The organism is Paraburkholderia phenazinium, from assembly GCF_900100735.1.
GTDB lineage: Bacteria > Pseudomonadota > Gammaproteobacteria > Burkholderiales > Burkholderiaceae > Paraburkholderia > Paraburkholderia phenazinia.
Window position 1 is genome coordinate 56,748 of record NZ_FNCJ01000020.1, and the last position, 99,641, is coordinate 156,388.

Annotated in this window: 78 protein-coding genes and 2 pseudogenes (1 of these 80 only partly in view); 35 read left to right on the forward strand and 45 right to left on the reverse strand. The window is 62.1% G+C overall.

Going from position 1 to position 99,641, the window contains the following annotated elements; genetic code table 11:
* A protein-coding gene (locus BLQ92_RS31845; RefSeq protein WP_090691871.1) for a methyl-accepting chemotaxis protein crosses the window boundary here: on the reverse strand, window positions 1–980 show its 5' portion. 610 nt of this gene lie to the left of the window's left edge; only the first 980 of its 1,590 coding nucleotides appear in the window; its start codon is at window positions 978–980; its stop codon lies beyond the left edge, outside the window.
* Between the two features lie 337 nt (window positions 981–1,317).
* On the opposite strand from BLQ92_RS31845, the gene BLQ92_RS31850 reads away from it, so the two are divergent.
* Window positions 1,318–2,178, forward strand: coding sequence for an MBL fold metallo-hydrolase (locus BLQ92_RS31850; RefSeq protein ID WP_090691875.1), 861 nt, complete (start codon window positions 1,318–1,320; stop codon window positions 2,176–2,178).
* 27 nt (window positions 2,179–2,205) lie between these two features.
* Here BLQ92_RS31850 and BLQ92_RS31855 read toward each other — a convergent pair whose 3' ends face one another.
* A complete protein-coding gene (locus BLQ92_RS31855) occupies window positions 2,206–3,954 on the reverse strand; it encodes a cobaltochelatase CobT-related protein (RefSeq protein ID WP_090691877.1) in 1,749 nt (582 codons plus the stop codon).
* Between the two features lie 5 nt (window positions 3,955–3,959).
* Window positions 3,960–5,237 (reverse strand): AAA family ATPase, encoded by a 1,278-nt coding sequence (locus BLQ92_RS31860; protein WP_090691885.1) that lies wholly within the window; start codon window positions 5,235–5,237, stop codon window positions 3,960–3,962.
* Between the two features lie 387 nt (window positions 5,238–5,624).
* On the opposite strand from BLQ92_RS31860, the gene BLQ92_RS31865 reads away from it, so the two are divergent.
* The 3 genes from BLQ92_RS31865 (at window position 5,625) to BLQ92_RS31875 (ending at window position 9,242) form a co-directional block, all read left to right on the forward strand.
* A complete protein-coding gene (locus BLQ92_RS31865) occupies window positions 5,625–6,731 on the forward strand; it encodes a porin (protein WP_244106546.1) in 1,107 nt (368 codons plus the stop codon).
* Window positions 6,732–6,902: 171 nt separating this feature from the next.
* Window positions 6,903–7,994 carry an NAD(P)/FAD-dependent oxidoreductase gene (locus BLQ92_RS31870; protein WP_090691890.1) on the forward strand — a complete coding sequence of 364 codons (1,092 nt, stop codon included), beginning with the start codon at window positions 6,903–6,905 and terminating at the stop codon, window positions 7,992–7,994.
* Window positions 7,995–8,276: 282 nt separating this feature from the next.
* Window positions 8,277–9,242, forward strand: coding sequence for a carboxypeptidase regulatory-like domain-containing protein (locus BLQ92_RS31875; RefSeq protein WP_090691905.1), 966 nt, complete (start codon window positions 8,277–8,279; stop codon window positions 9,240–9,242).
* Window positions 9,243–9,345: 103 nt separating this feature from the next.
* On the opposite strand, the gene BLQ92_RS31880 is transcribed toward BLQ92_RS31875, so the two are convergent.
* The 3 genes from BLQ92_RS31880 to BLQ92_RS31890 form a co-directional block, all read right to left on the reverse strand.
* A complete protein-coding gene (locus BLQ92_RS31880) occupies window positions 9,346–9,633 on the reverse strand; it encodes a hypothetical protein (protein ID WP_090691909.1) in 288 nt (95 codons plus the stop codon).
* A 219-nt stretch (window positions 9,634–9,852) separates the two neighbouring features.
* The gene (locus BLQ92_RS31885; RefSeq protein WP_090691913.1) at window positions 9,853–10,785 is read right to left on the reverse strand and encodes a glycosyltransferase family 2 protein; all 933 of its coding nucleotides are present in this window, start codon (window positions 10,783–10,785) and stop codon (window positions 9,853–9,855) included.
* 213 nt (window positions 10,786–10,998) lie between these two features.
* Window positions 10,999–12,942: a putative bifunctional diguanylate cyclase/phosphodiesterase gene (locus BLQ92_RS31890; protein ID WP_090691918.1), complete on the reverse strand. Its 1,944-nt coding sequence runs from the start codon at window positions 12,940–12,942 to the stop codon at window positions 10,999–11,001.
* Window positions 12,943–13,226: 284 nt separating this feature from the next.
* On the opposite strand from BLQ92_RS31890, the gene BLQ92_RS31895 reads away from it, so the two are divergent.
* Window positions 13,227–14,180: a J domain-containing protein gene (locus tag BLQ92_RS31895; RefSeq protein WP_090691922.1), complete on the forward strand. Its 954-nt coding sequence runs from the start codon at window positions 13,227–13,229 to the stop codon at window positions 14,178–14,180.
* A gap of 64 nt (window positions 14,181–14,244) precedes the next feature.
* Here the strand turns inward: BLQ92_RS31895 and BLQ92_RS31900 are convergent, their stop codons facing one another.
* Window positions 14,245–15,705 carry a surface-adhesin E family protein gene (locus BLQ92_RS31900; protein ID WP_090691926.1) on the reverse strand — a complete coding sequence of 487 codons (1,461 nt, stop codon included), beginning with the start codon at window positions 15,703–15,705 and terminating at the stop codon, window positions 14,245–14,247.
* Window positions 15,706–16,239: 534 nt separating this feature from the next.
* On the opposite strand from BLQ92_RS31900, the gene BLQ92_RS39670 reads away from it, so the two are divergent.
* On the forward strand, window positions 16,240–17,295 hold the full coding sequence (locus BLQ92_RS39670) for a surface-adhesin E family protein (protein ID WP_143016713.1): 1,056 nt from the start codon (window positions 16,240–16,242) through the stop codon (window positions 17,293–17,295).
* 195 nt (window positions 17,296–17,490) lie between these two features.
* Here BLQ92_RS39670 and BLQ92_RS31910 read toward each other — a convergent pair whose 3' ends face one another.
* The 3 genes and pseudogenes from BLQ92_RS31910 to BLQ92_RS31920 form a co-directional block, all read right to left on the reverse strand.
* Window positions 17,491–18,618: a C13 family peptidase gene (locus BLQ92_RS31910; RefSeq protein ID WP_090691933.1), complete on the reverse strand. Its 1,128-nt coding sequence runs from the start codon at window positions 18,616–18,618 to the stop codon at window positions 17,491–17,493.
* A 492-nt stretch (window positions 18,619–19,110) separates the two neighbouring features.
* A pseudogene (locus BLQ92_RS31915) lies at window positions 19,111–19,699 on the reverse strand (short chain dehydrogenase).
* Window positions 19,700–19,889: 190 nt separating this feature from the next.
* Complete coding sequence (locus BLQ92_RS31920; RefSeq protein WP_090691936.1) at window positions 19,890–21,431, reverse strand: TonB family protein; 1,542 nt, start codon at window positions 21,429–21,431, stop codon at window positions 19,890–19,892.
* Between the two features lie 220 nt (window positions 21,432–21,651).
* Here BLQ92_RS31920 and BLQ92_RS41190 point away from each other — a divergent pair, with 220 nt between their 5' ends.
* Window positions 21,652–22,155, forward strand: a complete 504-nt coding sequence (locus BLQ92_RS41190; protein ID WP_090691940.1) for a GNAT family N-acetyltransferase — start codon at window positions 21,652–21,654, stop codon at window positions 22,153–22,155.
* Window positions 22,156–22,289: 134 nt separating this feature from the next.
* Here the strand turns inward: BLQ92_RS41190 and BLQ92_RS31930 are convergent, their stop codons facing one another.
* From BLQ92_RS31930 to BLQ92_RS31940, 3 genes are all read right to left on the reverse strand, one after another.
* The gene (locus tag BLQ92_RS31930) at window positions 22,290–23,396 is read right to left on the reverse strand and encodes a lipocalin-like domain-containing protein (protein WP_425194983.1); all 1,107 of its coding nucleotides are present in this window, start codon (window positions 23,394–23,396) and stop codon (window positions 22,290–22,292) included.
* A 137-nt stretch (window positions 23,397–23,533) separates the two neighbouring features.
* Window positions 23,534–26,107, reverse strand: a complete 2,574-nt coding sequence (locus tag BLQ92_RS31935) for an FtsX-like permease family protein (RefSeq protein ID WP_090691944.1) — start codon at window positions 26,105–26,107, stop codon at window positions 23,534–23,536.
* The gene (locus BLQ92_RS31940) at window positions 26,100–26,816 is read right to left on the reverse strand and encodes an ABC transporter ATP-binding protein (RefSeq protein ID WP_090691947.1); all 717 of its coding nucleotides are present in this window, start codon (window positions 26,814–26,816) and stop codon (window positions 26,100–26,102) included. Before BLQ92_RS31940 ends, BLQ92_RS31935 begins: the two co-directional genes overlap by 8 nt.
* Window positions 26,817–27,052: 236 nt before the next feature.
* Here BLQ92_RS31940 and BLQ92_RS31945 point away from each other — a divergent pair, with 236 nt between their 5' ends.
* On the forward strand, window positions 27,053–27,253 hold the full coding sequence (locus BLQ92_RS31945) for a hypothetical protein (protein ID WP_090691951.1): 201 nt from the start codon (window positions 27,053–27,055) through the stop codon (window positions 27,251–27,253).
* A gap of 28 nt (window positions 27,254–27,281) precedes the next feature.
* Here the strand turns inward: BLQ92_RS31945 and BLQ92_RS31950 are convergent, their stop codons facing one another.
* The 3 genes from BLQ92_RS31950 to BLQ92_RS31960 all read right to left on the reverse strand — a co-directional run bounded on the left by BLQ92_RS31950 (window position 27,282) and on the right by BLQ92_RS31960 (window position 30,055).
* Window positions 27,282–28,046: a flagellar brake protein gene (locus BLQ92_RS31950; protein WP_090691956.1), complete on the reverse strand. Its 765-nt coding sequence runs from the start codon at window positions 28,044–28,046 to the stop codon at window positions 27,282–27,284.
* A 351-nt stretch (window positions 28,047–28,397) separates the two neighbouring features.
* The gene (locus tag BLQ92_RS31955; protein ID WP_090691960.1) at window positions 28,398–29,072 is read right to left on the reverse strand and encodes a DsbA family protein; all 675 of its coding nucleotides are present in this window, start codon (window positions 29,070–29,072) and stop codon (window positions 28,398–28,400) included.
* Entirely contained in the window at window positions 29,069–30,055 is a 987-nt protein-coding gene (locus BLQ92_RS31960; protein ID WP_175773421.1) for an MBL fold metallo-hydrolase, read from the reverse strand. Before BLQ92_RS31960 ends, BLQ92_RS31955 begins: the two co-directional genes overlap by 4 nt.
* A 110-nt stretch (window positions 30,056–30,165) precedes the next feature.
* Between BLQ92_RS31960 and BLQ92_RS31965 the strand changes: the two genes are divergently transcribed.
* Together BLQ92_RS31965 and BLQ92_RS31970 are read left to right on the forward strand one after the other, a co-directional pair.
* The gene (locus tag BLQ92_RS31965; protein WP_090691965.1) at window positions 30,166–31,074 is read left to right on the forward strand and encodes a LysR family transcriptional regulator; all 909 of its coding nucleotides are present in this window, start codon (window positions 30,166–30,168) and stop codon (window positions 31,072–31,074) included.
* A 179-nt stretch (window positions 31,075–31,253) separates the two neighbouring features.
* Window positions 31,254–32,303 carry a PDDEXK nuclease domain-containing protein gene (locus BLQ92_RS31970; RefSeq protein ID WP_090691968.1) on the forward strand — a complete coding sequence of 350 codons (1,050 nt, stop codon included), beginning with the start codon at window positions 31,254–31,256 and terminating at the stop codon, window positions 32,301–32,303.
* Window positions 32,304–32,356: 53 nt separating this feature from the next.
* Here the strand turns inward: BLQ92_RS31970 and BLQ92_RS31975 are convergent, their stop codons facing one another.
* Both BLQ92_RS31975 and BLQ92_RS31980 read right to left on the reverse strand, forming a co-directional pair.
* Window positions 32,357–33,001: an HAD family hydrolase gene (locus BLQ92_RS31975; RefSeq protein ID WP_244106262.1), complete on the reverse strand. Its 645-nt coding sequence runs from the start codon at window positions 32,999–33,001 to the stop codon at window positions 32,357–32,359.
* Window positions 33,002–33,034: 33 nt separating this feature from the next.
* Window positions 33,035–33,592 (reverse strand): carboxymuconolactone decarboxylase family protein, encoded by a 558-nt coding sequence (locus BLQ92_RS31980; protein WP_090691977.1) that lies wholly within the window; start codon window positions 33,590–33,592, stop codon window positions 33,035–33,037.
* Between the two features lie 63 nt (window positions 33,593–33,655).
* Between BLQ92_RS31980 and BLQ92_RS31985 the strand changes: the two genes are divergently transcribed.
* Window positions 33,656–33,970 (forward strand): winged helix-turn-helix transcriptional regulator, encoded by a 315-nt coding sequence (locus BLQ92_RS31985; protein WP_090691981.1) that lies wholly within the window; start codon window positions 33,656–33,658, stop codon window positions 33,968–33,970.
* A gap of 101 nt (window positions 33,971–34,071) precedes the next feature.
* On the opposite strand, the gene BLQ92_RS31990 is transcribed toward BLQ92_RS31985, so the two are convergent.
* From BLQ92_RS31990 to BLQ92_RS32000, 3 genes are all read right to left on the reverse strand, one after another.
* Window positions 34,072–35,592, reverse strand: a complete 1,521-nt coding sequence (locus tag BLQ92_RS31990) for a 4-hydroxyphenylacetate 3-hydroxylase N-terminal domain-containing protein (protein ID WP_090691985.1) — start codon at window positions 35,590–35,592, stop codon at window positions 34,072–34,074.
* 198 nt (window positions 35,593–35,790) lie between these two features.
* The gene (locus BLQ92_RS31995; RefSeq protein WP_208449364.1) at window positions 35,791–37,566 is read right to left on the reverse strand and encodes an ABC transporter ATP-binding protein; all 1,776 of its coding nucleotides are present in this window, start codon (window positions 37,564–37,566) and stop codon (window positions 35,791–35,793) included.
* A complete protein-coding gene (locus BLQ92_RS32000) occupies window positions 37,563–39,275 on the reverse strand; it encodes an ABC transporter ATP-binding protein/permease (RefSeq protein WP_090691989.1) in 1,713 nt (570 codons plus the stop codon). The genes BLQ92_RS31995 and BLQ92_RS32000 overlap by 4 nt, the downstream gene beginning before the upstream one ends.
* Window positions 39,276–39,852: 577 nt before the next feature.
* Here BLQ92_RS32000 and BLQ92_RS32005 point away from each other — a divergent pair.
* The 7 genes from BLQ92_RS32005 to BLQ92_RS32035 all read left to right on the forward strand — a co-directional run bounded on the left by BLQ92_RS32005 (window position 39,853) and on the right by BLQ92_RS32035 (window position 46,982).
* The gene (locus BLQ92_RS32005) at window positions 39,853–40,719 is read left to right on the forward strand and encodes an acyl-CoA dehydrogenase family protein (protein ID WP_175772516.1); all 867 of its coding nucleotides are present in this window, start codon (window positions 39,853–39,855) and stop codon (window positions 40,717–40,719) included.
* A gap of 47 nt (window positions 40,720–40,766) precedes the next feature.
* A complete protein-coding gene (locus BLQ92_RS32010; RefSeq protein WP_090691997.1) occupies window positions 40,767–41,369 on the forward strand; it encodes a pyridoxal 5'-phosphate synthase in 603 nt (200 codons plus the stop codon).
* A 158-nt stretch (window positions 41,370–41,527) separates the two neighbouring features.
* A complete protein-coding gene (locus tag BLQ92_RS32015; protein WP_090692001.1) occupies window positions 41,528–42,934 on the forward strand; it encodes a 3-deoxy-7-phosphoheptulonate synthase class II in 1,407 nt (468 codons plus the stop codon).
* A gap of 94 nt (window positions 42,935–43,028) precedes the next feature.
* Window positions 43,029–43,655 carry an isochorismatase family protein gene (locus tag BLQ92_RS32020; RefSeq protein WP_090692005.1) on the forward strand — a complete coding sequence of 209 codons (627 nt, stop codon included), beginning with the start codon at window positions 43,029–43,031 and terminating at the stop codon, window positions 43,653–43,655.
* Window positions 43,652–45,538 carry an anthranilate synthase family protein gene (locus BLQ92_RS32025; protein WP_090692177.1) on the forward strand — a complete coding sequence of 629 codons (1,887 nt, stop codon included), beginning with the start codon at window positions 43,652–43,654 and terminating at the stop codon, window positions 45,536–45,538. Before BLQ92_RS32020 ends, BLQ92_RS32025 begins: the two co-directional genes overlap by 4 nt.
* A gap of 43 nt (window positions 45,539–45,581) precedes the next feature.
* Complete coding sequence (locus BLQ92_RS32030) at window positions 45,582–46,430, forward strand: PhzF family phenazine biosynthesis protein (RefSeq protein WP_090692009.1); 849 nt, start codon at window positions 45,582–45,584, stop codon at window positions 46,428–46,430.
* Between the two features lie 57 nt (window positions 46,431–46,487).
* Window positions 46,488–46,982 (forward strand): PhzA/PhzB family protein, encoded by a 495-nt coding sequence (locus tag BLQ92_RS32035; RefSeq protein ID WP_090692012.1) that lies wholly within the window; start codon window positions 46,488–46,490, stop codon window positions 46,980–46,982.
* A 33-nt stretch (window positions 46,983–47,015) separates the two neighbouring features.
* Here BLQ92_RS32035 and BLQ92_RS32040 read toward each other — a convergent pair whose 3' ends face one another.
* Both BLQ92_RS32040 and BLQ92_RS32045 read right to left on the reverse strand, forming a co-directional pair.
* A complete protein-coding gene (locus tag BLQ92_RS32040; RefSeq protein ID WP_090692015.1) occupies window positions 47,016–47,867 on the reverse strand; it encodes an MBL fold metallo-hydrolase in 852 nt (283 codons plus the stop codon).
* A 54-nt stretch (window positions 47,868–47,921) separates the two neighbouring features.
* Complete coding sequence (locus BLQ92_RS32045) at window positions 47,922–48,467, reverse strand: sugar ABC transporter (RefSeq protein ID WP_090692019.1); 546 nt, start codon at window positions 48,465–48,467, stop codon at window positions 47,922–47,924.
* Window positions 48,468–48,633: 166 nt separating this feature from the next.
* Between BLQ92_RS32045 and BLQ92_RS32050 the strand changes: the two are divergent.
* Window positions 48,634–49,119: pseudogene (locus tag BLQ92_RS32050) on the forward strand (LysR family transcriptional regulator); the annotation flags it as partial.
* A 215-nt stretch (window positions 49,120–49,334) separates the two neighbouring features.
* Here the strand turns inward: BLQ92_RS32050 and BLQ92_RS32060 are convergent.
* The 5 genes from BLQ92_RS32060 to BLQ92_RS32080 form a co-directional block, all read right to left on the reverse strand.
* A complete protein-coding gene (locus BLQ92_RS32060) occupies window positions 49,335–50,075 on the reverse strand; it encodes an OmpW/AlkL family protein (protein ID WP_090692024.1) in 741 nt (246 codons plus the stop codon).
* A 218-nt stretch (window positions 50,076–50,293) separates the two neighbouring features.
* Window positions 50,294–52,315 carry an acyl-CoA synthetase gene (locus tag BLQ92_RS32065; protein ID WP_090692028.1) on the reverse strand — a complete coding sequence of 674 codons (2,022 nt, stop codon included), beginning with the start codon at window positions 52,313–52,315 and terminating at the stop codon, window positions 50,294–50,296.
* Window positions 52,312–53,268 carry a fumarylacetoacetate hydrolase family protein gene (locus BLQ92_RS32070; RefSeq protein ID WP_090692031.1) on the reverse strand — a complete coding sequence of 319 codons (957 nt, stop codon included), beginning with the start codon at window positions 53,266–53,268 and terminating at the stop codon, window positions 52,312–52,314. The genes BLQ92_RS32065 and BLQ92_RS32070 overlap by 4 nt, the downstream gene beginning before the upstream one ends.
* Window positions 53,269–53,302: 34 nt before the next feature.
* Window positions 53,303–54,373 carry a VOC family protein gene (locus tag BLQ92_RS32075; protein ID WP_090692034.1) on the reverse strand — a complete coding sequence of 357 codons (1,071 nt, stop codon included), beginning with the start codon at window positions 54,371–54,373 and terminating at the stop codon, window positions 53,303–53,305.
* Between the two features lie 13 nt (window positions 54,374–54,386).
* Window positions 54,387–56,015: a bifunctional 3-(3-hydroxy-phenyl)propionate/3-hydroxycinnamic acid hydroxylase gene (locus BLQ92_RS32080; RefSeq protein WP_425194934.1), complete on the reverse strand. Its 1,629-nt coding sequence runs from the start codon at window positions 56,013–56,015 to the stop codon at window positions 54,387–54,389.
* A gap of 191 nt (window positions 56,016–56,206) precedes the next feature.
* On the opposite strand from BLQ92_RS32080, the gene BLQ92_RS32085 reads away from it, so the two are divergent.
* Complete coding sequence (locus BLQ92_RS32085; protein ID WP_090692045.1) at window positions 56,207–56,962, forward strand: TetR/AcrR family transcriptional regulator; 756 nt, start codon at window positions 56,207–56,209, stop codon at window positions 56,960–56,962.
* A 291-nt stretch (window positions 56,963–57,253) separates the two neighbouring features.
* On the opposite strand, the gene BLQ92_RS32090 is transcribed toward BLQ92_RS32085, so the two are convergent.
* From BLQ92_RS32090 to BLQ92_RS32115, 6 genes are all read right to left on the reverse strand, one after another.
* Window positions 57,254–58,717 (reverse strand): efflux transporter outer membrane subunit, encoded by a 1,464-nt coding sequence (locus BLQ92_RS32090; protein ID WP_090692053.1) that lies wholly within the window; start codon window positions 58,715–58,717, stop codon window positions 57,254–57,256.
* Window positions 58,718–58,719: 2 nt separating this feature from the next.
* Window positions 58,720–61,893 carry an efflux RND transporter permease subunit gene (locus tag BLQ92_RS32095; protein WP_090692057.1) on the reverse strand — a complete coding sequence of 1,058 codons (3,174 nt, stop codon included), beginning with the start codon at window positions 61,891–61,893 and terminating at the stop codon, window positions 58,720–58,722.
* Entirely contained in the window at window positions 61,890–63,068 is a 1,179-nt protein-coding gene (locus tag BLQ92_RS32100; RefSeq protein WP_425194935.1) for an efflux RND transporter periplasmic adaptor subunit, read from the reverse strand. Before BLQ92_RS32100 ends, BLQ92_RS32095 begins: the two co-directional genes overlap by 4 nt.
* 1,174 nt (window positions 63,069–64,242) lie before the next feature.
* Window positions 64,243–64,848 carry a TetR/AcrR family transcriptional regulator gene (locus BLQ92_RS32105; RefSeq protein ID WP_175772519.1) on the reverse strand — a complete coding sequence of 202 codons (606 nt, stop codon included), beginning with the start codon at window positions 64,846–64,848 and terminating at the stop codon, window positions 64,243–64,245.
* A gap of 132 nt (window positions 64,849–64,980) precedes the next feature.
* Window positions 64,981–66,549, reverse strand: coding sequence for a DHA2 family efflux MFS transporter permease subunit (locus BLQ92_RS32110; protein WP_090692065.1), 1,569 nt, complete (start codon window positions 66,547–66,549; stop codon window positions 64,981–64,983).
* A gap of 105 nt (window positions 66,550–66,654) precedes the next feature.
* A complete protein-coding gene (locus BLQ92_RS32115; protein WP_244106264.1) occupies window positions 66,655–67,320 on the reverse strand; it encodes a DinB family protein in 666 nt (221 codons plus the stop codon).
* A gap of 107 nt (window positions 67,321–67,427) precedes the next feature.
* Between BLQ92_RS32115 and BLQ92_RS32120 the strand changes: the two genes are divergently transcribed.
* Window positions 67,428–67,964 (forward strand): TetR/AcrR family transcriptional regulator, encoded by a 537-nt coding sequence (locus BLQ92_RS32120; RefSeq protein ID WP_244896698.1) that lies wholly within the window; start codon window positions 67,428–67,430, stop codon window positions 67,962–67,964.
* Here the strand turns inward: BLQ92_RS32120 and BLQ92_RS32125 are convergent.
* Window positions 67,961–69,460 (reverse strand): MFS transporter, encoded by a 1,500-nt coding sequence (locus BLQ92_RS32125; protein ID WP_090692075.1) that lies wholly within the window; start codon window positions 69,458–69,460, stop codon window positions 67,961–67,963. The genes BLQ92_RS32120 and BLQ92_RS32125 overlap by 4 nt on opposite strands.
* 280 nt (window positions 69,461–69,740) lie before the next feature.
* Between BLQ92_RS32125 and BLQ92_RS32130 the strand changes: the two genes are divergently transcribed.
* Both BLQ92_RS32130 and groL read left to right on the forward strand, forming a co-directional pair.
* The gene (locus BLQ92_RS32130) at window positions 69,741–70,031 is read left to right on the forward strand and encodes a co-chaperone GroES (protein WP_090692080.1); all 291 of its coding nucleotides are present in this window, start codon (window positions 69,741–69,743) and stop codon (window positions 70,029–70,031) included.
* 17 nt (window positions 70,032–70,048) lie between these two features.
* On the forward strand, window positions 70,049–71,689 hold the full coding sequence (gene groL / locus BLQ92_RS32135; protein ID WP_090692084.1) for a chaperonin GroEL: 1,641 nt from the start codon (window positions 70,049–70,051) through the stop codon (window positions 71,687–71,689).
* Window positions 71,690–71,833: 144 nt separating this feature from the next.
* Here groL and BLQ92_RS32140 read toward each other — a convergent pair whose 3' ends face one another.
* The 4 genes from BLQ92_RS32140 to BLQ92_RS32155 all read right to left on the reverse strand — a co-directional run bounded on the left by BLQ92_RS32140 (window position 71,834) and on the right by BLQ92_RS32155 (window position 76,905).
* Entirely contained in the window at window positions 71,834–73,204 is a 1,371-nt protein-coding gene (locus BLQ92_RS32140; RefSeq protein ID WP_090692088.1) for an LLM class flavin-dependent oxidoreductase, read from the reverse strand.
* Complete coding sequence (locus BLQ92_RS32145) at window positions 73,204–74,466, reverse strand: SfnB family sulfur acquisition oxidoreductase (RefSeq protein WP_090692093.1); 1,263 nt, start codon at window positions 74,464–74,466, stop codon at window positions 73,204–73,206. The genes BLQ92_RS32140 and BLQ92_RS32145 overlap by 1 nt, the downstream gene beginning before the upstream one ends.
* Window positions 74,467–74,469: 3 nt before the next feature.
* Window positions 74,470–75,723 carry an SfnB family sulfur acquisition oxidoreductase gene (locus BLQ92_RS32150; RefSeq protein WP_090692097.1) on the reverse strand — a complete coding sequence of 418 codons (1,254 nt, stop codon included), beginning with the start codon at window positions 75,721–75,723 and terminating at the stop codon, window positions 74,470–74,472.
* Window positions 75,724–75,948: 225 nt separating this feature from the next.
* Window positions 75,949–76,905 (reverse strand): sulfonate ABC transporter substrate-binding protein, encoded by a 957-nt coding sequence (locus BLQ92_RS32155; RefSeq protein ID WP_090692186.1) that lies wholly within the window; start codon window positions 76,903–76,905, stop codon window positions 75,949–75,951.
* 236 nt (window positions 76,906–77,141) lie between these two features.
* Between BLQ92_RS32155 and BLQ92_RS32160 the strand changes: the two genes are divergently transcribed.
* A complete protein-coding gene (locus BLQ92_RS32160) occupies window positions 77,142–77,966 on the forward strand; it encodes a MetQ/NlpA family ABC transporter substrate-binding protein (protein WP_090692100.1) in 825 nt (274 codons plus the stop codon).
* A gap of 138 nt (window positions 77,967–78,104) precedes the next feature.
* Here BLQ92_RS32160 and BLQ92_RS32165 read toward each other — a convergent pair whose 3' ends face one another.
* From BLQ92_RS32165 to BLQ92_RS32175, 3 genes are all read right to left on the reverse strand, one after another.
* On the reverse strand, window positions 78,105–78,491 hold the full coding sequence (locus BLQ92_RS32165) for a hypothetical protein (protein ID WP_090692104.1): 387 nt from the start codon (window positions 78,489–78,491) through the stop codon (window positions 78,105–78,107).
* A gap of 72 nt (window positions 78,492–78,563) precedes the next feature.
* On the reverse strand, window positions 78,564–80,333 hold the full coding sequence (locus tag BLQ92_RS32170) for a S10 family serine carboxypeptidase-like protein (RefSeq protein WP_090692108.1): 1,770 nt from the start codon (window positions 80,331–80,333) through the stop codon (window positions 78,564–78,566).
* Between the two features lie 166 nt (window positions 80,334–80,499).
* Window positions 80,500–82,509, reverse strand: coding sequence for a S53 family peptidase (locus tag BLQ92_RS32175; protein WP_090692111.1), 2,010 nt, complete (start codon window positions 82,507–82,509; stop codon window positions 80,500–80,502).
* Window positions 82,510–83,090: 581 nt separating this feature from the next.
* Between BLQ92_RS32175 and BLQ92_RS32180 the strand changes: the two genes are divergently transcribed.
* The 7 genes from BLQ92_RS32180 (at window position 83,091) to BLQ92_RS32210 (ending at window position 92,254) form a co-directional block, all read left to right on the forward strand.
* A complete protein-coding gene (locus BLQ92_RS32180) occupies window positions 83,091–84,767 on the forward strand; it encodes a methyl-accepting chemotaxis protein (protein WP_090692115.1) in 1,677 nt (558 codons plus the stop codon).
* A 56-nt stretch (window positions 84,768–84,823) separates the two neighbouring features.
* Window positions 84,824–85,339: a chemotaxis protein CheW gene (locus BLQ92_RS32185; protein ID WP_090692118.1), complete on the forward strand. Its 516-nt coding sequence runs from the start codon at window positions 84,824–84,826 to the stop codon at window positions 85,337–85,339.
* Between the two features lie 80 nt (window positions 85,340–85,419).
* Window positions 85,420–86,916 (forward strand): CheR family methyltransferase, encoded by a 1,497-nt coding sequence (locus BLQ92_RS32190; RefSeq protein WP_090692191.1) that lies wholly within the window; start codon window positions 85,420–85,422, stop codon window positions 86,914–86,916.
* Window positions 86,897–87,643 carry a chemotaxis protein CheW gene (locus tag BLQ92_RS32195; protein WP_090692122.1) on the forward strand — a complete coding sequence of 249 codons (747 nt, stop codon included), beginning with the start codon at window positions 86,897–86,899 and terminating at the stop codon, window positions 87,641–87,643. Before BLQ92_RS32190 ends, BLQ92_RS32195 begins: the two co-directional genes overlap by 20 nt.
* The gene (locus BLQ92_RS32200) at window positions 87,640–90,096 is read left to right on the forward strand and encodes a hybrid sensor histidine kinase/response regulator (RefSeq protein ID WP_090692127.1); all 2,457 of its coding nucleotides are present in this window, start codon (window positions 87,640–87,642) and stop codon (window positions 90,094–90,096) included. Before BLQ92_RS32195 ends, BLQ92_RS32200 begins: the two co-directional genes overlap by 4 nt.
* Window positions 90,093–91,100, forward strand: a complete 1,008-nt coding sequence (gene cheB / locus BLQ92_RS32205; protein ID WP_090692130.1) for a chemotaxis response regulator protein-glutamate methylesterase — start codon at window positions 90,093–90,095, stop codon at window positions 91,098–91,100. Before BLQ92_RS32200 ends, cheB begins: the two co-directional genes overlap by 4 nt.
* 65 nt (window positions 91,101–91,165) lie before the next feature.
* On the forward strand, window positions 91,166–92,254 hold the full coding sequence (locus BLQ92_RS32210; RefSeq protein ID WP_090692134.1) for a GGDEF domain-containing response regulator: 1,089 nt from the start codon (window positions 91,166–91,168) through the stop codon (window positions 92,252–92,254).
* A gap of 185 nt (window positions 92,255–92,439) precedes the next feature.
* Here BLQ92_RS32210 and BLQ92_RS32215 read toward each other — a convergent pair whose 3' ends face one another.
* Window positions 92,440–92,718: an HU family DNA-binding protein gene (locus tag BLQ92_RS32215; protein ID WP_090692138.1), complete on the reverse strand. Its 279-nt coding sequence runs from the start codon at window positions 92,716–92,718 to the stop codon at window positions 92,440–92,442.
* Between the two features lie 422 nt (window positions 92,719–93,140).
* Here BLQ92_RS32215 and BLQ92_RS32220 point away from each other — a divergent pair, with 422 nt between their 5' ends.
* Entirely contained in the window at window positions 93,141–95,507 is a 2,367-nt protein-coding gene (locus tag BLQ92_RS32220; RefSeq protein WP_090692140.1) for a DNA polymerase II, read from the forward strand.
* A gap of 35 nt (window positions 95,508–95,542) precedes the next feature.
* Here BLQ92_RS32220 and BLQ92_RS32225 read toward each other — a convergent pair whose 3' ends face one another.
* Window positions 95,543–96,784, reverse strand: a complete 1,242-nt coding sequence (locus BLQ92_RS32225) for an ammonium transporter (protein WP_208449366.1) — start codon at window positions 96,782–96,784, stop codon at window positions 95,543–95,545.
* Between the two features lie 392 nt (window positions 96,785–97,176).
* On the opposite strand from BLQ92_RS32225, the gene BLQ92_RS32230 reads away from it, so the two are divergent.
* Both BLQ92_RS32230 and BLQ92_RS32235 read left to right on the forward strand, forming a co-directional pair.
* The gene (locus BLQ92_RS32230; protein WP_090692196.1) at window positions 97,177–97,491 is read left to right on the forward strand and encodes a DUF4148 domain-containing protein; all 315 of its coding nucleotides are present in this window, start codon (window positions 97,177–97,179) and stop codon (window positions 97,489–97,491) included.
* A 129-nt stretch (window positions 97,492–97,620) separates the two neighbouring features.
* Window positions 97,621–98,187: a DUF4865 family protein gene (locus BLQ92_RS32235; protein WP_090692148.1), complete on the forward strand. Its 567-nt coding sequence runs from the start codon at window positions 97,621–97,623 to the stop codon at window positions 98,185–98,187.
* Window positions 98,188–98,271: 84 nt separating this feature from the next.
* Here BLQ92_RS32235 and BLQ92_RS32240 read toward each other — a convergent pair whose 3' ends face one another.
* Window positions 98,272–98,877, reverse strand: coding sequence for a TetR/AcrR family transcriptional regulator (locus BLQ92_RS32240; protein ID WP_090692152.1), 606 nt, complete (start codon window positions 98,875–98,877; stop codon window positions 98,272–98,274).
* A 115-nt stretch (window positions 98,878–98,992) separates the two neighbouring features.
* Here BLQ92_RS32240 and BLQ92_RS32245 point away from each other — a divergent pair, with 115 nt between their 5' ends.
* Entirely contained in the window at window positions 98,993–99,514 is a 522-nt protein-coding gene (locus tag BLQ92_RS32245; protein WP_090692155.1) for a tautomerase family protein, read from the forward strand.
* Window positions 99,515–99,641: the final 127 nt, after the last annotated feature.

The window sequence follows — 99,641 nt, forward strand, 5'->3', positions numbered from 1 at the left end:
TGGCTCGCGCTGCGGGCGTTTTCCGCCGTTTGATGCACCATCGAGGTCATCTGTTCGAGGCTCGATGCGGTTTGCTGCAGCGCCGCCGCCTGGCTTTCGGTGCGAGCCGAGAGGTCGGCATTGCCGCTGGCAATTTCGCGGGCGGTCACCGCCACGTTATCGGCCACGCCGCGAATCTCGCCGATGGTGCGCTTCAGTGCGTCGCGCATGCGCCGGATGGTCTGCATCAGGCTGTCGGTGTCGTTGCTGCGGGTACGAATGGGGACGGTCAGGTTACCCGCTGCAATCGCTTCGGTAACACCCGCGGCGTAATGCGGATCGCCGCCGATCGTGCGTTCGATACTGCGATTGGTCAACGCCACCAGCAGGGCGAGCAGCAGCGCCAGCACGAGGAATACGCCGCCCGCTGCGTAGAGCGAGTTGCGAAACGCGGTGGCGATATCGTCGGTATAGGCGCCGGTTGCGATGATCCAGTCCCACGGCGCATAGCGCAGCACGTAACCGAGCTTGTCGACCGCTTTGGCCGGCGTGACGTGCGGCCGCGGAAACACGTAGTCGACAAAGCCGCCTTGCGGCGCCTGCGCGGCCGCGGCGAAGCTGACGTAGTGATGGCGGCCATCGGCATCGGCGACATCGCTAAGGTCCTTGCCTTCCGTCGCCGGCTTCATTGGGTGCATCACCATCTGCGGCCGCGAATTGATGACAAGAAAGTAGCCATCCTCGCCATAGCGGATGCCGCGCAAGCGGGCGAGCGCCTCTTGACGCGCCTGATCTTCGGTCAGTTTACCGGCCTGCGCCAACGCAGCGTATTCCTCGACAATCGACAGACCAATATGCGCGACGTTGACCAGGTCGTTCTTGCGCTCGTCGATGCGGGTCTGGTACGACAAATAAGCCGCCGACACCGATACCAGCAGCAGGGCGGTCAGGCTGACGAGAAGCGGCAGCCAGAGTTTTTGCTTGAATCCGAGCTTGCGCATTCACACTCCGTGAAGTGCCTGTTGAGTACGTCGGAGCCTTTTGCGACCGGCACCGGGCGGCGCATGGCGCACCACTGGGGCGAGTCCAGATCTCCCTCACCTGGTTATCGGCATTCGCCGCCTGAAAATTTCTAGAGTGAAACCCTCGATGCGTGAGTGGTTCTACCTGGTGCGCATAGGGGAAGGTGGGGCAGCATCAATTCCTTTCGCCTTGAGCCGTAGCGCATGCGTGAAAGCTCGCGCGTAGGGCAGAGTGTCGCGGTGCCGTCAGCGAGGATGGATTGATCGTCGTCACTCGTCGATAATAGGTCCTTCAATCGATTATCCGGAGCCAACGATGTCGCCCTTCGTAGAAGCCTTCTTCGATCAAGCCACTTCGACTGTGACCTATGTGGTGCATGCGGGCGAGGGTTCGGCCTGTGCGGTGATCGATCCGGTGCTCGACTACGATCCGAAGTCGGGCCGTACTTCTACGGCATCTGCACAGCGCGTGGTTGCCTTCGTCCGTCAGCATGGGCTGCGAGTGGAGTGGATACTCGAGACACATGCGCATGCCGACCACCTGTCTGCCGCGCCTTATCTGAAGCAGACGTTGGGCGGCCGCACGGCGATTGGCGAAAACATTCGCACCGTGCAGGGCGTATTCAAAGGCGTCTTCAACCTGGGCGCGGACGTCCAGACCGATGGCCGCCAGTTCGATCATCTGTTTGCCGCGGACGAAACGTTCACGATCGGTTCGTTGACAGCGCGTGCGCTGCACGTCCCAGGCCATACGGCGGCGGATATCGCTTATCAGATCGAGGACGCGGTGTTTGTGGGCGATACGCTATTCATGCCGGATGTCGGTTCGGCACGCTGCGATTTCCCTGGCGGCGATGCGCGGATGCTGTATCGCTCCGTGCATAAGCTGCTCGCGTTGCCGGCGCATACGCGACTCTTCATGTGCCACGACTATCCGCCCGCCACACGCGAGCCGCAATGGCAGACCACCGTAGCCGAGCAGCGGCGCAGCAACATCCATCTGCACGACGGTGTGAGCGAAGAAGAGTTTGTGGCGATGCGCACGGCCCGCGACCGCACGCTCAGCATGCCGATGCTGATCCTCCCGGCAATCCAGGTCAACATCCGCGCCGGGGCGTTGCCAGCAGCGGAGGATAACGGCGTGCGCTATCTGAAGATTCCGCTGAATGCGCTGTAAATGCCTGTGGATGCGCTGGAAAGGCAGCTAGCGCTTCAGCAGCATCGCGCTTAGCACGGAGAACACCGTAGAGGGCAGTTCCGCGAGCCGGCTGACAACCACGTTGTGCGGATAAAACGCCTCTACCGCATCCGTGAGCACACCAATCCCCACCAGTTCGATACCGCGCTTCTGGATGGCCGCCACCCGCTCGCGCAGATCGCTGCGCAACACGAGCGGGTCGCCGTCGCCGGTAGCAGGGTAGCCATCGGAAAACACCATCAGGATGCGCCGCTGCGCAGCGTGATCCGCAAGCCGCGTCGCGGCCCAGGCGAGCGCCTCGCCGTCCGGATTTTCGTGGCCGCAGTCGATGCCGGTAAGTCCGCTCAGATCCGCCGCGCCGAAGCGTTTATAAATCTGCAGATCGAGCCGTTCGACTAGCCGGTTGTAGCGGTGCAGATCGACGCCAGCGGCGCGCTGGCGTTCGTATAGTTGCTTCATTTGCGGCGATTCGATCGAACTGTAGCCGAGCACTTCGCAATCGAAGCCCAACTGGGTCAACGCATCGCCGAGCGCCGCCGCACACAACTGCGCCAGCTCGATCTTGCGCCCAGCCATCGAGCCGCTGCGGTCGATCAGCAAGGTCACGGCGACGTCGCGCCCTTTGGTGGCGCGCTTGACCTTGAACGGCGTGCGATAGCCGGGCGAGGTGGCAAGCTTCGCCAGCGACGGCCGGTCGATCTCGCCGCGCTCCTGCTCGCGCCGCCAGCGCGTGCGCTCGTCGGCGCTGAGCGCTCGTTCGAGCTTTTCCTTGAGTTGTGCCGTTTCGGCACGGGCGCGTGCGCGCAACTCGCGCCACGCGGTCATGTCGCCGCGCCCGGTCTGATCGTTGACGACGTCGAATTCGGTGGCGAGCGGAATCGACATCACCATGCGTGCAGAGCCGCGCAGCGTTTGCGTGGTGCTGTCCGCTCGCGCGGCTGCGGGTTGCGCGTCGGCGAGGGCGTGGCCCATGCCGGCGCCGTTTAGCGCCTCGGCACTGCCGCTTGGTTCCAGGGGCGGGGGCGCCGCGCTTTCTTCGCTCGCGCGGGTGCCGTCGCTTTCGAACGGCGCCAACGGTTCGAAGGATGAACGCAGCGGATCGGTATCGATGTCCTCGGCGGTACCGGTAGTGAACATCATGTTGTTGACGTCACCGGCCGAGAGCGTGCGAATCCGCGCCAAAATCGCCTGTGCCGCGGCGATGCTGTCCGCGGTCGAGCGGCTGCGGCTCGCGTGCTCGAGCAGATCCTGAGCAGCCACCAGCGCCGCGGACAGCGACTGGCTATCCTCCGCACCGCTGGCAGGCTCGTCCCAAAGCGCACGCTCCACACGCCAGATAAAGCGCTCGCGCCAACGCATGCGATTCCACTGCTGCTGGGTGCGCGCCGCAGCATGCGCACGCAGCTTGCCGATAAACCAGCGGGCGCCGGGATATTCGTCGAGCAACTGCGCACACACGCGGCGGTCTTCGATCACCTGCGCCAGATTCGCCGCGACGCCTCGCGGCAGCGCTTCGAGTTGCGGCAGCGCGGAATGTTTGGCGCGCGCCACCAGCAGGTCCAGATAGCCGACCAGCACGTCGGTCGAGAGGCTGTCGCCCACCTCGTAGTCGGGAATCACGATGCGCCCCCGCTCCACGCGCGGTCCATCCGGGCTGAACACGACGCTCACGCCGTATTGTCCCGTGAGGACGCGCGCGATCTTGCTGAGCGCGGATTCGAACTCGAAGCCTTTGGCCTCGCGCGCCGTGTGCATCGCGCTCACTCCGCGGGAGCGATGTGGTGACGAATGATGCCGCGGATCAGCTTGGCGTCTTCCGGGCTGATCTTGGCGTAGATAGCGGGTCCGGCCGCGCGCTCGGGGTCGCCGGTGCGCAGCATCAGTTCGGCCCAGTCGAGCAGGCGCCGTGTCGAGAAAGCGCTCGCCAGGTCTTCGCGGGCGAACGCCGCCCGGCAATCGGCCGCGATGGCCGCAAGCGTGGCGGCGACAGTGCGGGTCATAAGCGGCGCGAGCGTGCGCATCAGCACGTCGGCTTCTTCCGTCGGCGACAGATAGTCGAGCAGGTACACGCGCCAGCGGTCGAGAAAGGCCTCGTTCATCAGGTTCGCACCTTGATACAGATGGCGGAACTGGCTCATCGCACCGACCGCATTGGCGGTGGCGAACAGACGAAACGCCGGATGCGGCGCGACCACCTCGTTGCCTTTTTCCTTCAAGGTGAGGCGGCCGTGCGGTTCCAGCACGGCGGTTAGCGCCGCGAGAATCGACGGTTCGGCGAAGTCGATCTCGTCGACAATCAGCCAGAGCCCTTCGCGCATCGCGGTGGGCAAGACGCCGTCGACCCAGAGGGTCTCGCCACCCTTGACGGTCCAGAAGCCGACGAAGTCGCCGACCGTCGTCTGGCCGTTCATGTTCGAGCGCACCACGCCGTGCTGGGCCCGTGCCGCCACCTGCTCAATGAGGCTGGTCTTGCCCGCGCCGGTGTGGCCGATCAGCATGACCCGTTTGTTCTCGACGATATCTTCGACGATGTCGTTAAAGCGCTCCGAGAACAGATACGCCGGGTTGACGCGCGGCACCAATGGGCCGCCGCCGCCGCACGGCACGGCGACCTGGCCGACGCGCACGGTGGCGGCCGCACCGCTTGCCAGGGCTTGTTCCGCGTAAGCGGGTTCGGCCATTGCGTTAGCATCACCCGGGTCGCCGGCTCCGCCTGCACGCCGCTTTGCCGCCGCCGCGCGCTGCAGTTCAGGCATGAAGGCCGCACGTTGCTGTGCATCCGCTTGCGGCACCGACCCGCGCGCCTCGAAAGCAAACCCTTCGCGATGCCACTTCTTCAGCTTGGCGCGCAGGTTCTCCGCGTCGACCACCAGATCGATATCGACGGCCGCGTTGCCTTCGGTGGGCTGGATGGCATGTTCGAGGCGATAGGTTTGTGGTCGATCCGCCACGCTGACCCGCCACCATTCGGCGCCGGTGTCGGTGTTGCGCAGGTACAGGCCAAGGTGTTCGTCGTCGGTCAAGTCAGGTGCGTTCATCGGAGGGCGTCAATCGGGTTTAGCCATGCCGGCTGGGGGCAAACGAGTATCTTATCCCGGACCTGCGACGGGGCGCAGCCAGGAATGAATCGCTAGCCGCAGAGACTTGCGGCGCGCGTCGAGTGCAACATCGGCAAATAGTAATTGCGATAAACGAAATATACGGTCAAAGTCGCATCACCTATAGTGCGAACGCGGTCGCATATGTTTTAAAACAAACCGTAATTCGGTCATCGCTTCAAGCTGTTCCAACTATTATCAAGCCTTAATCGGGTGCGCCCGGTGTTGCGTGGCGCAGTCCACGGTTTCATTTGCAGTCAGCGTATCCAGCGTCGCAAAAGACGGCCCACATGCGGGCGAAACCACGATATGGCATTCGGCACAACAATGAGACTACGTACAAAACTAATGGCCACCTTGCTGGTGGCAAGCCCTCTCGCACATGCACAATCCAGCGTCGTTCTTTACGGCCGTCTGGACGCCGGCGTCCAGTATTTGAACCACGTCAGTACCGCCAATGGCGGCACCGCGACCAGTTGGAGCGGCGAAGGCGGCGACTGGGGCACCAGCATGCTGGGCTTCAAGGGCAATGAGGATCTGGGTGGCGGCCTCAATGCAATCTTCACCCTGGAGACCGGTTTGCAGGCCATGAACGGCACGACGAGTGGCGGCCGGATGTTTTCGCGCCGGGCGTTTGTCGGGCTGAAAGACAATCAGTGGGGCACGCTGCAGGCCGGCCGCAATCTGTTTATCGACAGTGACGGCGTGTGGGAATTCGACCCGATGGTGCAGCAGGCGTTTTCGTCGGCCTCGCTCGTGCGCGGGCGCAACTGGCAGCAGACCAGCAACAACATCGAATATCACAGCCCGGTATTCGGCGGCTTCGACGTGCAAGGCCAGTACGCCTTCGGCAATCAACCGAACGGCTTTAACAACGGCGCGCCCGGCGAATTCGGCCGCTCGGACGGCGTGATGCTCTCGTATCACTCGCAGTTGTTCGACGTGCGCGGCATTTACGACGAACTGCGCGATAACAACGGGCAGTTCACGAATATCTTCAGCAGCTCGCGCGAGTTCTTTATCGGCGCAAACGTGCACTTCGATTCGATCAAGATCCAGGGCGCCTATACGCACTACTCGGCGCCGGATACACCGGCCGGACTCGCGGATAGCGCCAACTACTACTGGCTCGGTGCGACCTATTCGGTGAATCCGGCCTGGGCCGTGACAGCCGCAGGCTTCTACGTGGACATCGGCGACGGCGGTGGCGATGCAACGCACGATCCGTCCGGTCACGCCACCATGTACACGCTTGGCACCACCTACAACCTGACCAAGCGGACCTTCCTGTACGGCACGCTCGCCTACGTGGACAACAGCAAGCAGGCCAATTTGTCGCTGCTTGCCAATCCGCGCGAGGGCACCTCGAGCACGAGTCCGCTGCAGGGCGAGTCGCAGACGGGCGCGTACGTCGGCATCATGCATCAATTCTAAAGACTGGCAGCGGTGCGGGTGGGGCTGCCCACACCGCTCGTGGTGTCATCGTTGCGGCGGTGCGGCGGAGTCTGTATGGTGGCTAAACCATGCGCGCTCGGTGGGGCCAGGTTCTGTGCCTGGTTTTGTGCATCTTTCCCCCGCGAGCGCGTCCAACCTCAAGGACGCCGAATGACTTCCGAAGCCGCACCGCCGCCAGATACCTCACAGGTACCATCAACGCCGCAGCAAGCCGAGGGTGTCTTGCGCACCGACGTGCTGATTGTCGGCGCCGGGCCGGTCGGCCTGTTTGCTGCGTTCGAGGCGGGCGTGATCGGCCTGTCGTGCCATATCGTCGACGCGCTCGACGAGGTGGGCGGCCAATGCATCGAGCTGTATCCGGACAAGCCGATCTACGATATTCCCGCGATTCCCTCCTGCACCGCTCGCGATCTGGTCGAGCGTTTGCTGGAGCAATGCCGGCCTTTCGACGTGCCGATCCACCTCGGTGAGCGCGTCGATAGCGTCGAGCAGCGCGACGACGGCCGCTGGACAGTGAAGACGAGCCAGGGTCTCGAGTTCGATGCGGCCGCGATCCTGCTGGCGGCCGGTAACGGTGCGTTTGCGCCGCAACGCCTCATGCTGGAAGAAGCCGCGCCGCTGGAAGGACGGCACGTGCATTACAGCGTGCGCAACCTGGCCGACTTCGCCGGCAAGAATGTGGTCGTTGCCGGAGGCGGGGACTCCGCACTCGATTGGGCGCTGGCCCTGCGCTCGGTGGCGGGCAAACTGACGCTCGTGCATCGGCGCAATGGTTTCAGCGCCGTGGACTCGAGCGTGGAGAAGATGCGGCGCGCGGTTGAGGCCGGCGAGATGAGCTTCATGGTCGGCGCGATCGCCGGTTTGCATGCGCCGGGCGGCAAGCTCGAATCGCTCGAGATTCGCCAGATAGGCGGCGCCACGCAGATCGAGGCCGAGCACGTCGTGGCGCTGTACGGACTCGTTGCGGACCTCGGGCCGATCGCGGAATGGGGCTTGAGCCTGCACGCGGGGCGTGTCGACGTCGATACGTCGAACTACGAAAGTTCGCGCCCCGGCATCTTTGCGGTAGGAGATATCGCCAACTATCCGAACAAGCAGAAGCTGATTCTGTCCGGCTTCCACGAGGCATCGCTAGCGCTGCGTAAAGCCTATACCTATGCGTATCCGGAGCAAAAGCGCGTACACGTGCATTCGAGCTACGACGCCAAACTCGCGGCGCGAGTGGCTGGCAGCGCCGGGTAGGGTGCGACTTCGCGCGACGCATCGTGCGAAGCCGCAGCCTCGATCCACGCAAACGGCTCGAACATACTGGAACATGGCGGAGATCGACTAACCGGCATGTCCCACGGGCCGTATTGGACCTAAACGGGTTTGCTACACTGCGATTGGGTTTTATTCCGCCCACAACTTATCCCCGCAAGACCACACCTGCCGCCGTTGCTCGTAAGAAGTTAAGCGAAGCGCTCTGAGACGCTCCCCAATTCGACCTGACGCCGCGCTCCCGAGATAGCTACGGAGGTACCGATGTCCCCTACGTTTTCCGCTTTGCCGAAGACCATGCGGTGGGCGTTCGTGTGCGGCGTCGCGGCGATGGCCTTGAACGTGCAGGCGCAGCGGAGGCCAAGCCAGTCTGAGGCAGTGCCGTCGCAACTGCTCAGCGACGACGAGCGGATCGATTTCTGTACACAAATGCATCGGGCGTCGACGCCTCAGGAGCGCAACGCAGTCGCCGCGCGGATGCGCGATACGTTGATGCCGCGAGCGAAGGGGCAAGGGGTGCCTTTGCCCGGATGGGTGCTCGAAGGGCGTCCTGCGAATGGGGGCGGCAGCATCCCTGGATTAAGTTGCGAATCCGGCGCGGGCCGGCCGCGGGCTACCAGGTCGGCGCAGACTGCGGCGCAAGCGGCCGCGCCGGCTGCCGTGTCCCCGCCAGTTCCGGCACCGGTTCCAGCCAGACAGACGCCCGAACGCAAGCCGCCGCATCAACTGACGCAGCATGAACCGCCGCCTCATGAGCCTGCGAGCCACACACCGCCAACGCATGTGGCGTCTCCGCCCATCCTGGCTGCGCAAACCATGCCGGCGCCCAGCGAGCCGGCCGAGGACTCGCCCGCGCGCAACGCGGCAGCCGGCGACATTCCGGTCGCCCATGACCACGGCATTGCTTATGTGACAGGCGGCGTGGGGCAGGACGAAGTGGCCGCGTTTCGCGGCCTCGCGTCCGGTTACAACATGCGGGCAACGTTTACGACCGGGTCGGGCGAGTATCTGTCGGGGGTCGTAGTGCAGGTGGCGAGATCGGACGGCACGGTTGTGTTCAGTGCGACGTCCGATGGACCCTATCTGTTTGCGCGGTTGCCGCAGGGGCACTATAGGCTGACGGCCAGCCTCGACGGCGCACAGCGCAGCCGCGATCTCTATGTTCCCGCACGCGGCGGAGTCAAATTCACGCTGGTATGGCCCAGCTTGCGCGCGAACTCGTCAAACTGAGCGGCACGTTGTGTGCAGAGGAACGGCGCGCGACGTGCTGCGAGGCAACGGCGCGCACCGGTCGCATCGCCCGGTGCGCATTCGGCACGAATCAGACAGCCACTCAATTGCCGTTGTAGACGGTCCGATCGAGGGTCTTGATCTGGCCGTCGGTCTCCGCCTGATACAACTGCTGCTCCACGTCCTGGCGGGTTTCTTCGGCCGGCGAGCCGGCGGCCGTTTGCCCGCTGGTGTCCATGCCAACGCCGCTGTTGGCGGCGTTATTGGCATTAGCGTTGTCGTTCATGACAGGCGCGGCTTGTTGAGGCGTGGTCGGGACATCCTGCGCGAAGACGGGGGCTGCGCAAGCCATCACCGAGACGGCTGCTGCAATATAGGCGATTCGGTTCATCATTGACTCCTGGAGGAAGGACGTTAGGACTTCGGCTCGTTGCATGAAGCAGGCCGAATTTCGGTCTCCACAACGCCATGCCAGTCTACGAGTGTGGTGGTGTCGCAATGCTGACGCCCGGATGACAAAATGGTCAGGTAAGAGGCGGCACGACAGTGCCCGAAAAACGGCCAACACGGCCGCTGAAATGCGTTCAGCGATATGCAGCGGCATCAAGCGCTAAAGCCGCGCGGCCCGCTCCGGATTGACAGACCCCGAGCAGATTTCGGCGACGCCGATGAAATTGCCGATCAGCCTGCCGCGTCGGTCCAGGTGCGGCTCGGGTTTCATCGATTTGACAAAGTTGACGCTGATGGCGCGGAAAATATTGCTCGCGGCCTCCTTGCGCGACAACACGCCCTTGCGATACAGGTAGATCGCATTGGCGACTTGCGAGTAGCCGAACTTCCTGCCCGACACGCGGCCGCCCGACAGTCCGAGATGGACGCCGAGCATCTGATGGCAACGCACCAGTTCTCCCCGGTCGGCCACCACGAGTCTTCGCGAGAAGTCCTGATCTTCAAGCCACCCATATAGCACCAGCCGTTCGTCGAATCTGACGCCGCGAATCGCGTCGACGCGATAGGCCATATTGCAGCCATAGAGCGAATTGCAGGCGTCGAGCGAAACCGGCTCGACAGCTTCGTCTTCCGCGCGGCCGACGATATCGAACGCTTCGCTCCACGAGACCGGCCGCCCGGCGGCGCCGTCCCTGAGCGTGCGGCCCGACAGGCCGATCACCGCGCGCTGTGAATGGAACACCTGCCGGCACTGTTCGATCCAGTGGCGCCCGGGTGCGAAGTCGTCGTCGAAGAACACGACATAGTCGATCTCAGGCGGCAATGCGTCGATGCCACGATTGCGCTGGGTGGGCAATCCCGGCGGCCCGTACAGGCGGCGCACCGTGAGCGTCTCGCCTTCGCAGGCACCCACATCCGCCTCCTGCGAGGCCGAAAAAATCACCAGATCGGGGCGCACCGTCTGCCGCGCTAGCAACGCCAGGACCCACGGCGTAGCCGCAGGGCGGCCTTTGGTGGCAACGATGACGGCGATGCGTGGGGGACGGTAGCGCGAAGCGTTGAAAAGTGCAGGCGGGTCAGCGTGAATGGTCATGAGTCCCTCCAGATCGTGCCCGGGAACTCGCGCACCATGCCGGAAAGCGCGGTGAACGGCAGACCTTTAGGGTACGTCGGGAGTGGCGCGCTGTGGCTGTCCTTGTCCGAAACGGCAGGAGCATCGTCGGACGAAGTCAGGGCGTGGGTCGGGGCAGACGCTGAAGAGGCATAGCGAGCCGGCACGGTCAGCCCCAACTCAAACCCGCCTCCCTCAAACTGCGTTGAGCTGGAACGACGGCATCGCGTGGGCCGGCATCGGTTTGCCGAACAGATAGCCTTGCATCACGCATCCGCCCAGCGAGGTGAGGATCTCGCATTGCGATTCGGTTTCCACGCCTTCCACCACGCACTCGAGTTCGAGGTTGCGGCACAGGTCCATCACCGACTTGATGATCTTGCCGGACGCCACGTCCGTATCGACTTCGGCGACAAAGCTGCGATCGATCTTGATCGTATCGAAGGGCAGCCGGTGCACGTAGCTTAGACTCGAATAGCCGGTGCCGAAATCGTCGAGCGAGACATGGCAGCCGATCTGCTTAATGAGCGACAGCGATGCGCGCGCTTGCCTGAAGTCGCGCGTCACCGCCGTCTCGGTGATTTCGAAGTGCACCCGCTCGGCTTCGGTGGGGCTTTCCTGCACGATCTCCAGCAGTCGCCGTGCGCGTGGCACCGATGAGATGTCGAGCGCGGAAAGGTTGAACGACAGATAGATGTGCGGCGGCCAGTTGGCGGCCTCGGCAAGCGCCTTGCGCAACAGCACCTCGGTGACGACGCGTATCAGGTCGGTGCGCTCGGCAATGCGGATGAACTCTTCCGGTCCCACCTGGCCGAGCTTCGGATTGCGCCAGCGGCCCAGCGCCTCGAAGCCGACCACGCAGCGGTTGACCACGTCATAGATGGGCTGAAACTCCAGATACAGCTCGGCGTCGAGATGCGCGGCCTTCAGCTCCTGGGCGACGAGACTGGCGCGCCGCACGCGGTGTTCGTGCTCGGCGGAAAACACCACAGCGGTGCCGCGCCGGCTCTCCTTGCCAACGTAGAGCGCCGCATCCGCACGTTCGAACATCTCGGCCACGCTTACGCTGGCCGGCGGCAGACCCGCCCAGCCGACCGTGCCGGAGAGCTCGGCCGTATTGTTGCCGACCATATAGGGACGGCTGAGCCGGTCACAGAGCGTCTGGCCAAGACGGTCGAGTTCGTCTTCGCTGAGGCGCCGCTGAATGATGATGCCGAATTCGTCGCCGCCTAGCCGCGCGAAGAAAATCGCCGGATCGGCCAGCGTCAGGAGTCGCGCGCCGACCTCCTTGAGGACGAGGTCGCCGCTCGAATGGCCGTAGATGTCGTTGACCTGCTTGAAACCGTCGAGGTCGATCAGGCCCATGTGGAAGTTGGCGGTGTCGCCCGTGCCTTGCTCGGCGAGCGCGTTCAGCGACGAGAAGAAACTGCGCCGGTTCGGCAGGCCTGTCAGGCTGTCGATGTTGGCGAGCCGGAAGTTATCGTCGCTGAGTTTCTGGGTGGTGGAGTGGCTCAGCAGCAGCTCGCGCTTCGACGAGACGAGGCTCGCGAAGTTACGGTAGTAGAGGTGGACGATGAAGGCGAGGGCGACGCCGACGAACAGCATATCCACGGCCATCGCGATGAAGACCGGACGCCCGACCGCAATCAGGAAGATCGTGAAGGAGCCGATCACGATCGTCAGCAGCACCAGCGCCGCGGCACGCAGATGCATCAGGCAGAACACGCAGCCCACCACGGTGGTGGCCATATAAAACGCGACCTGCGCCTGCTCGTAGGCCGGGCCGTAGGGGAACAGCAGAAGCGACCAGGCGGTGAAGCCGACGCCGAAGGCACAGGCGAGCCAAAAGGTTTTGCGCAGTTCCGGGACCGCTTGCTCATGGGTGAGTGTCACGTGCCGAAACCGCCACCAGCGGGCGCAACGGATCACGCAGGCCGAGCACAACGCAAGCGGGCAATAGATGACGAGCCATGCCGGCGCGCAAGAGATGTGCGTGACAGCCACGGCCAGCGTATTGACCACCAGCATGAAGTAGAGCAAGGGGATCTGGCGGCCGAACGCCAGCATCTGCGAGCGGACTAGCTCCGGGTCGGTCCCGTCCACCGTGAAGGCCCCCTTTATTCGAGCTACCGAGTCCATCAGTGCTCCTTGCCTGGAATGGGATATAACCCTCTTATAACGGCATCTCGCGGAACATCTTCAGTGTAATTTCAATGATTTACCTGCTGCGGAGGTGAAATTTATGGTGTGTTCGCTGGGGCGGGGATTGCGCAAACGTTGTCGTGCTGCGTGCGGGTTTTTGGGGGAGGTTGGTGGCGGAGAGGATTGCGGAGGCGCCGGCTCTAGCGTATCCCTAAGGCTAAAGAATTCTGTTTTTGAGCCGATATTCTGTCGATAAGGGGGCAAGTCCATATGGAAAGCACATGCACACCCATTACGACAATCTCAAGGTCACACGCGGCGCACCGGCTGAGGTGATTCGGGCCGCCTATAAGGCCTTGAGCCAGCGTTACCACCCCGACAAGAACGACAGTCCGGATGCGCAGCGGATCATGCGCATCATCAACGAGGCTTACACGGTGTTAGGCGACGCGGACCGGCGGGCCGCCTACGACCGGGAACTCGCGGCGCGCGAGCAGGACGACCCGAAAGTGCAGGGGCCGGCGCCGAACGCCTTTGCAACGGACAACGGCAGCGCAAGTGCAGCATCCTGGCCCTTCGATATGGGCCGTCAGGAACCGGGATTCAATGGGAACGGACGGACGGCATACGATGCGGCGGCCGCCTATCACGCGGCTTCGAACCCAGGGGGCCTGTCGCGCAAGACGATGTTCGCCGCAGCCCTCGTCGCTCTCCTGTGCGCGTTCTGGATATGGCACGCCTCGCATCGTCAAGCCGCGCCACAATTGGCGAGCGACGTCGCGCAGTCGACCGGCGCCTCATTCGCATGGACCAACCCGGTCAGCCACGCCAGCGTCAACATAGACAGCATCTGGACGCTGGCGGTGACGCAAAGCGACAAGGGACAACCGATCTATACCTTTACCGAGGGATCCGGGCGCGCTGCGATTGTCTTTGCACGGGAGGATCTGCCTGACGTAGGGTTCGACAAGTACATTCCGGCGTATCTGCACAACAACGCCGCGACGATGCCGCTCGGCGCACCCGGCAATCGGGAGACGATCGACGGCCACGAAAGCTGGTCGGCCGACGGGCATCTGATCGCGTTCCCGGCCACGAGAACCCACGTGGAGTTGCGTCATATCGGCTCCTCGTTCTGGCGCCTGGTGACTGTGCAGGCACAGCCCTACGAGGACTCGGACGATGCCGCCCGCACTTTGAAGGCACGGTTGTGGAGCACGCTGGCGGGTCTTTGATGCGGCACGCTGCTGCGATGTCGATCGGCCGGTCTGACGTATAGAGGTGTGCTCAACCCGCATCTCATTGCTCGATCGATACGGCATCGATATGGCTGATCCGCTTACCGTAGCTATTCGATTCGCTTTCCGTGACGAGGAAGAAACGAAGCGTCTCCACGTAGTAGCCCGACCGCGTCGAGTGGTCGCCCGCCATACAATCGATCGGCCATGCACGGCCCGGAAGGGCAGCATTCAGCGTTGAAGCATCCAGCGGTTTTCCGATCCGACACGTCGTCTCATCGTGGTTGACCAACCCGCCTGGCTGCGAGCCTCTCGTGCTGCTTCGATAGTTGAAAGTAGCGCCTTCAGCAAACGTCGATATCGCCGTGCTAAGTTGTTCGGTTAGGCTTCCGCCGATCTCCGGCGTGTTATTGATCATTCTTGAGCCAAGTTGAGCAAACCCACCGACGGAAGCGCGGTCGACGTAAAAGTAGTGATACGACTCTCGCAACAGCGTTGTACCGTCCTGCTGCGGTTGCAATTCGATCACGTCCTGGGTTTGAGGAAACTGGGATGAAGAACTGGTTAGCGTCACGGTTGCTTTTGAAAAGCGTGCGACACCGGGCAGCGCCTGACTGAATGCGTCCGCTGCAGTGCGCACGTCGTCGGGTATCGGGCCGACTTCGATGGCGGGCATCTCAGGGGTTTGCGACTTCACGCGGATAACGCTGCCACCGATCGGGCCGGAGAAGTGCTCGGGATCGATTGGCGCGCCACACACGGCATGCGCGACCTGTACAAACAACGGGTCGGACTCAATGGGAGAGGAGGGCGGCGGTTGATCGAGTACTTTCGTCGCGTCAGTAATGCCGCCCTCAGGTGAAAAGTAGTAGCGAATCAGCACTTGCGCGTTCCCGGCTGCGCAATCGAGAGCGATCGATTCGCGAATTGAATCATACGGGGCGCCATAAGGCGGATTGAGCGTGATCTTCGGATAGTCGATGCGCGCCCAAACCGTTCTTACCTTTCCTGAATCGCGCACGCTGCGCGTATCGATCTGAAACAGCGCATCTCCACCTCCTCTGCCGATGTTCACGAGACGCTCTCGATACAGAGGTAAGGCGCATATTGCCCTCAGACGCACAAGTCCAGGCGAGCCCTCGCTTTCCGACCGATACACCGCTTGCCTGTAGGATCTGGACGCGCTTTCGAAAAGCCGGAGGAATCTGTTGCCTTGATAGGTATCGATCAGCAACGTTCGTTCACGTTGTGCTGCGCAATCGATCTGTTCGACCGACGTTGATTGCATCGTATCGTCGCGGACTGCCCCGCCGTGCTCCATACGATAGACCGGACCCTGTTCGACGAGGTAGATATCGTCACCGATACGAATGGCCGATTCCGGCAGGTACGTGGACATGGCATCCGTCGGCACCGGAACCCAGTTCATCGCGATTGCGTTCCCGGATAAGCCAGCAATGGCGAACGATAACGGCACGAAAGCGATGCGCCAGCGGCGGAGGAAGTCGGTCTTTGAAATCATATACTGGATCAAGGGTGGCTCAACCGGTCGAGTTCAGACGGCGCTCATACCTATATGCACCCCTCAAGCCGTGTTCGTGGAGGAATTATGTCTCAATGGGTTTTCGACAAATTCCGCAGAAACTTGACCTTCGCCACTCCCAAAAAGCCCGCGCGTGGACGCATCAGGTGACCGTTTCAGATCGTGCCATGCCTTTTGCATGAGACGCGTGCCCGAGATGATCGTCGACCTCGACCGAGGGACGAAGTGCGGCCATGACCGGTCATCCAGCGTCGTCGGCTAAATTCCGAACAATTTCCGCAATCATGGGGCGCGTGTGGACCTCAATCGGATCAATTCCCGCTCGACCATGCTTCTGAACATCACTGCTTGATCGTCGAGTTCGCGTTGTGACTTCGATCTCATTCGGCTCAAGAGCTCAGAAATTATGCCGTTAATTGCAGAGATAGGGCCGAAACGGAAGGTATGATTCGACCAATCACAATTCATAATTCATAATTCTTGCCGACACCAACATCGATCATGAAGGCGACAATGCAGCTGCCAATTTTCCGCATCACGTTCTCTATCGCCCTCCTATGTCTCAGTGGCATTAGTCAAGCAGCACAGTCCGCTGATCCGCTATCGACACTCCCTGCCGATCCTCAACAAACCACGCAACCGCAGTGGGTCAAAGCGGTACCACCATACCCCTTAACACTGTTTTCCAAAGCTGAAGTGGATCTGAACTCCGTTAAGCAAGGTGACAACGGTCAAATCACTGCTTGGGAAAGAGACACCTACGAGAAACCGCAGCAGCCTTCAACTGACTATGTGTTCCAGATTGGTGAAGCTCATTATTTAATCGATTGCAATGATGGAAAATACACTTCTCTAGCAGTGAATACTAGAAGAGCGAATGGAGACTTGGTTAGGTCCGTTCCAATGCCCGAGTCCGTACAAAAATACATGGCCGACGTCCCACCTGATTCATTGATTAGTGCCGAAGTGACTCTCGCCTGTGCGCAGGCAAAAAAGAATTGGCCTATTGATCAACATTATGATTTGCACATTAAGCCCAAACACGTCGCTACGATCACACCTCTTACATCACAAGAAAAAGAGAAAATAGATCAAGCGATAGCCCAACGGAAGGAAACCGACAAACGTAATGCCCCCGTCGTTGAACCACTACTGACCGCACAAAATGGAAAAAACGTATGCCACACGATGAACGGAGTTGATGGAAACCCGTCTTCCTATGAATTGTGTGATGCACAGGGCATGTTCTCGCATGACGTCTATAGCGTTCGGATCGGAGGAATTATCTTTCTTCGAGGAATCGATGACGATACGACCAAAGGCATTGACGGTGTGTTCTATGGTAGTCCAATTCGACTCCAATGCGAGCCTGTCAATCAGTTGGCAGATGGTGTAACGAATAAAACTATAGAAGGTGCCATTCAGGCCGATAGGATGTCGTCGAAAAAAATCTCGTTCGATGATGAATTGAGGTTCGCAATACTGACCAATGTAGTCGAGATCGGGAGACATTGCACACTGAGCAATACGGACGGCGTCATGGCAAAGCTTGACGTTGTTTCTCCATAACGAAGCAAGTTGTGGCAACAGGCGTCTTGCGCGGATGTCCGTAGTTGAGAAAGCTGGATGTCTCTTGTGGGTCGCGCGCTGCCGATCGCAGCCTGGCGCGGTTGAAGCTGCGTATGCCGATTGCATGAGACGTCACGCGGCCAGAAAGGGACACTCGACCACTGCACAAAGATCTTTGACAATCGCGATGTCAGGTCAATGCCCGGTCCAAACCACGCGGTCATCGACGGCGTAAAGCCTGCAGTCTGCAAGCCCGCGTCGGTTGCATAGCGCGAGCGCCCGCGCGGCAGGATCAGAAGGTAGCGAAGTGTCTTGTGATGTTGTGCCAACAGCATATTGCCCAGTTCCGCCGCTTGAAATGACGAACGCACGCGGAAAGGGTTTGGACTGGTATTCGTGATAGGCGTTTTTGCCGTCATCTCCGAGCAAAGTAAGGGGGTCGGCAGGGGGCATGTCCGTGGTTTCCTTGCCCGGTTGAAACCAGTCTTTCAAAGGCCGTTCCGCCAACCACCGCAGCTTCAGCCCCACCGACATCTGTGGCTCAGAGTTCGGGAGATTCAACGTGCGCTCACGTTGGGCCACCCTCACATTGGTTTCTGCCATCATCTGTGATAGCGACTTCGAAACATCGAAGCCCTTCGCAAACAGTTCCTCAGTGAAAAAGGTATTGCGACTGTCAGCCTTGCATCCGAAGGACGCCCGTTCGCCCGACGCTGACGTGATCACGATGCGCCGTTCCCCCTGGAGTTCCGGTAGGAACGACCCAGAATAGCAGGCGGCGAGTATCACGACCGTCGGCCGATTGCCCAAAGGCGCGAGCGCGGCCGACAGTTGTGTGGCCGTCATGGGCTTGAACTCCTGGTGCGCGGCATTCACGCTGAGAATCTTCCGGTTGCCGTGCGTGGAAATGAAAACCACCACGATGTCATCGGGTCCGGCATGGCTGGAAATCTCCCGTATTGCTCTGGCGAGCGTCGCCGGAGTCGCGAACGGGAAACGCAACTTGTCCGTCTGCCTCCCGTTGCTGTCTTCGTACTTCAACACCGGTCCGCCCAGTTCAGAGAGTCGGCTCGAAACCAGCTCCATGTCATTCTGAAAAGCGGTGGAGGTTGAGTTCATGGCGAAACCGGCAAACCACACGCGGCGATCTGTCGCCTGGGTTGCGGCCTGCACGGCCTGCGCATCTTGCTGCTGCTCAAGCGCTAGGCTTTGCTTCAGCGCATATGGGTCGCGCGGCGACAACTCGGTACATCCGATCAAGGTAATCGAAGCCAACAGCGCTGAAAGGGCGCGTATGCAATTTGTCGGCTTGGATTGCTTCATTTGTTATTCGTCCAGTTTGTCTTACGCGCCATTCGCACAGGCACCGAGATCGACACGCTTTCTCGAACGCTTACAACCCGCCATCGATTGCACGCTAAGGCAGGCGCAAAATCTGATCTGCGACTAGTCAAGACTCAACATAGCCGGATGCTCATAGGAGAGCATCGCTGTTCTGCCCAACCTTCACGTCGAGAGGCGTCCTGGCACAGGGATACCAAACCGTTCACGACGTGTCTATTCAAGCGAATTGCGCGGTGCACAAGGGAGATGTTCTGCTGGATGTGCAGAAGTGTCTGTCCGAGTTGATTCTAATGCTATCGAAGTGTAGGACGCCATAATGGTTAAATTCGGGATGTCATCGAATGACCGTTCTGAAGAACATCCATAGACCGTTGTGGGTCGGCTACGGTCGATCGCGAAAGTCCGAGTGCGGCCTGGAGCAGCAGCGCACCCTGCAACCCGAACCGCTTAGTCATGAAGCTTCGAAGCAGGTTACTGCCACACGCGGTAGATACGCCCTGCCTGTGGGCCGGCCACACTGCGCACATATGCTTGCGCTACGCGTGCAGCAGGTACGGCGTCGAATCCAGGGAAGAATCGCCCGTAGTTCGACAACGACTCGACCAGCATCGTCGGGCTCACTGCGTTGATACGGAGTCCGCGCGGTAGCTCAACGGCCGCACCTCGCACGAAACCTTCCAGTGCGGCGTTTACCGCCATCGCATTTGCACCTTGATGAATCGGTTCATCAATGCCGGTGGTCAAGGTGATCGAACCGCCGTCGTTTAGCACATGCTGACCAAGCAAAGCGAGGCGGACCTGGCCCAGCCGTTTGTCCTGAAGACCAACATTAAAATCCGCAGGGAGCATCTCTGGAAGCGGACCCAGGAAGAGTCCGCCTGCAGCCGAGACGATCGCATCACCGCGTCCGACTTTGCCATACAGGGCATCGACGCTTGCGTCGCTGGTGATAGTCGCCGCTCGTGCGGCCCACCCTCACCACGTCATGCTGACGGTCAACCAGAGCTTGCGCCACAGCGCTGCCTACGGTGCCAGTTGCACCAACAATAAGAACTCGCATGAACCACTCCTTTGTTGAAGTAAAGTGGCGCCATTATTTTGCGAATCCTTATCGTTGATAAAGTGCCTCCTGGTTGGGACGTTCGGAACTCGCTATTCGCAATGCTCAAGCACAGTCAAGCCTATTCAATTCATTAGCCGATGCCGAACCCGCGCTCCTCGGCTGCCAGCCGGCTCTCTGCACTTCACAATTAATCGCCGGGCCTGAGCGTGATCATGAAGGACGGGGGTGCCTGACCGTTTTCGTCCAGCGGCATTGGATCAGAGCGCCTGACCGCCTCAAGAGCGGCCTGGTCCCAGGCCTGATCGCCGCTGGAGCGGGCAATCTTCACCGACTCCAGGTTGCCGGAAGTTGCGCAATGGACTTCGACCACCGTTTCCAGACTATTTACCTTTCCATTCCAGACGATGTTGGGGCGTATGCGTCGCCCGACCATTTCTGCATAGTTGAGCACCTTCGGCGCAGCGACCGGTTGCCGAGGAGCATGCGGCATCGATGCCAGGTTCTTCAGCGCGTTCATGAGCATGGAAGCAGCACGTCTCTGGTTTTCGAGCTCGGCAAGCATGACCCAATCGCGCGCCGGTTGCGGCGTTTCGTCAAAGGCACGCCGGTAGATGCGCGTGGCTTTGCACCACGCCGCAGGAGAAAGATCCGCCTGCCTGCCTATCATCAAGACGCCGAGATCTTCTGTCTCGCCAGGGTCGCGTTTCAGCGCGTCCGAGATGGACGCCGAGAGTGCAAGTTGGCCTTGTAGCCGCTGCCCGGCGGTGATCTGTGGTGGCGGGGTGCTCTGGGTTGACTGCTTGACCAGATCGAACATTGCCTGCAGTTGAGCGCGAAACTCTTCATCGCTCTGCGTTCCCAGTGACAGATAGCGCTTCGAAATCAGTTGCAGATTCTTTATGCCACCGCAATCTAACGGCGCGTTGTCCAGAGCCCGCGTCGTCATGTCCATCAGCCGTTCACGGTCTTCCCGCGAGATTCTCGCCATCCCATCCAGCATGCCCAATGCGCGCGACACGGCAAATGAGCCCGCAGTAGCCGGGTTGTTATCGGAGGAAAAATAATTCTTGATGTCCGGATCGGATGCGACGTTTTTCGCCCAGTCCTCAAGAAGCTTCGCCTTGGTTGAGCCCGGAAGGATGCCGACCCTGGCTAGCGCGGTTGTGTCGACCGGCTTCCCGAATTCAAATGGGAGCGCCGCTGCCAGAAGCGGCGGACTGGCAGCGCCGACAGGAAAAGACGGCGGGTGAACACTACCCGCTGCAGCAGGATTGCTCGCGGCCGCCGCCTCGCCCTGGTCGGCACGAGTTTGATTGACGATCAGGCGCGGCAAATTGAAAACGAAGTTTGTTTCAACGGCAACGGGCTTGCCATCTGTGCCGGAAAACGGCCTGCAGTCGGCGCGTCGCGATGCCTGAAGGGCGAGATTGTCGAACACGGGATTGCCAGACGACTGTTCCACGACGGCATCGCTGATCTGTCCACTTGCATCAATCGATACCCGAACCGCGACGTCGGCTCGCGGCACTCGCTCCAACGCGGGCCCTGCCGATTTCAGATCATCGGTAGACAGACCGTAGCTGCATGGAATACTCTGCGCGGGCACATAGGACGGCGCCGATGTGATATTTGCCCTCGCAGTCGCCGTGCCCAGGATGCAGGCAAGAATCAGGAGTGCTTTTGCTGCATGGATACGTGGCTGCAAATTCCAACCAGGGAACGGGTGCATTTTTTCATTTTCCTGTTAGGTGGGGCACTGTGCTGGCAGGCGTGGGGCGATGGCACGATATTCTATCGAATGACCGCTTTGGACAAACCCGAAAGGCTGCTTTACGCACTGAGTCAGTTCGTCAGGTTTTTAGCGGCGGTCGTTGATAGGGCGTTGTAATAAATGCTCCGCTTTGGCTGCAAAACGAACGCCGCGGGACCGATCAATGGAGATATAAGCGATGACCTCGAAAAGCATTCGCAGAGCAACCGCGGAGGACGTACCGGTTCTTACACAGATCCGGAACGATGCACACGCAAACAAGCTTGCGCACTGCGATTATGTATGGGGCAAGGAAGGAGACGGATTTTCAGAAGGATGGGTACTAGCCAGTCTCTCGCGAAGAGAGGTGTACGTTGTCGAACAGGACGGCATGCTAGTGGGGACGTTCTCTCTGGATTGGGACGACGAGACGTACTGGGGGCCTCAAGACCCAGTCGCTGGGTATGTACACGGGATTTCTGTGAGACGCGGTTTTAACGGCCGTGGACTTGGCAGCCAGATCATCGATTGGTGCGCGAGCAAGGTTGCAGCCTTGAATCGGCGCTTTGTTCGGCTTGAGTGCGACTCGGGAAACACGAAGCTATGCGCGTACTATGAGTCGCTTGGTTTCATACGTGCAGGACTCAAGCCAATACCCCAAGGTGACGTTATCTGGTCACTGTACGAGAAATTGGCTCACTAGCTTTGTGACCCGTACTGCGATAGGCTTCTCGCACATGCTTGCCCTAACTGCCGAACGCACAGCGAGAGCAATTGCTGATGTACGAACCAGTGAGACGGCGAGGCGGATGTTTCACGAATCCCCACCGTCCCTCACTACCGGGCCGCTTTCGCCGGGTTCTGAAGCCCGAATGGCTTTTGATACCCGGTCAGTTCCAGATACCCGCGCCCGACGTTCTGATCGCCGCGCTTCACCGTCACTGCGCCTTCCCAGTAAGCCGAACCGGTCGAATCGCGGGTGTCCATTTCCTGATCGTCGAGCAGGGGTTCGAGCTGCCAGGTCACCGAACCGGTCTTCACCGTCTCAGCCACCGGATAAAGCGTGTTGGTGCGCGGCGAGCGCCACGTCCGCAGTGGGATGAAATCGACCTGAGCGGGATCGAACGCCGTGATTCGCCCACTGGCATCGCGCAGCGCCGCATGAGCCCAAACGGCGCCGCCATTGCGGCCGCGGACCTTGAAGGCCATCAGCGCAGAGCCGTCCGCCAGATTGGCGCCCAGCCAGTCCCATCCCGCGGCATCCGGACTCAGGAGCGTGCTGGACCATTCGTGGTCGAGCCATGCTATGCCGTTCACCTGCGTGGTGCCGCCAGGCACTTCTGCGCCGTGTGAATCACTACGCGAAGCGCCGCCGGAATCGCCCGCTGCGCGCGCTGGACGCGTCACGCTGCCGCTTACGCGCAGTTGCGGTTCGCTGTAGTAGTAACTCGCCTCGTTAGACAGCGGTCCTTTTTGCGAGTAGCCGTGCTCGCCTTGGAGCAACGGCGGCTGCGTTGGCGTGAGCGACAGATTCAGCGCGAATTCGCCTGCTTGTGCGTTCACCGTGTAGCGGCCGTCGGCGGCACGCACCATCCTCCAGGCATCCAGCTTGACGTCGGTATTGCCCGGTTTGGCGAAGGCGAGATCGAAGCCTTGTCGTGCGACCTTCTGCTCATGTACGAGTCTGCCGAACGCCGGATCGCTCAGCGCAGCATGCGCAATGATCAGTTGCGAAGGGGCGAAGGCGCTCGGGTCCGCTGTGTCGTGTCCGGTAGCCGAGCGGAAAAACGTGATCTGGAAGCCGAGCGGCTGACCGTCCGGCGTAGTGAGCCAGCCGGTGGCGTACCACCATTCGGTCTGAAACCCAGGGTGCGCGCCGGTGTCGGCGGGGAACGCTAGCGGGTGACCAGGTGTGACCTGCGCAAATTCCGGCGGCGTTGCCATAGCCGGCACGCACATCGTCAACGCGCTGAGGCAGACTAGAGGCGACGCCTTTGACACGATTCGGACTGCGATGTGTGTCGACAAGCGAGCAACCATGCATGACCAGGGGAGGAGCAAGCTATTTTTCGCCCACCGCATCACCAGTCCTCCTTCACCGCGCGCACCGCATCGACGGAGACAGCCCGGCGTCCCGCCACCACAGCCGTTGCGCACGAAGCGACCAGCATCACGGCTGCCACCAGGCTCAACACGGTCCAGGGCATATGCAGCGACATACTCCAGTGAAACGACTGGGGATTGACCACGAACACGAGGATCAGGCTGATCGCGAAGCCCAAAACAAAACCCATCGCAATCCCGAGTGCGGTGAGCAAGCCGCCTTCCTTGGCGAGGATGGCGAGTATCTGCACCCGCGTCACGCCGACATGCCGCAACATGCCGAACTCCCGCGAGCGGGCGAGCGTCTGCGCCGAGAATGTCGCCGCGACGCCGAACAGGCCGATCACAATAGCAACCGCTTCGAGCAGGTAAGTAACGGCAAAGCTGCGGTCGAAAATCGTCAGCGAGCGTGCGCGAATCTCGCCGGGCTGCGCAAACTGCAACGCATCGCCGAAGGGCAGGCCGCGCAACGCGGACATGACCTGCTCGACGCTTGCGCCGGGCGCGACCGTGATGGCCGCATCGGTGGCGCCGGTGTCGTGCGTGATACTTCGATAGTCGGCAAGCCGCAACTCGATTGCGCCGGTTTGACGGACATAGTCGCGCCATACGCCTGCTACGACGAACGCCTGATTGTGTCCGCCCACCGGCAGTTCGACGCGCTGCCCGAGTCGATATCCGTACAGATCGACCATCGCCTCCGAGACCCACACCGGCGTCGCGCCGCGCAACGCCGCGACGCCCAGCACCGGTCCGGACATCTGCAAACTGGCGCCAGGATCGGCAGCGTCGATCTCGCGGGCCAGCAACGTGATGGCGGGGCGTGCCGGATCGAGCGTCACTTGCGACGTGCGGGTGAACGCGGCGTTTTTGACGCCGGCCGTCGCGGCGATTTTCGCTTGCTCGTCAAGGTTCAGCACGCCGGTGTCGCCGTTCGGCGCGACGCGAACGTAAAGATTGGCCGAGAGCAGATGCCCGAGCCACTCATCGACGGAAACGCGAAAGCTCGCCACCATGATCGCCATGGCGACGATCAGCGCGAAGCTGGACAGCACGCCGCTCATCGCCACCGAAGCCTGCCCGGGCGCATTGGCGAGCCGCGCGAGCGACAGTGCACTGGTGGTCCCAGCGCCGCGCCCCGTACGCGAGCGGCCGATGGCCGTGAACAGGATGGCGGTGCAACGCGGCATCAAGGCAATGCCGCCGACCAGCAGCAGTGCGACGGCGAGATAGCCGAGAATCGGTGCATCGAAAACCGGCGGCAGTTGAGTCAGCACGCCAGCCACTGCGAGGCAGCCAAGCGCAGGCCACGGCGTGGCGAGCCTCGCCAGCGCGCCTTCTTCACTCCCAGCCTTCAACGCGGCGGCAGGACGAGCACGGGCCGCCTCCAGCGCGGGCGCGAGACTGCCAAGCACGGATACCGTGGTGCCCAGCACAAGAAAAATTGCGCTAGCCAGCGGTTCAAAACCGACCTGCGGTCGCACGCCGGGGAAATAACCGCCGCCCAGATCGCTGCCGAAGAACCTCAACGCAGCGCTCGCCAGTCCGTAACCCAGCGCGAGACCCGCGAGCGATCCAAGCACGCCGAGCAGCGCACCCTCCATGAGAATCTGCCGCAGCAACTGCCCACGCGTGAAGCCGAGCACGCGCAGCATGGCCAGTTGCGAGCGGCGCCGGACAACGCTCAACGCCTGGGTCGAAAACACCAGAAACGCACCGGTAAACAGCGCCACCAGCGCGAGCACATTCATGTTGATGCGGTAGGCGCGAGACAGGCGGTCAGTGCGGCTTTCTACGTCGCGTGTTTCGGAGACCACAAGTTGGTTACCGAGCTGCGCCTGCAGATCGCGTTTGAAGCGTTCCCGGTCGACGCCGCGCTCGAGTTCTAGATCGACCCGCGAGAGCTTGCCGAGCCGTCGAAAGCGCCACTGCGCCGCGGCGATATCCATCACGGCGATACGCTGCCCCGGTCGCGCCCGGACAAGGCCGCCCGCCACCCGCAACAGCACGCTCGTGGTGCCGCTCAGCAAGGCGATGCGCTGGCCGATCCCCGTATTCAACCATTGCTGGGCCGCCGGGGAGAGAAACACGGTGTTGTCGGCGAGCGTATCCATGGGGCTTTGCGAGGCAGGCACACCGACGAGATCCGGTGCGATCTGGCTGGCCTTGAACACGTCGATGCCGAGCACCTTGAGTGGCGCATTTTTGTCCGGCACGGTGGCGTCCACCTCCAGAACGGGACTGGCCAACGCGACGCCCGCCTGGCTGGCGAGGCGCGGGTACCACGATTCGTCGAAGGTGGGCTGGGCGCCGCGCACCTGCAGATCCGCCTGGCCGGAGAGGCTGCGCGCCGCCGCCGAAAATTCGTTGAACGCCGCGCTGTTGATCAACTGCACCGCGTAACCGAGCGCCACGCCGAGCGCGATGGTCGCCACCGCGACGATGGCGCGGCCGCGCTGGCTGCGCCATTCCGCTTCGAGCAGCCAGCGGGCCAGCCGCCGCCCGCCCGACGCCCGCACAGACTGTGCAGGCGAGTCAGAGGCATCACTCATGGGACGAATGGACACGCCGTACGCTCCCGTTCCCGGCGGCATGCAAGCCGCCGTCGCTCAGAATCAGCACACGGTCCGCGACCGCCGCCGCAGCCTCGGAGTGCGTCACCATCATCGTCGCCGCGCCGTTCGCGTGTGCCTGGGCGCGGAACAGCGTCAGCACCTGGTGGGCCGTATCGGGGTCGAGGTTGCCGGTCGGCTCATCCGCCAGAATCAGCCGTGGGCGATGCACCAGCGCGCGGGCAATCGCCACTCTCTGCAACTCGCCGCCGGACAGTTGGCGGGGGAAGTCGTCGCCGCGGCCGGCGAGGCCCACCGCTGCGAGCATGTCGAGCGCATGAGCCGGCGGCAGATTGTTCAGCAGCAGCGGCAACGCCACATTCTGCGCGAGCGTCAGATGCGGCAGTACATGGAACGCCTGAAAGACGAAGCCGAGTTTTTGCCGGCGCAGACGGGTGGCCGCATCGTCGTCCAGACCGGAAACGAGCGTGCCATCGATCAGGACGTCGCCGCTATCGGGCGCGTCGAGTCCTGCAATCAGATTAAGCAGCGTCGATTTACCGACGCCCGAATCGCCCATGATGGCGACAAACTCGCCGGGGTTGAGCATGAAATCGAGCTGGGCAAGGACCACCCTGGCCGCTCCATAGGCTTTGCTCAATCTTCGACATTCGAGCGCAGGGGGTGGGCATTCATGGCGAACGAGCATCGGTGTGGGCAAGGGGTTGGCAGCGCTGTTGGCATTGGGGTTTGCATCTCAGTTCGCATATTAACCGCCGCGGCGGATTCGCGTCGGCGTCCCCGCACGGCGGGGCGGGGAGAGACCCGGCGCGACGCGGGCATGCCGCGTGCTACCGGGTAATGGCCTGCTGGCGGAGCGGTTTAGACCCGCGGTTTAGATCCGCTGCTTTGCCACAAGCCTTTGATCACATCAAGGATCTGACGATGAAAGCGAAGACACTTCTCTGCGCCGGCGCCCTCGTATTGACCTCTGCGTTGCCGGTTGCGCAGGCGCAAATCGCCGGCATTCAGCCGTTAGGCGGCACATCTGCAGGCGCCACCAAGGACGCCCTGAAGGACCTGCCCGAGTTCCAGTACAACAAGCTGGAAAAGGCCACCAAGCCGCACAAGATCAGCGCGCAATAAACCTTTATCGCAGCCTTGATTTAACCCTTTAGTCGCGCGGCACCAGTGCCTGGCGCCGGGTTTCGAGTTGCGTGATGACGCGCTGGAGCATGCGCTCGGCGGTGCCGGGCAGCGCGACAAACTTGCAACCCATGACGAAGCGTCGCTCGCCGCTCGCGCTGAACAAATGACGCGGCGCGACGATTTCAAGGTCGAGTCGCAACGTGCCATGCTCGCCGAGTTGCACGTCGACATCACGTAAGACACAGCCCGCTTCAAGCTCGCCAAAACGCACATCCGTGGTTCTCAGCGCCACGCCGCCCAATGACAGATCCTGCAGTTCCACCTTGAACGCATCGCCATCCGCGTAACGTCCAATGGCGCGGTACGGTTCGAGTAGCGGTGTCTGCACACGGAAGAATTCGCGTCGCTGCACGTAGTACAGGAGTGCAGGGAAGGGCGCTTCGAAAGCGAGCCGTCCTTCGAAGACCGCCGGCTCCGCCGCAGCCGTGACGAACTCCGTACGAATGCCGCCTGGCAGGCTGCGGAAGACAAGCCGCTGCGAGGCAGGCAGGGCATGGTTATCGCCGGCGACACTGCCCGCATCGAAGACAAAGCGGGCAGTGCGCGAATTGACATCGAGCACCTGGGAGATGATTTGCCGGCCGCCGAACTCCACCGTCACGAAGTCCCGACCGGAGAGGAGCTTGCGCAGGCAGACGGCGATTTGCAGTGGGTGCTGCTGTGCGAAGTCGAGGTGAAGGTCGCTCGCGGGTGCGGCGATATCGGCGTCGTTCAAGAGGTCGGCAATCATCGTTGTGTCCGTAGGCGTTTGTGGCCTTGGCCCGGCCAGTTAGTCCATGAGCGCAGGTGATGTGGCACGCCAGCGCTCGTTCTCTACGGCTGGTATTGCAGAGAACGTGCCATGTAGATGGAGCGCCGGACGGCGGAACGTGGTGTTTGGCTGGGAGCCATGTGGGACGGGAGTTTGCGGGCGGCAGGGCGTGGCGTGGCCACGGGCCTGTTTTGAGGGTTGCTACGTAACGGCGAGGTGTGGTGTTACGGATCACGCGGGCCATGCTAGACACGTGGCCATGCCGCCAACGCAGGTTCGCGGCATGGCGGCGGGGCAGTTCAATCTGAATGCCCCGTTTGCACTGGGGAGTTAGTTGGGGTGACCTGGCCGTGGAAAACCGTTGCTGCCCGTGACCAGGCGCCTGAGTTCCTGCGCCCACTCTACCGGCCGACCCAGCCACGCGCCGGCGTCCACTAACGCCAGGCCGCCGTGGGCATCTTCGAGCGCAAAGGTCGGAAATCCCCGGCCACCCACGCGATCCAGCATGCGCCGGCTGGCTTCGATGTGTTCGCGCGTTGCCGCACCTGAGAGGCGTGTGAGGTCAGCGTCGAACGCTTCGCCCGGCAGCCCCAATTCCCTGGCGATGTCTTGCAGTACAGCGGTGTCGGCAATCCGTCGTCCCTGCTCATAGTGCGCCTGCTGCAGCGCGTGGATCATGTCCAGTCCCCGTCCGGCCACGGCTTGCGCAGCCAGGACCGCGGCGATGGGCGGCTCCGAATCCATCACTGCTGTCTGATCGCGCAGCAGTCCGTCGAAATAGGCGCCCCCGAACGGTTGGCCGGTCAGCTCCGCGATACGGCGGTCGTGGGGCATGACATAGCTGCGCCATTCCGAAGTGATCTTGCGGCGGTTAGGCCCGCTCAGCATCCCGCCGCCGTGGAAAACCACAGCGAGCTCGGGCACGGTGCGCGCGGCCGCCACCAGCGGGGCCGCGCCATAGCACCAGCCGCACAGCGGATCGAAGATGTAGTGAAGCGTGGTCATGATGCTGCTCCGGTGAGGTGCGGGGTGCCGCTGATGGGTTGTGCCGCGCCCGGCTGCCCATCAGTTGCCGGACTGCGGGCTGTCGAAGGAGCCGGCGCAGGCCATTGCATTTCACCCTTGATGACCTTGGCACTCAGCTCGAGTGACGACACGTCAGCAAGCGTGGGGTAGGCCGCCTTCATCGCGCTGATCAGTTCACCCGAATTGTTCGCCTTCGCGGCTGCCAGCTCGAAGGTCTTCAGATAATCGGCCGTAAAGCGCACCGCATCCAGTCCCTTCGGCATCGGGCCGATAAAGTGACCCGGCACCACCGTCGTGGGCTCGAGCGCTTCGATGTTATCTAACGTGGTCAGCCAGTTGATACGCGACTCGCGGGTCTGGGTATCCGCGACCCAAACGTGCGTGCCGCTGTTCACCACCACGCCGCCCGCCACCGTTTTGAGCGACGGAATCCACAGATACGTGCGAGCCGGATCCGGACCCTCGAGGCCCTTGATCTCGATCGCATGCCCTTCGAGCGTCAGACGTGCGCCTTGCAGCAGCTCGGGCAGCACCAGACGACGCGGCGCGTTGCCCTTCAGGATCGGCCCCCAGTACGCGAGCTTGCCGTCCATCGACGCCTTGATCGCCGCAACCGTCTCGGGCGAGGCGACGATCTTCGCTTTCGGGAAGGCAGCCTGAATGACGTCCAGTCCGAAGTAGTAGTCCGGGTCACTCTGGCTGATGTAGACCATGGTCAACGTCTTACCGCTTGCCTCGATTTTCCGCACCAGCGTTTCGGCATCGACGCGCTGGAATTGCGCGTCGACGAGCACCGCGTCGTGCTCACCGGTGATGATCTCGGACGACACCGGGAAGACGCCCTTGTCGCCTGGGTTGTAGACCTCCAGGTGCAGTGGGGCGGCGCTGGCGACCTGGCTGATCAGGCCGGCAGCGGCGATGGCGGCGCCGAGCAGAGTGCGGATGGCACGAATACGCGACATGGAGTCTCTCCGTTAAATGGGGTTGAAGTGCAATGTCGACATCCTACGTTGCTTACTTCGATGCAAATAGCCGCTATCATGAGCATATTTGTTGCATCATCCGGTCAAATATGGATCGTCTTATTGCTGCGGAAGTTTTTGTCACTATCGTCGAGCGGGGCAGCCTCACGGCGGCGGCTGACGCGCTCGGCATGTCGCGCGCGATGGTGACGCGCTATCTGGCGCAGATGGAAGAATGGTCGGCAGCGCGGCTGCTGCATCGAAGCACGCGTCGGCTGAGTCTCACGCCGGCCGGCGAAGCGACGTTGGCGCGCTGCAAGCAGCTGCTCGAAATAGCCGGGCAAATGGTGGTGCTCGACGGCTCCGACGCCGATGCGCCGCGCGGGCTGTTACGCGTAGCCTGTGCGCAGTCCATTGCGCAGCAGGTGTTCGGCGCGGCAATCACGGAATTCCTGCGGCGCTATCCGCAAACGGCCGTGGACCTTGTTGTGGATGGGCGTGCGGTGAACCTGGTGGAAGAGCGAATCGACCTCGCCGTGCGCATCACCAACGAGCTGGATCCTAATCTGATTTCGCGTCCGTTAGGTATCTGCGAGTCGGTCGTATGCGCTTCACCCGGCTATCTGGCGGCACACGGGACACCGCTACGCGTGGAAGATCTGGCCGTTCACAACTGCCTGACTTACTCGTACTTCGGCAACAGCCTGTGGAAGTTCACCGACCCGAAAACCGGTGAGCCGGTCAGCGTGCCGGTGAGCGGCAACCTGAGCGCGAACGAATCGATGACGTTGCTTGCGGCAGCGCGCGAAGGCGCAGGGGTGGCTTTGCAGCCGCTCTTCGCTGCCGCACCGTTGATCGAAAGTGGCCAGCTCGTGCACTTGCTACCGCGATATGAGCCACAGACGCTCGGTATCCATGGCGTCTATAGCTCGCGGCGTCAGATGCCGCCGGCGCTGCGGGCCATGCTGGATTTTCTGGTCGACTGGTTCAAACCCCGCGCACGTTCCATGCGGGGCTAATGGAGTTACGATGCAGAACCTGTCAGCGATCAATTTGACATAAGATAAATTATCAACAATTTTGATGGGGTGCGATGCTATAATCGAAGCGACTTCACCGGTTCCAGCTTGTCGATTGCCGGTTTCACCAAGATAATTTCTGTTCCGAGCGCGATCATCAGCGCCCACCGACCAAACGCATGGCCAAAGATCCGGATACTCCCGTGTGGGCTGAGGACTATCGTCACTGGTTCGCCGAACTCAAGCAGCGCGTCGAGCGCGCGCGGCAACGCGCGGTGGCCAGCGTCAATCGCGAACTGGTCACACTGTACTGGCAGATCGGCCGCGACATTCTTGACAGGCAGCAGAAACAAGGCTGGGGTGCGGGCGTTGTCGACCGGCTCGCGCGCGATCTCAAGGCTGCATTTCCCGACATGCGCGGTTTCTCGCCGCGCAACCTCAAGTACATGCGAGCGCTCGCGCAAGCCTTTCCGCAGCCGGAATTTGTGCAACAACCCGTTGCACAATTACCGTGGTCGCACGTAGTGACGCTGCTTGACAAGCTGGACGACCCCGCTCAGCGGCTTTGGTATGCGGAAAAATCGCTTGAGCACGGCTGGTCACGCAGTGTGCTGACCATGCAGATCGAGACGGCCGCCCATACTCGTACCGGCAAGGCCGTGACGAATTTCGCCGACCGGCTGCCGCCAGCGCAATCGGATCTCGCACGCGACGTACTCAAGGACCCTTATATCTTCGACTTCCTTGGCCTGACTGAGAGCGCACAGGAGCGTGACATCGAGCGTGCGCTCACCCAGCACATCACGCGCTTCCTGCTCGAACTGGGCGCAGGGTTCGCTTTCGTAGGGCGCCAGTACCGGCTGGAGGTAGGTGGTGACGAGTTTTTCCTCGATTTGCTTTTCTACCATCTCAAGCTGCGTTGCTATGTCGTTGTCGAACTGAAAACGACGCCGTTCAAGCCCGAGTACGCGGGCCAGTTGAACTTCTACCTTTCTGCTATCGATGCGCAGGTCAAGACGCAGGAAGACCAGCCAACCATCGGTCTGCTGCTATGCAAGGAAAAGAACCGGCTCGTGGCGGAATATGCGTTGCGCGGCATAGCCAAGCCGATGGGTGTGTCCGAGTATCAGCTCATGCGCGAGGTACCGGAGTCACTGGAGACGGACTTGCCCACCATTGACCAGATTGAGGCGGAATTACGTCCCGATCTTCCGGACCCAACTATGTAGTATTTATTGATCAGCGCCCCACTCTCTGAACACCCTGGCGGACGTTGCGGTGCCTACGCCCCAACAACACTCAAAAGTTCGGACAGATCGTGCCTGACCGACGCCTGGCCCTGGGCCTGCCACGCCTCGAAATCGGTCAGCCCTGTTACTGCGCCGACGAAACGGGTGCCGGCTGCTTGAGCCGCTTGTGCGTCCATCTGATGGTCGCCTACATAGACCGCGTCGGAGGCCGGAATCGCCAATATCTCCAACGCTTTCTGCAAGCCTTCCGGATCAGGTTTGTGCCGCGTGACGTCTTCTCCCCCTATCACCACGTCGACGCAGGCCTCAAGTCCGGCATGCCGGAGAATGGCCTCGATGCGATAGCGAAACTTGGTCGACACAATACCCACGCGCACTTGCTGCACCCGCAGTGTCTTCAGTAGCGTTTCCACAGGCGGATAGAAGTGCGTCATGGCCACCATCACCTCGTCGGCGCAGGCAACGAAGTTTCGGGCATACGTTTCTGCGAGCGTCTGGTCCCGGTCTCCGGTTAGGAATACAAAACTCTTGTCGAGAGGCAATCCTATCGATTCGCGAATACGCTGCGGATCGGGCACCGGAAATCTCATCTGACTGAGCGCCGTCCGGGCGCACTCGATGATTCCCTCGGACGAATCCGCGAGTGTCAGGTCGAAATCGAAAAGACATGCTTTCAAGCTAGAACTCATGTTGGTGCCTCAAAATGACTATTAGGTCGCTGCGCGCACGGGGAAGCGCATGGCGCCAGCTTCGAGCGGCAATTGCAGCGCATTGGTGAGATAGCTTACGGTTCGATAGGAGCCGGCCAGCATCAACATTTCAAGGATCGCCTCCTCAGCGAAGTGGGCGCGCAACGCCTGCCATAAGTCTTCGTCGATGCTGCAGTCGCGATGCAATGCGTCACACATTTGCAGGACAACCGAGTCTTCCGCCAACCAGCACGTGTCCTGAGGGGTGCCGTATACCAGCGCCTCGATCTGCTCAGCCGAGAAGCCGGCGCGTGCACCAAAGAAAGTCATGTGCACACCCCACTCGTACTCGGATCGGCACAGCGCGGTAGTTCGATCGATGATCAACTCGCGCTGTCGCAGTGTCAGGTGGCCGCGGTCCAGCAGGCTACCGGCGAAGAATTTACCAAACAATCGCTCGTCGCGAGCCATCGTCGTGAACAGGCCAAGCACCGGCACGCCGGGCGGCGTGATCTTCTCCAGGATCTCCTGCATGGCGGGCGGGAACGGCGGCTGAGCGGGCGCGATACGAGCAGACATGTCATCTCCTTGTGCTATATTTTCAATAGCAGATCCTAGTTATATCGCTACGGAAAGTAAAGCGTGAAGATACCGAAAGTTGGTCAGCCGGTGCGCGGGTCCACAACCGGGCGCCCCATCATGGTCGCGCTCGACCTGCTGGGGAGACGGGCGGCGCTGCGCATCCTGTGGGAATTGCGAGGTGAGCCGCTGACGTTTCGCGCCCTGCTAGAGGCGGCCGATACCAATCCCAGCTTGCTCAATACCCGGCTCAAGGAAATGCGAGAGGCGGGACTCATCGATCATGAGGGACAGGGATACTGTCTGACCGAGGCAGGGTTAGCGTTGCTCAAGGCGTTGCGGCCGCTGCAAGATTGGGCGGAGAAGTGGTGCAAGTGAGATATTGCACCTTCCGCGCCTAAGCGATACCTGAGCGGCACTTAATCCACACCTAAGCGGCCCAAGGCCCGCTTAGGCGCGGAGCACCATCCAAAGAGGCGTTACCCCTTAAGTGGCGCGGGAGGAAGCCCGATGTAGTTGCGCACCAGGTTTGCGTGCTCGCTATAGTCGTAGTCGCGCACGATGGTATCGCGCAGCAGCGGCTCGCTGAGCGCGTGCTGCTCTTCGAAAACCAGCGACCGTGTTGCGTGCTCGCTTGCGGCAACGTCCCAGACGAGGTTCATCAAGACGTTCTTGTGGGCCGCCGAAACGCGCTGCGTGTCCAGGAACCATTCAAACTTCTGCCCGAACGCAGCGTGTTGAGCCAGATCCTTTTCGTGAAAGCGCAAGATCAAGCCTTGTCCACACAGATCCCTGAGAATGTGCAAGATCCGCGGTAGCTTCTCCATGGCAAAAACCCGCCCCGCCGCAAGCGCCGTCGAGCCAGGCACCAGCAGCCCTCCTTCCGACATGGTGGCTGTCTCCAGCGAAGCGAGACACATACCGCGGATGATCTCGGCAAACTGGACGATCTCGCTGACACGCTGCCGCACGACCGGGATGTGTTCCAGTTCGAGCACCTCCAGGATCACCTTGGCAAGACCGGCATAGAGTTCCGCCTTGGCTTCGATCCGTACCAGCGTGTACCAATGGCTGTAGACGGTCCACAGATTGAAGAAGCCGGCATTCGCGATGGCGGGCGTTCTGGCCGCCATGACGCGTTCACGCGGAATGAAGACGTTATCGAACGCCACCATCGCCTCGGCTTCTTCACCCTTCGAGGTCAGCGGGTGATCGTGAGCCGACGTGCCCGGACGATGCACCACCTCGCGACAGAACATCCGGATGCCCGGCGCATTCGCCGGAACAAAGGCCCAAAGGGCTTCGTCAGGGGTAGGCGGGTGCAGACTGCCCACGAAGATCTCGTTGCATTGGGGCGCCACCGTGCCGACACCCTTTACACCGCTGATCCAGATCCCTTTCGAATTCTCCTTGGTAATGCGCATGACCGCACGCTCGGGTGGCACCAGGTCCACCGCGGTGCCACCGGCCCGCCCGCGAAATCCTTGGGGATCGACGATCGTTTCAGACAGGTACAGGTTGTTCTGTTCCGCATATTCGAGGTACGACACGATGTTCTCGGCGTACTCCGGGCAGTGCTTTTTGAAGCTCGGCAAATAACCCAGCATGCCGACCGGGAAACTCGCGATCATGTCGAGCCCACGGCAATGCGTGCCCCAGGTTTTTTGCGCGACGTACTTGATGCCGTTACGGCGCCGCGCGAGATCCTCTTTGGTTCTCGGCGCCATGTACGACATGGCGGCCAGATTGCCGTCGGGACGTTGGTAGGTCAGCAAACCCTCGCTGCCCTCGTCCTGTTGCTCGTCATAAATTTCCGCAATCTGCGCAATGCCCCCTGCCGTGGCGAAATGCGTCGTGACGTCGTCGATCTCTTCGCCTTGATAGAGAACCACACGGCCATCGCGCAGCGACTGCTTGAACTCCTCGCCGCTCTTCAGAAAGCCCTTCGTGGTGGGCTTCTCTCCAACCGCTACTTCAGCATATTCCTCTTGGCCACTCATCTGTCTCACCCGGTTGCTGCGAAAAGCCACCTTCGAGGTGGCGTGGTCGCAGCCTGTGTTGATACGAAATCGGGTCTGAGTTTTATGCCCAGCCCGCCCCCTCAATCGTCAACCGAGCTCGCCGAAACAATGATGACCTGGCCTTGAGCACAGTCAACTGAGCACGTTACAGTCGCGCAATCTGTATCCGCCGCGCAACTACTCGACCTCCCCGGCCATGGCGACAAGCCGCGCATAATCGCCGTTCCTGGCCACCAGATCGCTGTGCTGTCCTTCTTCGACAATCTGGCCGTTATCGATCACGAGAATGCGATCCGCAGCCCGGATGGTAGAAAGACGATGCGCGATGACGAGGACGGTACGGTCGCGGCAGATCTCGTCCATTGCAATCTGAAGCGCACGCTCGCTTTCGGCATCGAGGTTCGAAGCCGCTTCGTCCAGAATCAGAATGGGTGCGTCGCGCAAGAAGGCCCGCGCCACGGCAATACGCTGGCGCTGTCCGCCCGAAAGACGCGCGCCGCGCTCGCCACAAACGGTCGCATAGCCTTGCGGCAACGCCTGGATAAATTCGTCTGCTTGCGCAAGCCGGGCCGCGTGCTCGATTTCCGCCTGGGTGGCTTCCGGCTTTCCGAGGCGGATGTTGTCAGCCACGGATTCGTTGAACAGGTAGACGTCCTGTGGCACCACGGACACCATCTTGCGCAGCGTCGCAAGCGGCAAATCGCGCAGGTCCTGGCCGCCGATGCTGATACGGCCTGCCTGGACGTCCCAGAAACGCAGCAGCAGGTTGGCGCAGGTGCTTTTCCCTGCGCCTGAGCGCCCAACCAGCGCAACCGTTTCGCCCCGGCGGATCGTAAAGGTCGCGTCGCGCAGCACTGCGCTGCGTTCGCCGCCATAGCCGAAGCTCACCGCTTTGAAATCGATCGTAGCGTCCGCCGGCTCGGCGGCATGGCCGAGATCTTCGACCTTCGACGGCTGCCGCAGGATCGTCACGATACGTTCCGCTCCCGCCTTCAGCGCGCTTAGCTTGCGCGCGGTCAGCGTCACCTCCATCACCGGCATCAGCGCGCCGCCTGCAAGTGCGATCGCGAGCGGGAGTAAGCCGAGTGCCAGGCGCCCTTCTCCCAACAGCCAGATACCCACCGACGCGACGGTCAGCACGGCGAGTGCAAACAGACCATCCATTGCCGCCTGCTGCAGCCCCGCACGTGATCCATAGCGGCGCTGCGCGAGCGCGACGGCAGCGAATCTTTCTGTCAAGCGTCGCAGGTGGGCGGCGCCGCGGCCGAAAATGGACAGCTCACGCAGCCCCTGAATGCTCTCGGTGACATCCGCATTGAGAAGCCCCACCGCCGCAGCCAGCTTCTCGCCCTCGACATCGGCGCGTCCCGCCAGCCAAAGCGGCACAGACGCAAGCAACGGGACAAATGGCAGAAGCGCCAGCGCCACCAGCCAGTGCACGAAAAAGAGCGCGATCAGGGCGCAGGCCGGCACGATAATCGCGCCGATGTAGTCGCCGAGCATATGTGCATAGAAATGCTCCATCAGCTCAGCGTCGGCGGTTGCGACCGACGCGAGATCGCCGGTCCGCCGCCCCAGAACATAGGCAGGGGCGGCGCGCTCCAATCCATCGTAGATACTGACTTGCAAGGTCTCGATTAGCGCAAAAGCGAAATCGTGCGATACGTCCGCTTGCCACCAGCGAGCAACGGCCGCCGCCACCACCGATAGCGCAAGCACCCAGAACCCCGGCACGAGTGCGGCGGGCGCCGCATGGGTGAGCGCGCGGCCCACGAGCCACGCGCCGGCAGCGATGCTCGTTACCGTTCCCGCCTGGGCGACCAGCCCCGACAGGATCGTCAGGAACAACAAGGTCTTGCGCGATGCTCCCAGCGTCAGCAGTGCACCGAGGCCCGAGCCGCGCTCTGCGGTTTGACTGGCCATAGCTGCCGAATCGGCTTGTACTCCGTTCATACCAGTTCTCCATTGGCGTGGACCAGCCTGGAATAGAGTCCGCCGCGCTGCGCCAGATCCGCGTGGCGCCCGGCTTCTCGCACCGTGCCGTCTTCGAGGACGAGGATCGAGTCGGCATCGCGGATCGTCGACATGCGGTGAGCGATGACCACGGTGGTCCGCTGGCGCGCCTGCTCGGCCAGCGCCTGCTGAATCGCTTTCTCGCTGGCCGGATCGACGTTCGAGGTGGCTTCGTCGAGCAGCAGTATCGGCGTATCCTTCAGCAGTGCTCGCGCAATGGCGATACGCTGGCGCTGCCCGCCCGACATCTGCGCGCCGCGTTCGCCGACTTCCGTCGCATAGCCTTGCGGCAGACTTTCGATGAACGCGTCGATATGCGCGGCCTTCGCCACTGCGCGAATCTCTTCGCTGGTCGCATCGGGCTTGGCAATGCGCAGGTTGTCTTCGATCGTGCCATGAAAGAGATACGTTTCCTGCGGCACGACGCTGATCAGGTCCCGCAGATCCCCACTCGACAGCTTCCTGATGTCGATACCGCCAACCCGAATGCTCCCCGCTTGCGGGTCGAAAAAGCGCAGCAGAAGCGCCGCGACCGTCGATTTCCCCGCACCCGATGGCCCGACGAGGGCGACGAAACCTCGCTCGGGTACCGAGAACGAAGTTGAATTCAATGCCGGCGCGTCCGAGCCGGGATACGTGAAGCTCACGCTATCGAAGACGATATCGGCACGCGCGGGCGCGGGCATCGGCGCGGCCGGTTCCTGTACCGAAGGCACCTCCGCAAGCAGCGCCATGATCGGCGCCGCCGCGCCGCCCGCAGCCCATGCCGCATGGAGTGATTTTTCCAGGCGCTCGAGCGGGCGAAACGCCTCGCGCGCCAGGAACAGCGTCGCGAGCACGACCAAAGACCCCACCTCGCCGGCCGACGCGCGCCAGGCCACGGCGCCCACCACAATCGCGAATCCACCCAGCGAGACAAGCGCCGTCAACCCCGTGCGCGCCAGGGTGACCGAGAGCGTTGCCATCGATTCACGACGCAACTCAGCCGCACGTTTTGCCAGGCTGTCGCGCCGGATAGCCGAAGCGCCGAAGGCCTTGAGGGTCGCAATTCCCTGCAGGCTGTCGAGCAGGTAAGCCCCGAACTCGCCCAATGCCGCAAACACGCCGGACGATTTCGGCATGCGCCAGCGCAGCCAGAGCCTGTCGACGACCGGCAATGCAACCACGAACACGGCGAGCAGCAGCGCCGCGCGCCAATCGAAGTACGCAAGACAGAGCACCACGCCCGTGCAACTGATCAATGCGATAAAGACAGCAGGAACATAACCGCTGTAATACACCTCGAGCGCTTCTACCCCGCCGACGATCGTGCTTTGCAGATCTCCCGCCTTGCTCCGCGCGGCGAAGCCCGGGCCCAGATCGAACAGTTTTTGCAAAAGACGCTCACGCAACTGGCGCCTGACATTGCGTGCGGTTCGTTGCGCCGCAACCTCCGCTGCCCAAACGAGCGCGCAACGCACTGCAACCGCAGCGGCCGCGGCGGCAATCCAGCGGATCGTATCTATCGTGCCGCCGCCCTGATAAATCTCCGTCAACGCAAAGGCAAGGAGGACGCCTTGAAGCACATAGCCGGCACTCACGGCCACCCCCAGCGCCACGTTCGTTCTGACGCCAAGTCGACCTATCAGTTTCACTAGCTTGATTTCCATTCCCTCTCCGACCGATTATGACTGGCGATGACTGACCGTAAGTCAGAACCAAATTAACATGTGCTCATTTGCTTTGCAACAGTGAATAAGAGGTGGATCAGAAGCGCATGCGAAGGGCATTATTAGCTGGCTTTCAAGCCATGTAATTGGCGTTTAGAGAGATCCGATTTCGCTAATAGTCGATGGTGCACGATGGGTATGTCACATCGCCTAAAACGTCGCACACCTGATTATCAGCTAAAGAATCCAGGCAGAATAACCAAACATTTACCGAAGTCATCTTCAAGGAGATGAGCAGATGTCAGAACATGTGGACCAGACTGTTTGCGAGCCCATTTCTCCGGAGCAGGTGCGCACAGTTGCAGAGAAGCACGCTGCGAGTGCCGAACAGAATCGCCGGATCGCTCCGGAAGTTGTCGAGGCGTTGCTTGCGCAAGGGTTCGCCCGCTATTTCGTGCCGCAGGCCTTTGGTGGCCTGAGCGGACCGTTCACCGGTTTGGCCTCGTGGCTTCGCACGGTGGGCACCGGATGCACGTCGGCCGCGTGGTGCGGGGCCATCTGCGCCGTAACGGGCCGCATGGCAGCCTACCTGCCGACGCAAAGCCAGCAGGTGATTTGGGGAAACGGGCCGGACGTCGCGATCTCCGCGTCGTTCCGATCGACCGGTAAGGTCATTCCGAGCAAGGATGGATGGGTGCTTTCGGGCGAGTGGCATTTCCTGTCCGGCATCGATTTTTCATCATGGGCCCTGCTGTGCATCGAGCCGGTTGGCGACGAACAGGCGGTTCGCTATGCTGCCGTTCCGGCGTCCTCCTATCGGATTGTCGATAATTGGCATACCTTAGGGATGCGCGGGACGGGTAGTAAATCGATTGTCCTCGATCAAGTCTTCGTGCCGGCGCATATGTCGTTCCTGAAGAGAGATCTCTGGAGCGGTCAGTCAGCCTCTGCGCAAGGGCCGCGCTATGAAGTCTCGCCGATTGGCGCGGATCCCCACCTGTTCATGTCGTGCGCGCTCGGCGCCGCGACAGCGGGCCTGAAAACCTGGAGCGGTAACTTTCAAGCCGAGCCGCCTGCCGGCGAGCTTGCCGGCATTTTTGCGCGCTCGTCTGGCGAGCTCGACGCCGCTCAACTGCTGATCGAGCGCGGTTGCCAGACCATCGACTTAGGTGCGTTGCCCGCGGCGCTGGTGGCACGCAATGCCCGCGATGCATCGTTAGCGGCGGAGCTCGTGCTGACTGCCATCAACCGCCTGTTTCGGCTGGGCGGCAGCAATACCCATTTTTCGCACAACGCGCTGCAGCAGCGCTGGCGTGACGTACAAACGCTCACCTCACACGTGGGGCTGCGACCCGAGTTCAACTTCGCCCAGTACACCCGAACCGTCTGGTCGACACGCTTCGCAGAGAGCGCCGAGCCGGCAAGAAAGTTGGAAAGGGCTTAGGCATTTTCGAAACCTGGCATCAATTGAAACATAACGGCGTTACTCATATGCATATCACCGACGAATCAATCTTCGAAGCCCCGCCACAAGATCCGGTTCCCGTTCTCCGTTCGTGGCTTAACCACGCAATCGAGAACAATGCGTCTGAACCCGGGGCGATGGCGTTCGCTACGGCAGGCACCAGCGGCCGGCCGTCCAACCGTATTATCCAGATCCTCGAGATCAGGCCGGAAGGCCTCGTCTTTGCCACGCACGCGCAGAGCCCGAAGGGTAAGGACATTGCAGAAACGGGCTGGGCCTCGGGCGTGTTCTATTGGCGCGAGACCAAGCGTCAGGCGATTGTTTCCGGCATCGTCGCTCCCCTGCCCGACCGGGATTCCGACATTCTGTGGTCGTCGCGCCCGGTCGAATCGCACGCCATGTCCACGGTGAGCACCCAAAGCGCGACGCTGGAAGATGAGGAGGCGCTGCGGGCTCACGCGCTCGAAGCCCGCAAGGCAGGCGCCTTGCCCAGACCTAAGGGTTGGCTGGGCTACATATTGCGCCCGTCTGCCGTCGAGTTCTGGCAGTTCGCTCCCGATCGCCTGTACAAGCGCCTGCGCTATGAAGGCACCGAATCCGCCTGGGCCAGCCGGCGGCTTCAACCGTAAGGCTGGCTGTCATTCCCGTCGCGAGCCGCTTTTTGAAACCGGCTCGCGACCCTTTAAACCCATAATTTTAACGCCCGCCATTCGCATTTCATTGGTTTTGCCTGGATCTGTAAGAAGCGAATCACGCTCAATGACGATTACCTGAGAGAGGGAAATACATGAGTTCCAGTTCACCTTCGAAACAAGATGTCAGAAACGAAAAATGGTCGCCGGGTATTTGGCGAAATTATCCGGCTTTGCAGCAACCCCAATACCGCTCTGCCGATGGATTGAGTGCAGTGCGGGATAAGCTCGCCACCTTGCCGCCGCTTGTCACATCCAGAGAGATCTCCGAATTAAAAGCCGCCTTGGCGGACGCGCAGGAAGGACGCCGTTTCCTGCTCCATGCCGGCGACTGCGCCGAACGATTCAGCGACTGCACCACTGCACAAATCGTCAATCGCATCAAGGTGCTGCGGCAGATGGGCCTGCTGCTGGCGCACGGACTGCGCAAGCCGATCGTCAAGATCGGCCGCTTCGCCGGTCAATATGCGAAACCGAGGTCATCCGATTGGGAAGAACGCTCGGGTGCTCGACTGCCTAGCTATCGTGGCGATATCGTCAATGGCTCCACGTTCGACCATGAGGCCCGGGAACCCGAGCCGGGGCGTCTTCTCGATGCGTATGCGCACGCCGCGATGACGATGAACTACACGCGAGCCCTCGCCGCAGATGGCCTTTCCAGGTTCGACGATCCTCTCAACTGGCCGCTTGACTGGGTGGAGCGATCAAGCAAAGCCACGCACTATCTGCGCACGATCTCGGAAGTCATCGCACAGGCAGAAAACCCGGCCCAGGGCCGCGCAGCGTTTCCGTATGCGCAAGATGCCGACCGGATCTATTCTTCGCACGAAGCGCTCCTGCTCGAATTTGAGGAGCCGGTGACACGCGAGAACGCGAATCGAGGGGGATGGTTCAACGCGTCGACCCATATGCCGTGGATCGGCCTGCGCACCAACGACCTCGACGGCGCCCACGTCGCTTACAGCTCGGGCATCGAAAATCCAATCGGCGTGAAGGTCGGAGCGGGCACCACGCCGGCGAGCGTCCTTCAATTGATCGAGCGCCTGAACCCCCGCCAGGAAGCTGGACGCCTCACGCTTATCACGCGCATGGGGCACAGCAAGATCGCCGCGTCACTGCCGCCGCTTTTGCAGGCGGTGCGCGTGACCGGTTACAAGGTCCTGTGGGTGCTCGATCCGATGCATGGCAACACCGAGGAATCGAGCACCGGCTTCAAGACACGGCGCTTTGAGGCGATCCACAGCGAGATCGAGCAGGCCTTCCAGATTCACGCGGCAGAGGGTGTGCCGCTTGGCGGCATTCACCTCGAGCTGACCGGGGAGCACGTCACGGAATGTGTCGGCGGTGCGTCCGGAATCCGCGAGGCGGATCTGTCGCGCGCCTATAAAACCGCAGTCGACCCAAGGCTCAACTACGAGCAGTCGCTTGAGCTTGCCATGTTGATCGGCCAAGCCGCCAACGCGAGCCGCAATACGGCGGACCTGGCGGCCGTCCCGGCCTGACGCCGACGCCGTCGGCGAGCGGCATCCGCCACGCTGCGACGGCCTCAGCCCCAACAAAACCTAGATCCAACCTCAATCGAATCAGGAGAAAGAGATGGCAGGCATTCCAATCATCGATCCGTATCACCTTCCGCAACGGTCGGACGTGTGTGCCAATATCGCCGGATGGCGCCCTGACCCCAAGCGGGCCGTCCTTCTCGTGCACGACATGCAGCCGTTTTTCCTGCGGCCGCTGCCGGGCGACGCCCTCGCCCAGCCACTGGTGGAAAAGGTGGAAAGCCTCGTAAGCGGTGCACGCGCGCTCGGCGTGCCGATTGCCTATACCGCGCAGCCCGGTGGCATGACCGTCGAGCAACGAGGACTGCTGAAGGATTTCTGGGGCCCCGGAATGGCAGTCGATCCGGTGGACCGAGAGATCCCCGGCGACCTGGCGCCGCGCAGCGGCGACTGGGTCTTCACCAAATGGCGCTACAGCGCTTTCTTCAAGACCGATCTGCTCAGCAAGTTCCGCGAAACCGGCCGGGATCAACTGGTGATCTGCGGCGTCTACGCGCACATCGGCATCCTGGCGACGGCGATCGAAGCGTACTCCAACGACATCGAGACCTTCATTGTGGCCGATGCCGTTGCCGACTTCACGCGAGAAAGCCATTTGATGGCCCTGAACTATGCCGCGCAAGCGTGTGCAGTCGTGGCGTTTACCGAAGAGGTGTGGCGATGAGCGAGACACTACTTTCGCTGTTACGTGAAGCACCGGAGCGCCTGGGCGCCTTTGCCCTGCTGGTTCGCACCGGCGCCGAGCGCGTCCCTACACTGGAGATTTATGCTGGAAACATCTCGAGCTGCCTCTCGCTGAACGAGATTCCGGTGCCACCGCCGGGCCACCATGGACCCGCCGCGATTGCGGTGATTCCTTACCGCCAGCTCGCCGAGCGCGGCTATGCGAGTGTCGACGATGGCGAACGGCTGCGCGTGATTCGCGTGGAACGCGAACAGAGGGTGCCGCTCGACGAGGCGTTGCGTCAATGGCCCGACGGCAACATCAACATTTCGGAGGGCCGCTTCGACGTCGAAGACACCGCCTATGCGGACAAGGTCAGAGAGATTATCGCCAATGAGATTGGCACCGGCGCAGGTTCCAATTTCGTCCTGAAGCGTACGTTCCAGGCCGATCTTGCCGGGTACTCGCTCGAGACTGCGTTGACCGCATTTGGCCGCCTGGTTCGTCGCGAGACCGGCGCCTATTGGACCCTCCTGGTTCACACCGGCGAACGAACGCTAATAGGTGCGAGCCCGGAGCGTCACGTCAGCCTGAAGGCCGGTGTGGCCAGCATGAATCCGATCAGCGGAACCTACCGCTATCCGCCTACCGGGCCGACGCTCAAGGGAATCGTGGAGTTCCTCGCGAACAAGAAAGAGAACGACGAGCTATACATGGTCGTCGACGAAGAGCTGAAGATGATGGCTCGCTTCTGCAAGAACGGCGGCAAAGTGATCGGCCCGCACCTCAAGGAGATGTCGCGGCTCGCCCATACCGAGTATGTGCTCGAGGGCGAAACCGACGCCGACCCGCGCGAGATCCTGCGCGAAACCCTGTTCTCGCCAGCGGTCACAGGAAGCCCGATCGAGAATGCCTGCCGGGTGATCGCGAAGTATGAACCCGAAGGACGGCGCTATTACGCCGGCGTCCTCGCCCTGCTCGGCCGCGATGCGCAAGACCAGGTCGAGCTCGATTCGGCGATTCTGATTCGCACGGCGGACATAGACGACGCCGGCGCGCTGCGCATCTCGGTTGGCGCGACCATCGTCAGGCACTCGGATCCCGAATCCGAAGCCGCAGAAACGCGCACCAAGGCACTTGCCGTACTGAATGCGCTCGGACAAAACTCGGCGCCGGATTTCTCCAGTAATCCGATCGTGATTTCCGCGCTGCAGAGCCGCAACGACGGCATCTCCAAGTTCTGGCAAGCCGACGCCGGGCAGCGCGGCCAGATCATCCCGGGGCTTTCCGGGCGGGAACTGCTGATCATCGATGCCGAGGATGCCTTCACGGCCATGCTCGGCCAGCAGTTGCGGGCGATGGGACTCAAGATCTCGATCGCCCATTACGACGACAAGCGCGTGCGCAACGGCGACTGGGACCTCGCCGTCTTCGGCCCGGGGCCTGGCGACCCGCATAACCTCGACGACCCGCGTATTCGCGCGCTGCGTCAAGCCATCTCCGCTAGCCTCAAGCAGCGCAAGCCCTTCTTCGCGGTTTGCCTGAGCCACCAACTGCTGTGCCTGGAGCTGGGCCTGCCGCTGGTGTGCCGGCGTCAGCCAAATCAGGGCGTGCAGCGCGAGATCAACTACTTCGGCACCCCGGAGCGGGTCGGCTTCTACAACACCTTCAACGCGACGTATCACGACAACGAGCTATGGCACGGCGACATGCTGGTCGAAGTCTGTCGCGACGAGAGTTCGCACGAAGTGCATGCGTTACGTGGCAGCGGCTTTTCGTCGATCCAGTTCCACGCCGAGTCGGTGTTGACCCAGCACGGCATCGAGATCGTCTCGCAAGCGCTGCTGGAAGCAACCGGGTCAACGCTACCGCAAGTCAACTGAATACCGGTTCGCCGATTCACTTTAGTCACGTAGGAAGCCTCTCATGACGTCATATGCTTATGTAGTTGCCGATGCCTTTACGGATACCCCGCTCTGCGGAAATCCGGTCGCAGTCTTCACTGACGCTGATGGTCTCTCCGCGCAGGATATGCAGCGCATTGCCCGCGAACTGAACCTCTCCGAAACCACCTTCGTCTTTCCGCCGAAGGGCGACGGCGACTATCACGTGCGCATTTTCACACCCGTCAACGAGCTGCCGTTTGCCGGGCATCCGACACTGGGCACCGCTGTCGTTCTGGGGGGCACGCACCCCAAAAGCGAGCTCGTGATGGAAACGGGCATGGGGCTGGTGCCATTCCAGTTGCAGCGCGATGCGCAAGGCCTTGTGACTCTGGTGACCATGGAACAACCGATTCCCACATGGTCGCACTACGAACTCGAACACGTGCTGCTCGAAGGGCTCGGCCTGCGGGCTTCGACACTGCCTGTCGAGGTCTACCGGAATGGCCCGCGGCATGTCTTCGTCGGCCTGCCCAGCATTGCGGACCTTTCGGCAGTCAAGCCCGATCTGCGTGTGCTTGCACAACTGCCGGACGTCGCCACCAACTGTTTTGCCGGCTCGGGGAGCGAGTGGCGCATGCGGATGTTCTCTCCGGCATATGGTGTGGCGGAGGACGCCGCGACGGGTTCGGCCGCCGGCCCTCTGGCGCTGCATCTGATCCGCCATGGACTGGTCGAGTTCGAGCAGCCGGTGGTGATCGAACAAGGCGTCGAAATGGGCCGCCGCTCGGTGATGCATGCGACCGTCTCCGGCACCTTCAGCAACCTGGGGCCGATCCGTGTGTCGGGCACCGCAACGATTGTTGCGCAGGGTAACCTGATCCGCTGGTAAAGGCCCAACCGGCTCGCGCATACGCATCTATTGTCAACAGAATTAAGGAGAAACACGATGACGCAGGATCTTTTAACGGCCTCGCAACTGAACGACGAACAGGCATTGCGGCGTCGCCACCGCGCGGTGATCGAGGATTACATGAGCCGGCGCGGCGAAGGACGCTTGACCCGCTACCAGCTATTCGCACCGGACGGCGTGGGTGGACTGTGGACGAACGACACGCTCGAACCGATCGTCTCGCGCGGCCATGAGAATCTCAAGGCTCATGGCGCGTGGTCGCTGAAGTGCTTTCCGGATTGGGAATGGACCAATGTCTCGATCTTCGAGACCCAGGATCCGAACCGCTGGTGGGTCGAATGTGATGGCGCGGGCCAGATACTGTTTCCGGGCTATCCGGACGGCCGCTACGAAAACCACTTCATCCACGCGTTTCTGCTGGCCGACGGGAAGATCAAGGAACAGCGCGAATTCATGAACCCGTATCGCCAGATGGTTGCGCTGGGCATTCCCATTCCGCCGATCCGCCGCCAGGGCATTCCGGCGGATTGAGCGGATTGAACCGACTTTGAGCCGAGCGCGGGTTCAAACTGGGGCTTCGGTCTCGTAAAGCAGACCGTAGCTCCCGCTCGTTCGCTTGATTCGCGCGAAGCCGAGTTCCCCCAAATGCATGCCTGCGATCAACAGCCTCTCCGAACTGACCATGTCCAGAAGCCGTGATCGTGTGATGGCTGCCAGGGAGGGGTCTTGATCGAATGCAATCGATACGTCCGGCCGTTTGATCTGGATGTGAGGGAAATGAACAATATCCCCCCAAACGAGCAGGCTCTGATCACGGGATTCGAGAAGATATCCGGAGTGCCCATCTGTGTGTCCCGGTAGCGGCATCGCTCTGATACCGGGAAGCACCTCCCCCTCATTGAAAGTGCGAAGCTTGCCGCGGTAGCCGTCGAACACTTGACGCGCTATCAGGAAGTTGCCGCGGGCACGCTCGCTGGCACGACTTAGATTTCCGTCATCCTGCCAAAATTCGACCTCTTGCTGGTGAACAACAAGCTCCGCATTCGGAAAGGTAATGTGTCCGGCTGTGTCGACTAGCCCTCCGACATGGTCGGGATGAGCGTGTGTGAGCAGGATTGTGTCGATCTCGGAGGGTTCGACACCAGCAAGCGATAAATTCGCTCTCAGGCGGCCGCCCCATTGCTTGATGCCTCCAGCCCCAGCGTCGATGAGAATGGTGCGGCCCGCTCCGCGTACCACGTAGCAGTTGATATGCACGTCGGAAGGCTCCAGCTGCCCTGCATCGCTTTGCATTCTGGAGGCCTCGGACGGGTCGATATTCGACAGGAAGTCCAGGCTAGCGGTGAGGTAGCCGTCGCTGATGGCGGTGATCGTGAAATCCCCGGCTCGCTGACGTGGAAAGGTAATGGTGGACACAATGCTTCTCCAGAAGAGTTCCTGATTTCGGGCGTGACGTTGGGCATCGCGGATCTATGTCTCCTGTCCCATCGAAACAGTGCGGGTGCTTGTCAGTTGCTCCGTCATCGGCGAGTAAAGGTGGACGCGTTCAGACATGCTCTCGACAAGCTGAGCGTTTCGCCCAGGCAATCTCGCGAGCCAACGACGTTCCGGAAGCTTCTCTAGCGCAACGGCTTGCATTGCCAACGGCGTGAGGCCCATCTGCATCAGATGTTCGGGCCCGCTTGCACAAAGCGCGAGGAGTTCGTCTGCATTGACCGCCGGCGCAAGGCCGATGTCGCTATAGAGATTTCGGTGCCAGTCGGTGATGTGTTGCTGCCACCTTGCAAAATTGCCGCCGCCTTTCTGGCGATATTCCTCCCCTGTCAGGTCATCGAGTCCGTCAATCGTGTGGATGGCGAGGTAGGTCGGGCAACCACCGCTTAAGGACTTGAAGCGCTGCGACGTGTGAAAGCCAGTCACCGAGATGAGGGCGGGCAGTTTTTTAAGGCTGTAGAAGTCGTTCCATTCGGCTTCGCTGTTGGGATCAGCGAAGCTGCATTCGACGGTGTAGATCATCAGATTGTCCTTCGTGACGGATGAGCGTATTGCAGCAAACGATTTATGTTCATTGCAGTAACGTAATGCTAAGCTGACATTTCCCGTGTATATAGCGATATAAATTCAGCCTTCAGTGATGTTTACTCAAGCTGGCGTCGAATGCATACCAACCGGCAAGACTCAAATGCGACGTAAGATTCCAAGCAATTCCGCGCTGCTGGCTTTTGAGGCCGCGGCCCGACACGGCAGCTTCGCCCGCGCGGCCGAGGAATTGGCGCTGACCGAGGGCGCCATCAGTCGTCAGATTGGTCGATTGGAGGCGTTTTTGGGCGTCGCGCTATTCGAGCGCATTGGAAATCGGGTTCGGCTTGCGCCCAACGGCACTCGATACGCGCTGCAGGTTCGTGAGAGTCTGGATCGGCTGGAACGGGACAGCCTGTATCTGATGGGTCAGCCCATCGAGGGCGCGAGCATCGAGGTCGCCGCAATTCCGACCTTCGCCACCCGTTGGCTTATCCCTCGGCTGAAACGCTTTCAAAATAAGCATCCGAACATTACCGTGCATATCGCCGAGCGTATGGAGCCGTTCATTCTTGCTGGTAGTGGTTTCGACGCGGCGATTCATTTTGAGCATCCGGCGTGGGCCGGCAGCCGTCTCGGCGATGTCCTCCGCGCTTGTAGCGGCCAATCCCTTTTTGACGAACATCTTCCGCGCAGCCTCAAGCAGATGCTCTCGCGTCTGTTCCCTGCGCTGTGTGTGGCGCAATATGTGTAATCGACCGTGAGGTCGCGGCCTGCAGTCAGGTCCTGGTGGCGAAAAAATAACGTCCGTGTCTTTGATAAGCGTTCAAAACCCTCTATTGGCGCGTCGACGACCTGTACGCGCTAGAACGTATAGGCGACGTTCAGGAAGACGTTAAGCGGATCGAGCCGGAGGGTCGATTTGGAAACGATCTGTGTTCCAGTCGCGGTTTGCCCGTATAGCGTCAGGTGGGTCTTCACTGGAACGTAGCCGAGAGAGGTTCCGACCGACCAATGTTTTGTGATCGCGTAATTTGCCCCGGCCTCGAATACAGGATTCCACGATGAACTGAGGGTCGCTCGTGCCGAGCCGCCTGGACCGAGACTGTCGGAGACAAACGTGCTATTGGTTGTCCGAACCTGCGTGAACCACGTATAGTTCACGCCGAGTCCGACGAACGGACGGAATTTCGATTCGGCTGAAAACAGGTGGTATCGAAGTTCGAGGGCGGGCGGCATCGGCTTCGTCGAGCCAAGATTGCCATACTTCTGCAGCGTGCCATCGCCAACCAGATTCACCTTCAACGGCATTCCAAACAGCGTGGCAACACCAATGTTGTCCGTGACATAGTACTCGGTGGTAATTCCCACCGTATCCGTCGAACTGGCATGCGCCCCGGTACCGGCTAGCTGCTGGTTCACCGGCACGCCGCCAATGCTTTCCACGGTTAGTGGCGTTGCGTCGCCCTGTGGCGCAATGTGAAGCCAGCCTGCCGACAGTGTCACGCTTCCGGCCGACTGCGCATTGGCATTGTCGATAAGCGCCGCCGAGCAAATGCAAGCTGCCATACAGACCGACCTCATCGCGCGTTTGTAATTCCTCATGTCTCTTCTCCTGTCTCTCTGTCTGGAAATCTTTTATGAAACGGTGGTGTTGCCGCTCGATCGTCTAATTGTTTGTTTTCCCGTTTTCTTATAGACACAACGGGCACACTGCGATCGCCCTGCACCCTAATAAGCGTGCATGGCGAGGCGTGTATACGCTGACTAGCCTCTAGTCTGGGCGCATGACCGAGCGCGTCCGTTTTATCTCGGGGCTCGTGTCACGTTGGGCTGGCCCGCGTATCTGTCGATGCGTCGTCTGTCTCCGTCGGTTGCTCGGTCCGTGATGGCCTCGCCGCGGCCGAAATCGAAAATGCGAACGGAAAGCGCCCGAGCGCGGAAATCGCCAACGCTTCGAACGCGGGGTCGGCAAGTTCTACGTGGAGTGACATTCCGAGCGAGGTGTCATCAATGAGGCTAACGATCGCATTCTCGACGCCAGCCTCTACGAGGGCCGACTCCAGGGCGTCTGCCGTTTCACGCCTTTTCAGCGCCGGCTTGAAGATCTTGCCGACGCCCGTCAACGGCATCGTGTCCACGATCCGTATCCCCTTTGGCAACGCGGCGCGTTCGTTGATCACGCGACGCAGAAACTCGGCCAACTCCGCTTCGGTTGTGGTTGCGCCTAGCTTTAGCTGGACATAGGCCACCGGCAACTCGCCCGCATGCATATCGGGGCGTCCTACGGCTGCGGCGATCTGGACTGCGGGATGGAGATGCAGCGGTTCTTCGATTGCCGCAGGATCAATGTTGTGTCCGCCCCGGATAATCAGCTCCTTCTTCCGGCCGGTGAGCCAGAAGTAACCATCCGGGTCGCAGCGGCCGAGATCTCCGGTATTGAGCCAGAGTCCGCCGTCACTACCTTCCATCCAGATGCCACTGTTCTGCTCCGGCCGTGTATAGCCGACGAACACGTTTGGCCCGGAGATAACCAGTTGGCCAACCTCATCCGCAACGCAATCCCGTACATACCGGCCGCTTTCGTCGACCACCACTGCTTTCATCGCCTGACCGGGCAGACGAAGACCAATCGAACCGACCCTGCGCTCGCCAAGCGGCGGGTTAACGCTGCTAACGCAGGTACCCTCCGTGAGGCCATAACCCTCAAGAATTCTGATTCCTGTACGATCCTGGAAAGCGCGAAGTAATTCCACCGGCATCGGGGCAGCGCCGCACAGTCCATACTCGAGCGAACTGATATCGTGCTCGCCAACCGGGATGTCCAGCAGCGATCCGTAGAGTGTCGGGACACCGCTGAAGAAGTTGATGCGGTAATGGGCAACGATTTCCCAGAAGCGCTTTATAACACCGTCGCCCCGGTACCCTTGAGGTGTCCCGAGCACGACGTGGGCACCACGCGAGAACGCCAGCAGACCCGTCACGATCACGGCATTGACGTGGAAAAGAGGCAATCCGCAAAAAATCGTTTTCCCAGGACCAATGCTTTCACCGAAGAATTGACCCGCGTTCCATGCATTGGCCACCTCGTTGCCGTGCCGGCGAATCGCAATCTTGGGTAGTCCCGTGGTTCCGCCCGTGCAGAAGAACGACGATATATCATCGATGCTCGTTCGACGCGTGCCGCTGAGCGCCGCCCCGGATTCTCGCGCCATTGCCATACTAAAATCATGGACGCCGACATGCGCAGGAACGGCACCGTGAACGCCGCCAGGCCCATGCAGTTTTGAGCACTCGTCACGTTGAAGCATCCGGGCCGCAAATCCCTTTTCGCCCAGCATGCGGTCAGCCGGATTCACGAGTATCAGGTGTTGCAGGCACGGAACCTTGTGCAGCACTGCCTGCACCTTCAGCCAAAGGTCGGTTCCAGGAAACGGCGCCAAGGTTACGAGCACGCTCGCTCCTGACGCGTTAAGCAGTTCGCCGATAGCTTCGCGCTCAAGCAGCGGGTTGATCGCGCAGACAATCCCGACAGCTTCGCCGGCCCAGATCACAAAGTGCGTTTCAGGGAGGTTGGGCAGAACGTATGCGACCACCGAGTCGCGCTGTACTCCCAAGCGCGCAAACATGTTCGCGGTTCGCGTGATATCACGTACAAGTTCGCTATACGTCCAGCATTCGGCGTTCCGGTGGTCGTCGGCCGTTGCAAAGAACGAAAGCGCGGGCGCCAATGGATTGATGGCGGCGCCCCGACAGATCATCTCGTAGGTACTCGATGGAAGATCAGCCGGCTGTCCCTGCGTTTCAATGTCAAGTACATCGTGTACGTTTGCGACGCCTTTCATGCCGCTTCTGCCACAACGACGTTATGCTGTACGCCCAGGTTGATCGAGCCGTCATGGCTGACGATATGCGCCTCCACGACGTCACCCGCGCGCAGGTACTGCGGCCTTTCCTCCTGCATCTTCAGGAAAAGACGCCATTTTTCCGCATCAGGCAACTGCGCTGCGGCGCGCATCTTTTCCGGTGACGGAATGCTCAGGGCACAGCCGGAGGGCGTGCCGGTCGCGAGCAGGTCACCGGCGCGCAGGTCGTGTACGCCGGAAAGCTCCGTTAAGGTCTCTGCCGGGCCATAGACGAGGCCGGCCGTGGAGTCGTTCTGGCGGACAGCTCCGTTTACCGTCAGCGTCAGCACGAGCTCCTGTAGCTTTGGAATATCCTGTTTCTCCAGGAGACAAAGGTAAGGGCCGACAGGGCCGAAAGAGCGATAGCTCTTGCCCTTGTAGAACTGCATTTGCGGAATCTGGATATCTCGCGCGGAATAGTCGTTGACGATCACGGCGCCGGCGATGTAGTCGTGCAGATTCTCCTCGGTGACAGTTTCGCGCGACGTAATGTCGCGTTTGAGGACGAGACCGAGTTCGATCTCGTAGTCGAGGAACTGCACCTCGTTGGGCTTGACCACTGGAGAGTCGGCGGGAACGATGCAGCTTGTCGCCTTGGTGAAGATCATGTTGAATTTCTTCACATCCGGGTCCATCCCGGACTCGATCATATGCTGGCGATAATTCGCGCCCTGGCAGATGAACTGCTGATTGGTGGTCACGGGCGACAACCACTGCACTTCCGATTCCGGAATCGTCGGACCGCTCAGCACGAACAGCCGTTCGACCGGGTTGGCCTCGATAAACTCGGCGGTCGTCCTGAACTCGCCGGGAATCGGCGTGATCGTGCCATTAGCGACCACGCCCCACTGGGCGCGGCCATGGTGCAGGTAATGCAGAACGTGAAGTGCCATTTATCTATCTCCGGATTCTATGGAAGGGATTGGTTCAAGCGAAAAGCTTCGCCAGCGTCCGCAGCTTGCTCAGCGTCAGGTCGGGGCTGCGACGCAGGTTTCTGAAGAGCGCCACAATGCTTGCCGGCGTGAATTTGGGCTTCGTGAAGCTGCGCGGCATCGTCGGTCCCCATTGCGCCATTGCTTCGCGGCTCACCGCGTGTACACCCGCCGGAGCATCGGCCGTAAAGAGATCGCCGTCGCAATAGTGCTCATGCTTGTCGCCCCACGGGTCTTGCCAGTAGTCGAAGATCTGGCTGCCCAGGATATGGCGGCCCATCCCCCACGCGTGCGTCCAACCCTTCTCGCGCAGGACGCGCTGACCCATACCGACTGCATCCGCATCGACGACTTCGTAGGCGCTATGGCTGTAGGTAGGCAGGAAGCCTTGTGCAAGCGCTAGCGTATGGTGATCGGCCGGCTTGTCACCAAGATTGAGCCGCATAAATGCGACGACGGGCGAGCCATCGGGAAGCACCTGCACATCACTCGGGATGAAGCCGAAATGCTGCGTATACCATGCGCAGGTTTCCTGATAGTCGGCGAGTTCGAGCACGACATGTCCGAGCCGGATAACTTCAGGCGCGCGCTCCGGCGGTCGCTGCGTCCCGTTAATCCGGACGGCCGCATCCACGGAGTTGAACGGCAATGGCGGCCGATGAGACAGAGTCGAAGCTGGCGCCTGGCCGCATATTGCATCGACGCGAAAGCCGGAAGGATCGGTTAGCCGTACGATATAACCCCCACCGGGCAGGGACGACCGTTTGGCCTCAGAGGCGCCAGGCAGTTTTGCAAGTGCATCAAGATCGGCCTTGGTATCGACCTGCAGCCCGAAACCGACGAACCGGGATTTCGGCGCCTTCTGGACGACATAGCAGAAATGCGAAACACCCGTTCCCCGCAGAAGCAATTGCGCTTCACCGCGAGATACGGTCTGCAGCCCGAAATCATTGAGAAATTGCTCGGCCTTCCCGAGGTCTGGCCGCTCGAATATCAGATAGGCTAATGCCGACGCTTTCGTCGTAGGATCAGGATGACGAGCCGGCTGCGCAGTGGTCAGTTTCATAACGGATAAGAAATCAGGCGGTTCGAATAGCGGTTTCGACTTCCGGAGTCCGCGCGCTCAAGGGATTACCCAGCAAGGCGAGACTCTCGCGCACGATACGGTTTGCATCGGTGGCTGGGCCGTCGTGGACGATCGTCTTGTCGGGCCGCACTACGGCAGCCCACCCGAGGGGCACCAGCCCGGGAAGAAATACGCCTTCGAGGTCTTCCCAGCTGTCGCGCGGGGCAAGATGCAGTCGTTGCCCCCGATGGGCAATCTGGACAACGCGCCCTCCGGCACGCGCAAACGCTGCTGCCGTCGCGTGCTCGAGCACAGCCGCCGCGTCCACGCCAAACCCGATCAACGCGAGACCCTGCCCGAGCACCTCGTCGCTCAGACGCGTGGTGCCATCCGAACCTCTCACCCAGCCTTGCGCGATGACTGCGCCACGAACAAGCTTCGTCGACGAGCGGCCCTTGACGAACAGCCCGTGGCGGAATGCATTCTTCGGCTTGATCTGCAGTTCCTCGAATTGCGCGCGCAGGTGCGGTATCAGTCTCGACACACGCATCAACCCGTGCGTCAATAAGGCGACGAGACCACTCCGGGGCATGACGAGCTTGCCCATGAACTTCGCGAGGTTGATCATCGCCTTCGCGTGGGGGCGCCGCTCCTCGTCATAGGTATCGAGAATCTCTGGATGGGCACGTCCTTGCACCACCCATGCGAGCTTCCAGCAAAGGTTGGCGGCGTCCCGAAGACCTGCGACCAATCCCTGCCCAACGAATGGGGGCGTGATGTGGGCCGCGTCGCCCGCCAGGAACACCCGGCCCTTGCTGAATGCATCGACAGCGCGCGCATGGAAGCGATACACGGCCTTGCGCTCGATGATCATGTCTTCCACCCTGCCCCAGGGGGAAAGCAAATCCCGGATACACGACTCGGATTCCATATCCTCGCGGCGCTCGCCAGGCCGGAGCATAAATTCCCAGCGTTCGCGACCGCCAGGCGCGACCATATGCGGGATCGGCCGGCGGTGATCGCAGATGAACTCGATGTGATCGATCGGACGCGGTACGTTGCGGGCATCGACGATCAGCCAGTCCTCGACGAATGTCTTGCCCTTGAATTCCTGCCCAATGAGCTGGCGTACCAATGAACTCGCCCCGTCCGCGCCGACCAGATAGCGGGCCCGGACCACATGAGTGCGCCCCTGGCCAAGATCTAAAGATGCGAGCACATGATCCCGTTCCTCCGTGAAGCTCTTGAGCTCGACCCCCAACGCGATATGCGCACAGTCGTATGTCTCGAGCCGGGCGCGCAGACACCGCTCCAGGTCTGGCTGGTAGAAGGTGACGAGCTTCGGATGACCATCCAGGCTGCCCAGCGAATTCACCCTGCCGAACAGTCCCAACATGGGCGACCTCATGCGGACGTACGGTATGGCGATCGTCTCGAAATCGCTCTCCGCAACACCGGCAAGCTGGAGGATGCGCAGCGCTTCGTTGTCGAGCGCGATCGCACGGGGCGCCGTGAATACTTCAGTCGACCTGTCGACAACCATCACGTTCACACCGTGCCGTGCCAACAGATTGGCAATCGTTGCACCCACCGGTCCGCAACCCACCAATAAAACGTCCACGGCTCGCGGAAATGCCCCGATCGGCGCACGACCCCCGCCATTCCGGCTGTACGGCGCGGAACCATCTCTTGCTGCTGTCTCCACAGTCACTCCGTCTGTTGTTTGCTAGACCGGCGCTAAGTGGCCGTTAGTGACATTAAAGTCATAACTGATTATTTTGTCAACATAGACGATAGCATCTATACTTCGGTATGGCAAAAACTGGACTGATCATGCCGAACACTTCAAATCGCCCGACAGCAAAGCGTCCTTCCCGTGCGGCGCCAGTCTCCCCGGTTGCCGCTCCCGAAGAACGCGAGCCGCGCGGTGCCCGTCGTAAGCGCGAGACGCGGGCCCGCCTGCTCGACGCGGCCCTCAGGCTGATGGCCGAAAAGGGCATGGAAGGCGTAGCCATCAACGAAATCACCGAGGCCGCCGACGTCGGGTTCGGATCGTTCTACAACCACTTCGAGTCGAAGGAAGCCATCTACGCGGCGCTTGTAGACAACGTGTTCGAGGAGTTCGCCGACATGCTCGATCGCCTCGCGGGGGGCCTGTCCGACCCGGCAGAAGTGATCGCCGTCTCAGTGCGTCATACCCTGATGCGTGCGCGGCGCGACCCCGTATGGGGACGCTTCCTGATACGCGAAGGGTTTTCTGCGGGTATGCTGAGCCGCGGGCTGGGACAGCGGCTGCTGCGGGATATCGGAAATGGCATCGCCGCCAAGCGCTTTATGGTCGCCGACCCCTTCATCGGCTTTCTTTCGGTGGGCGGCACGGTGCTCGCGGCGGTTGCAGCCGAGCTGAATTTCGTCGCGCCTGGCGCGCCGGCGGCGCAACTGCTCGACGAACTTGGCTTCAGCGGAGAGCACTTCGCCGAACGCACGGCGGCAATGCTTCTGCAAACACTCGGACTCAAGCGTGCCGAGGCGGAGAAGATTGCAATGCGAGCGTTGCCGCTCATCGAGGCGGAAGTCGATGCGCCATGAGGCGGGCGACGACAACGTACGTGACGGGATTAGGGTCACCGACCCGGTACGATGAGCAAAAGTGCTTTCCGGCTGGCCTTGCCCATCAAGCGGTTTCTGGGTCTGGGCTCCGCTCAACCGCCGACGCGATGATGCGGCGCAGGCGGTAGCGCCAACTCAATCGCTTTAGCCGACGGCCCAACCTATTTCTTGCATAACGAACTGGTCGGGCTGACCTGGCATCGCAGGTGTCGCCCCATGCAGAGCGAAGCGATTCATCGCGGCGCTCTCCCCGACCTCACGGAATCAAGTTCATTCTCTTGAGGTCATGTGCGGCTGATCGTCCTGCAATTCGCCCATCGCCTGGAACAGCGCGGCGGTGTCGCTCATGCGCTGGCTCCCGGCGCGAACGGCGCCAAGCTGTGCATTGAGAAGTCGCTGCTCGCTGGCGTGCTGTGCCGTTGACGGCAGCGAACCCAGGCGGGTGCGCGACGCCGTCTCCTCGAATGCCGCATGTGCTGCCTGTGCCGCTCTTTCGGTTAACGCCAGCATCTGCGCGTCGTTGTCCAGTGCGGCAAGCGAATCCGCGACATCCTGGAATGCCGACAGGACCGTCGACTTGTAGTGCAGAACCGCAGCATCGTAGGTATCGATCGAGGCTCTGCGTTGTGCGAACAACGCCCCACCGTGGAAGAGCGGCTGCGACAGGCCCGCACCGATTTCCCAGAGCCCGCCCGCGCCTGAAAGCATCGCGGGCCAGCTAAAGCCGCCGCGGCCCATCGAGGCCGTCAGCGACAGGCTCGGAAAGAGTTGCGCGGTCGCGGCGCCAACGTCGGCCGCGGCGGCCTTCACGGCGGCGTCGGCTGCCTGAATGTCCGGGCGCGAACGCAGGAGATCCGACGGCACGACGACCGGCACTTGGTCCGGCAACGCCATGCTGTCGAAGTCGGGAACAGTCGGTGCGTTATCGGGTGTCCGGCCCATCAGTACCGCCAGCGCGTGGAGGGCTGAGATGCGCTGCTGGCGCAAGGCCGGAAGACTCGCCGCGATCAAATCTGAGTCCTGCGTCGAGTTGAGCGCCTGTACGTGCGAAATGGACCCGAGCACGTATCGTTGTTGATCATCGTTTGCAGTTTCGCTCGCCACGGCGACGAGCCGTTCGGAGAGCGCGATCTGGCGATCGAGCGCCGCCACGTTGATCGCCGTGCCGACGATGTTGGCGGCGAGCGCGCGCCGGGCCGCTTCCAGTTCATACGCCTGCACATTCACGCGAGCGGCAGCCGCCGCGTTGGCGTAGCGCGTCGCGCCGAAGAGGTCGAACGTGTAGTGCGTTTGAATCTGCCCGGCGAAGAAGTTATAGCGGACCTCGCTTGGGCCGATGCCGGGCACGACCGGTGAACGTGCACGCTCGACCTGAGCGGCAGCGTCGACCGACGGCAGCGTGGACGAACCGATCTGCCCGCGCAGTTCTTCTTGCGCGGCGGAGAGCGTCCGCTGCGTAGCCGCAAGCGTTGGGCTGTTGCGCAGCCCTTCCTCGACGAGTGCATCGAGCGCGTCGGACCGATAAAGCCGCCACCACTGCGGCACCGATGTCGCACCGATATCGAACCGCTGCGCAATACCGCCTGCGGCAACAGTCTTCGAGGGCTGCGCCTGCGCCCCGTAGTACTCGGGCGAAGGCATTGCCGGCGGCTCGCCGCTGGGGCCGAACGAGCAGCCCGTCAGCGCGAGCGCCGTAGCCACGGCGAGAACGGATGTCTTATAGGCAAGCTTCATGATCAAATCTCCGTATGCTCGACGACTACCGGTTGCATCCCGCACTCGTCGCGCCGGACCTTGAAGCACGTCGCGTAGAGTGCCGGCAGAAAGAACACCGTCAGTACCGTGGCAATCGTGATACCACCCATCAACGCAGTCGCCATAGGCCCGAAGAACGCTGAGCGCAAGAGTGGAATCAAGGCGAGCACAGCGGCGGCGGCCGTCAACATGATTGGCCTGAAGCGCCTCACCGTCGCACCGATAATCGCGTCGAAACGCCGTTGCCCCGCCGCAATGTCCTGGTCTATCTGGTCGACCAGAATCACGGAGTTGCGCATGATGATGCCGAACATGGCAATCACGCCGAGCAACGCGACGAAACCAAAGGGCTTGCCGAACAGGAGCAGCGCGGCCACGACGCCGATCAGCCCGAGCGGTGCTGTCAGTACGACAATAAACGTACGCAGGAAGCTCGTCAGCTGGATCATGAGCAGCGTCAGCACGGCGATGATCATGAGCGGCATCTCGGCGTTGATCGAGGTCTGGCCTTTCGCGCTTTCTTCGACTGCGCCACCTACTTCGATGCGATAACCCACCGGCAGTCTGGCTTTTTCGCCAGCAAGCGAGTGCTCGATATCGCGGGTCACGTCGATGCCCTGCGCGTCGCCCCGAATGTCAGCCTGTACCGTGATCGTCGGCTGCCGGTCGCGCTGCCAGATCACACCGTATTCGAGCGTGTCCCGAACGTGTCCGAGAGAACCAAGCGGAACCGGGCCGTTCGGCGTCGGAATCGCGAGGCTCGTGAGCTGCGCGGGATCAACACGCTCGCTCTTCGGCGCACGCAGATCGACGTTGATCAGCTTGTCCCGTTCACGGTACTGCGTGACTGTGTACCCCGAGAGCGTCATGGCGAGGAAGTTCGATACGTCCTCCGATGTGACGCCAAGCTGCCGCGCCCTGTTCTGATCGATCTCGAACGAGATTGACCGTTCCGCCGGCTCGTCCCAGTCGAACTGGACATTGCGTGTGCGGGAGTCGGCGCGAACCTTCTCGGCGACCGTTTCAGAGATGGAGCGCACGGTCGCAATATCGTTACCGCTCACCCGGAACTTGATCGGGAAACCCACGGGCGGACCGTTCTCGAGCCGCGCCACACGCGTGCGCACGCCGGAGAACTCTCTCCCGAGTTTGGCATCGAGCCAGCGCATCAACTCGTCGCGGTTTTCGACGCTTTTTGCCGTGATCACGAACTGAGCAAAGTTAGGCTGCTGAAGCTGCTGGTCGAGCGGAAGGTAAAAACGCGGTGCACCGGTGCCCACAAAGTCGACGAAGTGGTCGATCCCGGGATTGCCGTCGAGCACCTTTTCCAGGCGCTTGGCTTCACGCAGCGTCGCCTCGAACGAAGCGCCTTCCGGCAGCCTAAGGTCCACGAGCAGCTCCGGCCGTTCCGAGTTCGGGAAGAACTGCTGCGGCACGCGCGTGAAGGCCGCCATCGCGATCGCAAAGAGCACGGCAGTGACACTTAGCACGGCCCAACGACGCTCGATACACCACGAGACCCACCCCGACAGGCGTCGGTAGAAGCCGGTGTTGTAAACATCGTGTTCGTGATGGTGCCCGCCACTCTCGTGGCTCTTGCGCTCGGGCAGCATGTGGAAGCCCAGCAACGGGACCAGCACAACGGCCGCGAACCACGAGACGATCAGCGCAATGGCCGACACTTCGAAGATCGATCGCGTGTATTCGCCCGTACTCGATTTCGCGAGCGCGATCGGCAGGAAGCCCGATACCGTCACGAGCGTGCCGGTTAGCATCGGGAATGCCGTGCTCGTGTAGGCAAAGGCCGCCGCGCGCATGCGACTCCACCCCTGCTCGAGCTTCACGGCCATCGTTTCGACGGCGATGATCGCGTCGTCGACGAGCAGCCCCAGCGCGAGTACGAGCGTGCCAAGGGAAACCTGGTCCAGCCCGATATTGAACACATGCATGCACAGCGCCGTCACGGCGAGCACGATCGGAATCGAGATCACCACGACCATGCCGGTGCGCAGGCCGAGCGAAACGAGGCTCACGACTAGCACGATGGCTACCGCTTCGCCGACCGACCTGACAAACTCGTCCACCGAATGCTTGACCGCGTGAGGCATGCTCGAGACGGGAGCCAGTTTGAGTCCTGCAGGAAGGGCCGCCTGCAGTTCAGCGGCTTTCGCGTCGAGCGCCTTGCCGAGGCTGATCACGTCGCCCCCTTTTTGCATCGTTACGCCGATGCCGAGCACCGCCTGCCCCCCGACGCGCATCTGGGTGACGGGCGGATCGTCATAACCGCGCGTGATTTTCGCGATGTCACCGAGGCGGAACACGCGTTTGTTCACGGTGATGAGCGTGTCGGCGAGCGCCTGCACATCCTTGAGCGCGCCGCTCGGTCGCACGAACACCCGGTCGTCCGCCGTCGTAATGGTGCCGACGGGCGCCACCGCATTTTGTGCGTCGATTGCCTGGGCGAGCTGCTGCGGCGTGATAGAGAGCCCCGTTAGCTCTGCATTCGATATCTCGACGAAGATGTGCTGGTCCGGGTCGCCAAAGTAGTCGACCTTGGCGACGCCGGGCACGCGCAGCAGGATGGCGCGCAACTGGTCCGCGTAGTCGTGCAGTTGCGCAGGCGTGAAGCCGTCGCCCTCAAGCGCATAGATGTTTGTGTAGACGTCCCCGAACTCGTCGTTAAAAAGCGGTCCAACCGTCCCCTTGGGCAGCGTCGCCGCGATGTCGCCCACTTTCTTGCGCACTTGATACCAGGTCTCTGGGACCTCTTTGACCGGGGCCGAGTCCTTCATGGCGAAGAAGATCATCGACTCGCCGGGCCGCGAGTAGCTCTTGATGTTGTCGACATACGGCGCCGCCTGCAGCTGACGGCCGATCCGGTCCGTGACCTGTTCCTGCACCTCGCGGGCAGTTGCGCCAGGCCAGTAAGTTTTGACCACCATGGTCCGGAACGTGAAAGGCGGATCCTCCGATTGCGCAAGTTGCGTATAACCGATCACGCCGAACAGGGTTGCAAGCCCGATCAGAAAGATCACGAGCTGCTGATGGCGCAACGCCCACGCGGAAAGATTGAAGCCGTCTTCGCCATGTGCCTCGGCGTCGGACGAGGTGACGGGCGCGCTGCCACGCGCAGTTTCACGGTCGCGTGCGTTCATGACGAAAAATCCTCGGGGTGCAACGGGGCTATCACCTGCACGTGTTCGTCAGCGCTTACTGCGTGCACACCTTGCATCACGACGCGATCGCCGTCGTGCAGGCCGCCGGTGACGGAGACCGTACGCTCGTCGTAGCGCGCGACGCTGACAGGGCGCAGCTCAAGGGTGTCGCTGCTCGCGCGCACCACCCAAACAGCGGGGTCCTCGCCTTTGTGAAAGAGCGCCGTCACAGGCAGCGCGAACGGACGTGCAGTTGGCGCGTCGCCGACCGCATCGAACGTGACAGTGGCCGTCATGCCGAGGCGAACTTCGGGGCTCGGCGTGGCCAGCGTAAGCTTCACGCGCCACGTGCGGCTTTGCGGGTCGGCGGCGGGCGACACCTCGCGCACGCGCGCCTCGAAAGTCTTACCGGGCAGCGCGGACAGACTTACGCGCGCATTGCTGCCGGCCGTCAATGCGCCCAGTGTCTGCTCGGGCGCGTCGCAGACAACATCCACGTCTCCCGACCAGTCGAGGTGATAGACGGCTTGATCTGCCTGAACGTTCTGGCCGGTGTCGGCGTCCTCCGAGGTGATGACGCCGTCGTGGTCTGCCGTGAGCGTGGCGTAGCTCAGGTGATCCGAGGCGAGCGCCATTTGGGCGAGCGCCGAATCGCGCTGCGCGAGGGCGGAAGCATAGGTGTCCTGGGTCTGCTCCATCTGCGCTGTTGCGATCAGGTTTGCCTGCGCCTGAGCGCGGTCGCGGTCGAGCTGCTGCCTGGCGTACACGAGACGATGTTCGGCGGCGTTGAGCTGTGCTCGTGCGTTGACCAGGTTATTGCGCAGATCGGTAGGGTCGAGCAGCGCAACGGCCTGTCCCGCCTTGACGGTATCGCCGATGCGCACGCGCCGTTCGGTGACCTTGCCTCCAACCCTGAACGAAAGAGGCGTGGAATACCGCGCCTGCACCTGAGCCGGCAACGAGGCGCTCGCCGAGCGCCCGTCGGGATGAACCGTGATAGCGACGACGGGCTTGGGCTCGGGGGCGACGGTTTCGCGCGGGTGGCAGGCCGCCAGTAGCAGTGCGCCGCAAGCCGCAATCACAAGACGCCTTCGAAGGAATGGCCGGACGACGATTGACAGGAAGGGGCGCGCAAGCGTCTGCGCGTTAAGACCGGAAAATTTCACGATATTCACAAGGCAGGTGATGGTCCAGCAATAAGATGGGCGAGGCATCGGAAAACACGGTGTGTCTGGCAGCATGCTTTGCGAAGTGCGCGAGCACTTGATCCGGCATACCTACAACTTAGTATTCCTACCCGATTCGTCTAATACAAACCGCTTGCAACTCTTCGCACTTCGTCATAGCACGCGGTCACTTCCTACGAAACAGCTAAAGAACGAGCGTAAAAATGATCCTCGCCCCTAGCCCGGCGCTGGTGGATCTGGACGGCAACGGACGAACCATCTTTAGCGCCGCAACACCCTTTTCCAGGTGCCGTCGCAACTCAATTCGTCTATCCACGCGGTCGCTGATCCGGTCGCAACAGTGACATTACATCCCATAACTGATGATATTGTCAATCATGATTCATAAATCCACAATTCGACGTTACAGAAATCTGGAACCGAGATGCCTGATACCGCGAACTCCCGTTCAACCGGGCAGCGCACAAAAAAGCTGCCAGCTCCGGCCGAGGCGGCGGAAGGGCGCCAGCCGCGCGGCGCCCTTCGCAAGCGAGAGACTCGTGCACGCCTGCTCGATGCAGCGCTCAGGTTAGTGGCCGAAAAAGGGATGGATTCGATGAACAGAACTTCGCCGAGCGCGCTACGACGGTCGTGCTACAAGCGCTCGGACTCAAGCGCGCAGAGGCAGAGAGAATTGCGCGGCTGCCGTTGCCGGGTAAGCCGGAAATCAAGGTCTGCGGAACAAAAACGCACGTCCGATGATTAGACGGACGATCTCCAGCTTCACTTCAGGGCACGGATAGACGCACGGCGAGACGAGAATCGAGGCAGCTGTGAATCGGGGGATACGGCGCTGTGAACATCAATCAAACGCATGGCACCGGTTGATATCGCTCAGTCCCTAAAAGCGCCGTTGCTGTGCTCCCATCGGCGACTGGGACCGCCTGATCAGCCGGAGGGAAATTGGCGGATTTACTAACCAGCTGCACATGGCCCAGGAGCCGTACGAGCTTTTCATCTGCGACGGCGCGCCGCATGCGTTCGGGGAGTTGTTTCCGGCCGCGGCTTTTAGGCCGGCTGCGTCGAGCGCCGCCCGGCAGTACACACCGACAGCAGCATTGCTGCTGTGACGATCAATAAGGAAAATCGCATAGACAAGGACCAGATAGCGCCCAATGCATCACTACCTCCGTGCCCCCGCACAGCGCAGCAACAAATCTTCCACCGTCCGCGCCAGTTGCGCGCGATTCACCCGCTTCTGCTTCAGGTACGCGTTATCAACAACGCTATGAATGCCGGTGAACAGAAACACCGCCGCCGCCCGCGTGTCCACAATCGACCATGCTCCCACCTTCTTGCCCTCACTCAGCATCCGGTGCAGATCGTCGATCACGATGTTGTCGACCAGCCCTTCGCGCGTACGCGGCCACTGGTCCCAAAACAACGCGTCGTGCACGCGGATCGAATCAAGGTAGCCGAGTGCACAAGCCTTCGCCCAGGCAGAAAGCCTGGCGTGCAGATCGTCTTCAGGTTGTTTCGCGACCGCGGCCTGAATGCCGTCCAGCAGCTTGCGGCCGAAACGATCGCCGAGGGCGCCCAGCAGTTCGTCCTTCGACGCAAAATACAGGTAGAACGTGCCCTTCGCCACGTTCGCGCCAGCCGTGATCTGATCGACGGTGGTAGCCGCCACACCCTGCTCGACCAGCAGACTCTCCGCCGCGTTCATGATGTCGTTGCGCCGCTTCTCCGGCGACTTGGTTCTCACATTCTGCTTGGCGACGGTAGGCATCTGACGAACGGGCTCCGACCACATGGGAATAGAGGAAGGAGCATAGCGCATTGCCGATTGCTGCGGCAACACATCGTCCGCTGCAATCGGCAAGCCGTTCACGTGGCTGCCGCAGTAACGGCAAGCGCCGCCTTAGTGTCCGCCGCCGCCCGCACCGGCATCGGTCCTGACGGGCTTGGTGACCCAGATCAGCGGAATGATGACGATGAAGATCACCGCCGACAACCTGAAGATGTCATTGAGTCCCAGCATGGCAGCCTGGCCGTTCAGCGTGCGTTCAAAGAACGCCAGCGCTCGCCCCGGGCCGCCGCCCAAGGTCGACTGCAAGGAATTGATCACACCGAGGAATAACGGATTGTTGATGCTGGCCTGCTCGGTGAGACGGGCGTGGTGCAGGATCGTGCGGTCGTTCCAGCCCGTGCTGAACAACGACGTGCCGACCGCGCCGGCAAACAGACGCACGAAGTTCGACAAGCCCGCTGCTGCCGGAATCTTCTGCGGCGGCAACCCAGACAGGATGATCACCGTCAGCGGCACGAAGAACAACGCCATCGGAATGCCCTGCAGCAGCGTGGGCAGCACCAACGTCCAGGTATCGACGCCGGTGGTGTAGTACGAGCGCATCAGGAACACACCGGCAAAGCCGACGAACGCCAGTGTTGACAGAATACGGACGTCCGACTTCGGCACGAGTTTTCCCATCACCGGTACCAGTACGATCGCAAACAGGCCTAATGGTGCGATCACCAGCCCCGAGTCGATGGAGCGATAGCCGAGATATTGCTGCATCCACTGCGGCAACAGCACCAGGTTGGCAAAGAACACCGCGTAGGCGACTGAGATTGCTGCGGTGCCGCCAAGGAAATTGCGGCCGGCAAACAGCCGCAGATCGATGATCGGGTTGGTCTCCGTCAGTTCCCAGATCACGAACGCCGCAAAGCCGATCGCTGCGACCACGGCCAGCGTGATGATCACCGGCGAGTCGAACCAGTCGAGGTCTTTGCCTTTGTCGAGCATGATCTGCAGCGATGCCACCCAGGTGATCAGCAAACCGAGCCCGACCGCATCGACCCGCACTTTCATGGTTGGCGTTTCCCGCGAGCGATAGATGATCCACGTGACGATGCCGGCAAAAAGGCCAACCGGTATGTTGATGTAGAAGATCCATGACCAGCTATAGCTGTCGGTCATCCAGCCGCCCAGGAGCGGCCCGGCAATCGGCCCGACCGTCGCGGTCATGGCCCATAGCGCAAGCGCCATCGAACTCTTCGACTTCGGATAGGAGCCGAGCAGGATCGCTTGCGAGAGTGGAATCAGCGGCCCCGCCATCGCCCCCTGCAAGATCCGCGCGCCCAGCAGAAAAGGCAGCGTCGGCGCCAAACCGCATAGCCAGGACGCCGCGGTGAACAGCAAAATCGCACTGACGAACAAGCGGATCTGGCCGATCCGCCGCACAAGCCAGCCTGTGAGCGGGATCGAGATGGCGTTGGATGCGGCGAACAGCGTAATGACCCACGTACCCTCGTCGACCGAGACGCCAAGATTGCCTGAGATGGTCGGAATCGCGACGTTGGCGATCGACGAATCGAGCACGGTCATGAAAGTAGCGAGGGCCACCGCGATGGTGGCCAAAACCAGCTTGCCGCCGGTGAGAGGCGGGGGCGGCGGCGGCGGTGCTGCAGGGGGTGATGAGGTGTTCAAGTCGTCTCCAGGGGATCAACGGGCGGTGCGAGCGCATCCCGCCGGGTTGCGGATTGGCTTTCGGCTGGGGTTGCGACAGAAGCTTCGTGAGCGGAACCGGGGGCGTCAGACGTCCCAGAGCAGCAACGCTGCCGCATGGAACATACGGCTGGTCGCGTTCGCCGGCTCCTGCGCGATATGAACCGCGGGCAAAGGCGCCCGGCCACGGAACCGGCGTGAGGGCTCCGTCCTGTGCAGATGCGCGGCGTAGGTGTCGCGGGGCAATGAAATGCTCTCGTCCGATTCACCGGAAGCCTGGGCCATCACGCGCCCTACTTCGCCCCGGTGATATCCACAATGCGTCACCACATGGGTCAGCATCTCTTCGCGGGTCATATACCCGTCGCTGCCATCGGTGAACACAAAGGGGATAGATTCAGAAAGCATGGCCGGACTCACCATCCATAGATAGTCGAGATACCAGCGATCGATAGCGGCAAGACCGGCACGCAGCTCGGCAAGCTCCGGGGTGCCCGGCGTATTGTCCGCCGTGAAGTGATGGCCTTTGCCAAGCAGGTGAGCGGCGAAGATCCGGCTCACCACCAGGCAATGATTCATCAGCCGGATGGCAAAGCGGCGCTCCGCCGGATGATGCTCAGCGCTTAAGCCACTCATTGCTTCCATTAGTTCGCCATTGGCCCACGCTTGATAGCGGAACATCTTGAGCAGTAGTTCACTCGCGCTCATTGTGGCGACCTCCCAATCCGAATAATATGTGAGCTTAGTTTTCACATTATTTCTGGAGGGGCCCTTGCATGTCTACTCGCGTTTCCGATCCTGAAGCCGCCATGCGGAAGAGGCCGCGCCAAGCCCGTTCCCGGGCTACGGTAGAGACAATCGTGGAGGCAGGAACTCGCGTTCTGGATTCTCAGGGGTGGTCGGGATTCACCACCAATGAGGTCGCCGAGGTGGCCGGCATCAGTATCGGCTCACTCTATCAGTACTTCCCGAACAAGCTTGCCTTGGTGGACGCGATCCGCCGCCGTCACTTCGACGACGTCCTGACGGTACTAAGGCGTGCTTGCGAGAGCCGGCGTGGAGCCAGGGATCTGGTCGCTGAGTTCGTGGGCAATATGATCGGCGTGCACAGCAAATATCCGGCCTTGCATCGGACCCTGCGCGACTTGCCGAATCCAGACGGGACGCGATCGACTTTCGAAGCCTTCCAGGAGGAGTATTTGCACCTGTACGGCGCGCTCGTGGCAGTGTTTCAGGGAAACAGAGACGGCAAGGTCAACGAAACGATCGTGCAGATACTGTCGTCCGCGGTCGAGGGCGTGATCCACAACGCCGCTCGACGGGAAGTATTGACGCAGCCCAAGATAAAACGTGAGCTGATCAAGCTGATGTGTTGCTACCTGGACGTGCCTTCCTAGGCAGAGGCGTTTGCCCTGGCGTCGAGCGGATCGACATAGTCCTCCGCATCGATGTCATACCCCGACGGTTCCCAGCGGATCGCCAGCAACACCAGCAGCGAAGTCAACGGTGCAATGGCGATCACCCAGAATACTTTGGTCCCGAGGGCGGCCGCCAGCACCGGAAACAGAAACAGCGATATCGTCGAAGCGGAGCGCACCAGCGTCTGGTTGAAACCCACGCCGATCCCGCGAATCGAGGTCGGATAGCTGAGCGAGGCGTAGGTCATCGAGTGCGACCCCGGCCCGAAGCCCTGCCCGAACAGATAGCCGCCGAGCAGCAGGATAGCCAGCACCACGAGTACACCGCTGCCGGGTTTGCCAATCAAGGCGAGTCCGATCAGGGATGCGAACTGCAGCGAGTGCCCAAGTACGGTCATCTTCCATGCACCCACCGTTGGCGCGGTGCGCACGCCGATCAATCCGCCGACAAACGCGAATGCCAGATTCAGCGTCAGCGCTGCGATAATCGTCGTGAGCGGGCCCTGATGAAAGAAGCTCGCGATGATCACAGGCAGGCCAAAGATGATCGCGTTATAGCCGAATGACGAGGCCGCGCCGATCGTAGCCGCGAGAATCGTCCGGCTGCGATAGGTCTGGTTGAACAGCACGCCATAGTTGCGCCACGACGCGGCGCGCGGCGCCTTGACGGGTGACGTCCCGCGCTCCACCACGGCATCCACGCTATAGGTGCGCTTGAGAATGCGCGCGGCCTCGTCCAGATCGCCCTGATTGGCCGCCCAAACCGGCGACTCGCTGATATAGCGGCTGCGCACGAGAATAATCACGATGGCCGGCACCGCACCGAATGCCAGCGTCAGACGCCACAGCCAGCCCAGTTGATGTTCGGGCAGGATCGCATACAGCCCGAGAATCAGCAGATAGCAGGTGCTGGTAGCGGCATACCACGCCGGGCACCAGGCAGCCACACTGGCCGCCTTGTTGCCCTTGCCTGCCACGCGTGAAAACTCCGCCAGAAACGCCATCGCCACCGGCAAATCAAGGCCGACGCCGAAACCCATCAGAAAACGCGCTCCACCAAGCACCCACGCGTTCGGCGCAAGACCCGCAGCGATGGCCGCGACCACGAAGAACAGCATGTCCGCCATGAAGACGCGATAACGGCCGATCCGGTCGGTCAAATAGCCGCCAAACAGTGCGCCGAGAATGGCGCCGAACGTGATTGCGGAAGAAACGAAGCCCACCTGTACCGGCGAAAGCGAAAACTGGCGCGCGATGTCCTTGATGCCGTAAGCGAGCGAGGTCAGATCGTAGGCATCCAGAAAGACCCCACCCAGCGCAATGGCAATCACGATGCGTGCGTTACTTCCTTGCGCGGCGCCCGCATTGACGATACGCGCGACGTCCTGAGCGGAGCGGATGACGGCGGGACGGGAAGCACTTCCCGCCTCTGCTGGCGTGTCGACGCTGGTCGACGGAAAAGCAACGGTGGACATGATGTCGGATTTCGCACGAGTAGCTGAAGCGTTGCATGGTAGCCATGCACGCCGCATCGGCAAAACGAGGAATTTATATATGCAAATCTGCGTTTGCCGCAGTCACCCACGCTCCGATCGCCCCTTCAATATCTCACCACGGCCCATAACCTAAACAGCAAAACGTGGATAAGCATTTGAGGATTCGTTATTGGAGCGCCCTCCTGCCGGTTCTTATACTCAATCACGGTCAGCACTCGCCAGCGAAGAGTGCCAAATTCTCCACTGCAGGAATATCTAAATGAGCCTACGTCCTTTGCATGATCGCGTGATCGTCAAACGTCTCGATCAGGAGACGAAAACCGCCTCGGGCATCGTGATTCCCGAGAGCGCCGCAGAAAAGCCGGACCAGGGCGAAGTCCTCGCCGTCGGTCCCGGCAAGCGGGATAGCGACGGCAAGCGTATCGAACCGGACCTGAAGGTCGGCGAACGCGTGCTGTTCGGCAAATACGCGGGGCAGCAGGTCAAGGTCGACGGTACCGACCTGCTCGTGCTACGGGAAGAAGACATTGTCGCAGTCGTCCACCAATAACAAGGGAGCGTTACAACATGGCAGCCAAAGAAATCGTCTTTAGCGACAACGCACGTTCGAAACTGGTTGAAGGCGTGAACATCCTCGCCAACGCTGTGAAGGTCACGCTGGGCCCGAAGGGTCGCAACGTCGTGCTGGAGCGCTCGTTCGGCGCACCGATCGTGACCAAGGACGGCGTGTCGGTCGCCAAGGAAATCGAGCTGGCCGACAAGCTGCAGAACATCGGCGCGCAACTGGTGAAAGAGGTCGCCTCGCGCACCAGCGACGCCGCTGGCGACGGCACCACGACCGCTACCGTGCTCGCCCAGGCCATCGTCCGTGAAGGCCAGAAATACGTTGCGGCAGGCCTCAATCCGCTGGATCTGAAGCGCGGCATCGACAAGGCCGTGGTCGCCGCGATCGAGGAGCTGAAGAAAATCAGCAAGCCGACTACCACCAGCAAGGAAATTGCCCAGGTGGCGACGATCTCCGCCAATGGCGAAGAATCGATCGGCCAGCGCATCGCCGAAGCGATCGACCGCGTCGGCAAGGAAGGCGTGATTACCGTCGAAGACGGCAAGTCGCTCGCCGATGAACTCGAAGTGGTCGAGGGGCTGCAGTTCGATCGCGGCTACCTGTCGCCGTATTTCATCAACAACCCGGACAAGCAGGTCGCCGTTCTCGACAACCCGTTCATCCTGCTGCACGACAAGAAGGTGTCGAATATTCGCGATCTGCTGCCGGTGCTCGAGCAGGTTGCCAAGGCAGGCCGTCCGCTGCTGATCATCGCCGAGGATGTCGAAGGCGAGGCACTGGCGACGCTGGTGGTGAACAACATCCGCGGCATTCTGAAGACGGTCGCGGTCAAGGCGCCTGGCTTCGGCGACCGTCGTAAGGCGTTGCTCGAAGACATCGCGATTCTGACCGGCGGTCAAGTGATTGCCGAGGAAACCGGCCTCACGCTCGAAAAGGCGACGCTGGCTGAGTTGGGCCAGGCCAAGCGCATCGAAGTGGGCAAGGACAACACCACGGTGATCGACGGCGGCGGCGACCCGAAGACGATCGAAGCACGGGTGAAGCAGATTCGTGTGCAGATCGAGGAAGCCACCTCCGACTACGACCGCGAAAAGCTCCAGGAACGCGTTGCGAAGCTGGCTGGCGGCGTGGCCGTGATCAAGGTGGGCGGCGCCACCGAGATCGAGGTCAAGGAGAAGAAGGACCGCGTGGACGATGCCTTGCACGCGACCCGTGCGGCCGTCGAGGAAGGCGTTGTGCCGGGAGGCGGCGTGGCGCTGATCCGCGTGCGCAACGCTATCGCCGACCTGAAGGGCAGCAATCCGGATCAGGACGCAGGCGTGAAGATCGTGCTGCGTGCTCTTGAAGAGCCGCTGCGCCAGATCGTCTCGAATGCCGGCGAGGAAGCCAGCGTGGTGGTAGCGAAGGTCTCGCAAGGCAGCGGCAACTTCGGCTACAACGCGCAAACCGGGGAATACGGCGATCTGGTCGAATCGGGCGTGCTCGATCCGACCAAGGTTACGCGCACCGCGCTGCAAAACGCGGCTTCTGTCGCAGGACTGTTGCTGACTACCGATGCAACGGTGTACGAAGCACCGAAGGATGCTGCACAGGCGGCGCCTGCAGGCGGTCCGGGTGCGGGCGGCCCTGGCTTCGACTTCTAAGGCGCCCTGCTTTTATCGGCCCTGCTGTCACGCCGCTGGTTCAGCGGCGTTCAAGGACGCTCATGCCCGCCTCGCGCGGGCATGAGCGCTTGGCGCCTGCGACCAGGGCCGCAAGGCGTCAGGGGTATTTGCGCTGATTTACGCTTAACGGATCTCGGCCGTTTGGCGCCGGAAACTCGCCGCGGCATGCCGCCCAGGCAACTGGTCGCCCTCGCCGAACAACTTGTTGCGCAGCGTACCGTCGCCGTAAGCGGTTTTGTACAGCCCGCGGTTCTGCAACTCCGGCACCACCAGATCGATGAAGTCCTCGTAACTCTCGGGTACGACCGTGCGGCTGAGATTGAAGCCGTCGACGCCGGTTTCCTCGACCCACGCCTGCAGTTCGTCCGCAACCTGAGCAGCGCTGCCGACAATGGCCGGATAGCGGCCGCCCAGCTCGAACATCTCAAGCAGCGTGCGACGGGTCCAGCCGTGCTGCTTCGCCGTGCGCGTCGCCGATTCGATCGCGTTGGTGGGAGCATAGTCGACCGGCGCGTCGAGATCGTATTGCGCGTAGTCGATGCCGGTACTAGCCGCGAAATGCGCGAGCCCTGCTTCACGGCTCGCATAACGCAGGTAGTCGGCGTATTTCTCGCGCGCCTCCTGTTCGGTGTTGCCGGTCACCACCGCCGCCCCCACGAAAATCTTGACGTCGTCCGGTTGCCGCCCGGCCTGCACCAGTTGCTCGCGCAACGTGCACACCGTCTCGCGTCCGACCGCCCGGTTCGGCGGCGAGATAAAGACGCATTCGGCGTGCCGCGCCGCAAAGTGCTGGCCACGCCCGGAGCTGCCCGCCTGGAACAACACCGGCGTGCGTTGCGGCGACGGCTCGGCGAGGTGGTAGCCCTCGACGTTGTAGTAGCGCCCCGCGTGCTTTACCTGATGCACCTTGGCCGGATCCGCATAGAGGCGGCCGGCCTTGTCGCGCAGCACCGCGTCGTTTTCCCAACTGCCTTCCCAGAGCTTGTAGAGAATCTCGAGATACTCGTCCGCGCGCTCGTAACGCTCGTCGTGCGGCAGTTGCTCGTTGAGCCCCATCGCCCGTGCCGCGCTGTCGAGGTAGCCGGTCACGATGTTCCAGCCAATCCGCCCTTGCGTCAGATGATCGAGCGTCGAAAAGCGCCGTGCGAGCAGATAAGGCTGCTCGTAGGTGAGATTGACCGTCACGCCGAAGCCCAGGTTCTCGGTCACCGCCGCCATTGCCGACACCAGTAGCGTGGGGTCGTTGACCGGCAACTGGATCGACTCGCGCAAGGTGACGTCCACGTTGTGCTGGTAGACGTCGTAGACGCCCACGATGTCGGCCAGAAACAGGCCGTCGAACAGTCCGCGCTCGAGCGTGCGTGCCAGGTTGGTCCAGTACGGCAGCAGGCGATAGTCCGTCGAGCGGTCGCGCGGATGGGTCCACAGGCCATGGTTGATATGGCCGACGCAGTTCATGTTGAACGCGTTGAGCAGAATCTGTTTCTTCGCCATCACAAGGCTCCGTGCCGCGGCGGCAGCTTGTCGTTGAGATAGAAGTTGCCCACCGCATGATACTTCCAGCGCACCGGATCATGCAGTGTGTGGGTGCGCGCGTTGCGCCAGAAACGGTCGAGGCCGAGGCCATCGAGCGTGGCAGCGGTGCCGGCCAGTTCGAACAGGCGCGAGCCCGCGTCCAGCGACACGGTGGTGGTCAGCGCCCGCGCCTCGGCCACGGCGACCGATGCCTCCGCCACCGAGCGATCGGTGGAGTTCGCCTGGGCTGCGTCGACGAAGCGGCCCGCGCGGCGCAGCAACGCCTGCGCCGCGCGCAGGCGCACCGCAAGATCGCCGAACTGCGCGATGGTCAGCGGATCGTCGGCGGCACGCTCGACCTTCGCGTCGATCCATGGCCGCGAACGCTCGCGCACGAACTGCAAGCCGGCATCGAAGGCACCGCGTGCCTGGCCTAGATCGATCGCCGCGTGGATGATCTGCGCCAGCGGTCCGATTGTGGTGGCTCGCTCGAACGAGACCTGAAACGGCACGACCCACTCCGGCTCGACACGCACATGCTCGAACTGCACCGAGCCGCTGCCGGTGACGCGTTGGCCGAAACCATCCCAATCGTCGGTGACCGTCACGCCTGGCGTGTCGCGTGGAATGAAGGCCAGATAAGTGACGTCGCGGCCTCCATCATCTGCCACCACCAGCGTGGGAATCCAGTGCGCGTAGAGTGCACCGGTGCAATAGAACTTTCTGCCATCGACATGCCAGCCATCGGCCCCGCGCGTGAGCCGCGTGCGGCGCTTGAAATCCTTGTGGCCGATTTCGGCGAGTGCGTTGCCGAAGCGCTCGCCCGCCAGCACGCGTTGATAGAAAAAGCGCTGTTGCTCGACGCTGCCGCCAACCCGCAGCACTTCGAGCGCGTAGAAATGGTTCTGCGGAATCTGGCCGAGCGAGCCGTCCGCCGCCGAGATAATCGCGCTCACTTCGGCAAGCGTGCCGTTGCGCACGCCTGCACCGCCGAATTCGCGTGGCACGGTGATGCCCCACAAACCGCTCGCGACGAACGCATCGAGCTCGGCCCACGGCAGCCGGCGTTCGCGATCGCGTAGCGCGGCTTCGGGTGCGAATTCCGCAGCGAGGCGCCGCGCGCTCAGCAGAGCCTGCGCGTCGTCAGTAATCAAATCAGGAGTCACAGGCGGGCGCAGTTCGGCAGGCAGTGAATTCGCCGCCACCTCGGCGCGTGTTTCTACAGAGAGATCGAGAGTCATGTTTCAATTCCACGAATGACGCGCGGGCAGCACGTGATTCAGGTGATAGTTGCCAAGCAGATGCAACTTCCAGCGAACCGGATCGTGCAGCGTATGGGTGCGGGCATTGCGCCAATGGCGGTCGAGGTTGTGTGCTGCGCGCGTGGAGGCGGAACCGGCCAGCTCGAACAGCTTTTCGCTCGCTTCCAGCGCGATGCGGGTGGTCAGGATCTTCGCTTCGGCCACCGCGACTGAGGCGCGTGCGCTCGCCTCAGCGTCGATCGATTCATAAGCGGCGATGGCGTCGAGCGTGTGCGCTGTCTCCTGCAGCACCTCATGCGCGGCGTGCAGGTCGATCTGCAGACGGCCGACGTCTGCGATGATGTACGGGTCGTCGGTCGCATGTTCGAGGCCCGAATCGACCCACGGACGAGCACGTTCGCGAACGAAGGCGAGCGTATCGGCAATCGCCGCTTGCGCAATGCCTTGATCGATCGCGGCCTGGATCAACTGCGAGTTGGGTCCGAACAGGCCCGGACGATCGGCGAGTTGCCAGACCGGCAGCACGTCTTGCGGATCGACCGGCACCTGCTCGAACGTCACCGTGCCGCTAGCCGTCGTGCGTTGGCCGAACGAACTCCAGTCGTCCACCACCGTCAGGCCCGGTGCATCGCGTGGCACCCAGACTTGCACGGCGCGGCCTTCGTCGTCCGTTGCGCGGGCTGGAACGCGATGCGCAAACAGCGCACCGGTCGAATAGAAACGCTGGCCGTTCAGGCGCAAGCCATCGGGAGTCGAGGTGAGGCGCGTCGTACCCTGAAGAATCGTGTTGACGCTCGCCGAGCGGCGTTCCGGACCGGCATTACCGAGCCGCTGGCCGGCCAGCACCTCGCCATACAAGCGAGCTTTCTGCGCCGGCGTGCCGATCTCGCGCAGCACGCCCAGCACACCGAAATGGTTCTGTGGAATCTGGCCCAACGCCGGATCGGCCGCACACAGGATCACAAAGACTTCCGCCAGGGTTGCATACGACACGTCGGCGCCGCCGTATTCGCGCGGCACCGTGATCGCGCCCAGGCCGCTGTCGGACCAGAGATCCAGTTCGGCCCAGGGCAGCAGGCGTTTGCGGTCTCGCTCGGGTGCGCCTGCGGCGAACTGTTCAGCCAGGGTGCGCGCGGCAGCGAGCGCTTGCGCATCATCGGCAATGCGCTGCACGCGCGCTGGGTCGGGGCGCCGCGGTAGAAGCGCCGCGGCAGAAGAAGACTCGAGAGTGGACATGATGGTTCGTACCGACAGAGGTGACACCCGTCCGCCCGCAGCGCTTCACTCCCTTTTGACGGAGAGGCGCACAGCCTGCGTAACGCTTGTGGCGAACAGGTTGAACCGTCTATTGGAACAGCCGGGGCTCGCCACGCCTACTATCGAATTGGAACTTGCTTATGAGGAATCGCGCTTTTCCGATCGCGCCCCGTCACGGAGCGCTACGGGTGTGCCCGCCGCCACTCAGGCTAGCGTGGCGTCCTTCGTGACGATCTTGCGCGGAATCAGCTTCAACTCGTAGAAGGTGTCCGCAATTCGTTGCTGTTCCGCGAGCACCTCGGCGTCGATCGGCTTGTAGACGTGCGCATAGTGCTCAAGACCGATTTGAATGACCGAGGCGTCGATCCCTTGAATGGGCGCGAGCTCGGCAGCCGCCGCAGCCGTGTTCTGCTTCACCCATTGCCCTTCCTTGCCGAGTTCGTCCATGACGAGCGCGATCACGTTCTGGCGCTTTTGCGCGAACTCGCGCTGGCTGAGAAAGAACTCGTGATGACTCGCGACGCCCTGCGCATCGGCCAGCAGGCGCGCGTTGCCCTGCGTCTGCGCGGAGGCAAGAAACGGATCCCAGATCGCCCATGCGTCGACTGCGCCCTGCTCGAGAGCCGCGCGCGCATCGGCGGGCGCCAGATAGACGGGCTGGATATCGCCGAAGTCGAGACCGTTCTTGCGCAGCAGCGCGACAATGAACCAGTGCACGTCCGAACCCCGATTGAACGCGATCTTCTTGCCCTTCAAATCGGTCACTGCCTTGATAGGCGAGTTCTTAGGGACGACGACGCCTTCAGCATGAGGCGTTGGAATTTCGTATGCGGTATAGACGAAGTCCGCTCCCGCGGCCTGCGCGAACACCGGTGGCGCCTCGCCGACATAACCGAAATCGATTGCACCGACGTTCAGCCCCTCCAGCAACTGCGGCCCCGCCGGAAACTCGTTCCACGAGACCTTGATGCCAAGCGGCGCGAGCCGCTTTTCCAGCGCGCCATGCGCTTTTAGCAGCACGAGCGTGCTGGCGGATTTCTGATAGCCGATCCTGAACTGGTCGGGCTGGAACTTGGCCCACGCTGGCAATGTGGCGCCTGCCAGAGTCGCGCCCAAGGCGCCAAGGAAAGCCCGGCGGCCCGGGAGTGTCGAGTGGTTCATCGTCGCGCGTCCATGATTGATGCTTACGTTTCCAATGCAGCCAGAAATCTTACGCGACATGCTCGATGCATCGAAATGATCTTTCGCGGTAAGCAAATATCCGCTTGTGGATAGAGCGGGTTCGCGCTTTTCTTATATGCCCTGGCGGATTTAGTAACGAACGGAAAAGTATTTGCCAGCGAGCTTCCTGGTTACATAGGATTCGGCCATCATCAACCACATGACTACTGTGTCTCATGAATAAAAGAAATCTGCTGAAAACCGCGCTGGCCACCGTTGTGTTCGGCCTGGGTGTCGCCACCTCGCAACTCTCGGTGGCTGCACCGCAAACCTTGCGCGTCGGCATCATGTCCGGTGAAGATGAGGACGTCTGGCGCGTGGTCGCCGCGAACGCCGCCAAGCAAGGCCTCACCATCAAGATCACGACGTTCTCCGATTACACGCAACCCAACGAGGCGCTCTCGGAACACGACCTGGACGCCAATTCGTTCCAGCACAAGCCGTATCTCGACGCGCAGGTCAAGGCGCGCGGCTACAAGATCGTGCCGGTGGGCTTTACCTACGTGCAGCCGATTGGCCTGTACTCGCGTAAGGTGAAGTCGGTGGCCGATATTCCGGATGGCGCCACCATCGCCGTGCCGAACGATCCGAGTAACGAAGGACGCTCGCTGCTGTTGCTGCAGGCACAGCATCTGATCACGCTGCGCGCCGATGTCGGCCTGCTGCCGACTGCCCGCGACATCGCGGACAACCCGAAGCACATCCACATCAAGGAACTCGACGCGGGTATCGTCGGCCGTGCGATCGGCGACGTGGACGCTGCTGTGATCAACACGGACTGGGCCATCAAGGCCGGCATCAAGATCCCGCAGGAACGGATCGCACAGGAGCAGGTGAACGGCAATCCGTACCGCAACTTCCTCGCTGTCAACGAGAAAGACGCGAATTCGCCGTGGGTAAAGACACTCGTGCAGAGTTATCAGCAGCCGAACGTGGCGGCGGAAATTCTGAGTGTCTATCACGGTGCGACGCTGCCGGCGTGGAATGAGGCAAGCCACTAAGCGCAGCGTCAGCGCAAAGCCTTAACGACTTTTTTAAACAAAACGGAGGACCGTCAAACGACGGCCCTCCGTTCCAGGCAATACTCACTACCTCAGCGCTGCGGCCCGCCTACCAGGCCAAACCGCAGCGCCCCGCCCTCACTTCTGCTGCTTCAAATACTGCTGCACATCCTTCATCGTCACCGTACCGCTACGCGCGGTATCGATCTGATCGAAGTGCGCCGCCACATAACCAAGCCCGGCGGTTTGCGCCTGGGCCTTCGTAATGGCAGCACCGTTCTGCAGCGCCCCTTCCTCACCGAGACTGCTGACAAGACGCTGTTGCGCTTGACGTTGCAGCGTGACACCCGTAGTGGGCGCCGTCGCCGCGTTGTGCGCACGCGGAAAGAACGGACCATCGACACCGCCGCCGTTCGCCGGCACCGCATCGGAGACCGACTGCACCGACGTGGCGTAGGCACCAGCCGCAGCGCCGCACAGAACCGTTGCCGCAGCCACGTACCGCAAGACAGGAATAAAACGCATGAGATGACTCGCAAGAAAAGCGAGCTGGCTGCCCTTTCACCACAGCCGGCTCAGTGTGAACTCAGTGTGAACTTAAGGAGCAACTTTCATCGCGGCGAGCGTCGGCGTCCCAGCGGGACTTTCGTCCGACCACGCAGCGGGCAGATTGGCGAGCGACAGCGCCCCGCCGATCGGCGTACCCGAGAAATACGTCTTCAGGTCTGCCTTCATCTGCGGCCGCGCGTTGTTGTCCAGGTAGATCATGTGGCCGCCAGGATAGAACGTGACCTGCAGGTTCGCGTTCAGGCCGGAAACCGTCTGCAGACGCGCCAACTGGTTCTCAGTCAGGAAATACGGCGTCGCCAGATCGTGATAGCCGTTCTCCGACAACACCTTCAACTGCGGATTCAGCGTAAGCGCCGCCAGCAGGTCCGGAATCGTATCCGGCACAGCCTGGCCGCCGTGGCTGAAGTCCCACGAGCCGATGATGTCGTTGTTCAGCGTCTGATACGTCGCGTTCGGCGCGTTGTAGCCGAGATACGCCGGCATCTGCGTGGCGAGCGCCGTAGTGAACGGCTGCGAGATCAGGATGTCCGACGGATCCCCATCAGCCACCAGGCGCGGATCGCTGCTCGGCAGCAAGACACGGCCATCGTAACGGCCGATCGTCGAACCCGGCACCAGCGAAGTGCCGTAGTACGCGTTGCCGAAGTACGCATTCAGCGCTTGCGGCGACACGTTCGTGAGGCTCGACCACGACGCGATCGTGTTGTTGCTCGGGAACACCGGCGGCGTGGTGAGTACCGGCGAGCCAGCGAAGTTGTTGGTCGGACCATACTGGGAGAGCGACGCATACTGCGTGGTCACGAAGTTCTGGATCTGTTGCGCGTACGCACCCAGATTGGTCGGCGCCGGCGAGACCTGGTTGAAGTACGCGGCAACCTGTGCGTAGGTCACAAAGTAGCCGATCATCGAATCCGTGCTGTATTTCAGCTCGATCGGGTAGTCGGCAGCATTGCTGTTCGTGATGGCATTCGTTTCGCCCACGTCCGCGAAGTAATTCAAAATGGACGATTGCAGCACGATCCCGGTCAGATGAACCCCGGCCGACTCCAGAGAGAGCGCCAGCATGTTGGTGCGCGGCGTGCCATACGACTCGCCGTACAGATAGATCGGCGAACTGTTGCGGTTGTTCACCGTCAGGTAGCGCTGGATGAAATCGCGCATCACCCGCACATCCGGATCCGCGCCCCAGAAGGTCTGGTTGGTATTCGGCGCGATCGCTTCGGACAGACCCGTGCCCGGGGGATCGATAAACACCATGTCGGTGGTGTCGATCAGGCTTTCCTGATTGTCGACCAGCGGGAAGTTCGGCCAGTTGGTCATCTGCGGGTCAGGCGTCGCGACGCGGGTCGGCGCGAACGAGCCAAGCCGCAGCCATACGGACGACGAGCCGGGGCCGCCGTTATAGAAGAACGTGACCGGACGCGGTGCACCGTTGGTCGAAGGAGCGGTGTACGCCACGTACGACATCGTCGCCTGTGGATTGCCGTTCGGATCGCTGGCGGTCAAGTGGCCGGTGGTGGTCGTGTAGTTGACCGTCGTGCCGCCGACGCTCCATTGATGATGCGTGATGGCCGCCTTTTCGGCAACCTGAGCGGCGCTCAGGCTGTCGCCGCCCTTGGGCGAATACGCGACCGGATCGGTGAACGTCTGGTCGGCCTGAGTCGGCGTATCGTTGCTGCCGGAGACGCCGCCGCCGCAACCCGCGGTTGCGAGAATCCCGGCGGCCAATGCCACTTCCGCGATGCGCCGGACCTGACCCGCCCAAACGGCAGGCACTCCTCGTTGTGTTTCTTTCATCTTCGTCCTGTTTTTAGTGGTACGAAACAACCCCTGCTCTGCTTTAACGCTGCACTGCTACTGCGTGCTACTACCACGTGCCGCTATTGCGGCGTCCCGGGCGCCCCGCCGTGCTGCTGACGGGAACGCCCGGGATCCACCCAACCGCTTCTGCTGAAACGCTTCGTTAAGCCGTTGTCGAGGAGGAGCCCGACAGCAGATCCCACCAGCTGTGCAGCAGGCTGGCGATCATGCTGAACAGGTCCGCCGGGCTGCCGGTATCGCTGCTGCCGCTGTTGCCGCTGTTGCCGTTCGAGGCGCTCGCCGGTGCCGAACCGAAGTCCGTATTCAGCTGTGCGATGTTGAAACTGCCCCAGCCCGTGTCGAAGTCAAAACCCGTCGTGGCGCTGTAGCCATACGTGACGCCGTTCTGGGTGATGCCGTTGTTACCCGACACGACGCTGTGCACGAGGCTCGGATCGGACGACGCCCGGCTATAGATCGTCGAGGCGGGGAACGCCAGCCCGTTGTTGTTGGCCGACTGCACGCGTGCCCAGATGCCGGAGAAGATCGGCGCCGCGAGGCTCGTACCGCCAACCACGTTCGAATCGTTCGGACCGTAGCCGGGGATCGTGCCGGTGGTTTGCCCCGCATAGACCAGAATCGCGCCGCTGGCACTGTCCGCATCGAAGCCGATATCCGGCACGGTGCGTTGCTGGTTGCCGGTGACGGACGACTGCCAGCTCGGCGCCGTTTCGTACTGGCTCACCCCGCCGCCCGTGGCCCACAGCGCACCCGTGTTGTCGAGCCCGGAGTTCCAGACGGTTTCGTGGTCGTATTGGCCGTTGGTCGTGTAGAGCGACGTACCGCCCACCGCGATCACATAGGGCGAAGTCGCCGGTTCGCCGACGCTATAGGTGCTCAGGTTCGACGGCGGCACGCCGTTCTGGCATTCGTACACGCCGTGGTCGCCTGCCGCGACCGAGAACGTCTGCCCTTGCGCCATCCCCACCTTGAAGATCGCATCGTCGGCGGACTGCGAACCGCCTTGCTGCGCGTCGGCCTCGCAGACACCCAGCGACACGTTGATCACCTTGGCGATGTTGTCGGTGACCGCCTGGTTATAGGCAGCCGTGATGTCGCTCAGATTCATCGACGGCGCGTCGTAGAACATCAGCTGATTGACTGCACCGCCCGCGGCGCCGACGATCGACTGGCTGTCCAGGTTCCATTCGACCGTGCCGGAGGTATCGCTGTAGTCGCTACCCGACGCGCCGGTTTGCACGACATTGGTCTGCACTGTGCCGAGCGAGTTGTTGCTGGTGAAGGTCTGCAGATCTGATAAGGTCTGCGTAAGATCGCCTTCAGAAATAATGCCGATCGTCGTGCTTGAAGCCGTCGGCGTGCTGCCGGCGCCATACAGGCTCGAAAATTCGACCGGATTGTGCGGGGTCACGACGGCCTGGGCAGCCTGGGCGGTCGCGCTCTTGCGTGCCGACAGCGCGACGCTTGCGCCCGGCTGGGCCGGCTTGGCAAGGTGATAGTTGGTATGGGCGGTCACGACGTTCTGCAAGCCGAGCACCGTATCGACCACATCGGCGAGAGCAGAGGGCACCTGGGCATCGCTCGAGTTAGCGTAGACCTGGCGGCCGGCGTCGTTAAACTGCACGAGGCTCGTGTTGAACGCCGCCTTTGCCGTTGCTGCTGTACCGTCGGCCGTCACCAGCATCCGGTTCTTCGCCACCTGGACGTTCGTGAAGCCAGCCTGAATCAGGTAGCGCTGGACCGCCGCCACTTGCGCCTCGGTCGGCGCGTAGGTGTCGAGCACCTGTTGCGGCGTCAGATATTGGCGGAAATTCGGGCTGCCGGGTTGATTGACCTCATGAATAAACTTTTCCAGAGCCTGCTGATTACGCAGTTTCAGCGTGACTACGACATGTAATGGTTTATTCGCGGCCACCGCGGCAGTCGCATTGGAAGCGGCCTGCGGTGCGACCAATACACCACTCGCCAAAGTATTCTTTTGCGGTGCAATAAATGCACGGGTTTTAGTGGAAACCCAGTCCTGTGAATTGACCTGGGCGTGAGCCGCCGAAACCAGAAGGCCGCCCGAAGATAATCCGATTAACGATAAAACCGAGATACGACGCGTTGCTGTCGAAAAACGTGCAACAAAAGACGATGCCTGTATTGGCATAATGCCTCCTCGTGAGAACAAGCGGCCACCTGCTGACCAGCACGGTAGTGCTGGGCTAACAAAATGTATTGAATTACGTGAGATACACGCTCTCCATCACACCTATCCCCGAAGCTTGTAATTTTTAGTAATTGGGATATTAGCGGAACCGTTTGAACTGGCAAGACGCCAATAAAGATTTTACATAGGTAAAATTCTCGTGCGTTTTGAATCGTGAAGCGCCTTACATTTGATAATCCAGAAGATTTCTATTCGACTTGAATGATCGGTTTTAAATTCCGATATTCGGGTAATCCCGCATGTAATCATTACCTTGCGATTTGTGATAAGAAATCCACAGAAACGGGATTTGCCTGAGCAGGCACTGCCGCCGGATTGAGGCTGCGCGGCAAGGTGCGTTCCGGCTCGCCCGCCGCACCCAAAGCTGCCCCCTGCCAGCCCAATCTGGCACAATTTACCCTCACAATTCCTCTGATGGCCCTTCCCGCCATCGGTGTAGCGTCATATGCTTGCCCGAATCGGGCGAATCCGTGCGTTCAGCGCAGCGCCCCGCGTATCAATCCGTCAGAGAGACATCGAACATGGCCACCGTCACGCCACGCGCAAGCAACGCCAACCTGTCGGGCTTGCTCAGCAGCGGCAGGCTCACCCTCGGCACGCGCATCGTGCTCAGCTTCGGCGCGCTGTTCCTGCTCATGGTCGTGATGGCCGTGATTTCCTATACGCGCCTGCGCGCCATCGACGATGAGGCCGTGAGCCTGCGCCGCGATTCAGTGCCCGGCCTGTACTACGCCACGGCGCTGCGCGCGGCGTCGAACCAAAGCTATGCCGCCCTCGAACGGGCTCTCTTCGTCGACCCCGACACGCCCAGCATGATGCGCGACCTCGACCTCCTGCCGGACTCCCTGCGCGACTTCGACAAGGTCACGGCCGACTACCAGACCACGGTCTTCCGCGACGACGACCGCGAACGCTTCAACAGCTTCAAGACCGCCTACGACCAATACATCCAGCTCTTCAACGACGCGGCGAATCAGGCCCGTACCTCGCGGCCGGCCGCCCAGGCGGACTTCGTCCATCTGACGCCCGCATGGGACAACGTGATTCGCGCCGCCAACGCACTGGTCGCGGAAAACCACTCGCAGGCCGACGACTCCGCTGAGCTGATCCGCAACTCAGTCACCGGCACCGAAGTCACGCTGGCCACCGCTCTCGGCATCGTGCTGCTGGTCGCGCTCGTGACCGGCTATACGTTGTTTCGCGCCGTCACGGTGCCGATGGCACGGCTCGTCGAAGTGCTCGACATCATGCGTACCGGCAATCTGGCGCAGCGTCTGAACCTGCGCCGCAGCGACGAGTTCGGCACGCTGGAGAACGGTTTCAACCGCATGGCGGAAGAATTGACGAGCCTGGTGTCGCAGGCGCAGAAGTCGTCGCTGCAGGTCACGACTTCGGTCACCGAGATCGCCGCCACCTCCAAGGAACAGCAGGCCACGGCGAGTGAAACCGCCGCGACCACGACCGAGATCGGCGCCACCTCCCGCGAAATCTTTGCGACCTCGCGCGACCTGCTGCGCACCATGAACGAAGTGGCCGGCGTGGCGGAGCAATCGGCGACGCTGGCGGGTGCAAGCCAAAGCGGCCTGACGCGCATGGAAGACACCATGCGCAGCGTCATGGAGGCGGCCGGTTCGGTCAACGCCAAGCTGTCGATCCTCAATGAGAAGGCCGTCAATATCAATCAGGTGGTGGCGACCATTACCAAGGTGGCCGATCAGACCAACCTGCTGTCGCTGAACGCCGCGATCGAAGCCGAAAAGGCTGGCGAATACGGCCGCGGTTTCGCAGTGGTCGCCACCGAAATCCGCCGGCTTGCCGACCAGAACGCCGTGGCGACCTACGATATCGAGCAGACCGTCAAGGAAATCCAGTCGGCGGTCTCAGCCGGTGTGATGGGCATGGACAAGTTCTCCGAGGAAGTGCGCCGCGGCATGCGCGACGTGCAACTGGTGGGCGGCCAGCTCTCGCAGATCATCAATGAAGTACAGACGCTCGCGCCGCGCTTCCAGCTAGTCAACGAGGGCATGCAGACCCAGGCCACCAGCGCGGAGCAGATCACCCAGGCGCTGTCGCAACTGTCCGAGGCCGCGCAGCAGACCGCCGAGTCGCTGCGTCAGTCGTCGCAGGCGATCGACGACCTCACGCTGGTCGCCAATCAGTTGCGCACCGGGGTGTCGCGCTTCAAGATCGACGCTTGACGACTATCTTGCGCACCTGGTACGTCTCGTACACACGCTAAACACGGGCCATCGCGATGCTCTTCCTCCTGTTCGATCTGGACGGCGACCGCTACGCGCTCGACGCGGCCGGGATTGTCGAGGTGCTGGCGCTCGCGCCCACCAAGTCGGTTCCCGGCGCGCCCGCGTGGGTGGCCGGGATGTTCGAGCGGCACGGCGAGCCCGTGCCGGTGATCGACGTGTCGCAACTCGCGCTCGGACGCCCTGCCCGCCAGCTTCGCTCCACCCGCCTCATACTGGTCCGTTACCGTGCAGACGAGGCCGGACCGTCGGCCATGCATGACGGCGGCGGCGAGCCGGCGGCGCATCTGCTGGGCTTGATCGTCGAGCGCGCCACCCAGACCCGGCGCATCGAACGCGAGCGTTTCGCGGAGAGCGGCCTCGCCACCCCGCATGCGCGCTGGCTCGGTCCGGTCGCCAACGATGGCATGGGCCTCGTGCAATGGGTCGAGGTGCAGCAGATGCTGGGCGACGACGTCAAAGCCCTGCTATTTCCGCCCGCCGCCGCGGCACAACCCTTGGCCTCTTTGTGACGAGCGACCTGACTGTCCCACTGAACTACGATCCAAGCGACTTCCTGAACCACGACCTGCACAACAAGCTGACGCGCCCGATGAATGCCACCGACCCATGCTTCGAAGCCTGGCTCTCGCAGGAGACCGGGATCGACGCGTCCTCGCTGGGCATCAACGCACTGGAGCGCGCCGTGCTGGAGCGCGTGCGGGCAACACAGTCGGCCGCATCCGCCGAGTCCGTTACCGGCCTCGCAGACGGCGCGGTGCACGCTTACTGGCAGTTGCTGAACAGCTCGCCGGACGAGCGGCTCGCGCTCGTCGAAGTGCTGGTGGTGCCCGAGACCTGGTTCTTCCGCGACCGCGAGGCGTTTGTAGCGCTGGCCCGGCTCGCCAACGAAAAGCTGGTGCGCGATCCGTCGCGTGTGGTGCGCGTGCTGAGCGTGCCGTGTTCGAGCGGGGAAGAACCGTATTCGGTGGCGATGGCGCTGCTCGATGCGGGGATCGCGGCGGAGCGTTTTACGATCGACGCGCTGGACATCAGCGCTCGCGCGATCGAACTGGCGCAACAGGGCGTCTATGGACGCAATTCGTTTCGCGGCGGCGAATACGCGTTCCGCGATCGCCATTTCAGCCGAACCGACGCGGGATGGGTACTGAATGAGCGCATCCAGCAGACCGTGCGCTTCGCGCAGGCGAATCTGTTCGAGCCGTCGCCCACCGGCGGCGCACGCTACGACTTTATTTTCTGCCGCAACGTGCTGATCTATTTTCACCGCGACGCTCAGGATCGCGCGATCCATCTGCTCGATGCGCGGCTGGCCGACGATGGCACGATCTTCGTCGGACCGGCCGAAACCGGTTTGATGATGCGCCATACGCTGAGTTCGGCGCGCATTCCGCTGGCGTTCGCGTTTCAGCGCACGCCGCCCGAGGAAGCGGCGCAGTGGCGCTTTACGCTATTCGGTAAGGCCGCGAACGCGGGTGTGGCGGCGGGCTACGCTGCGGTAGCGGCGCCTCACGGCCTGGCCGGCGCACCGGGTACGGATGGCATGAGCAAAACGCCGACGCTGCCGTTCACGCAAGCGGCCAGCGCCTTCGTGCCTGCCAGCGCTCCGGCGTCCGCGCCCGCCTTCAGCCCGCCAGCGCTAAAACCACCCCCTGCCGCGCCGCGCAAGGCAAAACCTGCGTCTGCCCTCGGCCACGCAACGCCAGCCCTCTCGGCCACGCCAGGCGTGTCGCTGGCCGAAGCGCGCCAACTCGCCGACGCCGGCCAGTTCGACAAAGCCGAGCGCGTGGCGCATGAGTTCGTCATTGTGCACGGGCCGCATGCCGATGCGTTTTATCTGCTCGGCCTGATCGCCGACGCCCAGGGCCACGCCGCCGACGCGAGCGACTATTACCGCAAGGCGCTCTATCTCGAGCCCGCGCACTACGAAGCGCTCACGCATCTGGCGGCGCTGCTCGACGTGACCGGCGACAGTGCCGGCGCCCAGCAACTCATGCGGCGTGCGCAACGCGCCGCGGCAAAAGCCGCGCCGCCAGGCGACGCGCCCTTGAACTCACCACGAGGCGCGCATGGCTCACGGCGCCATTGAGACGACGGGCGCGGTTACGTTCGTCGACGATTGCTGGAATCGGATCGGCACCCGCGGCGATGGCTCGTGCCCGAAGCTGGCCGAGCATTTCCGCTGCCTGAACTGTCCGGTGTTCGCACAGGCGGCGGCGCGGCTGCTGGATCGACCGCTTAGCGACGCGGAACTCGCCGAATCGGCCGCTGAATCGGCCACAACAACGCCGCAAACGCTCTCGCGCGAGCAGGTGGCGCCGAAACCGGAGGTGTCCAAAACCCAGCACGACTCGGCGGCAACCCAGTCTGCACTGGTATTTCGGATTGCCGACGAATGGCTCGCGCTGCCGACCGCCGCGCTACGCCATGTGGACGACATTCGCCCGATCCACTCCTTGCCGCACCGGCGCAACCGCGTCGTGCTCGGGCTCGTCAATATTCGCGGCGTCCTCACCGTTGCAGCCTCGCTCGGCGAGCTGCTGCATCTGGATCGTGCGGCCGGCGGCAAGTACGCCGCGCGCAACGGTTACGCACGGATGCTGGTAGCCGCGCATCGCGGCGAGCCGGTCGCCTTCCCCGTGGACGAGGTCGAAGGCGTGGTGCGCTTCGACGCCAATGGGCTGCTGCCGGTGCCGACTACGCTGGCGCACGCCAGCGCCTCGCATGCGCGCGGTGTGCTTGTCTGGCGCGAGCGGAGCGTCGGCCTGCTCGACACCGACCGCGTGTTCGAATCGCTCGCCCGGAGTTTGCGATGAGTCTCGACGACGATCTGAGCCGCCGCTCATTGCTCGACCTGTTCCGCGAAGAGGCGCAAACGCAAACGCGGGTGCTGTCCGGCGGTTTGCTGGCGCTCGAGCACGCGCCGACCGATGCGGCGCAACTCGAGGCGTGCATGCGCGCCGCACACTCGTTGAAGGGGGCGGCGCGCATCATCGGCCTGCAGGATGGCGTCGACATTGCGCATCTGATGGAGGAGTGCTTCGTGGCGGCGCAACGCGGCACGCTACGGCTCTCGGCTGCCCATATCGACGAGTTGTTGCGCGGAGTCGACCTGCTGCTGCGCGCCGGCGACGCGGATGCGGCGGCCGCGCTCACGCGAGCCGAAGTCGACGCGTTCGTAGCGCGCCTGTCGGCCTTCAGTTCTACGCTGGATCAAGCGCCGGGCACCCAGGAAAACGCCGCGCTTCCTTTTGCCTGGGGCGAAAGTTTCGCTGAAGGCGCAGCAGCAGACTCTGACGACGACGCGACGATGCGCGCGGCGCTCGCCATCCTTGGTGCTGATGCGGCCAAACTGTCCGTCAGCCCTCTCGAGACGGCGCCAGCCATAGAGGGCGCGGCCAGCGAAGGCGAACGTGCGACCAGCGAAGCGCCCGCAGCCGAGCCGCTGGCCACGCCGACCCGGCCACCTGCTGCCACACCCGCCGCCAACTTCAGCGCGCCGCAGAACCTCCACGGCGCGCGCGATCCCGAGCGTATGCTGCGCGTACGCGCCGACAACCTGGACCGGCTGCTGAGCCTGTCGGGCGAGTCGCTGGTCGAATCGCGCTGGCTCAAGCCGTTTGCCGAATCGATGCTGCGCGTCAAGCGCACCCAGCGCGACGCGGCACGCGCGCTCGACACCTGTTACGAAACGCTCGCCGAGCGCCTCGAACCGCAGGCGCTAGCGGCGCTCGACGCCGTGCGGCAGACGCTCGGCACCATGCAGCACCTGCTGGCCACGCGCATCGACGAGCTCGACCGCTTCGATCGCCGCAGCAGCCACCTTGCGCAACAGTTATACGACGAAGCGCTGCAATGCCGCATGCGTCCGTTCGGCGACGCGACCCACGCCTATCCGCGCATCGTGCGCGACCTTGCGCGTTCGCTCGGCAAGCGCGTGCGTTTTTCGGTGGTGGGCGAATCGACCCAGATCGATCGCGACATCCTCGACATGCTCGATGCGCCGCTCGGTCATCTGCTGCGCAATGCGCTCGACCACGGCGTCGAAGCACCCGAAGTGCGTCTCGCGCGCGGCAAGCCTGCCGAAGCCACGCTGACGCTCGAAGCCCGGCATAGCGCCGGCAAGCTGCTGATCAGCGTCAGCGACGACGGCGCCGGTGTCGACCTCGACGCCGTGCGCGACGCCATCGTGCGCCGGCAACTGGCCGACTGGGAAACCGCCGCGCGGCTGTCGGATCAGGAACTGCTCGACTTTCTGCTGCTGCCCGGCTTCTCGATGCGCGCCCACGTGACCGACGTTTCGGGGCGCGGCGTCGGACTCGATGCGGTGCACGAAATGGTCAAGGCGGTACGCGGCACCGTGCGCATCGTCACCGAACCCGGACATGGCACGCGCTTCGTGCTGCAGTTGCCGCTCACGCTCTCGGTGATCCGCAGCCTGCTCGTGCAGGTCGGCGGCGAGGCTTACGCATTCCCGCTGGCCCACGTGCGCCGCACGCTGGAACTGGCGCGTGGCGAGATCGACATGCTCGAGGGGCAACAGCACTTCGCCTTCGACGGCCGGCCAGTGGGTCTTGTCACCGCGCACCAGTTGCTCGGCACCGATGTGCCCGCCGAAGCGCGTGCCAATGTAGCGGTGGTCGTGATCGGCGACGAGCGCGGCACCTATGGCATCGCCGTCGACCGCTTTCTCGGCGAGCGCATGCTGGTGGTTCAGCCGCTCGACAGCCGGCTTGGCAAGATCAAGGACATTGCCGCTGGCGCATTGATGGAAAATGGCGAGGCGGTGCTGATCGTCGACGTCGAAGACCTGCTGCGCTCGGTCGACAAGCTCGTGCGCGGCGGCCAGCTCGACAAGGTGCAGCGCGCGCACGGCGTCGCCGCACGCACCCGCAAGCATGTGCTGGTGGTCGAAGATTCGCTGACGGTGCGCGAACTCGAGCGCAAGCTGCTGGAAAAGCGCGGCTATACGGTCACCGTCGCGGTAGATGGCATGGACGGCTGGAACGCCTTGCGCAACACCCACTACGACCTGGTGGTCACCGACATCGACATGCCGCGCATGGACGGCATCGAACTGGTCACGCTGATCAAACGCGACGCGCTTTTGAAAAGCGTGCCGGTGATGATCGTGTCATATAAGGATCGCGACGAAGATCGCCGCCGGGGGCTCGATGCCGGCGCCGATTATTATCTGGCCAAGGGCAGCTTCCACGACGAAGCGCTGCTCGATGCGGTGCACGACCTGATCGGAGAAGCCCAAACATGAACATCGGCATCGTCAACGACTTGCCGCTTGCGGTGGAGGCCATGCGCCGCGCGATCGCCTTGCGGCCGGAGCATCGCGTGCTATGGGTAGCCACCGACGGCGCTCAGGCGGTGGACTTCTGCCTGGCGCAACCGCCCGACGTGGTGCTGATGGACCTGATCATGCCGAAGTTCGACGGCGTCGAGGCGACCCGCCGCATCATGGCGCAGGCACCCTGCGCGATTCTCGTCGTGACGAGCAGCGTCGGCGCGAACGCCTGGCGCGTCTATGAAGCGATGGGCGCCGGCGCGCTCGATGCCGTGGATACCCCGACGCTCGCCGACAACCGCCTGGCCGACGCCTCGCAGCCCTTGCTCGCCAAGATCGACCAGATCGGCCGACTGCTCGACAAGCCGGCGGTCACGCCCACGCCACGCCCCAATGCGATAGTGTCGCGCGGCGCGGCGCCGCTGATTGCGATCGGCGCCTCCGCGGGCGGCCCCAGCGCCCTCGCGGCGGTGCTCGGCAAGCTGCCGGCCGATTTCCCGGGCGCCATTGTGATCGTGCAGCACGTCGACAAGGCGTTTGCCGAGGGCATGGCGCAATGGCTCGACGGCCAGACCGCCCTGAAGGTACGGGTGGCTCTCGACGGCGATCAGCCCACCGCGGGCGAGGCCTTGCTAGCCGCGACCAACGACCATCTGCAGATGAAGCATGGCGGCACGCTCGGTTACACCGGCGAGCCGTCCGCCACACCTTACCGCCCCTCCGTCGACGTGTTTTTTCATAGCGTGGTCGAGCACTGGCGCGCTTCAGCCATCGGCGTGCTGCTCACCGGCATGGGCCGCGACGGCGCCATCGGACTGAAGGCCATGCGCGCGAAAGGCTACCTGACGATCGCCCAGGACCAGGCCAGTTGCGCCGTCTACGGCATGCCCAAGGCTGCGGCCGCGCTCGACGCGGCGCGCCGGATCTTGCCGCTGGGCAGTATTGCGGCGGAACTGACGGCGCACGCCAAACGATGAGCGTGGTATGAATAGAATGAATGGCATGACACGCGCGACGCGCGTTTCCGAAACGGGTAACAAACATGGCAAATGATCAAACCGGCTCGCCTGACCAGCGGGCCACGACGCCAACTGCAAAAGACGGCGCCGACGCGACGCTCGAAGCGGCCCGGGCGGCGCTGCTGACGCCGCCCCCTTCCGAGCAGCCGGTGATGGTGCTGCTGGTCGACGACCAGGCGATTGTCGCGGAGGCGGTGCGCCAGGCGCTCGCCGGCGAGGACGGGATCGATTTCCATTACTGCGCGCGCGCCGACGAGGCGATGAAGGCGGCGGTCCAGACCCGGCCGACCGTAATCCTGCAGGATCTGGTGATGCCCGGCATCGACGGGCTGACGCTCGTCAAGGCCTACCGCGCGACGCCGGCTATCCGCGACGTGCCGATCATCGTCCTGTCCACCAAGGAAGAGCCGGTGATCAAAAGCGCGGCCTTTGCGGCCGGGGCGAACGATTACCTCGTCAAACTGCCGGACCGTATCGAACTGGTGGCGCGCCTGCGCTACCACTCGCGCTCGTACGTCAGCCTGCTGCAGCGCGATGAGGCCTACCGCGCGCTGCGCCAGTCGCAACAGCAACTGATGGAAGCCAATCTGGAACTGCGGCGGCTCACCCATTCGGACGGCCTGACGGGCCTGTCGAACCGGCGCTACCTCGACGAGTATCTGGGCGCCGAATGGCGGCGCGGCACGCGCGATCGGGCGGAAATGTCGCTACTGATGATCGACGTCGACAACTTCAAGCTTTACAACGACACCTACGGCCACGTGGCGGGCGACGAGGTGCTCAAGCAGATTGCCGCGACGGTGGAACGCTGCCTCGGCCGGCCGGGCGACCTTGCTGCTCGCTTTGGCGGAGAGGAATTCGCGGTGGTGTTGCCGGGTACGGAACTGCAGGGCGTGCGCACGCTTGCCGAAAAGATCCGCAGCGAGGTGGAGGCGTTGCAGGTGCCGCACGCCAACTCGTCGACGGGGCAATTCCTGACCATTAGTATCGGCGGGGCGTCGGCGGTTCCGACCATCGAAGCGCCGATGACGTCGCTGATCGAAGCCGCAGACCTCGCGTTGTACAAGGCAAAGCGCGACGGCAAGAATCAGGTGACGCTGACGGGGGATTGAAGCGGGATTGAAGCGGACGGTGGGGTGCAGTGCATGCCGCAGTGTGGCTCGCGCATCAGCACGCACCGTTCAACACCCAGACGGAAACGGGCTCGCCGCGCCAGCGAACTGGCGCGCTACGAGCCCGTAAGCGCCGCGCAGCCCTCCCCGAGGGGGTGCCGGGCCGCGCAGGACCGCCGAGGCGATCAGGAAGCGTTTACCGCGTCCTTGAATGCCTTGCCGGCGGTGAACTTCACCGTCTTGGCCGCAGCGATCTGGATTTCCGCGCCGGTTGACGGGTTACGGCCGACGCGCGCAGCGCGGGCGCCGGTCGAGAACGCTCCGAAGCCGATCAACTGAACGGTTTCTCCTTTCGAGACCGCAGTCGTCACCGCTTCGATGATCGCGTCGATCGACTTGCCGGTGGCCGTCTTGCTTTCGCCCGTCGCTGCCGCAACTGCGTCAATCAGTTCCTGCTTGTTCATTGCACATCCCTTTCTGTATTGATAGAACCGGCGCCTTCAAACAGCGCCAGACCCGCCACCCTACCTCATCCGGGCGCTTCTGCGCAAACCCCCGGCGTCGTAGACGCCAGACGAGACACCCCCGTCGCAGGCTACGACAGGCCCGCGGGCGGCTCAGTTCCCACCCGCCGCACGCCCCATTTTGGGGCATCCAGATACCACCCGGACGAGTGCCGGGAACCGCCATGGTACCGCACCTTCGCCAGCAAAGGCATGCCAGGCATGGGTTTGCGGGAATTCAGGCACTCCATTTCCTGACCCTCGGGGCACCCGGGGCGCGCCGCAACAGGCTCGGCAGCCAAGCCTCCGGGAGCCGGCCGAAAGGCAATTGGCAAGTAAAATAGTCCTCAAATGCTTGGTAACGGGTTTAACAAAGGGTTGCAGTGGTTCAACAACAGCACGGTTTTATTCTGACCCGACATTGGCGTGACACGCCGGCAGGCACGGAAGTCGACTTCTGGCTCGCGACCGACAGCGGCCCGCAACATTTGCGTCTGCCGGCCCAGACCTCGGTCGCGTTCATTCCGGCCGAGCAGCGCCAGCAGGCCGAATGGGTGCTGCGCAACGAACGCCAGGTCGAACTGCGCCCGCTTGCTTTGACCGATTTCCACCAGCGCCCCGTCCTCGGCCTGTATTGCCGCCAGTACCGTCAGTTGCTGAAGCTGGAAAAGCTGCTGAAAGACCACGGCGTCAACGTCTACGAAGCGGATATCCGCCCGCCCGAGCGCTACCTGATGGAGCGCTTCATCACCGCGCCGGTCGTGTTTGGCGGCGAAGCCGCGGGCGCCGGCCGCTGGCTCAATGGCGAGATGAAGCCCGAAACGGCGTATCGCCCCGCTCTGAAGCTCGTCTCGCTCGATATCGAAACCACCGCGCATGGCGAGTTGTACTCGATCGCGCTCGAAGGCTGCGGACAGCGTCAGGTGTATATGCTCGGGCCGCCGAACGGCGACGCCAGCGGTCTCGACTTCGAACTCGAGTATTGCGACACCCGCGCCCTGCTGCTCGAGAGGCTCAACGGCTGGATGGAGCGGCACGATCCCGACGCCATCATCGGCTGGAACCTCGTGCAATTCGATTTGCGCGTGCTGCGGGAGCATGCCGAGCGTTATCAGACGCCGTTGCGCCTTGGCCGGGGCGGCGACGTGATGGAGTGGCGCGAGCACGGCGGCAAGCAGAATCACTTCTTCGCCGCGGCGGCGGGCCGCCTGATCATCGACGGAATCGAGGCCTTGCGCTCCGCCACCTGGAGTTTTCCGAGCTTCAGCCTCGAATACGTCGCGCAAGAGCTGCTCGGCGAAGGCAAGGCGATCGACAATCCCTACCAGCGCATGGCGGAAATCGACCGGCGTTTCGCCGAAGACAAGCCTGCGCTGGCACACTACAACCTCAAGGACTGCGAACTGGTCACGCGGATTTTCGCCAAGACCGAGTTGCTGACCTTCCTGCTGGAACGCGCCACCGTGACCGGGCTGGCCGCGGATCGCAGCGGCGGTTCCGTCGCGGCATTTACGCATCTGTACATGCCGCTGATGCATCGTCAGGGCTATGTCGCGCCGAACCTTGGCGACACGGCGGAAGAAGCGAGCCCCGGCGGTTTCGTGATGGATTCCCAGCCGGGCCTCTACGATTCGGTGCTGGTGCTCGACTATAAAAGCCTCTACCCGTCCATCATCCGCACCTTTCTGATCGATCCGGTGGGGCTCGTCGAGGGGATGCGCAATCCGGAAGACAGCGCCTCGGTCGCGGGGTTTCGCGGCGCCCGTTTCTCTCGCAGCAAGCACAGCCTGCCCGCTATCGTCGGACAGATCTGGCAAGGGCGCGAAGCAGCCAAGCGGCAACAGAACAAACCGCTGTCGCAGGCCTTGAAGATCATCATGAACTCGTTTTACGGCGTGCTCGGCTCGAGCGGCTGCCGCTTTTTCCACCCGCAACTCGCCTCCTCCATCACGATGCGCGGCCACGAGATCATGCACCGCACGCGTGAGTTGATCGAAGCACGCGGCTATCAGGTCATCTATGGCGACACCGACTCCACTTTCGTCTGGCTAAAGCGTGCCCGCACCGAGGAACAGGCCACGCATATCGGCCGCGCGCTGGTTAAATATGTGAACGAATGGTGGACCGAACATCTGCAGCAGACGTTCGGTCTCGCGAGTGCGCTCGAATTGCAGTTCGAGACGCATTACCGGCGCTTTCTGATGCCGACCATTCGCGGCGCCGAGCAAGGCAGCAAAAAACGCTACGCCGGGCTGGTGGTCAAGCCCGACGGTAGCGAGGAGATGGTCTACAAAGGTCTGGAGACGGTGCGCACCGACTGGACCCCGCTTGCGCAACAGTTCCAGCGGCAGCTTTATCTGCGTGTGTTCAAGCAGCAGCCGTATCAGGACTATGTGCGCGATTACGTGGAGCGCACCTTGAGGGGCGAGTTCGACGACCTGCTGATGTACCGGCGGCGCTTGCGCCGCAATCTGGAAGACTATCGGCGCAACGTGCCGCCGCATGCGCGGGCGGCCCGCATGGCCGACGAGTTCAACCTCCAGCAGGGCCGCCCCTTGCAGTATCAGAACGGCGGCTGGATTACCTATGTGATGACCGTGGCCGGCCCGGAACCGCTGGAGACGCAGCGCTCGGCAATCGACTACGACCACTATCTGACGCGCCAGCTACAGCCGGTAGCCGACGCGATCTTGCCGTTCCTAGGCGACGACTTTGCCGCGTTGATGACGGGGCAAAAAGAGCTGTTCTAGGCAAGGCGGGCGAAGCCCGCCGCCGCCCCAAGCGCTCACGCGTCCAGGTACGCGACCTCGCCATGCAGTTCGGTATCGAGCCCGCGCTGCTCGGCGGCTGCATCGAGCTTCACTGCCGTTACGCGGTCGATCAGCCACAGCATCGCCCAGGTGAAGACGAAGGCCCACACGCCGGAGACGACCACCGCCACGCACTGCTTGACGAAGAACGCGCCGCCGCCCAGCAAGAGGCCGTCCGCGCCATTGGGATTCCATGCTTTCGAAGCAAACACACCGAGCAGCACCGTGCCGGTCAGTCCGCCCACGCCATGCACGCCCCACACGTCGAGCGCATCGTCGAGACCGAGGCGGTTTTTCAGTGCGACTGCGTAGTAGCAGATCAGGCCGGCGGCAATGCCGATCACCGCAGCCGTGCTCAGCGACACATAGCCCGCGGCGGGGGTAATCGTCGCGAGACCCGCAACTGAGCCGGTCAACAGGCCTATGAACTTGGGCTGCCGGGCATTGAGCCATTCGATCAGCAACCACGTGACGGCGGCGAACGACGCGGCGATGTCGGTGTTGAGGAACGACGAAGCGGTTATCGCATCGACGCGCAGCTCCGAGCCCGCGTTAAAGCCATACCAGCCGAACCACAGCAGGCCCGTGCCCAACGCGATCAGCGGCACATTGTGCGGCTTGTGCGACATCACGCGGCGGCGGCCCACATACAGCACCGAGGCGAGCGCCGCGAAGCCGGCGGTGTTGTGCACCACGATCCCGCCCGCATAGTCGAGCACGCCCCACTTCGCGAACAGTCCATCCGGACTCCATACCATGTGCACGAACGGGAAGTACACCAGCACGAGCCAGCCGGTCAAAAACAGGAAGTACGCCTTGAAGGTCACGCGGTTGGTAAACGCACCGGTGATCAGTGCGGGCGTGATGATGGCGAACATCATCTGATACGCAACATGGACCACCAGCGGGATGCCAGCGTCGTTGCCCGTGTACATGGTCTGCAAGGTCACGCCATGCAGGAACGCATAGTAAGTCGGGTCGCCGATGATGCCGTGCCACGTCGGGCCGAAGCACATCGAATAGCCGAAGGCGAACCAGAGCACCGTGGTCCATGCCAGAGAAATGAAACTCTGCATCATGATCGACAGCACGTTCTTGCGTTCTACCAGACCGCCGTAGAAGAACGCGAGTCCCGGCGTCATCAGCATGACGAGGCTCGCACACAGCAGCATGAAAGCGGTATTGCCGACGTTGATCGGCATGGTTGCGGAAAGCACAGCTTGTCTCCTTGATTGTCTTCGTGCACGGTGAGCAGGCAAAGCCTTCTATTTGCTTACGCCACAGATCTCATAAGGAGGACGGAGCATCTGGCCAGCTCACGTTTTTGTGGCTGTCGAAAAGTAGTCTGCCCCCTGCGGCGATGCAATACGCGCGAGCGCTATTGCCGGATTCAGGTAGACGATATGAGCAAGGCGGGACGCGGTTGTGTCGCGATGGACAGGGGGTTAACCACGGCGCCGGAATCACGGGACGCGCAATACTGAGTTGCGGAAACGAAGGGGAAAAGGAAGCGCAGCGTTACTAGACTGTAATGATGGCGAGCGCTTTTGAGCGGGTCTCGCCGCGGCCGCAGTACGACACCTCATGCAATCTCTGGAGGGAGTGCATCATGAAAACGCTAGCGTATGCTATCGCCGCAGTCTCGCTTCTAGCCGTGCCGGTTGCCTCCTTCGCGCAATCGACGAACGAACCCGTGACACGCGCGCAGGTCCGCGAACAACTGATCGAAATCGAACAGGCCGGCTACAACCCAGGCGCCACGAGCGACTACAACTATCCCGCGGCGATCCAGGCAGCCGAAGCGCGCGTGGCAGCGCGCAAGCAGGCGGAAGGCAGCGGCTATGGTCCGGCGATGAACGGATCGGAGCAGTCGGGTCAGCAAGGCATGCAGCCGGGCATGATTCCGGAGAATGCGGCGCACTGAGTGCCGCCCGGCAGATCGCCCAAACACGGTGATTTGCTTTCCTCATAACAGCTATCGCAGCGCGGGTCTTCACTGAAAACCCGCGCTGGCGCACACTGCGAACCGTTCCTTCAAGCTACGGAGAACGATATGTTCGCAATGCAGTATTCACACCGGCTACCCGCCGACTACGATTTGCACATCATCCGTCAACGCGTAGCCGAGCGCGGACCGCTGTGGGATGACACGCAAGGCCTCGTCTGCAAGGTGTTCGCCTTGCAGCAGCGCAACCGGCATGGCGCAGCAGGCAATCTCTATGCATCGGTGTATCTGTGGTCCGACTCGGAGGCGGCGGTTCGCTTCTTGATGGGTGAGCGCTTCCAGGCGGTGGTCGATGCGTTTGGCCGGCCGCAGATCGAGACCTGGTTGCCGCTCGATGCACGGCGCGGGCACGCGACCCAGGCGGTCTCGCTCTACCGGGACGAGCGTGTGCTGACGGCCGCTGAGGATCGTGCGGCGTTGCAGGTAGAGGAAAGCGAAGTCAATCGCGAGATCGCCGCGCGGCCCGATACCGTCGCGGTATGGGCGGCGCTCGATCTGTCGGCATGGCGACTGGTCCGGTTTACGGTTTCGTCAGCACCGGCCGATCCGGGGCGCGGCGGCGAAGTCTATGAGGTAATGCATCTCGCACGTCCGGAGCTTGATGGGCTGAAGTGAGTGGCGGGCCGAAGTGACAGGCAGGCGAAGCGGTTTCCTGCCGGCCGCTCCTGCTTGCCGGTTGAGCTACGCTCGCAAACCCGCTCACTCGCCCTCGCCCTCGCCCTCGCCCTCGCCCCCCAACATTTTCACCGCCTGCTGAACCGCTGCCGCGATCTGCTCCCCGGTCGCCTGATCCGGCACGGCACGCGCGAGCGTCACCCCGCCGGCCAGCAGCGACAGCAACACCCAGGCCCGTGCCTCGCGCTCAGCCTGGGTGCCCTCCGGCAAGCCCGCCGCGACCGCTGCCATGACGCGCTGCAACTCGCCCTCATAGGCCGTACGCGCCGCCAGATCCGCCCGCTCGATTTCTGCCGACAGGCTCGGCAACGTGCAGGCGTCACCCAGTTCGCAGGTCCGCTTGTAGCCCATATAGAACGCAGCGAACACCCCCAGCCAGTTCTTGCCGTGCTCGGCGCGCAAGCTTTCCACGCCCTGCCGCAGATCCTGCAGGCCCGCTACCACAGCGGCGGCGAACGCCTCCGCCTTGGAGCGGAAATGGCCGTAAAACGCTCCGTGCGTGACGCCCGCCTCGCGCGCCAGACCGTCCACGCCGCTGCCGCCGTAGCCCTGCTTGCGAAAGCCGCGTCCAAGCGCATCCACCAGCCGGGCGCGACTCTCTTCCTTATGCCCCTGCGCGTAGCGCGCCATGCCTCTCCTCCTTTTACATGACGATCGTCACATAATTCTTGATTAAATTACGATCCCAATATAATTTACCGGGGAGGCGCTGGCAATCGCCGGCGCGTACCCTGAGGAGACTCGTATGCCTTTGCTACGTATCACCCACCAGCGTGGCGCCTTTACGTCCGCTCAGAAAGCCCAGCTTGCGGAGCAGCTCACCGCGGCGATCCTGATTGCCGAAGTCGGTGCCGACACCCCGGCCGGCCGTGCAGTCGCCTATGTTCTATTCGACGAAGTGGACCCGAAAACCGCGTGGTTCGTCGGCGGCAAGCCGGATCTCGATCCACCGAGAGGCGGCCGCTTCCTCTTCGACGTGGTGTATCCGTATGGCGCCGCGTCGCAGGTGGACAAGACCGCATTGCACGCGCGAATCAACGCGATCGTGGCCGAGACGCTCGACGTCGATGGCACCTTCCCGCGGCGCGGCGGCGACTGGGTGCTGATCCACGAAGTGCCGGACGGCAACTGGGGCGCGAGCGGCCAGACCATCGGCATTCGCGAGATCAATCAGGTCGCGGGCGGCACGCCGCAGCGCGCGGATTACTTCGAGCCGCTGCTGGCCGCGCAGCAGCGCATGCACGCAGCTCATGGCTATCCCGAATGAGCGGCTGAGAGCCGGCTTATGACCGACGCATAGGCACCACATGATCCACACGGCCTGAGTCTCGTCGCCGGCTCGCTCGAGCCAAGCCAAGCCAAGCCAAGCCAAGCCAAGTCGGGTCGGGTCGGGT

What these genes read in the sequence shown, in the direction of transcription:
- BLQ92_RS32085 (WP_090692045.1), top strand. Translation starts at nt 56,207, where the DNA reads ATGCCGAACACTTCAAATCGCCCGACAGCAAAGCGTCCTTCCCGTGCG.
- BLQ92_RS32185 (WP_090692118.1), top strand. Translation starts at nt 84,824, where the DNA reads ATGCTCTTCCTCCTGTTCGATCTGGACGGCGACCGCTACGCGCTCGAC.
- BLQ92_RS32130 (WP_090692080.1), top strand. Translation starts at nt 69,741, where the DNA reads ATGAGCCTACGTCCTTTGCATGATCGCGTGATCGTCAAACGTCTCGAT.
- BLQ92_RS32095 (WP_090692057.1), bottom strand. Translation starts at nt 61,893, where the DNA reads ATGAACGCACGCGACCGTGAAACTGCGCGTGGCAGCGCGCCCGTCACC.
- BLQ92_RS31870 (WP_090691890.1), top strand. Translation starts at nt 6,903, where the DNA reads ATGACTTCCGAAGCCGCACCGCCGCCAGATACCTCACAGGTACCATCA.
- BLQ92_RS32045 (WP_090692019.1), bottom strand. Translation starts at nt 48,467, where the DNA reads ATGATCTACACCGTCGAATGCAGCTTCGCTGATCCCAACAGCGAAGCC.
- BLQ92_RS39670 (WP_143016713.1), top strand. Translation starts at nt 16,240, where the DNA reads ATGCAGCTGCCAATTTTCCGCATCACGTTCTCTATCGCCCTCCTATGT.
- BLQ92_RS32075 (WP_090692034.1), bottom strand. Translation starts at nt 54,373, where the DNA reads ATGAAACTGACCACTGCGCAGCCGGCTCGTCATCCTGATCCTACGACG.
- BLQ92_RS31950 (WP_090691956.1), bottom strand. Translation starts at nt 28,046, where the DNA reads ATGATTGCCGACCTCTTGAACGACGCCGATATCGCCGCACCCGCGAGC.
- BLQ92_RS32090 (WP_090692053.1), bottom strand. Translation starts at nt 58,717, where the DNA reads ATGAAGCTTGCCTATAAGACATCCGTTCTCGCCGTGGCTACGGCGCTC.
- BLQ92_RS31855 (WP_090691877.1), bottom strand. Translation starts at nt 3,954, where the DNA reads ATGCACACGGCGCGCGAGGCCAAAGGCTTCGAGTTCGAATCCGCGCTC.
- BLQ92_RS32155 (WP_090692186.1), bottom strand. Translation starts at nt 76,905, where the DNA reads ATGAACCACTCGACACTCCCGGGCCGCCGGGCTTTCCTTGGCGCCTTG.
- BLQ92_RS31980 (WP_090691977.1), bottom strand. Translation starts at nt 33,592, where the DNA reads ATGTCTGCTCGTATCGCGCCCGCTCAGCCGCCGTTCCCGCCCGCCATG.
- BLQ92_RS32070 (WP_090692031.1), bottom strand. Translation starts at nt 53,268, where the DNA reads ATGGCACTTCACGTTCTGCATTACCTGCACCATGGCCGCGCCCAGTGG.
- BLQ92_RS31885 (WP_090691913.1), bottom strand. Translation starts at nt 10,785, where the DNA reads ATGACCATTCACGCTGACCCGCCTGCACTTTTCAACGCTTCGCGCTAC.
- BLQ92_RS32015 (WP_090692001.1), top strand. Translation starts at nt 41,528, where the DNA reads ATGAGTTCCAGTTCACCTTCGAAACAAGATGTCAGAAACGAAAAATGG.
- BLQ92_RS32175 (WP_090692111.1), bottom strand. Translation starts at nt 82,509, where the DNA reads ATGCCAATACAGGCATCGTCTTTTGTTGCACGTTTTTCGACAGCAACG.
- BLQ92_RS32160 (WP_090692100.1), top strand. Translation starts at nt 77,142, where the DNA reads ATGAATAAAAGAAATCTGCTGAAAACCGCGCTGGCCACCGTTGTGTTC.
- BLQ92_RS31920 (WP_090691936.1), bottom strand. Translation starts at nt 21,431, where the DNA reads ATGCACCCGTTCCCTGGTTGGAATTTGCAGCCACGTATCCATGCAGCA.
- BLQ92_RS32025 (WP_090692177.1), top strand. Translation starts at nt 43,652, where the DNA reads ATGAGCGAGACACTACTTTCGCTGTTACGTGAAGCACCGGAGCGCCTG.
- BLQ92_RS32000 (WP_090691989.1), bottom strand. Translation starts at nt 39,275, where the DNA reads ATGGAAATCAAGCTAGTGAAACTGATAGGTCGACTTGGCGTCAGAACG.
- BLQ92_RS32105 (WP_175772519.1), bottom strand. Translation starts at nt 64,848, where the DNA reads ATGCCTACCGTCGCCAAGCAGAATGTGAGAACCAAGTCGCCGGAGAAG.
- BLQ92_RS31880 (WP_090691909.1), bottom strand. Translation starts at nt 9,633, where the DNA reads ATGAACCGAATCGCCTATATTGCAGCAGCCGTCTCGGTGATGGCTTGC.
- cheB (WP_090692130.1), top strand. Translation starts at nt 90,093, where the DNA reads ATGAACATCGGCATCGTCAACGACTTGCCGCTTGCGGTGGAGGCCATG.
- BLQ92_RS32005 (WP_175772516.1), top strand. Translation starts at nt 39,853, where the DNA reads ATGGCAGCCTACCTGCCGACGCAAAGCCAGCAGGTGATTTGGGGAAAC.
- BLQ92_RS31875 (WP_090691905.1), top strand. Translation starts at nt 8,277, where the DNA reads ATGTCCCCTACGTTTTCCGCTTTGCCGAAGACCATGCGGTGGGCGTTC.
- BLQ92_RS31970 (WP_090691968.1), top strand. Translation starts at nt 31,254, where the DNA reads ATGGCCAAAGATCCGGATACTCCCGTGTGGGCTGAGGACTATCGTCAC.
- BLQ92_RS31955 (WP_090691960.1), bottom strand. Translation starts at nt 29,072, where the DNA reads ATGACCACGCTTCACTACATCTTCGATCCGCTGTGCGGCTGGTGCTAT.
- BLQ92_RS32145 (WP_090692093.1), bottom strand. Translation starts at nt 74,466, where the DNA reads ATGACTCTCGATCTCTCTGTAGAAACACGCGCCGAGGTGGCGGCGAAT.
- BLQ92_RS32195 (WP_090692122.1), top strand. Translation starts at nt 86,897, where the DNA reads ATGGCTCACGGCGCCATTGAGACGACGGGCGCGGTTACGTTCGTCGAC.
- BLQ92_RS31965 (WP_090691965.1), top strand. Translation starts at nt 30,166, where the DNA reads ATGGATCGTCTTATTGCTGCGGAAGTTTTTGTCACTATCGTCGAGCGG.
- BLQ92_RS32060 (WP_090692024.1), bottom strand. Translation starts at nt 50,075, where the DNA reads ATGAGGAATTACAAACGCGCGATGAGGTCGGTCTGTATGGCAGCTTGC.
- BLQ92_RS41190 (WP_090691940.1), top strand. Translation starts at nt 21,652, where the DNA reads ATGACCTCGAAAAGCATTCGCAGAGCAACCGCGGAGGACGTACCGGTT.
- BLQ92_RS31900 (WP_090691926.1), bottom strand. Translation starts at nt 15,705, where the DNA reads ATGATTTCAAAGACCGACTTCCTCCGCCGCTGGCGCATCGCTTTCGTG.
- BLQ92_RS32215 (WP_090692138.1), bottom strand. Translation starts at nt 92,718, where the DNA reads ATGAACAAGCAGGAACTGATTGACGCAGTTGCGGCAGCGACGGGCGAA.
- BLQ92_RS32200 (WP_090692127.1), top strand. Translation starts at nt 87,640, where the DNA reads ATGAGTCTCGACGACGATCTGAGCCGCCGCTCATTGCTCGACCTGTTC.
- BLQ92_RS32245 (WP_090692155.1), top strand. Translation starts at nt 98,993, where the DNA reads ATGCCTTTGCTACGTATCACCCACCAGCGTGGCGCCTTTACGTCCGCT.
- BLQ92_RS32165 (WP_090692104.1), bottom strand. Translation starts at nt 78,491, where the DNA reads ATGCGTTTTATTCCTGTCTTGCGGTACGTGGCTGCGGCAACGGTTCTG.
- groL (WP_090692084.1), top strand. Translation starts at nt 70,049, where the DNA reads ATGGCAGCCAAAGAAATCGTCTTTAGCGACAACGCACGTTCGAAACTG.
- BLQ92_RS31940 (WP_090691947.1), bottom strand. Translation starts at nt 26,816, where the DNA reads ATGCTCGTTCGCCATGAATGCCCACCCCCTGCGCTCGAATGTCGAAGA.
- BLQ92_RS32150 (WP_090692097.1), bottom strand. Translation starts at nt 75,723, where the DNA reads ATGTCCACTCTCGAGTCTTCTTCTGCCGCGGCGCTTCTACCGCGGCGC.
- BLQ92_RS32235 (WP_090692148.1), top strand. Translation starts at nt 97,621, where the DNA reads ATGTTCGCAATGCAGTATTCACACCGGCTACCCGCCGACTACGATTTG.
- BLQ92_RS32065 (WP_090692028.1), bottom strand. Translation starts at nt 52,315, where the DNA reads ATGAAAGGCGTCGCAAACGTACACGATGTACTTGACATTGAAACGCAG.
- BLQ92_RS31890 (WP_090691918.1), bottom strand. Translation starts at nt 12,942, where the DNA reads ATGGACTCGGTAGCTCGAATAAAGGGGGCCTTCACGGTGGACGGGACC.
- BLQ92_RS31930 (WP_425194983.1), bottom strand. Translation starts at nt 23,396, where the DNA reads ATGGCAACGCCGCCGGAATTTGCGCAGGTCACACCTGGTCACCCGCTA.
- BLQ92_RS32020 (WP_090692005.1), top strand. Translation starts at nt 43,029, where the DNA reads ATGGCAGGCATTCCAATCATCGATCCGTATCACCTTCCGCAACGGTCG.
- BLQ92_RS32190 (WP_090692191.1), top strand. Translation starts at nt 85,420, where the DNA reads ATGAATGCCACCGACCCATGCTTCGAAGCCTGGCTCTCGCAGGAGACC.
- BLQ92_RS31910 (WP_090691933.1), bottom strand. Translation starts at nt 18,618, where the DNA reads ATGAAGCAATCCAAGCCGACAAATTGCATACGCGCCCTTTCAGCGCTG.
- BLQ92_RS31935 (WP_090691944.1), bottom strand. Translation starts at nt 26,107, where the DNA reads ATGAGTGATGCCTCTGACTCGCCTGCACAGTCTGTGCGGGCGTCGGGC.
- BLQ92_RS32125 (WP_090692075.1), bottom strand. Translation starts at nt 69,460, where the DNA reads ATGTCCACCGTTGCTTTTCCGTCGACCAGCGTCGACACGCCAGCAGAG.
- BLQ92_RS32240 (WP_090692152.1), bottom strand. Translation starts at nt 98,877, where the DNA reads ATGGCGCGCTACGCGCAGGGGCATAAGGAAGAGAGTCGCGCCCGGCTG.
- BLQ92_RS32035 (WP_090692012.1), top strand. Translation starts at nt 46,488, where the DNA reads ATGACGCAGGATCTTTTAACGGCCTCGCAACTGAACGACGAACAGGCA.
- BLQ92_RS31995 (WP_208449364.1), bottom strand. Translation starts at nt 37,566, where the DNA reads ATGAACGGAGTACAAGCCGATTCGGCAGCTATGGCCAGTCAAACCGCA.
- BLQ92_RS32230 (WP_090692196.1), top strand. Translation starts at nt 97,177, where the DNA reads ATGAAAACGCTAGCGTATGCTATCGCCGCAGTCTCGCTTCTAGCCGTG.
- BLQ92_RS32170 (WP_090692108.1), bottom strand. Translation starts at nt 80,333, where the DNA reads ATGAAAGAAACACAACGAGGAGTGCCTGCCGTTTGGGCGGGTCAGGTC.
- BLQ92_RS32140 (WP_090692088.1), bottom strand. Translation starts at nt 73,204, where the DNA reads ATGGCGAAGAAACAGATTCTGCTCAACGCGTTCAACATGAACTGCGTC.
- BLQ92_RS32010 (WP_090691997.1), top strand. Translation starts at nt 40,767, where the DNA reads ATGCATATCACCGACGAATCAATCTTCGAAGCCCCGCCACAAGATCCG.
- BLQ92_RS31895 (WP_090691922.1), top strand. Translation starts at nt 13,227, where the DNA reads ATGCACACCCATTACGACAATCTCAAGGTCACACGCGGCGCACCGGCT.
- BLQ92_RS32030 (WP_090692009.1), top strand. Translation starts at nt 45,582, where the DNA reads ATGACGTCATATGCTTATGTAGTTGCCGATGCCTTTACGGATACCCCG.
- BLQ92_RS31860 (WP_090691885.1), bottom strand. Translation starts at nt 5,237, where the DNA reads ATGAACGCACCTGACTTGACCGACGACGAACACCTTGGCCTGTACCTG.
- BLQ92_RS31850 (WP_090691875.1), top strand. Translation starts at nt 1,318, where the DNA reads ATGTCGCCCTTCGTAGAAGCCTTCTTCGATCAAGCCACTTCGACTGTG.
- BLQ92_RS32210 (WP_090692134.1), top strand. Translation starts at nt 91,166, where the DNA reads ATGGCAAATGATCAAACCGGCTCGCCTGACCAGCGGGCCACGACGCCA.
- BLQ92_RS31960 (WP_175773421.1), bottom strand. Translation starts at nt 30,055, where the DNA reads ATGTCGCGTATTCGTGCCATCCGCACTCTGCTCGGCGCCGCCATCGCC.
- BLQ92_RS31990 (WP_090691985.1), bottom strand. Translation starts at nt 35,592, where the DNA reads ATGAGTGGCCAAGAGGAATATGCTGAAGTAGCGGTTGGAGAGAAGCCC.
- BLQ92_RS32180 (WP_090692115.1), top strand. Translation starts at nt 83,091, where the DNA reads ATGGCCACCGTCACGCCACGCGCAAGCAACGCCAACCTGTCGGGCTTG.
- BLQ92_RS31945 (WP_090691951.1), top strand. Translation starts at nt 27,053, where the DNA reads ATGAAAGCGAAGACACTTCTCTGCGCCGGCGCCCTCGTATTGACCTCT.
- BLQ92_RS31865 (WP_244106546.1), top strand. Translation starts at nt 5,625, where the DNA reads ATGAGACTACGTACAAAACTAATGGCCACCTTGCTGGTGGCAAGCCCT.